This window comes from Streptomyces griseochromogenes, assembly GCF_001542625.1.
Taxonomy (GTDB): Bacteria; Actinomycetota; Actinomycetes; order Streptomycetales; family Streptomycetaceae; genus Streptomyces; species Streptomyces griseochromogenes.
In genome coordinates, this window is sequence record NZ_CP016279.1 from 9,012,481 (window position 1) to 9,126,476 (window position 113,996).

The 113,996-nt window shown below is 71.6% G+C and carries 98 protein-coding genes, 3 tRNA genes and 3 pseudogenes (2 of these 104 only partly in view); 56 read left to right on the forward strand and 48 right to left on the reverse strand.

The genetic code is table 11. The annotated features are described in order from the left end of the window. The 3 genes in view from AVL59_RS39225 to AVL59_RS39235 are tightly spaced (each overlapping or abutting the next) and all read left to right on the forward strand, a layout consistent with a single transcriptional unit that may run on beyond the window. Nucleotides 1-598, forward strand: partial view of a toxin-antitoxin system, toxin component family protein gene (locus tag AVL59_RS39225; RefSeq protein WP_208870525.1) — the 3' portion only. The gene continues 8 nt to the left of window position 1, outside the view; only the last 598 of its 606 coding nucleotides appear in the window; its start codon lies off the left edge, out of view; its stop codon occupies nt 596-598. Then, a complete protein-coding gene (locus AVL59_RS39230) occupies nt 595-1,821 on the forward strand; it encodes an MAB_1171c family putative transporter (protein WP_067314113.1) in 1,227 nt (408 codons plus the stop codon). Before AVL59_RS39225 ends, AVL59_RS39230 begins: the two co-directional genes overlap by 4 nt. Next, complete coding sequence (locus AVL59_RS39235; RefSeq protein ID WP_099053200.1) at nt 1,814-3,211, forward strand: FAD-dependent oxidoreductase; 1,398 nt, start codon at nt 1,814-1,816, stop codon at nt 3,209-3,211. Before AVL59_RS39230 ends, AVL59_RS39235 begins: the two co-directional genes overlap by 8 nt. A gap of 71 nt (nt 3,212-3,282) precedes the next feature. On the opposite strand, the gene AVL59_RS39240 is transcribed toward AVL59_RS39235, so the two are convergent. Next, the gene (locus tag AVL59_RS39240) at nt 3,283-4,128 is read right to left on the reverse strand and encodes an SMP-30/gluconolactonase/LRE family protein (protein WP_067314115.1); all 846 of its coding nucleotides are present in this window, start codon (nt 4,126-4,128) and stop codon (nt 3,283-3,285) included. After that, a complete protein-coding gene (locus AVL59_RS39245) occupies nt 4,125-4,898 on the reverse strand; it encodes an IclR family transcriptional regulator (RefSeq protein ID WP_067314117.1) in 774 nt (257 codons plus the stop codon). The genes AVL59_RS39240 and AVL59_RS39245 overlap by 4 nt, the downstream gene beginning before the upstream one ends. A gap of 98 nt (nt 4,899-4,996) precedes the next feature. On the opposite strand from AVL59_RS39245, the gene AVL59_RS39250 reads away from it, so the two are divergent. After that, a complete protein-coding gene (locus AVL59_RS39250) occupies nt 4,997-5,596 on the forward strand; it encodes a hypothetical protein (protein WP_067314119.1) in 600 nt (199 codons plus the stop codon). A gap of 4 nt (nt 5,597-5,600) precedes the next feature. On the opposite strand, the gene AVL59_RS39255 is transcribed toward AVL59_RS39250, so the two are convergent. Continuing rightward, nucleotides 5,601-6,428, reverse strand: coding sequence for an SDR family NAD(P)-dependent oxidoreductase (locus AVL59_RS39255; protein WP_067314121.1), 828 nt, complete (start codon nt 6,426-6,428; stop codon nt 5,601-5,603). 100 nt (nt 6,429-6,528) lie between these two features. On the opposite strand from AVL59_RS39255, the gene AVL59_RS39260 reads away from it, so the two are divergent. Next, complete coding sequence (locus AVL59_RS39260) at nt 6,529-7,473, forward strand: LysR family transcriptional regulator (protein ID WP_067314123.1); 945 nt, start codon at nt 6,529-6,531, stop codon at nt 7,471-7,473. Nucleotides 7,474-7,668: 195 nt separating this feature from the next. Continuing rightward, the gene (locus AVL59_RS39265; RefSeq protein WP_067314125.1) at nt 7,669-8,154 is read left to right on the forward strand and encodes a carboxymuconolactone decarboxylase family protein; all 486 of its coding nucleotides are present in this window, start codon (nt 7,669-7,671) and stop codon (nt 8,152-8,154) included. A 60-nt stretch (nt 8,155-8,214) separates the two neighbouring features. On the opposite strand, the gene AVL59_RS39270 is transcribed toward AVL59_RS39265, so the two are convergent. After that, nucleotides 8,215-9,093: an ATP-grasp domain-containing protein gene (locus AVL59_RS39270; protein ID WP_067314127.1), complete on the reverse strand. Its 879-nt coding sequence runs from the start codon at nt 9,091-9,093 to the stop codon at nt 8,215-8,217. A 153-nt stretch (nt 9,094-9,246) separates the two neighbouring features. Here AVL59_RS39270 and AVL59_RS39275 point away from each other — a divergent pair, with 153 nt between their 5' ends. The 4 genes from AVL59_RS39275 (at nt 9,247) to AVL59_RS39290 (ending at nt 13,831) form a co-directional block, all read left to right on the forward strand. Beyond that, nucleotides 9,247-10,323 (forward strand): MerR family transcriptional regulator, encoded by a 1,077-nt coding sequence (locus tag AVL59_RS39275; protein ID WP_067314129.1) that lies wholly within the window; start codon nt 9,247-9,249, stop codon nt 10,321-10,323. 27 nt (nt 10,324-10,350) lie between these two features. Then, entirely contained in the window at nt 10,351-10,956 is a 606-nt protein-coding gene (locus AVL59_RS39280) for an O-methyltransferase (RefSeq protein WP_067314131.1), read from the forward strand. A gap of 81 nt (nt 10,957-11,037) precedes the next feature. Beyond that, complete coding sequence (locus tag AVL59_RS39285) at nt 11,038-12,486, forward strand: acyl-CoA synthetase (RefSeq protein ID WP_067314132.1); 1,449 nt, start codon at nt 11,038-11,040, stop codon at nt 12,484-12,486. Further along, the gene (locus tag AVL59_RS39290) at nt 12,479-13,831 is read left to right on the forward strand and encodes a carboxyl transferase domain-containing protein (RefSeq protein WP_099053201.1); all 1,353 of its coding nucleotides are present in this window, start codon (nt 12,479-12,481) and stop codon (nt 13,829-13,831) included. Before AVL59_RS39285 ends, AVL59_RS39290 begins: the two co-directional genes overlap by 8 nt. 4 nt (nt 13,832-13,835) lie before the next feature. On the opposite strand, the pseudogene AVL59_RS55290 reads toward AVL59_RS39290, so the two are convergent. Next, a pseudogene (locus AVL59_RS55290) lies at nt 13,836-14,129 on the reverse strand (hypothetical protein); the annotation flags it as partial. 402 nt (nt 14,130-14,531) lie between these two features. Between AVL59_RS55290 and AVL59_RS39295 the strand changes: the two are divergent. The 5 genes from AVL59_RS39295 to AVL59_RS39315 all read left to right on the forward strand — a co-directional run bounded on the left by AVL59_RS39295 (nt 14,532) and on the right by AVL59_RS39315 (nt 23,005). Continuing rightward, entirely contained in the window at nt 14,532-14,906 is a 375-nt protein-coding gene (locus tag AVL59_RS39295) for a CU044_2847 family protein (protein ID WP_067314134.1), read from the forward strand. Beyond that, nucleotides 14,903-16,573, forward strand: coding sequence for a VMAP-C domain-containing protein (locus AVL59_RS39300; RefSeq protein WP_067314136.1), 1,671 nt, complete (start codon nt 14,903-14,905; stop codon nt 16,571-16,573). The genes AVL59_RS39295 and AVL59_RS39300 overlap by 4 nt, the downstream gene beginning before the upstream one ends. 38 nt (nt 16,574-16,611) lie before the next feature. Continuing rightward, nucleotides 16,612-17,634 carry an AAA family ATPase gene (locus tag AVL59_RS39305; RefSeq protein WP_067314137.1) on the forward strand — a complete coding sequence of 341 codons (1,023 nt, stop codon included), beginning with the start codon at nt 16,612-16,614 and terminating at the stop codon, nt 17,632-17,634. Continuing rightward, nucleotides 17,624-21,829, forward strand: a complete 4,206-nt coding sequence (locus tag AVL59_RS49935; protein ID WP_079147211.1) for an SAV_2336 N-terminal domain-related protein — start codon at nt 17,624-17,626, stop codon at nt 21,827-21,829. The genes AVL59_RS39305 and AVL59_RS49935 overlap by 11 nt, the downstream gene beginning before the upstream one ends. 138 nt (nt 21,830-21,967) lie before the next feature. After that, on the forward strand, nt 21,968-23,005 hold the full coding sequence (locus AVL59_RS39315; protein WP_067314139.1) for a rod shape-determining protein: 1,038 nt from the start codon (nt 21,968-21,970) through the stop codon (nt 23,003-23,005). 24 nt (nt 23,006-23,029) lie between these two features. Here the strand turns inward: AVL59_RS39315 and AVL59_RS39320 are convergent, their stop codons facing one another. Further along, nucleotides 23,030-24,406, reverse strand: a complete 1,377-nt coding sequence (locus tag AVL59_RS39320; RefSeq protein ID WP_067314141.1) for an MFS transporter — start codon at nt 24,404-24,406, stop codon at nt 23,030-23,032. Between the two features lie 108 nt (nt 24,407-24,514). On the opposite strand from AVL59_RS39320, the gene AVL59_RS39325 reads away from it, so the two are divergent. Continuing rightward, a complete protein-coding gene (locus tag AVL59_RS39325; RefSeq protein WP_067314143.1) occupies nt 24,515-25,495 on the forward strand; it encodes an Lrp/AsnC family transcriptional regulator in 981 nt (326 codons plus the stop codon). 353 nt (nt 25,496-25,848) lie between these two features. Here AVL59_RS39325 and AVL59_RS55295 read toward each other — a convergent pair. From AVL59_RS55295 to AVL59_RS39345, 5 genes and pseudogenes are all read right to left on the reverse strand, one after another. Beyond that, nucleotides 25,849-25,974: pseudogene (locus AVL59_RS55295) on the reverse strand (serine/threonine-protein kinase); the annotation flags it as partial. After that, complete coding sequence (locus AVL59_RS39330) at nt 25,973-26,890, reverse strand: hypothetical protein (RefSeq protein WP_067314144.1); 918 nt, start codon at nt 26,888-26,890, stop codon at nt 25,973-25,975. The pseudogene AVL59_RS55295 and the gene AVL59_RS39330, both read right to left, overlap by 2 nt. Further along, a complete protein-coding gene (locus tag AVL59_RS39335; protein ID WP_067314146.1) occupies nt 26,887-28,059 on the reverse strand; it encodes a ferritin-like domain-containing protein in 1,173 nt (390 codons plus the stop codon). The genes AVL59_RS39330 and AVL59_RS39335 overlap by 4 nt, the downstream gene beginning before the upstream one ends. Then, a complete protein-coding gene (locus AVL59_RS39340; RefSeq protein ID WP_067314148.1) occupies nt 28,056-29,996 on the reverse strand; it encodes a GMC oxidoreductase in 1,941 nt (646 codons plus the stop codon). Before AVL59_RS39340 ends, AVL59_RS39335 begins: the two co-directional genes overlap by 4 nt. A 4-nt stretch (nt 29,997-30,000) precedes the next feature. After that, the gene (locus tag AVL59_RS39345) at nt 30,001-30,678 is read right to left on the reverse strand and encodes a hypothetical protein (protein WP_067314149.1); all 678 of its coding nucleotides are present in this window, start codon (nt 30,676-30,678) and stop codon (nt 30,001-30,003) included. A 550-nt stretch (nt 30,679-31,228) separates the two neighbouring features. Here AVL59_RS39345 and AVL59_RS39350 point away from each other — a divergent pair. After that, entirely contained in the window at nt 31,229-34,081 is a 2,853-nt protein-coding gene (locus tag AVL59_RS39350) for an ATP-binding protein (RefSeq protein ID WP_079147212.1), read from the forward strand. 146 nt (nt 34,082-34,227) lie between these two features. On the opposite strand, the gene AVL59_RS39355 is transcribed toward AVL59_RS39350, so the two are convergent. Both AVL59_RS39355 and AVL59_RS39360 read right to left on the reverse strand, forming a co-directional pair. Beyond that, nucleotides 34,228-35,367, reverse strand: coding sequence for an RICIN domain-containing protein (locus AVL59_RS39355; RefSeq protein WP_067314153.1), 1,140 nt, complete (start codon nt 35,365-35,367; stop codon nt 34,228-34,230). A 288-nt stretch (nt 35,368-35,655) separates the two neighbouring features. Then, entirely contained in the window at nt 35,656-36,006 is a 351-nt protein-coding gene (locus AVL59_RS39360; protein WP_079147213.1) for a PadR family transcriptional regulator, read from the reverse strand. An 11-nt stretch (nt 36,007-36,017) separates the two neighbouring features. Between AVL59_RS39360 and AVL59_RS52830 the strand changes: the two genes are divergently transcribed. Beyond that, entirely contained in the window at nt 36,018-36,680 is a 663-nt protein-coding gene (locus AVL59_RS52830) for a hypothetical protein (RefSeq protein WP_159400191.1), read from the forward strand. Nucleotides 36,681-36,848: 168 nt separating this feature from the next. On the opposite strand, the gene AVL59_RS39370 is transcribed toward AVL59_RS52830, so the two are convergent. From AVL59_RS39370 to AVL59_RS39380, 3 genes are all read right to left on the reverse strand, one after another. Continuing rightward, nucleotides 36,849-36,925, reverse strand: a tRNA-Ile gene (locus tag AVL59_RS39370). Between the two features lie 177 nt (nt 36,926-37,102). Next, nucleotides 37,103-37,175 (reverse strand) — tRNA-Asn (locus AVL59_RS39375). A gap of 6 nt (nt 37,176-37,181) precedes the next feature. Next, nucleotides 37,182-37,254 (reverse strand) — tRNA-Asn (locus AVL59_RS39380). A 158-nt stretch (nt 37,255-37,412) separates the two neighbouring features. On the opposite strand from AVL59_RS39380, the gene AVL59_RS39385 reads away from it, so the two are divergent. The 4 genes from AVL59_RS39385 to AVL59_RS39400 all read left to right on the forward strand — a co-directional run bounded on the left by AVL59_RS39385 (nt 37,413) and on the right by AVL59_RS39400 (nt 43,162). Then, nucleotides 37,413-37,718, forward strand: coding sequence for a hypothetical protein (locus AVL59_RS39385; protein WP_067314159.1), 306 nt, complete (start codon nt 37,413-37,415; stop codon nt 37,716-37,718). 182 nt (nt 37,719-37,900) lie between these two features. Next, nucleotides 37,901-39,358 carry a xylulokinase gene (locus tag AVL59_RS39390; RefSeq protein ID WP_067314162.1) on the forward strand — a complete coding sequence of 486 codons (1,458 nt, stop codon included), beginning with the start codon at nt 37,901-37,903 and terminating at the stop codon, nt 39,356-39,358. 142 nt (nt 39,359-39,500) lie between these two features. Further along, nucleotides 39,501-41,234, forward strand: coding sequence for an ABC transporter ATP-binding protein (locus AVL59_RS39395; RefSeq protein ID WP_067314164.1), 1,734 nt, complete (start codon nt 39,501-39,503; stop codon nt 41,232-41,234). Continuing rightward, nucleotides 41,234-43,162: an ABC transporter ATP-binding protein gene (locus tag AVL59_RS39400; RefSeq protein WP_067314166.1), complete on the forward strand. Its 1,929-nt coding sequence runs from the start codon at nt 41,234-41,236 to the stop codon at nt 43,160-43,162. The genes AVL59_RS39395 and AVL59_RS39400 overlap by 1 nt, the downstream gene beginning before the upstream one ends. A gap of 118 nt (nt 43,163-43,280) precedes the next feature. On the opposite strand, the pseudogene AVL59_RS39405 reads toward AVL59_RS39400, so the two are convergent. From AVL59_RS39405 to AVL59_RS39425, 5 genes and pseudogenes are all read right to left on the reverse strand, one after another. Further along, nucleotides 43,281-44,608, reverse strand: a pseudogene (locus tag AVL59_RS39405) (RNA polymerase sigma factor). A gap of 97 nt (nt 44,609-44,705) precedes the next feature. After that, nucleotides 44,706-46,616 carry a DNA primase gene (gene dnaG / locus AVL59_RS39410; protein WP_067314170.1) on the reverse strand — a complete coding sequence of 637 codons (1,911 nt, stop codon included), beginning with the start codon at nt 46,614-46,616 and terminating at the stop codon, nt 44,706-44,708. A 126-nt stretch (nt 46,617-46,742) separates the two neighbouring features. Then, nucleotides 46,743-48,008, reverse strand: coding sequence for an NAD(P)/FAD-dependent oxidoreductase (locus tag AVL59_RS39415; RefSeq protein ID WP_067314172.1), 1,266 nt, complete (start codon nt 48,006-48,008; stop codon nt 46,743-46,745). Nucleotides 48,009-48,111: 103 nt separating this feature from the next. After that, a complete protein-coding gene (locus AVL59_RS39420; RefSeq protein ID WP_067314174.1) occupies nt 48,112-49,389 on the reverse strand; it encodes a deoxyguanosinetriphosphate triphosphohydrolase in 1,278 nt (425 codons plus the stop codon). A 147-nt stretch (nt 49,390-49,536) separates the two neighbouring features. After that, entirely contained in the window at nt 49,537-50,391 is an 855-nt protein-coding gene (locus AVL59_RS39425; RefSeq protein WP_079147214.1) for a sirohydrochlorin chelatase, read from the reverse strand. Between the two features lie 154 nt (nt 50,392-50,545). On the opposite strand from AVL59_RS39425, the gene AVL59_RS39430 reads away from it, so the two are divergent. From AVL59_RS39430 to AVL59_RS39440, 3 genes are all read left to right on the forward strand, one after another. Beyond that, on the forward strand, nt 50,546-51,226 hold the full coding sequence (locus AVL59_RS39430) for a SanA/YdcF family protein (RefSeq protein WP_067318288.1): 681 nt from the start codon (nt 50,546-50,548) through the stop codon (nt 51,224-51,226). Between the two features lie 121 nt (nt 51,227-51,347). Beyond that, a complete protein-coding gene (locus tag AVL59_RS39435) occupies nt 51,348-53,504 on the forward strand; it encodes a molybdopterin oxidoreductase family protein (protein ID WP_067314176.1) in 2,157 nt (718 codons plus the stop codon). A gap of 57 nt (nt 53,505-53,561) precedes the next feature. Further along, the gene (locus AVL59_RS39440) at nt 53,562-54,392 is read left to right on the forward strand and encodes an arylamine N-acetyltransferase family protein (RefSeq protein ID WP_067314178.1); all 831 of its coding nucleotides are present in this window, start codon (nt 53,562-53,564) and stop codon (nt 54,390-54,392) included. 1 nt (nt 54,393) lies between these two features. Here the strand turns inward: AVL59_RS39440 and AVL59_RS39445 are convergent, their stop codons facing one another. Then, nucleotides 54,394-54,828: a gamma-glutamylcyclotransferase family protein gene (locus AVL59_RS39445; RefSeq protein ID WP_067314181.1), complete on the reverse strand. Its 435-nt coding sequence runs from the start codon at nt 54,826-54,828 to the stop codon at nt 54,394-54,396. Nucleotides 54,829-54,980: 152 nt separating this feature from the next. Between AVL59_RS39445 and AVL59_RS39450 the strand changes: the two genes are divergently transcribed. Further along, nucleotides 54,981-56,630 carry a M4 family metallopeptidase gene (locus AVL59_RS39450; protein ID WP_067314183.1) on the forward strand — a complete coding sequence of 550 codons (1,650 nt, stop codon included), beginning with the start codon at nt 54,981-54,983 and terminating at the stop codon, nt 56,628-56,630. A 61-nt stretch (nt 56,631-56,691) separates the two neighbouring features. On the opposite strand, the gene AVL59_RS39455 is transcribed toward AVL59_RS39450, so the two are convergent. Continuing rightward, on the reverse strand, nt 56,692-58,188 hold the full coding sequence (locus tag AVL59_RS39455) for an MFS transporter (RefSeq protein ID WP_067314185.1): 1,497 nt from the start codon (nt 58,186-58,188) through the stop codon (nt 56,692-56,694). Nucleotides 58,189-58,402: 214 nt separating this feature from the next. Between AVL59_RS39455 and AVL59_RS39460 the strand changes: the two genes are divergently transcribed. The 3 genes from AVL59_RS39460 (at nt 58,403) to AVL59_RS39470 (ending at nt 60,808) form a co-directional block, all read left to right on the forward strand. Then, nucleotides 58,403-59,128: a TetR/AcrR family transcriptional regulator gene (locus tag AVL59_RS39460; protein WP_067314187.1), complete on the forward strand. Its 726-nt coding sequence runs from the start codon at nt 58,403-58,405 to the stop codon at nt 59,126-59,128. Between the two features lie 312 nt (nt 59,129-59,440). After that, entirely contained in the window at nt 59,441-59,962 is a 522-nt protein-coding gene (locus AVL59_RS39465; protein ID WP_067314189.1) for a hypothetical protein, read from the forward strand. A gap of 228 nt (nt 59,963-60,190) precedes the next feature. Then, nucleotides 60,191-60,808, forward strand: coding sequence for a class F sortase (locus tag AVL59_RS39470; RefSeq protein ID WP_067314191.1), 618 nt, complete (start codon nt 60,191-60,193; stop codon nt 60,806-60,808). A 2-nt stretch (nt 60,809-60,810) separates the two neighbouring features. Here AVL59_RS39470 and AVL59_RS39475 read toward each other — a convergent pair whose 3' ends face one another. Continuing rightward, nucleotides 60,811-61,155 carry a winged helix-turn-helix transcriptional regulator gene (locus tag AVL59_RS39475; RefSeq protein ID WP_067318290.1) on the reverse strand — a complete coding sequence of 115 codons (345 nt, stop codon included), beginning with the start codon at nt 61,153-61,155 and terminating at the stop codon, nt 60,811-60,813. A gap of 145 nt (nt 61,156-61,300) precedes the next feature. Here AVL59_RS39475 and AVL59_RS39480 point away from each other — a divergent pair, with 145 nt between their 5' ends. From AVL59_RS39480 to AVL59_RS39505, 6 genes are all read left to right on the forward strand, one after another. After that, entirely contained in the window at nt 61,301-62,191 is an 891-nt protein-coding gene (locus AVL59_RS39480) for an NAD(P)-dependent oxidoreductase (RefSeq protein WP_067314193.1), read from the forward strand. A 137-nt stretch (nt 62,192-62,328) separates the two neighbouring features. Further along, nucleotides 62,329-63,552: an NAD(P)/FAD-dependent oxidoreductase gene (locus AVL59_RS39485; protein ID WP_067314195.1), complete on the forward strand. Its 1,224-nt coding sequence runs from the start codon at nt 62,329-62,331 to the stop codon at nt 63,550-63,552. Next, nucleotides 63,552-66,161, forward strand: coding sequence for a nitrite reductase large subunit NirB (gene nirB, locus AVL59_RS39490; RefSeq protein ID WP_067314197.1), 2,610 nt, complete (start codon nt 63,552-63,554; stop codon nt 66,159-66,161). The genes AVL59_RS39485 and nirB overlap by 1 nt, the downstream gene beginning before the upstream one ends. Further along, a complete protein-coding gene (gene nirD / locus AVL59_RS39495; RefSeq protein WP_067314199.1) occupies nt 66,158-66,508 on the forward strand; it encodes a nitrite reductase small subunit NirD in 351 nt (116 codons plus the stop codon). The genes nirB and nirD overlap by 4 nt, the downstream gene beginning before the upstream one ends. Nucleotides 66,509-66,554: 46 nt before the next feature. Beyond that, nucleotides 66,555-67,139, forward strand: coding sequence for a TetR/AcrR family transcriptional regulator (locus AVL59_RS39500; protein WP_067314201.1), 585 nt, complete (start codon nt 66,555-66,557; stop codon nt 67,137-67,139). A 70-nt stretch (nt 67,140-67,209) separates the two neighbouring features. After that, nucleotides 67,210-67,977, forward strand: a complete 768-nt coding sequence (locus AVL59_RS39505) for an SDR family NAD(P)-dependent oxidoreductase (RefSeq protein WP_067314203.1) — start codon at nt 67,210-67,212, stop codon at nt 67,975-67,977. Nucleotides 67,978-67,987: 10 nt separating this feature from the next. Here AVL59_RS39505 and AVL59_RS39510 read toward each other — a convergent pair whose 3' ends face one another. From AVL59_RS39510 to AVL59_RS39535, 6 genes are all read right to left on the reverse strand, one after another. Next, the gene (locus AVL59_RS39510) at nt 67,988-68,275 is read right to left on the reverse strand and encodes a hypothetical protein (protein ID WP_067314205.1); all 288 of its coding nucleotides are present in this window, start codon (nt 68,273-68,275) and stop codon (nt 67,988-67,990) included. Nucleotides 68,276-68,295: 20 nt separating this feature from the next. Continuing rightward, entirely contained in the window at nt 68,296-69,129 is an 834-nt protein-coding gene (locus tag AVL59_RS39515; protein ID WP_067314207.1) for a carbohydrate ABC transporter permease, read from the reverse strand. Beyond that, a complete protein-coding gene (locus tag AVL59_RS39520; protein ID WP_067314208.1) occupies nt 69,122-70,024 on the reverse strand; it encodes a carbohydrate ABC transporter permease in 903 nt (300 codons plus the stop codon). The genes AVL59_RS39515 and AVL59_RS39520 overlap by 8 nt, the downstream gene beginning before the upstream one ends. Beyond that, complete coding sequence (locus tag AVL59_RS39525; RefSeq protein WP_208870646.1) at nt 70,021-71,274, reverse strand: ABC transporter substrate-binding protein; 1,254 nt, start codon at nt 71,272-71,274, stop codon at nt 70,021-70,023. Before AVL59_RS39525 ends, AVL59_RS39520 begins: the two co-directional genes overlap by 4 nt. 86 nt (nt 71,275-71,360) lie before the next feature. Next, a complete protein-coding gene (locus AVL59_RS39530; RefSeq protein ID WP_067314210.1) occupies nt 71,361-72,284 on the reverse strand; it encodes an oxidoreductase in 924 nt (307 codons plus the stop codon). 25 nt (nt 72,285-72,309) lie between these two features. Beyond that, entirely contained in the window at nt 72,310-72,918 is a 609-nt protein-coding gene (locus tag AVL59_RS39535) for a DJ-1/PfpI family protein (RefSeq protein WP_067314212.1), read from the reverse strand. A gap of 108 nt (nt 72,919-73,026) precedes the next feature. Here AVL59_RS39535 and AVL59_RS39540 point away from each other — a divergent pair, with 108 nt between their 5' ends. Continuing rightward, on the forward strand, nt 73,027-73,590 hold the full coding sequence (locus AVL59_RS39540) for a DUF4232 domain-containing protein (protein WP_067314214.1): 564 nt from the start codon (nt 73,027-73,029) through the stop codon (nt 73,588-73,590). 121 nt (nt 73,591-73,711) lie between these two features. On the opposite strand, the gene AVL59_RS39545 is transcribed toward AVL59_RS39540, so the two are convergent. Next, the gene (locus tag AVL59_RS39545; RefSeq protein WP_067318293.1) at nt 73,712-74,068 is read right to left on the reverse strand and encodes a hypothetical protein; all 357 of its coding nucleotides are present in this window, start codon (nt 74,066-74,068) and stop codon (nt 73,712-73,714) included. Between the two features lie 13 nt (nt 74,069-74,081). Further along, complete coding sequence (locus tag AVL59_RS39550; protein ID WP_237281797.1) at nt 74,082-75,368, reverse strand: helix-turn-helix transcriptional regulator; 1,287 nt, start codon at nt 75,366-75,368, stop codon at nt 74,082-74,084. Between the two features lie 233 nt (nt 75,369-75,601). On the opposite strand from AVL59_RS39550, the gene AVL59_RS39555 reads away from it, so the two are divergent. The 5 genes from AVL59_RS39555 to AVL59_RS53090 all read left to right on the forward strand — a co-directional run bounded on the left by AVL59_RS39555 (nt 75,602) and on the right by AVL59_RS53090 (nt 79,169). Continuing rightward, nucleotides 75,602-75,967 carry an ATP-binding protein gene (locus AVL59_RS39555; protein ID WP_079147215.1) on the forward strand — a complete coding sequence of 122 codons (366 nt, stop codon included), beginning with the start codon at nt 75,602-75,604 and terminating at the stop codon, nt 75,965-75,967. Between the two features lie 440 nt (nt 75,968-76,407). Continuing rightward, nucleotides 76,408-77,208, forward strand: a complete 801-nt coding sequence (locus tag AVL59_RS39560) for a radical SAM protein (protein WP_308281805.1) — start codon at nt 76,408-76,410, stop codon at nt 77,206-77,208. Between the two features lie 5 nt (nt 77,209-77,213). Beyond that, on the forward strand, nt 77,214-77,399 hold the full coding sequence (locus tag AVL59_RS39565; protein ID WP_159400192.1) for a hypothetical protein: 186 nt from the start codon (nt 77,214-77,216) through the stop codon (nt 77,397-77,399). Between the two features lie 84 nt (nt 77,400-77,483). Then, the gene (locus AVL59_RS39570; RefSeq protein WP_067314222.1) at nt 77,484-78,356 is read left to right on the forward strand and encodes a GNAT family N-acetyltransferase; all 873 of its coding nucleotides are present in this window, start codon (nt 77,484-77,486) and stop codon (nt 78,354-78,356) included. Nucleotides 78,357-78,665: 309 nt separating this feature from the next. Next, nucleotides 78,666-79,169 (forward strand): Ig-like domain-containing protein, encoded by a 504-nt coding sequence (locus AVL59_RS53090; RefSeq protein ID WP_067314224.1) that lies wholly within the window; start codon nt 78,666-78,668, stop codon nt 79,167-79,169. 273 nt (nt 79,170-79,442) lie between these two features. On the opposite strand, the gene ppdK is transcribed toward AVL59_RS53090, so the two are convergent. After that, a complete protein-coding gene (gene ppdK, locus AVL59_RS39580) occupies nt 79,443-82,163 on the reverse strand; it encodes a pyruvate, phosphate dikinase (protein ID WP_067314226.1) in 2,721 nt (906 codons plus the stop codon). Between the two features lie 407 nt (nt 82,164-82,570). Further along, nucleotides 82,571-83,791, reverse strand: a complete 1,221-nt coding sequence (locus AVL59_RS39585; protein WP_208870526.1) for an ROK family transcriptional regulator — start codon at nt 83,789-83,791, stop codon at nt 82,571-82,573. A 120-nt stretch (nt 83,792-83,911) separates the two neighbouring features. Here AVL59_RS39585 and AVL59_RS39590 point away from each other — a divergent pair, with 120 nt between their 5' ends. The 3 genes from AVL59_RS39590 (at nt 83,912) to AVL59_RS39600 (ending at nt 89,470) form a co-directional block, all read left to right on the forward strand. Next, nucleotides 83,912-85,342, forward strand: coding sequence for an MGH1-like glycoside hydrolase domain-containing protein (locus tag AVL59_RS39590; RefSeq protein ID WP_067314230.1), 1,431 nt, complete (start codon nt 83,912-83,914; stop codon nt 85,340-85,342). Beyond that, the gene (locus AVL59_RS39595) at nt 85,339-87,276 is read left to right on the forward strand and encodes an amylo-alpha-1,6-glucosidase (protein ID WP_067314232.1); all 1,938 of its coding nucleotides are present in this window, start codon (nt 85,339-85,341) and stop codon (nt 87,274-87,276) included. The genes AVL59_RS39590 and AVL59_RS39595 overlap by 4 nt, the downstream gene beginning before the upstream one ends. Before the next feature lie 577 nt (nt 87,277-87,853). Beyond that, nucleotides 87,854-89,470, forward strand: coding sequence for an alkaline phosphatase family protein (locus AVL59_RS39600; RefSeq protein ID WP_067318297.1), 1,617 nt, complete (start codon nt 87,854-87,856; stop codon nt 89,468-89,470). A gap of 36 nt (nt 89,471-89,506) precedes the next feature. Here the strand turns inward: AVL59_RS39600 and dusB are convergent, their stop codons facing one another. Together dusB and AVL59_RS39610 are read right to left on the reverse strand one after the other, a co-directional pair. Beyond that, the gene (dusB, locus tag AVL59_RS39605) at nt 89,507-90,640 is read right to left on the reverse strand and encodes a tRNA dihydrouridine synthase DusB (RefSeq protein ID WP_067314235.1); all 1,134 of its coding nucleotides are present in this window, start codon (nt 90,638-90,640) and stop codon (nt 89,507-89,509) included. Between the two features lie 50 nt (nt 90,641-90,690). Continuing rightward, entirely contained in the window at nt 90,691-91,590 is a 900-nt protein-coding gene (locus AVL59_RS39610) for a helix-turn-helix transcriptional regulator (RefSeq protein ID WP_079147216.1), read from the reverse strand. A 55-nt stretch (nt 91,591-91,645) separates the two neighbouring features. Between AVL59_RS39610 and AVL59_RS39615 the strand changes: the two genes are divergently transcribed. Together AVL59_RS39615 and AVL59_RS39620 are read left to right on the forward strand one after the other, a co-directional pair. After that, nucleotides 91,646-93,106 (forward strand): MFS transporter, encoded by a 1,461-nt coding sequence (locus tag AVL59_RS39615; protein ID WP_099053202.1) that lies wholly within the window; start codon nt 91,646-91,648, stop codon nt 93,104-93,106. Between the two features lie 54 nt (nt 93,107-93,160). Continuing rightward, entirely contained in the window at nt 93,161-94,615 is a 1,455-nt protein-coding gene (locus AVL59_RS39620) for an MFS transporter (RefSeq protein WP_067314237.1), read from the forward strand. Nucleotides 94,616-94,622: 7 nt separating this feature from the next. Here AVL59_RS39620 and AVL59_RS39625 read toward each other — a convergent pair whose 3' ends face one another. From AVL59_RS39625 to AVL59_RS39645, 5 genes are all read right to left on the reverse strand, one after another. After that, nucleotides 94,623-95,537, reverse strand: a complete 915-nt coding sequence (locus AVL59_RS39625; RefSeq protein ID WP_067314239.1) for a helix-turn-helix transcriptional regulator — start codon at nt 95,535-95,537, stop codon at nt 94,623-94,625. A 116-nt stretch (nt 95,538-95,653) separates the two neighbouring features. Beyond that, nucleotides 95,654-96,475 (reverse strand): MerR family transcriptional regulator, encoded by an 822-nt coding sequence (locus AVL59_RS39630; protein WP_067314241.1) that lies wholly within the window; start codon nt 96,473-96,475, stop codon nt 95,654-95,656. Between the two features lie 75 nt (nt 96,476-96,550). Further along, nucleotides 96,551-96,844, reverse strand: coding sequence for a DUF1905 domain-containing protein (locus AVL59_RS39635; protein ID WP_067314243.1), 294 nt, complete (start codon nt 96,842-96,844; stop codon nt 96,551-96,553). A gap of 58 nt (nt 96,845-96,902) precedes the next feature. Then, on the reverse strand, nt 96,903-97,784 hold the full coding sequence (locus AVL59_RS39640; protein WP_067314245.1) for an SDR family NAD(P)-dependent oxidoreductase: 882 nt from the start codon (nt 97,782-97,784) through the stop codon (nt 96,903-96,905). A 176-nt stretch (nt 97,785-97,960) separates the two neighbouring features. Beyond that, nucleotides 97,961-98,539: a TetR/AcrR family transcriptional regulator gene (locus tag AVL59_RS39645; protein WP_237281798.1), complete on the reverse strand. Its 579-nt coding sequence runs from the start codon at nt 98,537-98,539 to the stop codon at nt 97,961-97,963. Between the two features lie 337 nt (nt 98,540-98,876). Between AVL59_RS39645 and AVL59_RS39650 the strand changes: the two genes are divergently transcribed. The 4 genes from AVL59_RS39650 to AVL59_RS39665 all read left to right on the forward strand — a co-directional run bounded on the left by AVL59_RS39650 (nt 98,877) and on the right by AVL59_RS39665 (nt 102,434). After that, nucleotides 98,877-100,304 carry an MFS transporter gene (locus AVL59_RS39650; protein ID WP_067314247.1) on the forward strand — a complete coding sequence of 476 codons (1,428 nt, stop codon included), beginning with the start codon at nt 98,877-98,879 and terminating at the stop codon, nt 100,302-100,304. Between the two features lie 119 nt (nt 100,305-100,423). Continuing rightward, complete coding sequence (locus tag AVL59_RS39655; RefSeq protein WP_067314249.1) at nt 100,424-100,648, forward strand: hypothetical protein; 225 nt, start codon at nt 100,424-100,426, stop codon at nt 100,646-100,648. Between the two features lie 81 nt (nt 100,649-100,729). Then, complete coding sequence (locus AVL59_RS39660) at nt 100,730-101,869, forward strand: serine hydrolase domain-containing protein (RefSeq protein ID WP_067314251.1); 1,140 nt, start codon at nt 100,730-100,732, stop codon at nt 101,867-101,869. A 160-nt stretch (nt 101,870-102,029) separates the two neighbouring features. Beyond that, nucleotides 102,030-102,434, forward strand: a complete 405-nt coding sequence (locus tag AVL59_RS39665; RefSeq protein WP_067314252.1) for a hypothetical protein — start codon at nt 102,030-102,032, stop codon at nt 102,432-102,434. Here AVL59_RS39665 and AVL59_RS39670 read toward each other — a convergent pair. After that, the gene (locus tag AVL59_RS39670; RefSeq protein ID WP_067314254.1) at nt 102,415-103,014 is read right to left on the reverse strand and encodes a TetR/AcrR family transcriptional regulator; all 600 of its coding nucleotides are present in this window, start codon (nt 103,012-103,014) and stop codon (nt 102,415-102,417) included. The genes AVL59_RS39665 and AVL59_RS39670 overlap by 20 nt on opposite strands. A 26-nt stretch (nt 103,015-103,040) precedes the next feature. Beyond that, entirely contained in the window at nt 103,041-104,051 is a 1,011-nt protein-coding gene (locus AVL59_RS39675) for an aldo/keto reductase (RefSeq protein ID WP_067318305.1), read from the reverse strand. Between the two features lie 159 nt (nt 104,052-104,210). On the opposite strand from AVL59_RS39675, the gene AVL59_RS39680 reads away from it, so the two are divergent. Next, entirely contained in the window at nt 104,211-105,254 is a 1,044-nt protein-coding gene (locus AVL59_RS39680; RefSeq protein ID WP_067314256.1) for a chitinase, read from the forward strand. A 30-nt stretch (nt 105,255-105,284) separates the two neighbouring features. On the opposite strand, the gene AVL59_RS39685 is transcribed toward AVL59_RS39680, so the two are convergent. After that, complete coding sequence (locus AVL59_RS39685) at nt 105,285-105,896, reverse strand: LysE family translocator (RefSeq protein ID WP_067314257.1); 612 nt, start codon at nt 105,894-105,896, stop codon at nt 105,285-105,287. Between the two features lie 282 nt (nt 105,897-106,178). Between AVL59_RS39685 and AVL59_RS39690 the strand changes: the two genes are divergently transcribed. Further along, the gene (locus tag AVL59_RS39690) at nt 106,179-107,291 is read left to right on the forward strand and encodes an endonuclease/exonuclease/phosphatase family protein (RefSeq protein WP_067314258.1); all 1,113 of its coding nucleotides are present in this window, start codon (nt 106,179-106,181) and stop codon (nt 107,289-107,291) included. Between the two features lie 64 nt (nt 107,292-107,355). On the opposite strand, the gene AVL59_RS39695 is transcribed toward AVL59_RS39690, so the two are convergent. After that, nucleotides 107,356-108,738, reverse strand: coding sequence for a glycine--tRNA ligase (locus AVL59_RS39695; RefSeq protein WP_067314259.1), 1,383 nt, complete (start codon nt 108,736-108,738; stop codon nt 107,356-107,358). A gap of 162 nt (nt 108,739-108,900) precedes the next feature. Between AVL59_RS39695 and AVL59_RS39700 the strand changes: the two genes are divergently transcribed. Genes AVL59_RS39700 through AVL59_RS39715 form a run of 4 tightly spaced genes read left to right on the forward strand, consistent with a single transcriptional unit; the run spans nt 108,901 to nt 112,027 of the window. Continuing rightward, entirely contained in the window at nt 108,901-109,857 is a 957-nt protein-coding gene (locus tag AVL59_RS39700; protein ID WP_067314260.1) for a metal ABC transporter substrate-binding protein, read from the forward strand. 17 nt (nt 109,858-109,874) lie between these two features. Continuing rightward, the gene (locus AVL59_RS39705) at nt 109,875-110,648 is read left to right on the forward strand and encodes a metal ABC transporter ATP-binding protein (RefSeq protein ID WP_067314261.1); all 774 of its coding nucleotides are present in this window, start codon (nt 109,875-109,877) and stop codon (nt 110,646-110,648) included. Continuing rightward, entirely contained in the window at nt 110,648-111,550 is a 903-nt protein-coding gene (locus tag AVL59_RS39710) for a metal ABC transporter permease (protein ID WP_067314263.1), read from the forward strand. Before AVL59_RS39705 ends, AVL59_RS39710 begins: the two co-directional genes overlap by 1 nt. 60 nt (nt 111,551-111,610) lie before the next feature. After that, nucleotides 111,611-112,027, forward strand: a complete 417-nt coding sequence (locus tag AVL59_RS39715) for a Fur family transcriptional regulator (protein WP_079147217.1) — start codon at nt 111,611-111,613, stop codon at nt 112,025-112,027. A 3-nt stretch (nt 112,028-112,030) separates the two neighbouring features. On the opposite strand, the gene AVL59_RS39720 is transcribed toward AVL59_RS39715, so the two are convergent. The 3 genes in view from AVL59_RS39720 to AVL59_RS39730 are tightly spaced (at most 40 nt apart) and all read right to left on the reverse strand, a layout consistent with a single transcriptional unit that may run on beyond the window. Then, nucleotides 112,031-112,564, reverse strand: a complete 534-nt coding sequence (locus tag AVL59_RS39720) for a YcxB family protein (RefSeq protein WP_067314265.1) — start codon at nt 112,562-112,564, stop codon at nt 112,031-112,033. 24 nt (nt 112,565-112,588) lie between these two features. Next, entirely contained in the window at nt 112,589-113,914 is a 1,326-nt protein-coding gene (locus tag AVL59_RS39725) for a histidine-type phosphatase (RefSeq protein WP_067314266.1), read from the reverse strand. Between the two features lie 40 nt (nt 113,915-113,954). Beyond that, nucleotides 113,955-113,996: the 3' portion of an isoprenyl transferase gene (locus AVL59_RS39730; protein ID WP_067318307.1), read on the reverse strand. Its footprint extends 807 nt past the window's final position; the window shows 42 of its 849 coding nt (coding positions 808-849); its start codon lies beyond the right edge, outside the window; the stop codon is at nt 113,955-113,957.

Below are 113,996 nucleotides of genomic sequence, written 5' to 3' on the forward strand. Positions count from 1 at the left end.
CGCGGGTGCGCGGCAGCGGGCGGCGCGGCTGGCCGCACAGCTGTGTCGCTCCCGTCCCGGCTCGGCGATGCGCTCCCTGGCCGCCGACCTCGCAGCCGGCGTCCACGCCCGGGGGCAGGCGGCGAGCGACGTACGGGGCTTGTGCCAGGCGCTGTGCGAGGAGATGAGCGCCCGGCGCGCCGGGCGGCCGGTGAAGCTGCGCTTCGAGCGCTTCCCGGACGAGATCGAGGTCACCGGTCTGTGCGTGGAGTTCCAGGACTTCGACCTGGTCATCGTGGAGGAGCGGGCCGCGGCCATGCAGCAACTGGTCATCCTCGGGCACGAGTTGTGGCATCTGCATGCCGGTCACCGGCACCACGACCCGGCCGGGGCCGCCGCGGCCCGCGCGCTCGCGGACGAGCCCGCGCTGCGCGACATGGCGCTGACGGTGGTCGCCCGCAACGGCTCCCGGGAGGCCGATGAGGCCGAGGCCGACGACTTCGGCCACCGCCTGGCCACGCTGCTGCGGGACCGGCTCACCGGCCCCGGGCCCGGTACCCCGCTCGACCCGGTCCAGCGCTCCCTCGGCTATCGCGGACGCGGAGGAGCCGCGCGGTGACCCTCGCCCTCGACCCCGCGGGCATCCTCAGCGAGTTCTACATCTCCTTCTGGATCCCGACCGCCGTGCTCACCGCCGCCCTGGTGATCAAGCTGCCCACGATCATCCGGCTGTGGCGGGACCCGCTGCTGCGCGCGGTCGGCGGACTGCTGCTGCTCGCCTGCGGTGTGTTCGTGTTCTGCACGCCCTCCACGATCGCCGCCGTCAACCGGCTGACCGGCGTGCCCAACATCTCGGCACCCTGGTGCTATTCGCTGATCACCGCGTTCTGCGGGTCCTGTCTGCTGCTGATCATCACCTGGCGCAACGGCCTGTCCGACCGCTCGGCCGTCACCCGCCGCGCGCTGCGCTGGGTCGTCTCGGTCTACTCCGGGGTGATCGCCGCCCTGTGGGCACTGTTCCTGCTCGCCGACGCGCCCGAGGAGCGGCTGCGGGACCTGGACACCTACTACGCCACCACCCCGTTCATGAGCGAGGAGATCCTGCTCTACCTCGTCGCGCACGCCGTGGCCGTCCTGATCACCTCCAGGCTGATCTGGAACTGGGTGCGCACCGAGGGGCTGGACGCCTGGCTGCGCTGGGGACTGAAGCTGCTCGGCGCCGGCTACGTACTGAACCTGATCTTCGACGCGTCCAAGCTGACCGCCGTCACCGCGCGCTGGTGCGGGCGGAACCTGGACTGGCTCAGCACCGATCTCGCCCCGCCGGTGGCCGCGCTGTCCGCCATCCTGATCGCGGTCGGCTTCATCCTGCCGCACGCCGGCCAGTATCTGCACGACCGCTGGCGGGTCCGGCGCGCGCACCGCGAACTGGGGCCGCTGTACCAGCTGATGCGGTCCACGAGCGGTGAGGGCGTGCCGTTCGTGCTGCGGGCCACGCCCGAGCTGCGGCTGACCCGGCGCGAGACGTTCATCCGGGACGTACTGCTGCCGCTGGCCCGGCACATCGATTCCGGCCTGGGCAGGCGCTCGTACGACGCCGCGCTCGACCTCGGCCACCCGCCGGAGCGGGCCAGGGCGCTGGCGGCCGCCGTGAGCATCCTCGACGCGATCGAGGCCCGGCGCCGCAGCCCCGAGCCGGCCGAGCCCGCCGACGGGCCCGACACCACGAGCCTGCTCCAGGAGATCGGTGCGGTGTCCCGGGCCCTGCGCCACCTTGAAGAGATCGAGGCGGTACGCACCCGTGCGGCCGCCCCAGCAGAGAGCGTGCCCGTTCATGAGTGACCGCCCCACCACCGCTGTCGTCCTCGGCGGTTCCCTCGCCGGCATGCTCACGGCCCAGGCCCTGACCTCCTTCGCCGACCGGGTCACCGTCGTCGAGCGGGACGCGCTGCCCGAGGGGCCCGAGCCGCGCCGGGGCCTGCCGCAGGCCCGGCACGTCCACCAGCTGTGGTCGGGCGGGGCACGGGCCCTGGAAGAACTGCTGCCGGGGGTGACGCGACGGCTGCGGGCGGCGGGGGCACACCGGCTGCCGGTCACCACGGACATGGTGGGCCTGTCGCCCTACGGCTGGTTCCGGCGGTGGGCCGAGTCGCACCACATGATCCTGTGCAGCCGCGACCTGCTGGACGCGACCGTGCGCGCCCAGGTCCTCGCCGACGAACGGATCGAGGTCGTCGAGCGCGCCGAGGCGCTCGGGCTCACCGGCACGGCCGCGGCGGTCGCCGGCGTCCGGATCCGCACGCACGAGGGCGCCGAGGACGTGCTCACGGCCGATCTGGTCGTCGACGCGACCGGGCGAGGCTCGCGCACGCCCCGCTGGCTGGCCGGTCTGGGGCTGCCCGCGCCGCAGCGCCGGGAGGTCGACTCCGGCATCGCGTACGCGAGCCGGCTGTACCGGGCGCCCGAGCGGGCACGCGACGGCTTCCCCGTGGTGAGCCTCCAGCCGGATCCGCGGACGGGAGAACCGGGCCGCGGCGGAGTGCTCCTGCCGGTGGAGAACGGCCGCTGGATCGTGACGCTCTACGGCTCCCGGGGTGCCGAACCCACCGCCGACGCCGATGACTTCGCGCGCTACGCCCGGGAGGAACTCCGGCACCCGGTCATCGCCGAGCTGCTCGCCGAGGCGGAACCGCTCAGCGAGGTGACGGTCACCCGGACCACCGCGAACCGGCGCCACTTCTACGAGCGCATGCCGGCGTGGCCGGAGAACTTCGTGGCCCTCGGAGACGCGGTGTGCGCGCTGAACCCGGTGTACGGCCACGGGATGTCGGTCTCGGCGCAGTCGGCGCTGGCGCTGCGGGAGGTGATCCGCCGTCAGGGCGGCCTCGGCACCCCCGGCCTGTCCCGGCACCTCCAGAAGGCGGTGGGACGGACGGTCCGGACGGCCTGGGACCTGGCGATCGGGGCGGACGTGTTCTACCCCGGCGCCACGGAGTCCGGCCCCACCCTGCGCGACCGGGTGCTGTCCGCCTACGTCGGCCGCCTGCTGTACACCGCGACGGGCAACGGCCGTATCGCCCGCAGGGTCACCGACGTGACGTCGCTGGAGCGGGGGCCGGAGGTGCTGCTGGCTCCGAGCATGCTGATCGCTGCCGCGGTGGGGCCGTTGAAGCCTGCGCTGAGCGCTCCGCCGTTGACCGTGGAGGAGCGTAAGGCTGCGGGGGGTCTGTAAGGGCGGGTGCGGGCCGGTCGGGGCTGGTCTCGCGGGCGAGCGAGACCCGCCCCGGCCCGCGCACATGCCGCTCACCCCTCGAACGCCGGCTGCGGCAGTCCCTCCCCCGCACCCGGCACCACCAGCACCGAGCCGGACAGGGGATGCGGCCGGGACAGCCCCGTGCGGGCCGTGGTGATGTACAGGTCGGTCAGGTCCGGGCCGCCGAACGCACAGGCAGTCGTCCGCGGGGTCGGCAGGTCGATGACACGGTCCAGCTCGCCGGACGGCGTGTAGCGGCGCACCGCTCCCCCGTCCCACAGGGCCACCCACACACACCCCTGCGCGTCGACCGTCAGACCGTCGGGGAAGCCGGCGCCCCGCTCGATCTCCACGAGCGTGCGTCGGTTGCGGACGCCCTCGTCGTCGTGGTCGAAGACGTCCACGCGCCGGGTCGGCGTGTCGGCGTAGTACATCAGTCGGCCGTCCGGGCTCCAGCCGGTGCCGTTGCTGACCGTGACGTCGGGGAGGACGACACGTACCTCGCCGTCGCCGCTCAGCCGGGACAGCGTGCCGCCGCCCCGCGCCTCGTCGTAGCGCATCGTGCCCGCCCACAGGGACCCGTCGGGAGCGACGGCCGCGTCGTTCGCGCGGCGGCCGGGCACCGGCTCGTGGTGCAGCCAGCGGAAGGTGCCGTCGGGGTCCAGGAGGCCGACGCCGTCGCGCAGGTTCAGCACCAGCCCGCCGCCCGCGCGGGGCTTCGCCGCGCCGACGTGCTGCTCCGTCGTACGCACCGTACGGCGGCCGGACGAGGGGTCGTAGGTGTGTACGCGCATGCCCAGGATGTCCAGCCAGAGGAGGCGCCGTGTCGCCGGGTCCCAGGCCGGGCCCTCGCCGAGGGCCGCCTCGGCCCGGACGGCGGCCTCGTACCGGCTCACCCCATGCTCCGGTGCCCGAGCCGCTCCGACAGCTCCGTCGCGCCCTTCACGGCCAGTTCCGCCAGCTCCGCCCGGCGCTCGTCGCTCCAGCGGATCATGGGGACCGAGATGGACAGGGCGGCGACCACCTGGCCGGCGCGGTCGCGTACCGGTGCCGCCACGCAGGACACGTCCGGGTTGGACTCGCGGCTCTCCACCGCGATGCCGAGCTGCCGGATCCCGGCCAGGGCCTCGCGCAGGGCGGCCGGATCGGTGATGCTGTTGGGGGTCATCGCGGTCAGCTCGGCGCCGTCCGGGATCCGCGCCGCCAGCTCCTGCTCCGGCAGCGAGGCCAGCAGCATCTTGCCGACCGAGGTGCAGTGGGCGGGCAGCCGGCGCCCCGCGGCGGAGACCATGCGCACCGCGTGCGTGGAGTCGACCTTGGCGATGTAGATGACGTCGGTGTCCTCCAGGATCGCCACATGTACCGTCTCGTCGCAGGTCTCGGCCACCGAGCGGGCCACCTGCTGTCCCTCGGCCGCGAGGTCGAGCTGCTCGGCGTAGCGGCTGCCGAGCTGGTACGGGCGTACGCCGAGCCTGTACCGTCCGGGCTGTCCCGGCAACGGCACGATGTACGAGCGTGCGGCGAGCGTGGTGACCAGCTCGTGCACGGTGGTGCGCGGCAGCTGCAGCTTGCGCACGATGTCGGGGGCGGAGAGCGTCCCGTCCCCGTCGAGGAACAGCTCCAGAATGTCGAGAGCCCGGGTCACGGCAGGCACGAGGCGTCCCACGTCCGGCCCCCTCCCTTGGGTCTAAGCGCCTATGTTCGAGATTTCAACAGGCGATCGGCATGACGAACACAGGCTAGTCACGGGGAGGTGCGCGGGCAATGGCCCGGAGCGGGCCGGGCACCATGAAGGGCATGTACGTCGACTTCCAGCTGGTGCTGCTGCGCCGCATGGCCGACCACAATCCCGGCCTGGTCGAGGACGCCCGGCGGACCCTGGGCGCCTCGATCGCCGACATGCGGGAGGCCAACAAGCGTTGGCAGGCGATGGTCCGCTCGCCCCGCGCCCGCTCCGCCGCCACCCGGTACCGCTCGGTCCTCGGCGAGCCCGAGTCCGTCGCCCCGCGCCGCCTGGGCGATGTCGACTGCGAGGCCCGCTACTGGGCCCTGCCCCTCTGGCCCGGCCTGCGCTTCGAGGTGCTGGTCGGGCCGGACGGCGGGGTCTGGAACGAGTGGCTGGTGCGCGCCCCGGGCGCCCCGGCTCCGCGACTGGAGACCCTGGAGGACCTCGCCCCCTGGTCCTGCACCGTGGACGAGGCCGCCCGCGCCTTCGCCCCGGCCCGCCCGCTGGAGGGCACGGCCCCCACACGCTGGGGGCTGGCCTTCACCGCGCCCGACCGGGAGGGCGTACGGCTGGATGTGGTCGCCGAGTTCACGTGGGGGCTGCTGCAGCGGACGGCGCTCGTCGGCCTCGCGGACTGAGGCGTCAGTCCGCGAACCCGGTCGCCCTGGCCGGCTTCTCCCACGCGGTGACGTCCTCGCGGACCTGGTCGAGGTGGGTCAGGACCGCGTTCACCGCGTCGTCGCCGAGCGGCAGCCTGAGCGGGGTGCGCTCCGCCTCCAGCGCGGCCAGGATCACGGCGGCCGCCCTGGCCGGGTCACCGGGCTGCGTACCGTCGCCGCCTTCGACGAACCCGCGGGTCCCGCTCACTCCGGCGTACACCCCGCTGTCCGCGCTGAAGCCCGCCCCGCCGCCGAACAGCGAGGTCCGGAACGCGCCCGGCTCCACGATCAGCACCTTGACGCCGAACTCCCGCGCCTCGTCCGCGAGCGCCTCGGACATGCCCTCCAGCGCGAACTTCGTGGCGCTGTACGCCCCGAAGCCCGCGAAGGACATCTGCCCGCCCACGCTGCTCATCTGCACGATCGCGCCCGAGCGCCGCTCCCGCATGTGCGGCAGCACCGCCCGCACCAGGGCCGCCGGACCGAAGACATGCAGGTCGAACAGGTCCCGCAGCTCCTGGTCCGTGGTCTCCTCGACGGCACCGACGTGCGTACGCCCCGCGTTGTTGACCAGCACGTCGATCCGCCCGTGCCGCGCCACCACGTCCCGTACGGCCTCCTCGACCGCGGCCGTGCCGGTGACGTCCAGGCGCAACGCCTCCACCTGGTCGGGATGCGCGGCCACCAGGTCGTCCAGCGCCTCGGGGCGCCGGGCCGCGCCGACCACCACGTCACCCGCGGCGACGGCCGCCCGTGTGATCTCCCGCCCGAAGCCGCTGCTCGCCCCGGTCACCAGCCATACCTTGTTCACGGCAACTCCCCGTAAGTCCTTCGGGTTCTCGTCCTGACACGAACGAGCCTGCCGCCGCGGACCGTTGCCCGTCCAAGACCCATGGTGATAACCAACGGTTATGACGATCGACGTGCACGCCCGGGACCTGCGCTACTTCGTGGCGGTCGCCGAGGAACTGCACTTCACACGCGCCGCCGAGAAGCTGTACGTGTCCCAGCCCGCGCTCAGCAAGCAGATCCGGGTGCTGGAGCGCCAGTTGGGGGCCGAGCTTCTGCGCCGCGACCGGCACGGGGTGGCGCTGACGGCCGCCGGTGAGGCGCTGCTGCCGCACGCCCGTGAGGTGCTGGCGGCGTGGGAGGCGGGCGCGGCCGCGGTGGAGGCGGCCAAGGCGGCGCAGCGCAGCACGCTCGTGGTGGGCATGAGCACCAGCCCGGGCCGGGGCGGGCTGCTGCCGGCCATCCGCTCCCGCTTCACCGCCGCGCACCCCGAGGTCACCGCCCGGCTGCGCCAAGTGGGCTGGGAGGACCCGACGGCGGGTCTGGCGGACGGCAGCGCGGACGTGGCCTTCGTGTGGCTGCCGCTGCCCGACGAGGAGCGCTACGCCTGGACGGTGCTCGCCGAGGAGCCCCGCCTGGTCGCCCTCCCGGACACGCATCCGCTCGCCGTCCACGCCGAGATCGACTTCGCGGACCTGCTCGACGAGCCGTTCCTCGCGCTGCCGCACAGCGCGGGCCCGCTGCGCGGCCACTGGCTCGCCCTGGACACCCGCGCCGGCCGGCCGCCGCGCATCGGCGCGGAGATCGCCGGGGCGGAGGAGACGTACGAGGCGCTGGTCGCCGGCCTGGGCGTCTGTCTGGTCGCCGAGGGCAACGCCCCGCTGATCACCCTGGGCGGCGTCACCACCCGCCCCGTCCGCGGCATCGGCCCCAGCCGCTACGCCCTGGCCTGGCGCCGCGAGGACGCGGGGCGGCCCCTGGTCCGGGCGTACGCCGAGGCCTGCCGGGCCACGGTCGAAGGTCAGGACACTCCCGGGCGGGGCCGGTCAGCCATGTCCTGTTCATAACCCCCTCATTATCGAATTGGTGTGCAAAGAGTGCGTTGATCCCGGCCTGTGCGCGAGGGAGGGTTGGCGTCGTTCACCCCGGAACCCCACCGCCGCCCGAAACGGATCGGGCCGGCCGGTCACATCCGTCCGCCCCGATCCGTCATGGCAGTGGGCCACCACCGAGACGCAGATGATGACGACGGAGGAAACACGATGCATTCCCGCCTGCCCAACCCGCTGGACCTGGTTCCCGAACTGCGCGACCTGACGAAGGCGTTGTTCCAGACCACCGCCAACGGCTCCGTGCCGCAGACCACGATCGGCCTGATGCAACTCCGGGCCGGCCAGATCGTCGGCAACACCTATCTGACCGTCCTGCACACCGGCGGCCTGCGCAGAGCCGGGGAGTCGGAGGAGCGGATCACCGCGGTGGCCTCCTGGCAGGACGCGCCGTACTTCACCGAGGCCGAGCGCGCGGCGCTGGCGCTGGTGGAGGCCGTGCTCCAGCCCTCGGCGCACGGCGAGAGGGTCCCGGACGCGCTGTACGCGGAGGCGGCCGAACACTACGACGACAAGGCGCTGGCCACGCTGGCGATGGCGATCGGCCAGGTCACCTTCTACCTGCCGCTGGCCCTCATCGGCAAGCCGCTGCCCGGCAGGTCGCCCGCCGAGCAGTGGAAGCAGGCTCCGGCCGCCTGACCGGTCGGCCGGGTCCGGGGACGGGGGCACGCCGCCCCCGTCCCCGCCCCTCCACCGGCCTCAGTCCTGTGCGGCGGCCGCCAGGATCGCCTGTGTGACGCGCGGCAGCGAGGCCGGGTGCAGGAACAGGAACAGATTGGGCTCGACCAGCTCCAGCTCCATCACTCGCGGTTGTCCGTCCTCCCCGTCCACGAGGTCCACGCGCGCGTACAGCAGCCCCGGCGCGCCGCCGGGTACGGCCGCCAACGCCTTCTCGGCCACGGCGAGTTCCGCGTCCGTGGCCTTCCAGGGCTCCAGGTCGGGGTGGGCGACCTTGTCGGCGTCGTACGGGGTGCCGGAGGAGAGGACGGCGCCCTTGCGGCTGGCGTGCAGGAGGCCGCCGCCGAAGAACTGCAGCGCCCGCTCCCCGCTGACGTCGATGTCCCGCACATACGGCTGCACCATCGCGGTGAAGCCCTCCGCGTGCATCCGCGCCAGCTGCCGTACGGCCGACTCGTGCTCGGCGGGTGTGTAGCGGGCGGCGAACCGGGCGCCCGCGCCGGAGGTCGGCTTGATCACGTACTCGTGGTCGGCGGGCAGGCCGGCCGGCTCGCCCGGGGCGATGTACCGCGTGGGGACGGTGGGCACGCCGGCCGCGGCCAGTTCCCCGAGGTAGCGCTTGTCGCTGTTCCAGCGCACCACGGCGGCCGGATTGGCGAGGCGCGTCACCGCGCCGACTCGCTCCACCCACGCCGCGAACTCCTCGGCGCGCCAGCTGTAGTCCCAGGTCGAGCGTATGACGACGAGATCATGGTCACCCCAGTCGGCGTCCGGGTCGTCCCAGTACCGGCTGTCCGCCTCGGCCCCCGCCTCCCGCAGGGCCCGCACCAGTACCGGCAGGTCGCTGTCCTTGCTCGGCTCGGCTCCGGGGTCGTAGGTGGCGAGTGCTATGCGGGGCACGCCGGTCTCCCTGTCGTACGACGGTTCGATCAGCGGCGAGGCTAACAAGCGCCCGGGGAACCGGAACAGCCCATTTGACCTTCCCCTTCGGGGAAGCCCCAGCATCGGTGGCGGAAGCGAGGAACGCGAGATTCCCAGGACGCCGAGGTACTCATGGAGCTGCTGACGATCGGGGCCTTCGCCAAGGCGAGCAGGCTGTCACCGAAGGCCCTGCGGCTCTACGACGAGCTGGAGCTGCTGCGGCCCGCCCGGGTCGACCCGGACACCGGCTACCGGTACTACGCCGTGGAGCAGTTGGAGCGGGCCCGGCTCGTCGCCTGGCTGCGGCGGCTGGGCATGCCCCTGGCGGAGATCCGCGGGGTGTGCGCCCTCGACGCGGCGGGTGCCGCGGCGGAGATCCGGGCGTACTGGGCGCGTGTCGAGGCCGAGACCGCCGTACGGCGGGATCTTGCCGCGTTCCTCGTCGACCAGCTGACCGGAGAGTCGAGAAGGGACCACACCACCATGCTGGAACTGCGATATTCCGCCCATTCCGACCGTGGGCACGTCCGTCCGGCCAACCAGGACACCGTGTACGCGGGCCGCAGGCTGCTCGCCGTCGCCGACGGCTGCGGGCCGGCGGGGGCGCTCGCGAGCAGCACCGCCGTGGAGGCCCTGAAGTTCCTGGACGAGGGCGAGGAACTGGCGGCGGGCAGTGTGCTGAACCTCCTGGAGGAGGCCGTGCGGGGCGCGAACGAGGCGATAGGGGATCTGGCGGGCGACGGGGAGGAGGCCGTCGGCAGCACGCTGACCGCTCTGCTGTGGACGGGATCGAAGCTGGCGCTCGTGCACATCGGGGACTCGCGGGCGTATCTGCTGCGGGACGGTGAACTTTTCCGGATCACCCACGACCACAGTGTCGTGCAGTCCCTGCTCGACGAGGGGCGGTTGACGCCGGAGGAGGCCGAGAGCCATCCGCAGCGGGCTCTGCTGCTGAAGGCTCTGGGCGGGGGTACGCCACCGGCTCCGGATCTTCGGCTGCACGAGGCTCTCGCCGGTGACCGGTATCTGCTGTGCTCCGACGGGCTGACCAGGGTTGTCCCGGACTCACGGATCAAAGAGCTGCTCGGTGGGGAGGATGCCGTTCATGCGCTGGTCGACGAGGCGAATGCGGCGGGCGGTCCTGACAATGTGAGCTGTGTGGTCGCCGACGTCGTTTCACCCACCCGTCCGCCCGTGACTGCCGGGTAGCAGTGGCTGCCGGGTAGAAGTGGCTGTATGGCGATTCTCGGCACCGATTCGTACACCGGCATCGACGGACTCCCGCCCCTCGTACGGGATGCCCTGACCGCCGCCCGCGCCTCCGGCTTCGCCCACTCCTGCCGTCCCGAACAGGGCCGCCTGCTGCACGCCTTGGCGGGCGGCGCCCCGGCGCGGATCGGTGAGACCGGGACCGGGCTGGGGGTGGGGCTGGCCTGGCTGGCCTCGGGGGCGGGGCGGGGGGTGCGGCTGTACAGCGTGGAGCGGGATCCGGAGCGGGCGCGGGCGGCGGCCGGGGTCTTCGCCGGTCGTCCCGAGGTCACGGTGCTGTGCGGCGACTGGCGGCGGATCGAGGCGTACGGGCCCTTCGATCTGCTCGTGCTCGACGGCGGCGGGCAGGGGAAGGCGGCCGCGGACCCGCCCGCCGACGTCGAGCGGCTGCTCGTGCCCGGCGGGACGGTCGTCGTCGACGACTTCACCCCGGCGACCGGCCGGCCGCCGCTGCACGAGGGTGCCCCGGACCTCCCCCGACTGCACTGGCTGGCGCATCCCGCCCTCCGCGCGACCGAACTGCGCCTCGCGCCCGACCTGAGCACGGTCGTGGGGACGAGGGTCCTGGTGTAGGAATTGTGCTGTCGTCCCCCGAGTTCCGGGAGTCCTCCGAGACTTCCGACAGCTTTCTCCGACAGCTAAGGAGTGCGCCGCGTGACTTCCCTCCTTCCCGCCCTGACGGACGGTCCGGGCGAGCGGGTCGCCCTGCGGTTCGGCGAACGTTCCTTGACGTACGACGGGCTCGCGGGCGCCGCGGGCGCGCTCGCCGAGCGGATCCGCGGCGCCGGCCGGGTGGCCGTGTGGGCGACGCCGGAGCTGGAGACCGCCGTCGCGGTGACGGGTGCGCTGCTCGCCGGGGTGGCCGCGGTGCCGCTGAACCCGAAGTCGGGCGAGAAGGAGCTGGCGCACATCCTCTCCGACAGCGCGCCCTCCCTCGTGCTCGCCGCGCCCGGCACCGAACTGCCCGCCGCCTTCGGAGACTTGGAGCGGCTCGACGTCGACGCGTCCGCCGTCGGCGGCGTCCCGGCCGAGGAGTTCTCCGACGACGACGCGGCGCTGGTCGTCTACACCTCCGGCACCACCGGCCCGCCCAAGGGCGCCGTCATCCCGCGCCGGGCTCTGGCCACCACCCTGGACGCGCTGGCCGACGCCTGGCAGTGGACGGCACAGGACGTGCTGGTGCACGGGCTGCCGCTGTTCCATGTGCACGGGCTCGTCCTGGGCATCCTCGGCCCGCTGCGGCGCGGCGGGTCGGTGCGGCACCTGGGGCGGTTCAGCACCGAGGGCGTGGCACGGGAGCTGAACGACGGCGCGACCATGCTGTTCGGGGTGCCGACGATGTACCACAGGATCGCCGAGACGCTTCCCGGCGACCCGGAGCTGGTCAAGGGCCTGGCCGGGGCCCGGCTGCTGGTGTCCGGGTCGGCCGCGCTGCCGGTGCACGACCATGAGCGGATCGCGGCCGCGACCGGGCGGCGGGTGATCGAGCGGTACGGGATGACCGAGACGCTCATGAACACCAGCGTGCGGGCCGACGGTGAGGCCCGTGCGGGAACCGTCGGTGTGCCGCTGCCGGGGGTCGGGCTGCGGCTCGTGGAGGAGGACGGCTCGGAGGTGGCCGGGTACGACGGGGAGACCGTCGGCGAGATCCAGGTGCGCGGCCCGAACCTGTTCACCGAGTACCTGAACCGGCCCGACGCCACCGCCGCCGCGTTCACCGCCGACGGCTGGTTCCGCACCGGTGACGTGGCCGTGCGGGAGCCCGACGGGTACGTGCGGATCGTCGGGCGCAAGGCCACCGATCTGATCAAGAGCGGCGGGTACAAGATCGGGGCCGGGGAGATCGAGAACGCGCTGCTGGAGCACCCGGGGGTACGGGAGGCGGCGGTCACCGGGGAGCCGGACGCGGACCTGGGCGAGCGGATCGTGGCCTGGATCGTCCCGGTGGACCCGCAGTCGCCGCCCGCCGCCGAGGAGCTGGCCGGTCATGTGGCCGCGCGGCTGGCCCCGCACAAGCGCCCGCGCGTGGTCCGCTATCTGGACGCCCTGCCCCGCAACGACATGGGGAAGATCATGAAGCGGGCGCTGGTGGCCGATGCCTGAGCGGCACTCCGCGCGGGACATACTGGCGCTGGTCGCGGACGAGGCGACCTTCGACGAACTCCCCGGCAGGACCAGGGCCCCGAAGACCGACGGCCCCCTGGGCTGGCGGGGTTACGACGCCTCGCGCGCGCGTGCCGCCGAGCGCACCGGCGAGGAGGAGTCCGTCGTGTGCGGCACCGCGACCGTCGCGGGCACCCGGGCCATGCTGATCGCGTTCGAGTTCGGCTTCCTCGGCGGCTCCCTGGGTGAGCGCACCGGCGACCGTCTGGAGGCGGCGTACGCGCACGCCCGGGCGCACCGGCTGCCGGTCGTGCCGCTCGTCGCCACCGGCGGCAGCCGGATGCAGGAGGGGATGCTCGCGCTGACCCAACTCCAGCGGGTGGCCCGTCAGTCGGCGCTCACCCGGGAGGCGGGTCTGCCGCAGATCGCCGTCCTGCGGGACCCGACGACCGGCGGCGGCTGGGCCACCCTCGGCGCCGGAGCCGATGTGATCCTGGCGCTCCCAGGGGCCCAGGTGGGCTTCGCGGGTTCCCGGGTGCGGCCACCCGACGCGGACCCGGCGGCCTACACGACCGAGGCGCAGGTGGCCGCGGGTTCGGCCGACGCGGTGGTGCCCGTGGCAGAGCTGCGGGAGACGCTGGGGTCATGGCTGCGGCTGCTCACCGACCCGGCGCCGGAGGCTCCCGTACCGCACGCCCTCGGCGCGGCCGCCCTCCCCGCCACCGGCTGGGAGGCCGTCGTCCGCGCCCGTTCGTCCGAACGCCCCCGCGCGCACGCCTACTTGGACGCCTACTTCACCCACCGGGTCGCGATCGTCGGCGACCGCTGCGGCGGCAGCGACCCCGCGGGCATGCTGTGCGGGTTCGGCGAGCGGGACGGCCGTACCGTGGCGTACGCGGCGCAGACCGGGACGGCGACCCGGCCCGCGGGGTACCGCACCGCGGCCCGGCTGATCCGGCTCGCGGACCGGCTGGACATACCGGTGCTGACGCTGGTGGACACGCCCGGTGCGGCCAACGACGCCGAGGCGGAACGGCAGGGCGCCGGGGCCGCGATCGCGGAGGTGTTCGGGGCGGTGGCCGGCGCCCGGGTCCCGGTCACCACGCTCGTCATCGGCGAGGGCGGATCCGGCGGGGCGCTCGCGCTGGCCGCGCCCGGCAACACCTGGGCCACGCCGGACAGTTACTTCTCGGTGATCGCCCCGGAACTCGCGGCGGCGATCCTCAAGCGCCCGGAGGACGAGGTGGAGGCGACCGCCGAGCAGCTGCGCGTCCGGCCGCAGGACCTGGTGGAGCTGGGGGTGGTCCGGGGCATCGTCGAGGCCGTGGACCACCCCGGGTCCTGATCCGGCGCACCCTCACCGCCCGGATGATCTCCTGGGTCACCGCTCCGCCCCTGTCGTCGTGGGCGGAGGCCCGCAGGGAGATGTGCCCGGCGTCGCGCGGCACGGTCAGCGTGCCGCGCCAAGAGGCGCCCCGACCGGTCAGGGGGACGGCCCGCCAGGTCGTGCCGTCGTCGTACGACACCTCCAGGCGGCCGCCGCCGAGGGTGCCGGTGCCGGACGCCTTCGCCACGTACTCGGCACCGAGCCCGACCGGAATCCGCTGCCCGCCGCGCACTTCGCCCGCGAGGTCGGTGCCGATGGTCCAGGGTCCCGGCCCGCAGATACGGCAGTGCCTCGTCCGGTACGACGGTGATGTCGCCGCGGCTCGTCTGCGTACGTACCGCGCCGGCGGCGCCCAGGGGCCGCCGCACGGTGACCGTCTTCCTCCCGTGCCCGAGGCCGGTGACGGTCACCTGGTCGCCGGTGACGAGGGTGACGGTTCGGGCGGCGCCCCCGGTTGCTCCTTCCGGGGTGCCCCGGGTCGCGGTGACGGCCTGGCGCGCGAGAGCCGGGGGCGTCGGCGACAGGGCGATCACAAGCCCCGTCGCGAGCAGCGCCGCCCCAAGGCCGCGCTGGGCGGGGACCGAACCGGAGACAGCCCCACTCCCCGTCCGCAACAATGGAGTCGGCCAGTGGATCAAGAACACGGGGGGACGACGCCATGAACAGGCTGATGGAGTTCACCACGGAGGACGGCGCCGTCGTCATGGTGGAGGCCACCGAGGGCGCGAGCGGAACCCGGCTGGTCTCCCGGGGCGAGGGCGGCCCGGCGGCCCAGACCGCCCGCACCTTCGAGGGCGCCCTGGACGGCGTGCGCGCGGCGGCGCACTCCGCGCTGCGCGTCTTCCGCGACGGCAGCCTGCGGCCCGACTCCGTGGAGCTGGAGTTCGGGGTGAAGCTGAGCGCGGAGGCCGGTGCGGTGATCGCCAAGGGGGCCGCGGAGGGGCAACTGGTCGTCAAGTTGAGCTGGTCGTCGAAGGACACAGGGCCGGCCGGCGCGGACGGCTCGGTTCTGGAGCCCACCGCCCGCTCATGAGCGGCGCCGCCTGGCACGCCCGGATCGAGTACGGCGGCGCGGTCGCCGGGGCGGGCTTCCTGGTGGCCCCACGCACCGTGCTGACCTGCGCGCATGTCGTGCGGGACAGCGAACCGGGGCTGCTGACCGTGTCGTTCCCGAACCGGCCCGACCTCGGCGTGCTGTCCGCGGTCGTCAGCGTGGACGGGGGCTGGGCGGGGGGTGAGACCGACCCCGGGGATCTGGCGGTCCTGCAGCTGGCCTGTGAGGTGCCGCTCGCCCCGGCCGGTTTCGCGCCTCCGGGGGCCGAACAGGGGTGGCCCCCGCCCGCGTTGGAGGCCTACGGCTTCCCGGACGGCTACGACGAGGGCCAGCTCGCCGAGTACCGTGCCGTGTCGTCCACGCTCATCGCCGGCGAATGGGTGCAGCTGGAGGCGGTGACCGGCCATGGGCAGCCGCTGGCGCACGGTTTCAGCGGGGCCGCGGTGACCCTGAAGGACGGCCGGGTGGTCGGCATGGTCGCGCAGGTGGCGGGTGAGCGGGACGTCCGCGTCGCCCGGATGCTCCCCACCGAGGTGATGGCCCGCTACTGGCCCGGACTCGGCGAGCTGGTGCCGGCCTGCGACGGCGGCCAGGACCCGACGCGGCGGCTGTACGACCTGGTGCGGCGCGCGGAGACGGCCCGACTGGACTGCGCACCGGACCGGCTGTACCGGCACGCCGTGGGTCTGTTCGGCCCGGACCTGCCCCCGGACGGCTTCGCGTCCCTGCGGTCGGCGGCCGCCTACGTGCAGTGGCAGGTCGAGGACCCGGACGCGGTGACACGGTTCGCCGAGCGCCTGGCCGAACTGCTGGACACCCCGCCCACGCCCGCGGCCCCCGCTCCCGCCTGGTCCCCCATCCTCGTCGAGCTGGACCGCAGCGGCGAGGGCCGCGACCGGGTCAGCGTGCGGGTGTCCGTGTACCGCCACGGACAGCGCCGCCCCGTGGGCGCGGTCCGGCTGCCCCGCGGCGGGGTACGGGCGTACGTCCAGGAGCACATCGACCAGGCGTTCAGCCACCTCGCCCCGGACGCCGAGCAGCTGCTCGCCTTCGTCCTGCCGCGCGAGTGGCTGAACGAACCGGTCGCGCAGTGGGAGTGCGGCCCGGAGGACTCCACCCCGCTCGGCTGTGCGCACCCCCTGGTCGTGACCGACCGCTCCCGGCACCGCAATCCCCGTCTGCGCCACCACCTCGCCAAGAAGTGGCTGAAGCTGGAAGCCGGTTCCGCGGACGGCCTGCACCGCGTGGACTGCGGTGGCCGGGAGCGGCCGCCCAGCCTGCGCAAACGCCTGCGGGAGGAGGACGCGGACCTGGCGGGCTTCGCCGCCCCGCCGGCCGCCGTGCCGGGTCACTTCGAGGTCGGCCTGAACATCCCGGTCCCGGTGCTGCTGTGGCCGCGCACGGGCTGCCCCGGCACCGAGCACGACACGTCCGCCTGCGCGGGAACCGTCTTCCTCGACGGCCTCGCCCCCTGCCTCGACGGTGTTCCGCCGACGGAACTCCCCCGGCACGTCCAGGCGTTGCGGGAGGAGGCAGCAGCGGACGAGGACCCCGACCGGCACTGGGCCAAGGACGTGCAGCTGCTGTGGGACGACCCCCGCTGTTTCCCCGAGCCCGCCGCGAGCCTGCACACCCCCGTCGCCTGAACCACCGCACCGAGCACCCAACGGAGAAGAAGGACCCCATGCCCCTGTGGCCCGTCTACACCGGTACGAAGGAGCCGCACGACGGCGTCCGTGAGCTGCCCGCGCCCCCGCCCTGGCGGGCCTTCGACGGCGGCCCCGAGCTGAGCACGCCCGCCGACACCGCCGATGCCGCGGCGACCTGCCCCGACCGCACGCACCGGGCCGAGACGTACCAGGCCACCCCGCAGACGGTCCAGCTGGTCAACGCGGCCCTCTACCTGCGCCGTCCGCTGTTGGTGACGGGCCCGCCCGGCACCGGGAAGTCGTCGCTCGTGTACGCGGTGGCCCGGGAGCTGAAGCTGGGTCCGGTGCTGCGCTGGAACATCACCAGCCGCAGCACCCTCCACGACGGCCTCTACCAGTACGACCCGCTCTCCCGCCTCTACGCGGCCCGCCAGGCGGCGGCCCTGCGACCGGGCGTCCCCGCCGCCGAGTCGGGCATCGAGGACCACCTGCGCCTGGGCCCCCTGGGCACCGCCCTCCTCCCCTACGCCCGCCCCCGCGCCCTCCTCATCGACGAGATCGACAAGAGCGACCTGGACCTGCCGAACGACCTCCTCAACGTCCTGGAGGAGGGCCAGTACGAGATCCCCGAGCTGGTGCGCGCCTCCCGCCACGCCCGCACGGCCGAGGTCATGGTCGACGGCACCCACGAGCGCGTCCCGGTGGAGCACGGCCGGGTCCGCTGCCGCGCCTTCCCCTTCGTCGTGCTGACCAGCAACGGCGAGCGCGAGTTCCCGCCCGCCTTCCTGCGCCGCTGCGTCACCCTGCGCCTGCGCCAGCCCGACGACCACCACCTCGCCGAGATCGTCCGCGCCCACCTGGGCGAACCCGACGCCTACGCAGAGAAGCTCATCACCCGCTTCCTCACCCGGGTCGGCGGCGGCGACCTGGCCACCGACCAGCTCCTCAACGCGATCTACCTGGCCCGCTCCTCCGACCTGGCCCAGGAGTCCCTGGACGAGCTGGCGGAGCAGCTGATGCCGTACCTCGGCGAGGCACCGCAGGCAGATGCTTTCTGACCGGCCCGCCGCCGCGGCGCCCCTGGCCCGCCTGGCCGACGTACTGGCCAAGGCGACCGGCGGGGTGCGCCCGACACCGCTGGAACTGGCGGAACTGCTGTGGCTGGCCCGGCAGATGGAGCCGGCGGAGGGCGAGGGGGGCGGTGCTGTTCCGGCACCGGCGGAGCCGGCCCCCGCGCGCGAGCACCCCCTCCCGGAGCCCCCCGCTCCCGACCCACCGGCACCGGCCCCGGACGAGCCGTCACCCGCCTCCCCCGAACCGGAGCCCCCGCGCGCACCTCTCCACCTCCCCTCCCCCACCGCGGCACCGGGCCCGTACGCCTCCCTCCTGGCGCCCGCGCCCCCGATGCTGCGCCACCCCCTGGGCCTGCAGCGCTCCCTGCGCCCGCTCAAGCGCCGTACGGACGCCCCGGTCGGCCTCCGCTTCGACGAGCACGCCACCGCCGACCGCATCGCCCGCCTGGGCGCGGCCCCCGAGTGGTGGCTGCCCGTGCTCCGCCCCGCCCGGGAGCGCTGGCTGCGCCTGAACCTGGTGTACGACACCGGTCCCACGATGCCTGTCTGGCGGCCCCTGATCCGCGAACTGCACACGGCGCTGGCCCAGTCGGGCGTGTTCCGTACGGTGGCCGTGTACCGCGCGGGCCCCGACGGCTCGGTGCGCGGCGACGGCGCGTACCCGCCCGGCGACGGCCGCACGGTCACCCTCCTGATCAGCGACTGCATGGGCCCGCAGTGGCGGCCGGGCGAGGCGGGCACGCTGTGGTACGACACCCTGCGCCGCTGGGCCCACCAGATGCCGCTGGCGGTCGTCCAGCCGCTGCCCGAACACCTGTGGCGCGACACGGCGCTGCCCGCCGAACCGGGCCTGCTCTCGGCCCCGTTCCCGGCGGCGCCGACCGCGACGCTCACGTTCACGCCGTACGAGGAGGAACCACCGCAGGGGGCGATACCGCTGCCCGTCCTCGAACCCGGTCCGCGGTGGCTGGCGAACTGGGCCGGACTGGTGGCGTCGATGGGCGGCTCCCCGTTCCCCGGTTCGGCGGCCCTGCTGGGGCAGCCCCTGGACCTGGAGGGCCGTACCGACGTGGCCCTGCTCCCGGCCGAGGAACTGGTCCTGCGCTTTCGCGCGACCGCCTCTCCGGAGGCGTTCCGGCTGGCCGGGCATCTGGCCGTCGGCCGGCCGGACCTGCCGGTCATGCGGCTGGTCCAGCGGGCGGTCGAGCCGGATCCGCGCCCGCAGCATCTGGCCGAGGTGATCCTCAGCGGCGTACTGACGGCGGTTCCGGGACCGCCGGGGTCGTACAGGTTCCGCCCGGGGGCGCGCGAGCTGCTGCTGCGCGGCCTGCCCCGCGCCGCCCGCACCGGTACGACCGAACTGCTCCGCCGGGTGGGCGGGTTGATCGAGGAACGGGCGGGTGCGGCGCCCGGCGAGTTCCGGGCGGTGATGCCGGACGCTGCCGGGTCGACGGAGGCGGACGGGGAGGCGTTCGCGACGGTACGGCCCGAGAGCGTGCGCCGGTTGACGGACGGCCGGGAGGCGCCCGTGCCGCGTGTGCTCGGGGGGCGCTATCGACTGCTGCGGCGGCTCGGGCCGGCGGGGTCCGTGTGGCTGGCCGAGGACAGGGAAGAGCCGCGGGCCGTGGCGGTGTGGACGCGTCGGCCGTTCTTCGAACCGGCGGAGAGCGAGGCGTTCCTGCGGGACGCGGCACGACTGAAGGCGCTCGCGCACCGGAATGTGGTCACCGTCCACGACTTCGGGATCGAGGACGACGTTCCGTACGTCGTCATGGAACACCTGGACGGAATCGCGCTCAACACCCTGGCCGCACCCAACGGCTACCGCCTGCCGCCACCCCTGACCGTGTCGATCGGGATCCAGCTCGCGCACGCCGTCAAGGCCGTCCACGAGGCGGGTCTCACGCACGGCGACTTCGGCATGTCCCGAGTCATGCTGCTGCCCGACGGAACCGTCAAGCTCAGCGTCTTCGTACCAGGCAGGTTCTCGGGCGAAGCGGGGCGAGACCGCGACCTGCATCGACTGTGCGAGGTGATGCTGCTCCTGGGCTCGGGGGGCGCCAGGCCGAGCGAGCCTTTCACCGGCCCTCAACTCGTGCACCTGCCCGCCGGATTGAGGCAGGGGTACGCGAACATTCTCAACCGGCTCGCGTCGGTTTCGCTCCGGGACCAGGCTCAGGGACTGCACCTGCTCACGGACGAGGATCTGCTGGTCCAAGCCCTCGCCGCATACGACAGCCGACGCTCCTACTCCGTCCTCGGCCCCCTGAAGGTCGAACTCGACCACCGCGCAGCGGTCTTCGGCCCGACCGAGCTCGCGGCCCTCGCCATGCTGCTGCTCCGGCACGGGCGGGAGGTGACCCACGAGGAGTTCAGGACCGGCCTGTGGAACCGGGCCGACGCACCGAAGGACGTCATGCCGGTGCTGGGCGCGATCATGAACAGGCTCCGCAAGGCCCTGGGCCCCGGCGCGCTGGCGACGCTCCCCGGCGGCTACGCCCTGCACGCCAGCGCCGACTACGTGGACCTGGTCCGCTGCGAGGACCTGGAACGGACGGCCACGATCCTGACCTCCGAGGGCCGCCTCCCCGAAGCACGCGAGCGCCTCACCAAGGCACTGGGCCTCTGGCACGGCACCGGCGCCCTCGCGGACGTCCCCGGCCCCGCCGCCCGCACCGCCCGCACCCGCCTCCAACAGCTCCGCCTCGCCCTGCACCGCAAGCTCGCCGAACTCGACCTGGACCTCGGCGAGCCCGAGCGCGCGGCCACACAACTCACCGACCTCCTGCGGGCATACCCCTCCCGGGAGGACTTCCGCCGGCTGCTGCTGATCGCGCTCCGCCGCCAGGGGCGTACGGAAGAAGCGCTGGAGGTCTACGAGGAGTACGAACTCGCGGGCGGAACGGACCCCGAACTCCGCGTGTTGGGCCGCGAGTTGCGCGACGAGTACGACGAACCCGTCGACGACGCCCCGGCTGCCGAACCGGACCACCACCCCCTGTCCGTGGAGGATCCGCACGATCTGCCGCCGGGCTCCTTCCCCACCGAGGAATCACTGCCGTCGATCTTCGCCACGCAGGAACAGGACGCGTCCTCCGTGGAGACCCCGCTGCCGCAGAACGAGGTGCCGGAGAGCCTGTTCGCCGTGGAGGATCCGCTCGGCGAGGTGCCCCCCTGGGACAGGGAGGACGACTACGACGACCAGTTCGACTACGACCCGGAGCGCTTCGAGCCCCCTGACGACGAGCCGCCGCCCACCTACCTCACCACCGTCACCTTCCAACTGGCGGACGCCCCCGAGGACGCGGACACCGTGGCGGCGCTCGGCCGCGCGGTCACCCGGCTGCTGACGGGGAGCGGGCTGAGCCCGGACGCATACGAGCTGTCCCCGCAGGACGACGGCTACTCGGTGGTGTTCGCGCCGGAGGTGTCGGTGCTGCCGCTGCTCTCCATGATGTCGCTGCGGTTCCAGGACGAACTGGTGTTGCTGGGCGGCCACCGATGGCTGGTGACGTTCTCGTGCTTCCACGAGGACGGCCGCGATCCGGAGATCCCTGACCCGGTCGCGGTCCGCGAGGCTCTGGACACCGCCGACGACCGGCGGGGCATCATCGCCGTTCCGCAGACACTGCGGGACGAGTGGGACGAAGACACGGATGAGGCACCCCGGCTGCGGCCCCTGCGCCCCGGCCCCGCGTCGGGCTGGTACCGCCTCGCTATGTTGCCCCGCGTCGTCTTCGACGGCAGCGTCGCGCCGCCGCCCGTGCACGGTCCCTACCCGCTGCCCGGCGAAGGCCTTTTCCCCAGGGCGTCGGGGGTGACCAGGGCTGTCGTCCACACGCTCCCGGGCGGCGGCTTCAGCCTCACCCGAACCGATCGGGCCACGGCCTACTACGAGGTGGACCTCACCGAGCGCCGGCTGGAGCTGGACGTGACCAGGCCGGCCTTCCGCGCCGTGGGACCGGCGACCTGGCGTGTCACGGATCCGTGCCGGGCGGTGGCCCTTGGAAGCGCCGAGTCCGTGCCCGAGGCCGTCGTCGGCGCCCTGCGAGCACGGCTCGACCAGTTGCCGTACCAGCCGGACGCCCGGGGCGCACTCGGCGACGGACCGGGACCGGACGCCGTGCCCGGTGTGAGCGTGCGCTGGGACCTCACGCTCACACCGACCCGCTTCTCGTAGTCCCGCTCCTTCTGAAACCCCCCATTCAGCCGCACCCCGCCCGGCCCCCTCCCGCAGGCGCGCCGTCGCGATCCCCCAGAGGATGCGAAGGAAGCCGCCGTCCGGCCCCCAAGGCCCGAACACTCGGGAGGTAATGCCGTGACCGTCAGTCTGGAGCGATTGCGCCGCTGCCACTTCGCCGTCGACGTGGGCGCGGCCCGCACCCGGGTCTACGTGAAGGGTGCCGGTCTCGTCGTCGACCAGCCCTCGGTCGCGGCCGTGAACACCCGTACGGGGGCGCTCATCGCGGTGGGTGAGCTGGCGCAGCAGATGACGGGGAGGACGCCGGGTTACATCACGGTCGTACGGCCCATCCACGGTGGCACGATCGTCGACATCGAGATGGCCCAGCGCATGCTGCGCCATCTGATCGGTGACAAGACGCGCCGCAGCCTGCGCCGCAGAGCCCGGCTGCGGGCGGCGGCATGCACCCCGCACGCCGCCGATCCGCTGGCCCAGCGGGCGACGATCGAGACGCTGGTCGGGCTGGGCGCGCGGCGTGTGGAGCTGGTGGACACGCTCATCGCGGCCGCCGTGGGGTGCGGGCTGCCCGTGGACCGGCCCGAGGCCACCATGATCATGGTGTGCGGGGCGGCGGCCACGCAGGTGGCCGTGCTCTCTCTCGGGTCCGTCGTCACCGCGGAGCGGATCCCGGTCGGCGGGGAGGCCGTCGAGCACGCGATCATGCAGCATCTGCGGCACCAGCACGCGCTGCTGCTGCCCAGCCAGGCCGTGCGGCCGCTGCAGCTCGCCCTGTCCGGCAACGGGACCGCCCCGCACGGGCCGGCCTCGACGGAGATCCAGGGGCGGGACGTGGTGACCGGCCTTGCCCGCAGCGTGCGGGTCGACACAGCCGCCATGCGCGACGCCATCCAGACCCCGCTGACGGCCGTCATGGACGGCATCGGCAAGGTGCTGCGGGAGTGCCCGCCCGACCTGGTGGCCGATCTCCCCGAGCGCGGGATCGTGATGGTCGGCGGTTCCGCGCGGATGCCCGGCCTGGACCAGATGCTGCGCCGGGCGACGGGCGTCCCGGTGTACATCGCGGAACGGCCCGACGTGTGCGCCATAGAAGGCCTCGGTGCCATGCTGGAAGGCCGGATCGAGCCGATGCTCCTCGGCCCGCTGGCCACCTGAGGCAGCCCGGCGCGGGCCGGAGGTTCACCGGGAGCCGGTGAGGTTCCCGCGGGAGGGGGACGACGTCTTCCGCGCCGCCGGTTTCGGCACGAAGACGCAGGCGAGTACGGAGCCGGTGATCGCGGCAGCGGCCGCGGCGATCAGGACCCGGTTCAGGCCCACGGCACCACCGTGCTGGAACAGCACGCCGAAGACCGCGACCCCGAGGGTCTGGCCCAGCTGCCGGAAGGTGGTCATGGCGCCGGCGGCCATACCTCCCCGCTCCGGTGGCAGCGCCGCGAACACCGCGGCCCCCATGGCCGGGCCCAGCAGCCCCAGCCCGATGCCCGTGACGGCCAGTCCCGCCGTGAGAGCGCCGGCGGACGAGTGCGCGGCCGGCCCGGCCTGCAGTGCGCAGCCGATGCCGCTCAGCAGCAGGCCGGTGGCGAGGATGGCCCGCGGGGACTTTCCGTGCAGCCTGCGTCCGCTGATCAGTGAGGTGGCGAAGGAGGCCAGGGCGAGCGGCATGAGCGCGAGCCCGGCGCGCACCGGCCCCAGGCCCAGCCCGGACTGCAGCCACACCGAGGTGTAGACGAGCGCGGCGAAGGCGGCGGTGGAGGCGACCACGCACATCAGCACGGCCGAGAACGACGCCCGGGAGAACAGCCGCACGTCCAACAGCGGTGCGGGGCTGCGCAGTTCGACGCGGACGAAGACGGCGAGGCCGAGGGCGGCGAGTGCCCCGGGCGCCAGCACTCCGGGCGAGGACCAGCCCGCTTCGCCAACCCGTGTCAGGGCGTGGGTGAGCGACCCCGCACACACGGCGAAGGCGATCACGCCCGGCAGATCGACGCGCGTGCCGGTGCCCTGCCGCCCCGGGGCCAGCACCCGAAGGGACAGGGCGACGGTCACGGCGACGAGGGGGAGGTTGAGGAAGAAGACCGCACGCCAGTCGAGGTACTGGGTGAGGACGCCGCCGAGCATCGGGCCCGCGGCGGCGGCCAGGCCGGTCACCGCGCCGAAGACGCCCATGGCCCGGCCCAGGTCGGGGCCCCGGTAGACGGAGCCGATCAGGGCGAACGCGGTCACCGCCATCGCCGCGCCGCCGACGCCCTGCACCCCGCGGGCCGCGATCAGGGCACCCGCGTCCGGGGCCAGGCCGCACAGCAGCGACGCGACGCCGAAGACGGCCAGTCCGGCGACGTACACCGTGCGCGCACCGAGCCGGTCCGCCAACGCCCCCATCGTGAGCATCAGTACGGCCAGGACCAGCGTGTAGACATTGACCACCCACTGCAGCGCGGACAGCGGGGCGGACAGCCCCGCCCCGATGGCGGGCAGGGCGACGGACAGCACGGTGGTGTCGAGCAGGAACACGAACGAGCCGAGGCAGACGGCCACCAAGGGCCACCATGAGCGCATGAGGTTTCCTCCGAGAGGCTTGCCGGACGCCTCTCACGATCCGGAGCGGCGCCCCACCGCCACCACCCGGCGCCTCACGCGCGGCGAATACCGGCACACTGATACCTCATGAAGACGGATACCGTCACCCTGGACGACATCGATCGGGGTCTGGTGCATGCTCTGCAGATCGACGGCCGGGCCCCGTTCCGCCTCATCGGCGAAGCCCTCGGCGTCTCCGAGAACACGGTCGCCCGGCGCTACCGCCGCCTGCGCGGCGCCGACGTCCTGCGCGTGGTCGGCACGCTCAACGGCGCCCGCCTCGGCTACAACGCCTGGACCATCCGGCTGCGGTGCACCCCGGACTCCGCCGACGCCATCAGCAAGGCTCTCGCCGCCCGCCCCGACACCTCGTACGTACATCTGCTCTCCGGCGGCACCGAGATCTCCTGCAGCACCCAGACGCCCACCAGCGACGAGAGCGAGGCCCTGCTGCTGAACAAGCTGCCCCGAACCAGCCGCATCACGTCCGTCTCCGCCCATCTGCTGCTCGGCAACCACGCGCTGCCCAACAACTGGGCCGGTCCCGCCCGCCTCGCACCCGAACAGGCCGCGCTGCTCGCCCCGCCGCCCGCCGAGGACGGCGACGTGTCCCTCGGGCCGGCGGACCGCCCGCTCTTCGACCTGCTGTCACGGGACGGACGGGCGAGCCACACCGAACTCGCCGCCGCGACGGGCTGGTCCGAGGCGACCGTGCGACGCCGGCTCATCGCACTGCGCCGGGCGGGCGCACTCGTCTTCCTGGTCGACATCCCGCCGGCCGCGCTCGGTTTCCGCACCGAGGCCCGTCTGTGGATGTCCGTACGGCCCTCCCGGCTCACCGCCGTGGCGGCGGCGCTGGCCGCTCATCCCGAGGTCTCGCTCGTGGCACAGACCACCGGGCAGACCAATCTCCTCGCGGCCGTCAACTGCCGGGACTCCCTCGACCTCGCGCGGTACCTGACCGAGCGGGTCGCCTCCCTGGACGCGATCCACACGATGGAGACAGCTCCCGTGATCCGCACGGTGAAGCGGTCCGGCGCCCTGCTTCCGCTCGAACGCCGCAGGTGATCAGTACGGCAGGATGCGCCCCGAGGGCGTCCTGCGGTCGATCTCCTGCCCGCGCGGGGCGGCGGGCCGACGACTGACACGTACCCGGATCCGACGGTCCATGACGCCCTCCTCCTGCAGGCACCGCCCGGTGGCGGCTCCTCGTAGGAGGTGCGTGCCCCGGACACGCCATGTCCAAGCCATGTCGGGGCCAAGTCATGTGTCATATCCGGTGCTTGATGAAAGGAGTGAAGTGTTTTGCACGCCCCCGGGGCCCGACCGGTCACCGGCCCGCGAGGTACTGCCCGAGGGCGTGGTCGAGTCGGGCGGTCCACTCGGTGAGCCGGCTGCCGCGCGCGAAGGGGTGCGTACGACGCGGGGAATCCCGGCGTGCCGAAGGCGGTGCCGGTGGCGGTGAGGCGGGTGGACTCGACGGCCCGGGCGATGCCGAGGTCGAGGACCCGGGGCCCGCCCTCGGCCATGACGATGTTGCCGGGCTCAGGCCGTCCCGACCCAGTAGGGCCGGTTCTGCGCCGCGACGGGCGGCGACTGGTAGACCCACGCGCCCGCCGGGCTCCTGTCCTCGATCAGGTCGAGGAAGGGCTTGCTCCGGCCCTGCTGCGGGGCCTGGCCCGGGGCCAGCGCGACCGGGTCCACTCCGTAGCCCAGGTCGTACCAGGCGTACGGCGAGAAGACGTTGAGCGGTGCCGCTAGCGGGCGGTGGTACGGGCTCGCGGCGTCCTTGCCGGTCCACCTGCTGCCGTACTCGGTGAACGGCGCCGCGCTGACCGCCTTGGCGGACAGGCCGCCGAGGTCCGCCTCGAAGGAGAAGTAGGTGTCGGCCGGTGTGAAGGAGCCGTCGGCGGCCGCCGTGCCGTACGTGCCGCACACCACCTTCCACCGGTCGGCCGCCTTCGGGTCGGCGGTGGTGGCGTTGGGCACCGGGAGGGTGTGCTGGAAGCCGGCCTTGTGCTTGGGCTCGTTGAACAGTTCGACGCCCGCCTTGATGGCGATGTCGTTGTCGCACGCCACGTGGATGCGGCAGAACCCGAGGGTGCGGGTCTGGTCCTCGCCGTGCGCGTACTGCGCGTAGGTGAGCTTCGGCACCCGCCCGGCCTCGGCTGTGGGATGGGCGACCACATTGAGCTCGATCTCCTGTGTGACGGCCGCGCCGCTGCCGAACTGGGCGAAGTAGAGCTGGTAGTTGAGGGACAGGCAGACGCTGTCGTCGAACACGGCGGGTGACAGGTGCCTGCCTGCCGGGTCGTGCGCGAGCAGGTCCGCCACCGCCTGCTTGTCGCCGGGGTCGTCCAGCAGGTAGTCGAAGCCGATGTTGGTGAAAGCGCCGTAGAAGAAGGGCAGGGTGAGGCACGCGGGGAGAGACGGGAGGTCGCGCCCGGCCGGCCGGCCGCTCATCGTGTGTACTCCTCGGTGGCGGAGGCGCGGTGCGCCCTGATGGTTTCGGTGGCCTCGGTGTGCGCGGCCTCGAAGTACTCCCCCACGAGTTCGAAGGTGGGGCAGGCGTGCAGGCCCGTCTCCGCGAGGACCGGATCGGGGTACGGGTTGCGGTACAGCCGCTCGGAGAGGTCGCGCAGCTCCAGCATCACCGGCACCGCGTACCGCATGGCCGGCGGGGAGCCGGTGAAGGCCAGTTCCAGCAGGGTGAGCAGATAGGCGTAGCGCCGGTTGAAGGACTCCGCGTGCGCTCGGACCTGGGAGCCCTCCGGATAGTCCCGTACCTTCGCGGCCGAGTGGATGGCGTACGCGTCCTCCCAGACGACGTCGATGAGCGGGCCGCTGGGCTTGCTGCGCGGCAGGTCGTACCTGCCGTAGCGGCGGCCCACCCGGATCTCCTTGAAGCGGAAGTAGTGGGCGACCTGGCGTTCCTCGCCGAAGATGGTGTCGTCGCTGTCCCAGATCGTGCCGTCGGCGCCCTCACCCTGGTCGCTGATCACCTCGACGGCCAGGAGCGCGCTCTTCAGGTCGGTGACGGCGAACACCTCTCCGCCCGAGTTGTAGAAGTCCTCGGGGCCCACCTGCCGTTCCGGGGGGCCGGTGAAGATGGTGGGGCCGGCCGCCCGGCCCTCCTCGTGGTCGCGCCGCTGTTGCCCTTCCAGCTGGATCAGGGCCTGCCGGATGAGGTCGTAGAACTGCCCGATGGACGTCCAGCCGGTCCGACCCGGCTTGGAGGGCACGAACGAGCGGGGGCGCTCGATGAGCATGAAGGTCTCCAGCGCCTCGGGCGAGAAGTGCTGGAGGGGGATCTTCGGCAGGCTCGGGTCGCTGAACGGCAGCTGTGCGGGGTATCCGGCGACGAACCGGGGGTGGGCGACGTCCGGGGTGCCGCCGACCGCGTTGAGCAGGTTCGCGGCGAGGGTCAGGTGCAGCATCTCCTCCAGGACGACGCTGCGGATGGTGCCGTGTGCCTGGCGGTTGGTGCCGGGCTTGATGGTGTACATCCCGGTCATGTAGACGGGGATCGTCAGGTGCTCGACCTCCAGTGCCGCCTGGAGGAACGTGCGGAGGTCCTCGACGGTCGCCGGCGGTTCGGGGCCGCTGCGGGTGAGGGCGTAGGCGTTGATCATCGGGTGCCCTCCGTCGCATGGGTGACCGGCTGGTGCAGCTCGGCCAGGTCGCGGTGGATCTTCTCGGCGCTGCGCAGGGCGAGCGCGGCCATGGTGAGCGTGGGATTGCTGGTGCCGATGGAGGGCATGCTGCCGCAGCCCACGGCGAACAGGTTGGGGTGGTCGTGGGTGCGCTGGTAGGAGTCGACCACGGACGAGCCCGGCCGGGATCCCATGATGTGCGTGCCCGCGCCGTGCCCGGCACCGTGGTAGGCCAGGTCCAGCACCTCGCCGCCCGGTTCGACCTGATGCCGGAAGTGGCCGAGGGGGGCGACGCCGCCCTGCGGGCCGTGGTCGGTGAAGTCCTTCTCCACGCCGAGCGCGGCGAAGATCTGCTGGGAGACCTTGCGGGCGGCGAAGACACCGTCCCGGACCTGTTTGTCGAGGTCGTAGTGGAGGATGGGCCGGGGATTGCCCACGCCGTCGCGGTGTCCGCGCGGGTCGATGGTGACCCGGTTGGCGGGGTCGGCGTGCTGCTCGACGGCGATCTGGAGCTGTACCTGGCGGTTGATCTCGTCGCCCAGCCGGTGGCGCAGTTCGGGGCCGAAGATCCCCTCTTCCTTGATCTCCCCCTTGGCGTCGCCGCCGAGTCCCAGCATGGCGCCGACGTTGCTGAAGGGGGCGCCGGTCGCCCAGCCCCAGCCCCAGTTGCCGATCTCGATGCGGAACGGGGCACGCCTGCCGCGTCCTGCGCCGAACCGGAAGCACTCCAGGCCCGTGGTGTGTCCGGGACCGCGGAACGGTCCGACGGGCTCGCCCTGCGGCATCCTCGCCCAGGCCAGCATGGTGGGGTGGTCCATGAGGTGGCATCCCACGTAACCGCTGCTGTTGGCCATCTCGGAGGCGAGCAGCAGCACGGCGTTCTCGATGGCGTGCGCGGCCAGGACGACGATGTCGGCCTCGGCGGTGTACGGGGTGCTCACGGGGGTGGCCGGATCGCCGTACTCGCGGAACTCCACGCCGCGCACGGAGTCTCCGCGGCCCGGCAGCACCCGGCTGACCACGCAGCGGGTGGCGAGGTGGACCGAGTCGGTGAAGTCCTGCTGGAGCCTGAGCGGTGAGGACTTGGCCTGCACCGGACAGATCGGGGTGCAGCTGGAGTTGCCCACGCACCGCTCGCCGAAGTTGGGCAGTCCGACGGCACCGCGCGGGCGGTAGCCGCGGCCGCCCGCGAAGAGCGGGTTGGGGGTGCTGTTGCGGCCCTGCGGCAGCCCGTACACCCGCAGCGTGTAGTCCTCGCCGGCCACGACGTCCCGTACGGCCCTGCCGTCGAGTCTGTCCTGGAACATCCAGTCCTGGTGGCTCCAGGGGATCTCCTCCATCGGGTACTCGTAGTCGGGGTCCGGTACGACCCCGAGGCGCCACTGCGCGGTCGCGTCGCCCGCGGAGCCGATGAGCAGCTCCGCCTCGCGCACGTGGCGCTCCATCTCGCCCGCCGTCACGGGCCAGTTGCGCCCGTAGCGGTAGCGGTCGCGGGTCGCGTAGTCCTCCGGGTGCATCCGCGGGATCGCGCCCAGCCAGTGCATCGCCGCGCCGCCGAGCGCGCGGACGTAGTCGGTGCCGTAAGGCAGCGGGCCGGTCTGCACGAAGTGTCCGGTGGCGGTGTAGCCGGGCGGCTCGGCGGTGGGGTGCAGGTCGAGGACGTCCGGGAAGGGCGCTGCCGCGTTGGGCCGATAGGCGGCGTTGGGCACCTTGATCACCGCCGAGGAGAAGGTGTCGACGGAGTCCTGGTAGCCGGCCCAGGTCTCGGTGCCGCCGTTGCCGGCTTCCAGCACCAGGACCTGCCAGCCCTGCCTGCCGAGGTGCCGGGCGACGAGACTGCCGGCCCAGCCGCTGCCGACGACGATGACGTCGTAGCGGCGGCCGTCGACGGCGCAGCCCGTTGTGGTCACGGTCATCGCTTCACTCACTCGCTTCCTCGGGTTCCGGGTCCGGCGGCGCGGCGGCGGCCGGAACGGCGGACGGGGGAACGGCGCGGGAGAGCCGCGGTCCGGGCAGCAGGTGTGCGGGAACACTGCCGGCCGGCAACTGGGTCTGGAACGCCACAGGGGCGGACACGGCCTGGACGGCCGGGTCCTCGGCCGCGGCCCGCAGCACCTCGCGGATCTCCTCCTCGGTCGGCAGTGGTGGTGGCTCCAGCGCCCAGGTCCCGAAGCCCGGTGGTTTGGCTCCTGCCGGGTGCCCGGCGAAGGTGCGCCAGACGAGTCCCTCGGGGTAACTGCTGGGCGAGGCAACGGACTCGGTGTTCGGCACCTCGCGGCGCAGTGCCGCGTGGGCGGCCGGGGCGAGCCGGGGCCAGCCGCCGGTGTACCAGAGGTAGGCCAGCGCGCGGGCGATCTCCCGGTCGAGCGGCGAGAGCCTCTTCGGTCCCTCGGGGGTCTGGAGGGCCTGCTGCCAGGCGTCCAGGAAGGCCGTCAGACGGTCTGCGCCGATCTGCCGGCGTGCGGTGTCGAGGTACAGCCGGGCCATGCCGGTGCCGTGCAGGTCGTAGCCGGCGAAGCCGGTGAGGGGCATCGACAGGTCGACGAACCGGCGCAGTTCGGGGTCGGTCGGAACGGTGTCGTCGGTGAGCACGTTCATCCCTTCTCAGCGATCTGATCAGCACCGGAACGGGGCGGAATTCACGGTGGCCGAGCCGCGAACCGTTCGCCCGTATGACGGCGACGGACGACGGCCCGGAGCGCGTCAGCGGAATTCCCGTCACGCCCGGGCGAATCCCTCACCAGCGGAGGTGGACCGCTTGACGAAGGATTCTGCGCGTCCGGCAATCGCCCGACAATGGGTGCGGACAACGCGTGATCAATTCGGCGAAACGTCCCGGCGTGGTCCGCTCCAGGGGGAAACGCTTTTCCTGTCCCGCCCACAGACACCCGCTCCTCCGGCATATTCATCAAGGCGGGCTAGATCCCGAACACACGAGCATCTGCGTTCATCCGAACGTGACGAGTGGCGGATCAACCGGCCCTCGTCGGCCGGACGCCGGCACGAATGTCCGGATTGCGACTTTGCGGCTCGCGGCACCCGTAATCCGGCCGCATGGCGGATCTTGTCCGGCTGACGGTCACTCACTACACATATCCAAGACATGTGCTAAGAAGCGTCTGGCATTGCATGGCATTGGGGCGTGGTTATGACTGCTTTCGAAGGTCGTCTTATCGGCCGTGCGACTGAGCTGGCAGAACTGTCCAGGTTGGCGGAGTCCACGCTCGCGGGCGAGGGACAGGCCGTGTTCGTCGTCGGTGAGGCCGGTCTCGGGAAGACCTCGGTGCTTGAGCAGGCCGCCGCGAACGCCGAGCGCATGGGCATACGGGTGCTGCGCGCAAGCGCCCAGAACCTGGAACTGCCACGCCCGTTCGCGGTCGTCTCAAGCTGCTTGAGGCTGGAGGAGTCCCCCTCGGATGCCCCGCGGGCCCGGGCCGCCGAGGTCCTGCGGGGCGAGGCCCGCTATGGGCTTCCGGGCGCCACGAGCGAGGCGGCGGGGGCATATGCCGCGACCATCGAGGCAGTGCTCGGGCTGGTCGAGGACATGTGTACGCACGGGCCGCTGGCACTGTTCCTCGACGACCTTCAATGGGCGGACGAGGCAAGCGTGGCGGCGCTGCGTGAGCTGGTGCGTTCGGTGCATCAACTGCCGCTCCTGGTGGTGGGCGCCTACCGGCCTGCTCCCGGAGCCGGGGAAGTCGACCATCTGTCACGGAGCCCGATCGCCGGCAACCGCACCCTGCTGGAGCTGACACCACTCGACACGCGGGCCGTGGCGGCGCTGCTGGCGGATCTGTGCGGCCAGGAGGCCGGCCCGCGCCTGCGGCGCATGGCCGAGGGAGCCGCCGGCAATCCGCTGTACCTCACCGAGTTGATCGCCGCGCTGAGGCGCGAGGATGCCATCGAGACCGGCGGGGCGCAGGCGGAGACCGCCCCCGGCTGCTCGCTGCCGCCGCTGACCGCGCTGGTGACGCACCGGTTCCGTCGTCTGCGTGCTGACGTGCTGCAGGCGCTGCGCGTCGCCTCCGTACTGGGCACCGGCTGCACCACCGCCGAACTCGCCGCGGTCATGGACATACCGGTGCGTGACTTGCTGACCGTCATGGCGGAGGCCGAGGCATCCGGGGTGCTGAGGGACACCGGCCCATGCCTGCGCTTCCGCCATGAGCTGATCCGTCACGCCCTGTACGACACCGTGCCGGAGTCGGTCCGGGCCATGCTGCATGGAAGAGCGGCACGGTGTCTTGCCGAGGCCGGGGCGGCACCTGAACGCGTTGCCGAGCACCTGCTCAACGGGATACCGAGCCCGGACTTCCTGATCACCTGGCTGGAAGGATCCGCGGCACGGCTCACCACGCGTGCGCCGTCGATGGCTCTGCGGCTGCTGGCCACGGCGCTGGAACTCGGCGACCCCACGGACGCGGGGTATGGCAATCTCCGCCTGTACCACGCCATCGCGCAGCTCTCCTGCGGTCACCTCGCCGAGGCGGAGGAGAGTGCCCGTCGCGCCCTGGCCAAGGCGGCTGAGCCCGGGTTGGCATGCCTGATGCGCTGGGTCGTCGTTCAGGCCGCGTTCGCCCGCGGCCGGCCCGATCTGGCGCTGGCCGAGGCGCGGGCCGGATACCGGAGCACGGACGTACCGGCGATCGAGAAAGTGCGGCTCCAGGCGTTCGGCGCGGTATGCCTCTTCGCGCTGGGCGACCTCCGCGAAGCCGGCGTGGTCGCCGCACGTGCGCGGCGTGCCGCCGACCGGGCCGGTGACAGCTCCGCCCTGGCCAACGCCCTGTACGTGTTGGCGGCCAAGCGGTTCATCGAGACGCCTGACGCCGAAGCGGTCGAACTGGCGCGGCAGGCGTCCCGTCTCACACCCGACACGATGCACCCGTCGCAGTGGGCGGGGCTGCAACTCGCCCTGGCCAACTGCTACGCCGATCTCGATCTCGGTCACGACGCCCGGCGAGCCCTCGCCGCCGTACGAAGACCGGCGGAGCACATCGGAGGGATGTACCTGCCCTGGTACCACCTGTCCTGCGCGCTCCTCACGTTCCATACGGGTCACTGGGACGATGCCCTGGCGGAGATCGAAGCAGGCCTCAACCGCGGAGGCCGGAGCGCGATGAGCCGGGCGCTGCGGGCACTTGCAGCGGTGATCGCCGTGCACAGAGGACGGCGCCCGCTCGCCGAAGCGCACCTGACCGCCGCGGTGCCCGAGCCCGACCATGCGACGGTCGCCGCCTTCTACGAGTACCTGCCGTTGTGCGCGGGCGTCCTTCTGGACGAAGCCCAGGGCGATGCCGGGCGCGCCTGCTCCCGGCTCGCCGAGGCGTTCGACAACGGCGTCGGCCATCTGCCGGGTCAGCTGATCCTGAGCTTCCTGACGCCTGATCTGGTCCGCCTCGCCCTGGCCCAGGGGAACCGCGCGAAGGCACAGCTGTACACCGCCGCCGCGCAGCAGCGGGCCGAACACAGCGGCGGCCTCTATCACCTCGGTGATGCCTACCGGTGTCAAGGTCTGCTGAGCGAGGAGCCCGATCTGCTCCTGGAAGCGGTCCGCTGCTACCGCAACGCTCCGCGGCCGCTCAATGCGGCACTTGCCTGTACCGACGCCGCGGAAATACTGGCACGCAGAGGGCAACTGGACGATGCCCGCGTCCTGCTCGACCAGGCGCTGGACACCTTTGCGCAGCTGGGCGCGGTCTGGGACGCGGCACGGGCGACGTCCCGTCTGCGAGCCGTCGCCGTCCGGCGGGGCTCACAGCGGCCCCGGACCGGCGTTCGCGACGGCTGGGAGGCCCTCACCCACACCGAACGCCTGGTTGCGGAGCACGTGGCCGAAGGATGCTCCAATCCCGAGATCGCGGCACGGCTGTCCATCGCCCGAAGTACCGTCAGCACCCATGTGTCCAGCATCCTCAGAAAGCTGGCGATGACCTCGCGGGTCGAAATCGCCGCGGAGGTGACCCGCCGGCAGAGGTCCGGGCGGCCGCCTTCGCAGGACTGACCCCTCCGTACTCGGCGCGCGTCGGGACCGGTGGGGCGACGCGTTGTTCTCCGGCTCCGTTCACGGAGCCGGAGAACCGTCCGACGGGATGCCGTCAGATCACGGGGTGGAGTGCTCTCGGATCACGAGGGAGCCACTCCGGCCGGTCACCGGTTGTCGACGCACACCTGAGCGGTGCTGTCACTCGTGCACAGCACCAGGTTGCTGCTGTGATTGTCGGTGCCGTCCTTGGCGGGGACGGTGGCGGTGCCATCGCCCGACCACTTGTCACCAAGGTCGTTGGTGAACGTCCAGTGACCCGTCACCGTCTTCATCAGCTGGCCCCGCATGGCCCAGCTGTAGTTGTTCGGCTTCACGGATATCTTGTTCGCGTCGCTCACGGTGTCGGTCTGCGTCCAGGAGTGCTCGTAGCGTGCGCTGATCGCGCTGCTGACCTTGACGGTGACGAATTCGACGTTGATCCCGACCTCGCTGGTGACGGTGATGGAGCTGCCCACCGTGTTGGTCTGGGACGAGGTCTGCGTCCAGGTGATGGTCCGGTCCCCGACGTCGGTGCTGTTGTTCCACACGTTGGAGCTGACCCGCTGCAGGTTCCCCACCGTTGCCACGCTGTCGCCGGTGACCGTGTAGTCGCACGACTTGATGACGCTGGAAGCGTTGCTGCACTGCTTCAGGGCGTACTCGGTGGCCAGGTCCGTGAGGGTGGGGCCGGTGGCCCCCGGGCTGGGCGTGGGGCCGATGATCCACTCCTGGTTGCCGCCGCCACGGCAGTCGTAGATGCCGACCGTCGTGCCGTCGTTGCCGCTTCCCCCGAACACGTCCATGCACTTGTTGGTGTTGACGTTCCGGATGAGGTAGTAGCCGTCACCACTGCCCGAGGGCTGCAGGTACCAGTTCTGCTTGCTGTTGTTCTGGTCGCAGTACACCGGCTCGACGAGGTGGTTGTTGTCGGTGTCGAAATCGATGCACTTCTGCGTCTTGTCGTTGCGGATCAGGAAACTCCCGTCACCGTTGGGCAGGAAACTCCAGTTCGCTATCGGCGTCTTGTTGATGACGATTCCGGTCCGGTAGTCCGGCGAGTCCTTCGCCAGGTCCAACGACGGCGCAAGGCCGTCGCCCTGGGTCAGGCGCGGCGACAGGGACAGGCCCGCCAGGGCGGAGGTGTCCGCGTGGGCCGTTCCGGCCGTCAGCGGAGACACCGAGGTGGCGAGGGCGGCGAGGGCGACGGCGACGAACGCGCCCATCGTCCGCCGCCCCGGCCCGTGGGGGGTCGGCTTGGTGGTCATGGCTTTTCTGTTCTCCTTCGGCAGTTCTTGCCTGTGGGACGGCTCGATGACCGGCCCTCCGCCGCAGAACGTCCTTGGGACGGGAGAGAAAGCACCCCCCGCCCTGGCTGTGGCCCGCGGCGGCGGAGTCAACGTATGGGGACCCGTGCGGCGTTACATCCTTCAACTGACGGAGGGTTGGGGACGGCGGCAAACGACAGGCGGCGCGGACGACCCGGCCACCCTCACCGGACGGATCCCCCAGGCACACCGGACCGGACGGGCCGGGGGACCCGAACGCGCCACCGATCAGGCGCCGCACTCCAGTTCGGCGATCGTCCGATCCAGCCAGGCCTTCTCGGCCTTGGACGTCGCACGCGCGATCAGCGGCACACCCTGCCGGAAGGGGTCGTCGACCTCGGCCGCCGCGAGAGGCTTGTCGCCCCGGTAGAAGAAGCTGCTCGGCTCGTCGAGGCCTTCGTCGGTCAGGCTCAGTACATGACGCGGAGCGGCGGCGATCCCTGGCTGCGCCTCGCGCCGCGGCAGGCCCGCCTTCTCCATGCGCTTGATCGCCGGGCACAGCGTGCCATGGCTGATCGCCTGGTGCCCCCGTGCCGTCGGACGTCGGCGACGGTTCGTCTGCCCCGGCAACGACGACACGCTTTTCCTCAGTGCCTTTGCCGGCCCTCTCCCTGTCCGTCTTCGCGCTCTGCTCGGCGGCTTACGCCTTGATCGGCCCTCTGCTCGACGTCTCCCACGATCTGCATGTCTCCGTCGCCACCGCTGGGCAGCTGCTGAGCCCCTACGCCATCGAGGTCACCATCGGCGGGCCGATCGTGACGGTGATCGGCGAGCAGTGGGGGTGGCGCGCCACCTTCCGGGTCGTCGCCTGCTGCGCGGTCCTCGGCGTCGCCGCCATCACCCTCCTGGTCCCCTCCCACCTCGGAGGCGGCCAGAAGCTCGCGATCCGAGCGGAACTGGCGACGGTCACGCGCAAGCAGGTGCTGTGGGCGCCGGCGATCACCGCCGCGTGTCAGACCGGCAGGGCGACGGTGAGGAAGGGACAGCATCAGCGCCGGCGCCAACGCGGGGACGCCGTTGCGGGCCCTGGCCTGGATCGGTGCGGCCGTCGTCGTCGTCTCCCTGATCGGCACCCTTGTCGCGCTCCGTGCGCGGCGGGGCACGGCCGAGGCCGGCAACAACCCGGCACAGGCACCCGTGCCGTCGTCACCATGACCACCATGTCCGGACGCCGACGGTCGACGGGTGTCCGTCCGCGGCCCCGTCCGGCGCCGCGGAGGGTACGGCGGAAGGAAGACCCGTGCGTTCCATGACCGACACCGAGGGTCACGCTCACCGAACGTCGGTCGGCGCGTCGCCTTCCGCCCGTATCGCGTCCGCCGGATCTTGATCCGAGCGGGTGAGCAGTGGCCGCCGCTCCGGCGTGGCAGCCACCGACTTTTCGTTCTCGCAGGCCAGATCGATTCTGCATTGACCTGCGCTGGTGGGGCGGGTGGGACTCGAACCCACGGCCGACGGATTATGAGTCCGCTGCTCTAACCGGCTGAGCTACCGCCCCATAGCGGCGTGTCGCGTACATGTGTGCGCGCCGTCTGCCGCAGCATAGCCGCTCATACGATCTCCTGCTTCGGATGGTCGGCTTCTGCGCTGCTTCCTGACCTTGAGGACTTCGCAGCGCCCGCGCCGGTTCCCCCGAACATGAAAAAGGACCCCTGCGGGGTCCTCGTTCAGCGTGCTCCCCCGACTGGACTCGAACCAGTAACCTGCCGGTTAACAGCCGGCTGCTCTGCCAATTGAGCTACGGAGGACCGAAGCTCCCCCGACTGGACTCGAACCAGTAACCTGCCGGTTAACAGCCGGCTGCTCTGCCAATTGAGCTACGGAGGATCGCCTCGTTGCATCGAACGTACCTACCTGGGTATTCGCCAGGGGGCGGGCGCTCGCTGCGACACATACATTAGCGCAAGCAGGGGGGTGCTCCGCCAATCGGTACTCGACGGCCCCGCCGCGGCACCGGAGACCTACGCAAGGGAAGGGTGGCAGCCATGCGCTACCGGCTCACATTCGTCGCCGGACTGGCCCTCGGTTACGTGCTCGGGACGCGGGCCGGACGCGAGCGCTACGAGCAGCTGAAGAAGTCCGCTCGCCAGATCGCGCAGAACCCCGCCGTCCGCAACACCGCCGAGACGGCCGCCCAGCAGGGCCGCGTCTACGCCGGCAAGGCCTTCCACACGGTCAGCCACAAGGTCGGCGACCGCGTCCCGGCATCCGTCGCCGACCGCGTCCGCTCCCTGCGTGAGCGCACCATCAACGGCGCGGACGAGGACGACTGGGGCACGAGCAACACATAGAGGACTTCTCAGTACGGGGACACTGCCCCAGCCCAAGGGGCACGGGGCTGTGTCGATAGGCGGCTCCGCCGCGTGGGCGCGACCGGCCACAAGGGACCCGCACCCCGTGCAAGATCCGCTCCGCTACGGCGCTGAACCGCCGGCGGCCACAGCAAGCGCCGCGATACGGCAGAATTTTGGTCATGGGGATAGTCGCCGGGTTGGACAGCTCGCCCGATTTCACGCGCATCGTCGTCTGTGACGCAGACACGGGGGCCGTGCTCCGCCAGGGGTACGCCCCGCACCCGGTCGAGGCGCCGGACGGCGGTGGCGCGCGCCCCAGCGACGTGGACCCGCAGGCCTGGCTGCTGTCCCTGGGCGAGGCCGCGGGGGGCGGTCTGCTGGAGGGCGTGCAGGCCATCGGCGTCTCCGCGCAGCAGAACGCGCTGATCCCACTGGACGCACAGGGCAACACCGTGCGTCCGGCCATGGTCGGCGGCGACAAGCGGGCGCAGGTCGCGGCGGCCGATCTGGTCGACGCGCTCGGCGGCCGGGAGGCCTGGGCGCAGGCGGTGGGGTGTGTGCCGCAGGCCGCGCAGCCGGTCACCAAGCTGCGCTGGCTCGCCAAGAGCGAACCGGAGAACGCGCTGCGCACGGCCACCCTGCTCCAGGCCCACGACTGGCTGGTGTGGCAGTTGCTCGGACGGCCCGTGCGCAGGACCACCGACCGCGGCGGGGCCTCCGGCACCGGGTACTGGTCCGCCGCCACCGGCGGCTACCGGCCCGACCTGGTCGAGCTGGCGCTCGGCCACCAGGCGATGCTGCCCGAGGTGATCGGCCCGTCCGACGCGGCCGGTACGACGCCGGAGGGGCTGCTGATCTCCGCCGGGACCGGGGAGACCATGGCCGCCGCGTTCGGGCTGGGGATCGGGCTGGGTGACGCCGTCGTGTCGCTCGGGGCCTCCGGGTCCGTGATGGCCGTGCACCCGGAGGCGCTCGCCGACCAGTCCGGGATGATCACCTCGCTCGCCGACGCGACCGGTATGCACCTGCCGGTCGTCACCACCCTCAACGCCGTACGCACCCTGCGCGGCGCCGCCGAACTCCTCGGCCTGCCGGATCTGGAGAGCCTGTCCGACCTGGCGATGAAGTCGACGCCGGGGTCCCATGGGCTGGTCCTGCTCCCCTACCTGGAAGGCGAGCGGACGCCGCATCTGCCGCACACCGCGGGCACGCTCGCCGGGCTGCGGCGCGAGTCGATGAAGCCGGAGCATCTGGCGCGGGCCGCGTTCGAGGGCATGCTGTGCGGACTGGCCGACGCGCTGGACGTGCTGCGCGGGCGGGGCGTGGATGTGCGACGGATCTTCCTGCTCGGCCCGGCCGCCGAACTGACCGCCGTGCAGGCCGCGGCGCCCTCGCTGTTCGGCGTGCAGGTCGTCGTGCCGCAGCCCGCCGACTACGCGGCGATCGGCGCGGCCCGGCAGGCCGCCTGGGCGCTCGGTGTGTCGCAGGGCACACTCGACCCGCGCAACCCGCCGGCCTGGCAGGGTGCGGCGGCGCAGGTTCTGGAGCCGGGCGACGACCTGGCCGTGGGGCAGGCCGTACGGCAGCAGTTCGTGGCGGTGCGGGAGCAGACTCATCCGGGGGCGTTCCGGGTCTGAGACGTAGGGCCGTGGACCGAGGCCCGGCCGGTCCTTTGACCGCTGTTGGCTTAATCGGTTGAGGTAACACGGGTGAAGTGTCCGACGATAGGGGCCAAGGGCAACCGACCGGCCCCCCACCGCCGACTCCGAGAGACACAGCGTGCTCATACGACTTCTGCGGACCTATCTCAGGCCCTACAAGAAACCCATAGCCGTCCTGGTGCTGCTGCAGTTCCTGCAGACCTGCGCCACCCTCTATCTGCCCACTCTGAACGCGCACATCATCGACAAGGGTGTCGTGAAGGGCGACACGGGTTACATCCTGTCCTTCGGCGGCCTGATGATCGCCATCTCGCTGGTACAGGTCGTGTGCAACATCGGCGCCGTGTACTACGGCGCCCGGACCGCCTCGGCACTCGGCCGGGACGTGCGCGCCGCCGTCTTCGACCGGGTGCAGTCCTTCTCCTCCCGTGAGGTGGGCCACTTCGGGGCGCCCTCGCTCATCACCCGTACGACGAACGACGTACAGCAGGTCCAGATGCTGGCCCTGATGACCTTCACCCTGATGGTGTCGGCGCCCATCATGTGCGTCGGCGGGATCGTGCTGGCGCTCGGCCTGGATGTGCCGCTGTCCGGGGTGCTGGTCGCGGTGGTGCCGGTGCTCGGCATCTCCGTGACGCTGATCGTGCGCCGGCTGCGGCCGCTGTTCCGGTCCATGCAGGTCCGCCTCGACACGGTGAACCGGGTGCTGCGCGAGCAGATCACCGGCAACCGGGTGATCCGCGCCTTCGTCCGGGACGAGTACGAGATGGGCCGGTTCGGCAAGGCGAACGCCGATCTGACCGAGATGCAGCTTGCCACCGGCCGGATGCTCGCGCTGATGTTCCCGATCGTCATGACCGTGGTGAACGTGTCGTCGATCGCGGTGGTGTGGTTCGGCGCACACCGCATCGACAGCGGCGAGATGCAGATCGGTGACCTGACCGCGTTCCTCGCCTATCTGATGCAGATCGTCATGTCCGTGATGATGGCCACCTTCATGTTCATGATGGTGCCGCGCGCGGAGGTGTGCGCCGAGCGCATCCAGGAGGTCCTGGGGACCGACTCCAGCGTGGTGCCGCCGCTTTCGCCGGTCATCGAGCTGCGCCGGCACGGGCATCTGGAGATCCGGGGCGTGGGCTTCCGCTATCCGGGTGCCGAGGAGCCGGTGCTGAAGTCCATCGACCTGACGGCCCGGCCGGGCGAGACGACCGCCGTGATCGGCTCGACCGGCAGCGGCAAGTCGACACTGCTCGGGCTGGTCCCGCGGCTCTTCGACGCCACCGAGGGCGAGGTGCTCGTCGACGGCGTGGACGTCCAGGAGGTCGAGCCGCTGCTGCTCGCCAAGACCGTCGGACTCGTACCGCAGAAGCCGTATCTGTTCGCGGGCACCGTCGCGACCAATCTGCGCTACGGCAATCCGGACGCCACCGACGAGGAGTTGTGGCACGCGCTGGAGGTGGCACAGGCCAAGGGCTTCGTGCAGAAGCTGGAGGGCGGGCTGAACGCGCCGATCTCGCAGGGCGGCACCAACGTTTCCGGCGGCCAGCGCCAGCGCCTGGCCATCGCCCGCACCCTCGTCCAGCGTCCCGAGATCTACCTCTTCGACGACTCCTTCTCCGCGCTCGACTACGCCACCGACGCGGCGCTGCGCTCCGCGCTCGCCGAGGAGACCGCCGAGGCCACCGTGGTGATCGTCGCCCAGCGGGTGGCGACCATCCGGGACGCCGACCGGATCGTCGTCCTGGACGAGGGCCGGGTGGTCGGCTCCGGCCGGCACCACGAGCTGATGGCGGCCAATGAAACCTACCGGGAGATCGTGCTCTCCCAGCTGACGGAAGCGGAGGCTGCCTGATGGCCGGGCCCATGGGACGCATGATGGCCGGGGGCGGACCCGACCAGCGCTCGATGGACTTCAAGGCGTCGGGCAAACGGCTCGTCGCCCGGTTCAAACCCGAACGGCTCACCATCTACGGCCTGCTGCTGTGCGTGGTCGTCAGCGTGACCCTGAGCGTGGTCGGCCCGAAGGTCCTCGGCCGCGCCACCGACCTGGTCTTCGCCGGCATCATCGGCAAGCGGATGCCGGCCGGGGCCACCAAGGAGCAGGTGCTCCGGTCGATGCACGACCGCGGCCAGGGCCAGATCGCGGACATGCTGAAGAGCACCGACTTCACCCCCGGCAAGGGCATCGACTTCGATGCCGTCGGGAACGTGCTGCTGCTCGCGCTCGGCACCTTCCTGGTCGCCGGTCTGCTGATGGCGGTCGCCACCCGGCTGGTCAACCGGGCCGTGAACCGCACGATGTACCGGATGCGCGAGGACGTGCAGGCGAAGCTGTCCCGTCTTCCGCTGTCGTACTTCGACAAGGCCCAGCGCGGCGAGGTGCTCTCCCGTGCCACCAACGACATCGACAACATCGGGCAGACGCTGCAGCAGTCGATGGGCCAGCTGATCAACTCGGTACTGACCATCATCGGCGTGCTCGTGATGATGTTCTACGTCTCCTGGCTGCTCGCGCTGGTCGCGCTGGTGACCGTGCCGCTGTCGTTCCTCGTCGCCACCCGGGTCGGCAAGCGGTCGCAGCCGCACTTCGTGCAGCAGTGGCGCTCCACCGGCACGCTGAACGCGCACGTCGAGGAGATGTACACCGGGCACACCCTGGTGAAGGTGTTCGGTCGGCAGGAGGAGTCGGCGCGGCAGTTCGCCGAGCAGAACCAGGCGCTGTACGAGGCCGGGTTCAAGGCGCAGTTCAACAGCGGTGTGATGCAGCCGCTGATGATGTTCATATCGAACCTGAACTATGTGCTGGTGGCCGTGGTCGGCGGTCTGCGGGTCGCCTCCGGCGCGCTCTCCATCGGTGACGTACAGGCCTTCATCCAGTACTCGCGGCAGTTCTCGATGCCGCTGACGCAGGTCGCGTCGATGGCGAACCTGGTGCAGTCGGGCGTCGCCTCGGCCGAGCGGATCTTCGAACTCCTGGACGCGGAGGAGCAGGAGGCGGATCCGGTGCCGGGCGAGCGGCCGGCCGAGCTGCGCGGGCGGGTGCGCCTCGAACACGTCTCGTTCCGGTACGACCCGGAGAAGCCGCTGATCGAGGATCTGTCGCTGACGGTGGAGCCCGGGCAGACGGTGGCCATCGTCGGCCCGACCGGCGCGGGCAAGACCACCCTGGTCAACCTGCTGATGCGGTTCTACGACGTGTCCGGCGGGCACATCGCCCTCGACGGCGTGGACATCCGCAAGATGTCCCGGGACGAACTGCGGGCCGGAATCGGCATGGTGCTCCAGGACACCTGGCTGTTCGGCGGCACCATCGCGGAGAACATCGCGTACGGCGCCGCGCGTGAGGTCACCCGGGGCGAGATCGAGGAGGCGGCGCGGGCGGCCCACGCGGACCGGTTCATCCGCACCCTGCCCGAGGGCTACGACACGGTGATCGACGACGAGGGCACGGGGGTCAGCGCCGGTGAGAAGCAGCTCATCACCATCGCGCGGGCGTTCCTGTCCGATCCGACGATCCTGGTGCTCGACGAGGCGACCAGCTCCGTCGACACCCGCACCGAGGTGCTGATCCAGAAGGCGATGGCCAAACTCGCCGACGGGCGGACGTCGTTCGTCATCGCGCACCGGCTGTCGACGATCCGGGACGCCGACACGATCCTCGTCATGGAGAACGGCTCGATCGTCGAACAGGGCGCGCACACGGAGCTGCTGGCGGCCGACGGGGCGTACGCCCGGCTGTACAAGGCACAGTTCGCGGAGGCGGTGGCCGAGGTGGACTGAGTCCGTCGCCGGAGTCCGGCGCGGGCGGGGGGGTTCGCTCGCCCGCGCCGACGGGCCGCAAACGCCCCGAACGCGGGGACGGCCCGCGGTCCAACGACGCAGACCGCCCCAAGCCCGGTCAGTCCAGATAACCCCGCAACTGGTCGGCGAAGGCATGATCCCGGAGCTTGTTGAGAGTCTTGGACTCGATCTGCCGTATCCGCTCCCGGGTCACGCCGAACAGGCGGCCTATCTCCTCCAGGGTGCGGGGGCGGCCGTCGGCCAGGCCGTACCGGAGCTGGACCACCTTGCGCTCGCGTTCGCCGAGGGTGGAGAGCACGGCCTCCAGGTGCTCCCGCAGCAGCAGGAAGGCGGCCGACTCGACGGGGCTCGCGGCGTCGCCGTCCTCGATGAGGTCGCCGAGGGCCACATCGTCCTCCTCGCCGACCGGAGCGTGCAGGGACACCGGCTCCTGGGCCAGTCGCAGCACCTCCGAGACCCGCTCGGGCGGCAGATCGAGGTGGGCGGCGACCTCGTCGTGCGTCGGCTCGTACCCGCGTTCCTGCAGCATGCGCCGCTGGACGCGCACGACCCGGTTGATGAGTTCCACGACGTGCACGGGGACGCGGATGGTGCGGGCCTGGTCGGCCAGGGCGCGGGACATGGCCTGGCGGATCCACCAGGTGGCGTAGGTGGAGAACTTGTAGCCGCGGGCGTAGTCGAACTTCTCCACCGCCCGGATGAGCCCGAGGTTTCCTTCCTGGACCAGGTCGAGCATGGTCAGCCCGCGGCCGACGTACCGCTTGGCGACGGACACGACGAGGCGCAGGTTGGCCTCGATGAGCCGGCGCTTGGCCATCCGGCCCAGGACGACGAGCCGGTCCAGGTCGAGCGCCAGCCGGCTGTCCAGGTCCGGGGCGCCGCTCAGCTTCTCCTCGGCGAACAGCCCGGCCTCCACCCGGCGGGCCAGTTCCACCTCCTCGGCCGCGGTGAGCAGCGGGATGCGGCCGATCTCGCGCAGGTACTGGCGGAACAGGTCCGAGGAGGGGCTGCCGGTTTCGGCCCGGGCGGCGGCCGGGACCTCGGCGGGCTCGGCGGCCTCCTCGGGCGCGTCGGGCTCGTCCGGTTCCTCCGTGAGTGCCTCGGCGGGCGGCTCCGCCGGTTCACCGGCCGCCTCGGGGCGCGCCTCCGTGGTCCCCTCCGCCGGCGCTTCCGGTGTCGTCTCCGGATGGCGGAGGGCACGGCTCTGCGGGGGCACGGCCACGAGGACGTCGCTCTCGGCGTCCGCCTCGTCGGCCGTGGCGCCGGTACTGCTGTCGGTCTGGGTGAGGGTCTGGGTCTGCACGGGGGGCGACCTCCAGGATGATCGCTGCTCCAGGCGTACGGCAGCGGTACTTCGGGAGCGGAGAGTCGACGGCCTGCGCTCCGCGGACTCGGGCACCGCCCCCAGTGTGGGGTAAGACACATCCCCGCCACGAGGGGCGTGCGGTGACTTTTTGCATCCGGTCCGTGACCGACTGGTGACCGGGACCGGAAAAGACGCCCCGCGGGGGCCCCGGGACGCCTAGAGCGCTTCCGCGCCCCGCACGCGCAGCGCCTGGTCGTACTGCTGCAGGACCCACATCTCGTTCTGCACGGCGGCCAGCTGGGCGGGGTCGCCGCCGGTGGACAGGCGGGTCAGCTGTGACTGGATGTCGTGGATACGGCGCTCCACCGCGCGGCGCCGGATCTGCACCAGGACCGTGCCGGCATACGTCTCGTCGACGGTGCGGCGCAGGATCGGCTCGACGGCCAGCTCGGTGACCATCGCGCGGACGGTGTCGTCGGGCGCCGCCTCGCGGACGCGGACCAGGTACTCCTGCGCGTCCTGGACGCCGTACTCGGCGCCGCCCGCCTCCGCGATCGTCTGGCGTACGGCGGCGTAGGGAGGGGCGGTGAACTCGTCGACGCCGTACGCGTCGAAGGCCGGGGAGACCAGTTCGGGCCGCTGGAGGCCGAGTTTGAGGAGCTCGCGTTCGGCGGCGTAGACGGGGTTGCGCAGGGTGAGGGCCGGGCCAGAGGCCGTGGGGCGCGGGCCGGTCTCCCACTGCGGCTGGGGGGCGCCGGGCTGCTGCTGCGGGCCGCCGCCCTTGCCGCCGCGCTCGCGGGCCCAGCGGGCCAGCTGGGCCACCCGCTTGACCACGAACTGGGTGTCGAGGATGCCGAGCATGCCGGCCAGCTCGACGGCGACCTCGTGCTGGGCGCCGCTGTTCTTGATGCGGGCGACGATCGGGGCGGCCTCGTCCAGGGCGGCCGCGCGGCCCGCGGGGGTGTCCAGGTCGTAGCGGGCGACGATCTGGCGCAGCGCGAACTCGAAGAGCGGGGTGCGGGGTTCGGCCAGGTCGGCGACCGCCTCGTCGCCCTTGGCCAGGCGCAGCTCGCACGGGTCCATGCCGTCCGGGGCGATGGCGATGTACGTCTCGGCGGCGAACTTCTGGTCGTCCTCGAAAGCGCGCAGGGCCGCCTTCTGGCCGGCCGCGTCGCCGTCGAAGGTGAAGATCACACGGGCGGAGCCGTTGTCCATGAGGAGCCGGCGCAGGATCCTGATGTGCTCGCCGCCGAAGGCCGTACCGCAGGTCGCGATGGCCGTGGTGACACCGGCGAGGTGGCAGGCCATGACGTCCGTGTAGCCCTCGACGACGACCGCCCGGCTGCTCTTGGCGATGTGCTGCTTGGCGAGGTCGATGCCGTAGAGGACCTGGCTCTTCTTGTAGATCGCCGTCTCGGGGGTGTTCAGGTACTTCGGGCCGTTGTCCGCCTCGTAGAGCTTGCGGGCGCCGAAGCCGACGACCTCGCCGCCGATGTCCCGGATGGGCCACATCAGCCGGCCCCGGAACCGGTCGATGGGGCCGCGGCGGCCCTCCTGGGACAGCCCGGAGACGATCAGCTCCTTGTCGCTGAAGCCCTTGCCGCGCAGGTAACGGGTGAGGTGGTCCCAGCCCTGGGGGCTGTAGCCGACGCCGAAGTGGACGGCGGCGGCCTGGTCGAAGCCGCGCTCGGCGAGGAAGATCCGGCCGGTCTCGGCCTCGGGGCCGGTGGCGAGCTGCTCGGCGTACCACTGAGCGGCGATCTTGTGCGCCTCGACCAGGCGGATGCGCTCGCCGCGCTGGTGGGCCGGGTTGTACCCGCCCTCCTCGTACCGCAGGGTGATGCCGGCCTGGGCGGCCAGCCGCTCGACCGCCTCCGAGAAGGAGAGGTGGTCCACCTTCATGACGAAGGTGATCGTGTCGCCGCCCTCCTGGCAGCCGAAGCAGTGGAAGAGTCCCTTGCTCGGGCTGACCTGGAAGGACGGCGACTTCTCGTCGTGGAAGGGGCACAGCCCCTTGAGATTTCCGCCACCGGCGTTACGCAGCTGGAGGTACTCGGAGACCACGGCGTCGATCGGAACCGCGTCCCGAACCGCCTTCACGTCCTCGTCGTTGATCCGTCCTGCCACGAGGTGATTCTACGGGGGCGGACTGACAGAGACGGGGCACGTGCGGCGTCCCGGAGGGGGCGCGGGGAACTGCGCGACCGGCCGCAGACGCCCCGCACCCGCGAAACGGCGGACGAGCGCAGACGCCTAGGCGACCAGCGACTCCAACGGCACATGGGGATCGGCCAACGCCTCGAGGTCCACCGGCGCCGCGGAACGGATCAGGTTCTGGATCGGCTCTGTGACATCCCACACGTTCACGTTCATCCCGGCCAGCACCCTCCCCTCCTTCACCCAGAACGCGATGAACTCCCGCTTGCCCGCGTCCCCCCGGATGACCACCTCGTCGTACGACCCCGGAGGTGCCCACCCGCTGTACTCCATCCCGAGGTCGTACTGGTCCGTGAAGAAGTACGGCACCCGGTCGTAGGTCACCTCCTTGCCGAGCATCGCGCGGGCGGCGGCCGGGCCGCTGTTCAGGGCGTTGGCCCAGTGGTCGACCCTGATGCGCGTGCCGAAGAGGGCGAACGGGAAGGAGGCGACGTCACCGGCCGCGTGGATGTCGGGGTCGGAGGTGCGCAGCCGCTCGTCGACCACGATGCCTCCGCCGTACGCCCGGTCGGCGATCTCCAGTCCCGACGCCTCCGCGAGGCCGGTGCGGGGCGCCGCGCCGATCGCCGCGAGGACGGCGTGCGCGGGGTGCTCCTCGCCGTCGTCGGTGCGCACCGCGAGGACCATGCCGTCCTGGCCGACGATCTCGGTGAGCCGGGTGCCGAAGCTGAAGCGGACGCCATGCTCGCGGTGCAGCTCACCGAAGACGTTGCCCAGCTCCGGGCCGAGAACGCTGTGCAGCGGGGTCGGCCGCGTCCCGATGACCGTGACCTCGGCGCCGTACGTACGGGCCGCCGCCGCGACCTCCAGGCCGATCCAGCCGGCGCCCGCGATCACGATGTGCCCGTTGTCCCGGCCGAGAGCGCCGAGAACGCCCTTGAGGCGCTCGGCGTGGGCGAGGCGGCGCAGGTGGTGGACGCCCGCCAGGTCGGTGCCGGGGATGTCCAGGCGGCGGGGCTCCGCGCCGGTGGCCAGAAGAAGTTTGTCGTAGTGGACGAGGGTGCCGTCGTCGCCGAAGCGCACGGTCTTCGCGGTGCGGTCGATCCGGTCGACGGTCTGGCCGAGGTGCAGCTCGACGTCGTTCTGCGCGTACCAGGCGGGCTCGTGCACGAAGACGCTGTCGCGCTCCTCCTTGCCGAGCAGATAGCCCTTGGACAACGGCGGGCGCTCGTACGGGTGGTCGCGTTCGTCGCAGATCAGTATCACCCGGCCGCTGAAGCCCTCCGCACGGAGCGTCTCGGCCGCCTTCGCGCCGGCGAGACCGCCTCCGACGATGACGAATGTCTGATCCGCGTCGACCACTTGATGCCTCCTCTTAAGGGTGCCGCCATATGCGAGCGTCCCGCACGCGGCGTGCTGCGGGAAGAGGGAGTGACCCGATCAGGCCACCCGGGTCACTTTCCTTTCACATATGCCCGGTCAGTCTCTCGTGCAGCGAGCGCGCGGAAGCATCCGTGAGGGAAGCGATCTGATCGACGATCACCCGCTTGCGTGCGCTGTCGTCGGGCGCCTGGTCGAACAGCGCCCGGAACTGCGGGTCCAGTCCGTCGGGCGCGCGGGCGGTGAGCGCCTCGGCCAGTTCGGCGACGACCACCCGCTGGTCGGCACGGAGCCGCTCCTGCTCGGCGCGCTGCATCACATACCGGTCGGCGACCGCCTTGAGCACCGCGCACTCCAGGCGGGTCTCGTGGGGTACGACGAGTTCGGCGCCGTAGCGGGTGAGCCGGCCGTCGCCGTGGGCGGCGCGGGTGGCGACCTCGGCGGCCAGGCAGAACCGGCCGATGAGCTGGCTGGTGGCGTCCTTGAGGCGGGCCTGGGCGACCGCCGTGCCGTCGTAGCCGTGCGGCCACCACTCCTCGTCCAGGAGGCGGTCCAGGGCGGCGGCGAGTTCGGCCGGGTCGGTGTCCGCGGGGACGTACCGGCCGATGGCCACCTCGAACACCGCCTGCCGTTCGGGGTCCGCGTGCAGGCAGTTGGGGTCGATGTGGCCGGCGTGCAGACCGTCCTCCACATCGTGCACCGAATAGGCCACGTCGTCCGACCAGTCCATGACCTGGGCCTCGAAGCAGGTGCGGGTGCCGGGGGCGGCCTTGCGGACCCAGTCGAACACCGGGCGGTCGTCCTCGTACACACCGAACTTCCGGGACGCCGGGTCGGTGGGGTGGGCGCCGCGCGGCCAGGGGTACTTGGTGGCGGCGTCGAGGGCGGCGCGGGTGAGGTTGAGGCCGACGGAGCCCTCGGGGGTGAACCGCTTGGGCTCGATGCGGGTGAGGAGTCTGAGGGACTGGGCGTTGCCCTCGAAGCCGCCGCAGTCGTCGGCGAACTCGTTCAGGGCGTGTTCGCCGTTGTGCCCGAAGGGCGGGTGGCCGAGGTCGTGGGAGAGACAGGCGGCCTCGACCAGGTCGGGGTCACAGCCGAGGGCCGCGCCCAGCTCTCGGCCCACCTGGGCGCACTCCAGGGAGTGGGTGAGGCGGGTGCGGGGGCTGGCGTCCCATGCGTGGGCGCTGCGCTCGCCCGGCGTGACGACCTGGGTCTTGCCGGCGAGGCGTCGTAGGGCGGCTGAGTGGAGGATGCGGGCGCGGTCGCGTTGGAAGGCTGTGCGACCTGCTCGTTTGTCGGGTTCGGGGGCCCAGCGTTCGACTGACGTCGGGTCGTAGGCGATCTCGGGTGCGGTGCCTTCCATGAGTCGACAGTAAGCGTCGGCAGTGACAATTGGGTGGCGCCGGGCGCCTGCTCATCCGCCGGGTGCTGTGTTCGGGCGAGTGCGGGTGGTGTGTGGCTGGTCGCGCCCACGCGGCGGAGCCGCACATCGACAACAGCCCCGCGCCCCTCAGGCGGCCTCAGTGGACCTTGCTGACGAGCTCTGGTCGTAGCGGTGCAGGATCAGGCGGGCCATCGCCTCGTGGGCCCCCAGGGGAGCGGAGGCGATCCAGGGGGCCTGCTGTGCGCACTGTGTCGCGAAACGTCCCGGGGCCGCGAAGTAAGAGGCCACTGCCACTCTGTGCCGGCCCCTCGCCGCCAGGGCGTGCAGCGCCGTCTCGACCGTCGGAGTCGCCGCCGAGGCGTACGCGGGGACGACCGGGACGCCCAGGCGGGCGGCCAGGAGGCGGGCCGTGCGGCGGGTGTCGGTGGCCGAGTCGGGGTCGCGGGAGCCCGCTGCCGCGAGGACGACCGCGGTCGAGCGGCGGGCGGTGTCGTCCATGGTGGCCGGCCAGCCGGCCTCGGTCAGCCGGGTGTGCAGGGCCTGCGCGAGCAGCGGGTGCGGGCCGAGCGGTGCGGCCGAGCGGGTGTCGGCGGACGCGGCGGCGGCCATCTCGGGGATGTCCTGCTTGACGTGGTACCCGCGGCCGAGGAGCAGCGGGACGAGGACGGCGGGGGTCTGCCCGAGCGCGGCGAGGGCGTCGGGGAGCAGGGGCTCGTTCAGCTCGATGTGGCCCAGGTGGAGAGGGACGGCGGGGCGCAGGTGCCGTACCCGGTCCATCAGGGCCCGGACGGTGTGCAGTGCGCGCGGGTCGCGGCTGCCGTGGGCGACCAGGACGAGGGCGGGCGCGGCCGGGCTGCGGTGTCCGCGGAGCGTGACCAGCCGGAGCCGGCCGGCGAGCCGGCTGCCGATGTCGTTCATGATCTGCGCCGTGCTGTCGAGGTGGATGAGGGACTCGTCGTGCGGAGGATGCGACGCCGTCATGGAAGGATCCTGGCCCCGGGAGGTTGCGTCGCCGTTGCGGGGCCGTCACGGGTATTTTCCGTGGGTTCACGTCGCACTGATGCGCGATGTGAGGCGAACCGGACCGCGGTCCCTCGCGTCCTCCATGGTCGGAACCGAACACATGGGGGACCGGATGAGGATCCGTCGACCACGGCTGCCGCGCACCCGAACCGGACAGCGGCGGCTGGTGCAGGCCCTGATGGCCGGGTGTGTGCTGGCTCTGCTGCCGGCCACCTGGCTGTTCGTGTCGACGGCGGACCGGCTGCGGACGACGGCGGACGCGCCGCACACCGATGTCGCCGTCGTCTTCGGGGCCGGGCTGTGGGACGGGGAGCCGTCGCCGTACCTCGCGCACCGGCTGGACGCGGCGGCGAAGCTGTACCGGGCGGGCCGGATCAAGGTGGTGCTGGTCACCGGGGACAACAGCCGCAAGGACTACGACGAGCCGGACGCCATGCGCACCTATCTGACCAGGCACGGCGTGCCGGACGCGCGGATCGTCAGCGACTACGCCGGTTTCGACACCTGGGACTCCTGTGTGCGGGCCAAGAAGATCTTCGGGGTGGACCGGGCGGTGCTGATCAGCCAGGGCTTCCACATCCGGCGGGCGGTGGCGCTGTGCGAGGCCGCGGGCGTCGAGTCGTACGGGGTCGGGGTCGAGGCGAAGCACGACGCGACCTGGTACTACGGCGGCACGCGGGAGGTGTTCGCGGCGGGCAAGGCCGCGCTGGACGCGGTGTTCCATCCCGATCCGACCTTCCTGGGCCCGCGGGAACGCGGGGTCACCAAGGCGCTGGCGGGGGCGCGGGACTGAGTGACTCCGAGGAACGGCCCCGGGACCTCACGCCGCCCGCGGCCCGGCGGGGAGGTCGCCGTGCCGGGCGTGTAACCGGAGGCGGCCCGGGGCCGTAACACGCCCGAAGCACGCTGGTCGCATGGAGACCACCTCGACGCCCACCCACTGCCCGTACTGCGCCCTGCAGTGCGGGATGAACATCACGCCCCTGCCGCAGGGGGGCGTCGAGGTGACCGAGCGCGCGGACTTCCCGGTGAACCGGGGTGCCCTGTGCGGCAAGGGACGGACGGCGTCCGCGGTGCTCTCGCCCGCGGTGCGGCTGACCTCGCCGCTGGTGCGGTCGGGCGGCCGGCTGGTGCCCGCCTCCTGGCAGGAGGCGCTGGACCGGGTCGCCGAGCGGCTCGAAACGACACGGGAGCGCTACGGCCCCGACGCGCTCGGGGTGTTCGGCGGGGGCGGCCTGACGAACGAGAAGGCGTACGCGCTCGGGAAGTTCGCGCGGGTGGTGCTGGGCACCTCGCAGATCGACTACAACGGCCGCTTCTGCATGTCGTCGGCGGCGGCCGCCGGCACCAAGGCGTTCGGTCTGGACCGGGGGCTGCCGTTCCCGCTGGAGGACATACCGAGGACCGGGTGCGTGATCCTCGTCGGCTCGAACCTCGCCGAGACCATGCCGCCGTCGCTGCGCTTCTTCGGCGAGCTGCGGGAGAACGGCGGCACGCTGATCGTCGTCGACCCGCGCCGCACGAAGACCGCCGAGCAGGCCGACCTGCACCTGGCGCCCCGCCCGGGCACCGATCTCGCCCTGGCGCTGGGTCTGTTGCACCTGGTGGTGGCCGAGGGCCGCACCGACGAGGACTTCATCGCTGAGCGCACGAGCGGGTGGGAGGAGGCCCGGGCGGCGGCGATGGGGCACTGGCCGGAGTACGTGGAGCGGATCACGGGGGTGTCCGTGCCGCAGCTGCGCGAGGCGGTACGGATGTTCTGCGCGCCCGAGGCGGCGATGGTGCTGACGGCGCGCGGGCCGGAACAGCAGTCCAAGGGGACGGACACGGTGGGCGCGTGGATCGACCTGTGCCTGGCGACCGGCCGCGCGGGCCGTCCGCTGTCCGGGTACGGCTGTCTGACCGGGCAGGGCAACGGCCAGGGCGGGCGTGAACACGGCCAGAAGGCCGACCAGTTGCCCGGCTACCGCAAGCTGGACGACCCGGCGGCGCGGCGGCACGTGGCTCAGGTGTGGGGGGTGGACCCGGACAGCCTGCCCGGTCCGGGCCGCAGCGCCTACGAGCTGCTCGACGCGCTCGGCACGGACGTCCGCTCGCTGCTGCTGATGGGATCCAACCCGGTGGTGTCGGCGCCCCGCGCGGCCCACGTCGAGGAGCGGCTGCGCTCGCTGGACTTCCTGGCCGTGTGCGATGTCGTCCTCTCGGAGACGGCGGAGCTGGCGGACGTGGTGCTGCCGGTCACGCAGTGGGCCGAGGAGTCGGGGACGACGACCAGCCTGGAGGGCAGGGTGCTGCTGCGCCGGCAGGCCGTCACCGCGCCGCCGGGCGTCCGCAGCGATCTGTACGTGCTGGGCGAACTGGCCGCCCGGCTGGGCGTGGAGAAGGGTTTCCCGGCCGACCCCGAGGAGGTCTTCGAGGAACTGCGCCGGGCGAGCGCGGGCGGCCCGGCGGACTACTCGGGGATCACCTACCGGCGGCTGGCGGAGGAGAACGGGGTGTTCTGGCCGTGTCCGGCACCCCCTGTGACGGACGAGGACGGCGAGGACTCGGTGTGCGACGCCCTGCCCGACGATCCCGTCCACGACGCCGAGACCGACGTACACCCCGGAACCCCCCGTCTCTTCCTCGACCGGTTCGCCACCGAGGACGGGCGAGCGCGGTTCGCGGCCGTGACGCATCGGGCCAGTGCCGAGGAACCGGACGCCGAGTACCCGCTGCTGCTGACCACCGGCCGTGTGGTGTCGCAGTACCAGTCGGGGGCGCAGACGCGGCGGGTGGCGGAGCTGAACGCGGCCGCACCCGGCCCGTTCGTGGAGCTGCACCCGCGCCTGGCGGCCCGTCTCGGGGCGGCCGACGGGGATCCGCTGGCGGTGATCTCCCGGCGGGGCCGGGCCGTGGCCCCCGCCCGCGTCACCGCCGCCATCCGCCCCGACACCGTCTTCATGCCCTTCCACTGGCCGGGCGAGGGCCGCGTCAACACCCTCACCAATCCGGCCCTGGACCCGACCTCGCGGATGCCGGAGTTCAAGACGTGCGCGGTGCGGGTGGAGGCCCTAGGACCACAGGAGTAGCGGTGTTCCGCCCGTGGGCCGCGGCCGGGGCGGGCGGGGGTCGCGTAGCGTCGGGGTATGTCCGACACCGAGCAGTTCGACCTCGACGCCTATCTGGAGCGCATCGGGTGGGCGGGCGGCAGGCGGGCCGACCCGGCGACCCTGCGGGGTGTGCATCTGGCCCATGCGCTGTCCATCCCCTTCGAGAATCTGGACCCTGTGTCCGGCAGGGCTCCGTCGCTGGCTCCTGCCGATCTGATGGCCAAGATGGTCCGCGGCCGTCGCGGGGGCTACTGCTACGAGCACAACACCCTGCTCAGGCTGGCCCTTGAGGCGCTCGGCCTCCGGGTGAGCGGGCTGGCCGGCCGCGTGGTGCTGGGCGCGGAGACGGTGGAGAGCCGGCCGCGTACGCACATGATGCTGCGGGTCCAGGTGCCGGGCGATCCACAGCCGTATCTCGCGGACGTCGGGTTCGGGGCGGCCGGTGCGCTGCTGGCACCGGTACCGCTGACCGTCGGCACGGAGTTCGAGGGCGGCGGACGCCGGCACCGGCTCGTGCATCTGCCGCACGGCGGGCCGCTGGAGCTGTGGGCGCTGCAGGCGTACGTCCGGGAAGCGCGGGGGTTCGTGAGCCAGTACGCGTTCACGCTGGAGCCGTTCGCCGCGCCCGACTACGAGGTGTTCAACTGGCACATCGGCACCAACCCCCGTTCCCCCTTCACCCAGCGCCCCTATCTCCAGCGCACCACCCCCGAACGGCACCTCGCCCTCGACGGCGCCCGGCTGGTCGAGACCCGCGCCGACGGCACGGTGACCGAGCGGAAGCTGACCGAGGAGGCCGAGGCACGGCGCGTGGTGGAGGAGGAGTTCGGGATCGTCGTGCCCGAGGGGCTCAGGCTGCTCGGCTGATTCAGCGCCGAGCCGGCCAGTCGCCGCCCTCGATCGGCCGTCCCCGGGCCCGGAGCCGGGCGGCGACCGCCGGGGCGGCGAGGTACACCCAGGCCCGTACGGCGGTGCCGTCGCCGCGTACGACGTCCCGGGCGACGCGCTCGTACAGGTTGCGCGGGTCGCCCGGCGCGTACTCCTCCAGCCGGTCGAGTTCCGTGAGCAAGGAGCCGTACGACTCCGGGCGTGCGGTGACCAGTTCGCCGCTGACCGCCCCCGCCCCGGGTTCCTCGACGGCGTACGGATAGCCGGGTCCGTCGTAGAGCAGCGCGCCCGGAAGGCGGCCGGGCTCCTCGGTCCGGATGCGGCCCCGCAGGAACAGGTCATGGTTCGCCCCGCCGGGGCGGAGCGTGCCGTAGACGAAGAAGGGCAGCGGGTCTCGGGGCTCCGGAGTGATCACAGAAACGATTCTTCACCCCCGCCGGCCTCTCACACATCCCCATGCACATCTCCATGCGAATGCTATGGACATGACATGACGGCTGCCCTTAAATCGCGGTCGGTACCCGCGCCACCCCCATACCTCACAGGCGCCTCCCCCCAAGGAGACAGATGAGCCGGATACGTCCGCACGTCCGAGGATCCCGTCGTCTCGCCGCCGCCGGCGTCACCGCCACCACCGCCGCCCTGCTCGCCGCCGGACTCTCCCCCGCCGCCCACGCCGACGGCAGACCCACCCGGGCCACCGCCGTCGAGAACGCCGCGTCGGCCCTCGTGGCGCACGCCACGAGTCTGGGCCTGACCGCCGCCGAGGGCACCAGCGTCCGGGACGTGATCGTCGACAAGGACGGCACCCAGCACGTCCGCTACGACCGCACCTACCACCGACTGCCGGTACTCGGCGGCGACTTCGTGGTCCACCTGGCCCCGAACGGCGCCTACCGCAGCGCCGACCGGGCGACCAGGAGTCCCCTGTCCCTGTCCTCGGTCATCCCCGAGGTGACCGGCCCGAAGGCCGCCGGCCTCGCGGTCAACGCCCTGCGCGCCGCCAACCTCGGCGAGCGGCTGAAGAACGTCAAGGCCAAGCCGGAGCTGGTCGTCGACGCCCTGCACGGCACCCCGAAGCTGGCCTGGCGCACCAACGTCGCCGGCCAGGACTCGCTCGGCAACCCGGTCGCCCGCACCGTGCTGACCGACGCCCGCACCGGCGCCCAGATCGACGCCTGGGACAGCATCGAGACCGCCACCGGCGACGGCAAGTCGCTCTACAGCGGGACCGTGCCGCTGGAGACGACCCAGTCCGGTTCGTCGTACCAGCTGAAGGACCCGACGCGCGGCAACACCTACACCGGTGACGCGGAGAACAAGACCGACCTGTGCTTCTTCGGCATCTGCTTCGTCCGGGCCCCCGCGACCCTGTTCACGGACGCCGACAACCACTGGGGCTCGGGCAGCAACTCCGACCGCTCCTCGGCCGCCGTCGACGCCCAGTACGGCACCAACGAGACCTGGGACTACTACAAGAACGTCCAGGGCCGCAGCGGCATCGCCGGCGACGGCAAAGGCTCGTACAACCGGGTCCACTACGGCAGCAACTACAACAACGCGTTCTGGGACGACAGTTGCTTCTGCATGACGTACGGCGACGGCGACGGGACCACCTTCGGTCCGCTGGTCGCGCTGGACGTGGCCGGGCACGAGATGACGCACGGGGTGACCTCGAAGACGGCCGCGCTGACCTACTCGGGCGAGTCCGGCGGGCTCAACGAGGCCACCTCGGACATCCTCGGCACGATGGTCGAGTGGTACGCGAACAACCCCTCCGACCCCGGTGACTACCTCATCGGCGAGAAGATCGTGAAGCCCGGCTTCGGCAAGCCCGCCCTGCGCTTCATGGACAAGCCCTCCAAGGACGGCAACTCGGCGGACTACTGGAGCAGTTCGGTCGGCAACCTCGACGTCCACTACTCCTCGGGCGTCGCCAACCACTTCGCGTACCTGCTCGCGGAGGGCAGCGGCGCGAAGACCATCAACGGGGTCAGCTACGACTCGCCGACCTCCAACGGCTCGACGGTCACCGGCATCGGCCGGGACAAGGTCGGCAGGATCTGGTACCGGGCGCTGACGGTCTACATGACGTCCTCCACGAACTACAAGGGCGCCCGCACCGCCACCCTCAGCGCGGCCAAGGACCTCTACGGCGCGGGGAGCACGGAGTACAACGCGGTGGCCGCGGCCTGGAGCGCGGTCAACGTGAACTGAGCCCCTGAAACGCCCGAAGGCCGGCGCCCGTTCGGGCACCGGCCTTCGGTGTGCGCTCCGGTCAGCCGACCGGCTCCGGCTCCGGGGCCGGGGACTCGGCGGGCTGCTCCGGCCTGGTGTCCCGCATCACCAGGGTCGCCAGGACCGCCGCCGCGAGGACGCCGGCGGCGCTGACGGCGAAGGTGGTGGACATCGACGAGGCGAAGGCCTCGCGGGCCGCGCCGGCGAGGCCCGGGTGAGCCGTGGCGACCGCCTGGGCGATGGACCGGCGGGCCTCGGCGGGGGCGTCGGCGGGCATCCGGTGCGTGTAGCCGCTGGTGAGCAGCGAGCCGAGGATGGCGATGCCGAGGGCGGTGCCCGACTGCTGGATGGTGTCGTTCAGGGCCGAGCCGACGCCCGCCTTCTCGGGCGGGATCGTGCTCATGAGGGCGCCGACCGCCGCCGGCATGGCCGCGCCGGCACCGAGACCGAGGAGCCCCAGGGCGATCGCCGGGACGGTGAAGCCGGAGCCGGCGTCGACCGTGGTGAGCAGGGCGAAGCAGGCCACCATGATCAGCATGCCGGTCAGGACCACGAAGCGGTTGCCGATCTTCGCGGCCAGCTGCGCGCCGCCCGCGTTCCCGATGATCGCGGTCACGGCCAGCGGCAGGAAGGCCAGGCCCGCCTTGATCGGCGAGTAGCCGAGGACGAACTGCAGGTACTGGGTGAGGACCAGCAGCAGGCCGCCGTTGCCGATCTGGACCAGGGCCAGGGAGAGCGAACCGCCGCTGAAGTTGCGGTGCTTGAACAGGACCAGCGGGACCATCGGGGAGTCGGTGACGTTCTCCCAGATCACGAAGGCGGCGAGCGAGACGACCGCGACCGCGAGGCCGATCACGGCCCGGCCGCCGAAGGCACCGTGCTGCGGGATCTCGGTGATCCACCAGACCAGGGCGGTCATCCCGGCCGCGGACAGCACCGCGCCCAGCGGGTCGGCCTTCTGCCACGGCGCCTTCGACTCCGGCATCAGGGTCAGGCCCGCGACGACGGCCAGCGCGACCACGGGGACGTTGAGGAAGAAGATCGAGTGCCAGGAGAAGTGGTCGATCAGCACACCGCCCAGCACCGGGCTGCCCACCAGGCCGAGCATCGACACCGAGCCCCAGGCCGCCATCGCCCTGCCGCGCTCCTTCTCGTCGAAGACGGTGATGAGGATGGACAGGGTGGACGGCATGATCAGCGCGCCGCCGACGCCCATCGCCACCCGTATGGCGATCACTTGGCCCGGGTCGGCGGCGAATGTGCCGACCAGTGAGGCCGCACCGAACAGCAGCAGGCCGGTCAGCATCACCTTCCGGCGGCCGAAGCGGTCGCCGAGGCTGCCGGAGGTGAGCAACAGGCCGGCGAAGACCAGGATGTAGGAGTCGAGGATCCACTGGACGTCCTGGGCGCTCGCGCCGAGGTCCTCGGTCATCGAGGGCACGGCCACGGTGAGCGCCATGGTGTCGATCGTCAGGACCAGCGAGCTCAGGCAGAGCACGACGAGGATCCACCAGCGACGTGGGTTGCGGGTTTCCATCAGGGTTTTCCTTTCGGCTTCACCGGGCTGAGCACGCTGGACGCGAACGATGCGAACACTGCTCCCGTGATGCGTACACCGTTCCGTCCGTTGCGCACACTGTACGCACGGCGGAACAGTGTGCGCAACCCAAAGCGCTGTACGCTGACTGCGCACGATGTACGCACGCAGGCACCGGAGAACCCCGATCACTCCGAGCACCCCGAGGAGCGCCATGGCCGCCAAGGCGAAGCCGAACCCGATCCCCTCCGTATGGGCGCGGCAGAAGCAGGAACCGGAGCAGCCGGCGCTCAGCCGGGCCGCGATCGTCCGCGAGGCGATCGCCATGCTGGACGCGGACGGCGTCGAGGCGCTGAGCATGCGCAAGCTCGCCGCCCGTCTGAACGCCGGCGCGACCTCTCTGTACCGGCACGTCGCCACCAAGGACGAGCTGATGGAGCTGGCCGTGGACGAGGCCGCCGCCGAGATCCGCGTGCCGCCCGCGGACAGCCCCGACTGGCGGGCCGCCGTCACCGAGGCGGCGGGATCCTTCCGCGCGACCGCCCTCCGGCACCCCTGGGTGTCGTCCGTGATGGGCCAGGCGGGCCTCGTCTACCTGGGCCCCAACCTGATGTCGTTCTCCGAGCGGCTCGCCTCGCTGTTCATCGCGGCCGGTTTCCCCGAGCCCGATCAGGCGATCAGCACCCTGCTGGCGTACACGCTCGGCATGAGCACCACCGAGGCCGCCTGGCTCACCACGGTCGCCCGGTCCGGCCAGACGGAGGCCGAGTTCATCGCCCGGCTGATGCCCGCCGCCCAGGAGGCCGCGGCCGACCACACCAACCTCGCCGCCGCCTACGCCGCGTCCGAACGCCGGGACCCCGCGCGGGACCGGGACGCCAAGTTCGCCCACGGTCTGGACGTCGTCCTGGACGGACTGGCCCTGCGGCTGCCGCGGTAGGAACGGGACTCTCGCCGCCCAGGGCTGACGGCCCCTCGGGCGGGGCGAGTACGGCGCGCGCGGGGGTCACCCGTTCACCGCCGGCCGGCGCTCCATTCGTGTTCTTTTCGCGGGCGCCCCCAGGCACGCCCATGACCTGCCCGAACTCGGCGCCGCTAGGCCGTGCGGGTGCCGTGGGCGCCACCCGTTCAGCACGTTTCTGACGGACTTTCAGGAAGCGGTCCGGGCCGAGTGCCACTTACCTCGGTAGGGCAGGGGACGCGCCCCCTGAACGAGTCGGATGAACGAGTCGGACAAGCTCTGGGGAGCACCATGCGACGCACCGCCCGCCTGCTGACCGGTACCGCACTCGCCGTGGCCGCGGCGGGTCTCGCCGCGGCACCGGCCTACGGCGGCGGCACCGGCGTCCTGCAGGTGTACCCGTCCAGCGTGGTGCCGGGCGGCCAGGTCACGGTGAACACGGCCGCGTGCGGGGACAAGGGCACGGCGACGGGGGACGCGGGCGCGGTCGGCGCCGGGACCTTCACGCTGGCGCCCAGCACCCACCAGGGCGAGGCGATCGGCCAGTTCCGGGTGCCGGCGAGCGCGCAGCCGGGGACGTACGAGATCGTCGCCAAGTGCGCGGAGGGCACCAAGCAGGTCACGGGGGACCTGGTGGTGGCGTTGAGCGCGGCGCACGAGCAGGTGCAGCCGCGGGGAAGCGTGAAGACGGGGGTCGGCGGCGCACTCGGCCCCGGCCCCGTCCAGACCGCGGCGGGTGTGACGGCGCTGGCCGTCGCCGCCGCGGGCGGTACCTGGCTCCTGCATCGCCGGGCGAGAGGCGACGGGATCTGACGGACACCCTCCGCTGTCCGTCCGCCGGTACCGCATTGCCCCGCCCCCTCCGGGTCCGACGCCCCTCGCGGCCCGGAGGGGGCAGAGGGTCGGCCCGTCGGGGACCCGGGGCGGCCCGTCCGCCCCGGTGACCCGCCGGAATCCGCCCCGAGGATCCACCGAGTTCCGCCTCAGGGACCCGCCCCAGGTCCCGCCTCGCAGGAGTCCGTCTCCGGGAGAGGGGTTCGTATGCGCAGGATCGGGGACACCGCCATAGCCGCAGTGACCGTCGTCGCCCTCGGCTCGGGGGTGTGGCTGCTCGGCTCCGGGACGCATGCGCCACCGCAGCCGTCGGCCGCCGAGGGCCGGCCCGAGCCGGGCGAGGAGCGGCTCGCGGCCCCCGCTCTGGAGCCGTCGGCGCCCACCCGCATCCGGATCCCCGCGATCCGTGTGAACGCCCCTCTGATGGGCCTCGCCCTCACCCGCAGCGGGAGCCTGGACGTGCCGCCCGCCAAGGAGAAGAACCTCGCCGGCTGGTACGAGGCCGGCACCATGCCCGGCGAGACGGGCACCGCGATCATCGCGGGCCATGTCGACAACACCGAGGGCCCGGCCGTCTTCTACGACCTCGGCGCCCTGAAGCGGGGCGCCGTCATCGAGATCGGCCGCCAGGACGGCTCCGTGGCCGTGTTCACCGTGGACGCGGTGGAGGTGTACGCGGCCCGGGACTTCCCCGACGAGAAGGTGTACGGGGCGGCGACCCGTCCCGAGCTGCGGGTCATCACCTGCGGCGGCGGTTACTCGAAGGCCACCGGCTACCAGGGCAACGTGGTGGTCTTCGCGCATCTCACCGGCGGCCGCCGCTGACCTCAGTGTGCGGGCACCTCCCCGCCGAGGACGTGTTCCCTCCCCCACGCGCCGAGCGGCGCCAGCGCCTCGTTCAGCAGCGCGCCCTTCCCGGTCAGCGAGTACTCGACGCGGGGCGGCACCTCGTCGTACACCTCGCGGTGCACGATCCCGTCGGCCTCCAGTTCCCGCAGCTGCGCGGCGAGCACCTTCTCCGTCACGCCGGGCAGCTGCCGGCGCAGCTCCCCGAAGCGGTGCGGGCGCTCGTACAGCGCCCACAGGATCAGCACCTTCCACTTGCCGCCGATGACGTCCATCGCCGCGTCGATCCCGCAGACGTACGCCCCCGGCCGCCGCCCGATCGGCATCCGCTCCCCCTTCGCCGAACCCTTCACCGAGCCCTTCACCGAGCCCTTCGTTGGCTCTTCCCCACCCGCGCCCTTCCCCACAGGTAACCACCCACTTCGAAGTAGGTACTTACGCCGGGCGCTCCTCGGGACGAGCCTAGTCGTCATGACCGACAACTCCCTTTCCCCAAGCCCCCGTACGCCCGTCTCCCTGCTCGGCACCGGCGCCATGGGCACCGCGCTCGGCCGCGCCTGGCTCGCCGCCGGACATCCGCTGACCGTCTGGAACCGCACGCCCGGGCGGACCACGGCCCTGGCCGCCGAGGGCGCCACGGTCGCCCGGAGCGCGGCGGAGGCGGTCGCGGCCGGCCGGCTCGTCGTGGTGTGCCTGCTGGACGACGCGTCGGTGGGCGAGGCACTGGCGCGGGCCGAGCTCACCGGCCGGGACCTGGTGAACCTCACGACCGGCACCCCCGGCGAGGCCCGGACACGCGCCGCCTGGGCGAAGGAGCGCGGCGCCCGCTTCCTGGACGGCGGGATCATGGCCGTACCGCCGATGATCGGCGCGCCCGGCGCCTTTGTCCTCTACAGCGGCGACAGCGACCTGTTCGAGGAGCACGGGGACGTGCTGGCCGCGCCGGCCGGCACCGAGTACGTCGGCGCCGACCCGGGACTCGCCGCACTGCACGACGTGGCGCTGCTGAGCGGGATGTACGGCATGTTCGCCGGGATCACGCACGCCTTCGCGCTGGTGCGCGACGAGGACGTGGCGCCGAAGGAGTTCGCCGCGCTGCTCGTGCCGTGGCTGAACGCGATGGCGGCCATGGCCCACGGGACGGCCGGGCGGCTGGCGAGCGGCGATCTGACGACCGGGGTGGTTTCCAGCCTGGCCATGCAGGTCGCGGGCGCCGGGACGCTGCTGCGCGCGGCCGAGGAGCAGGGCGTGAGCAGCGAACTGCTGACCCCGTTCCTGGACCTGATGCGCCGCCGTCTGGCCGACGGGCACGGGGACGAGGACACCACGGGTCTGGTCGGCCTGCTGCGCGCACGGCCCTGACTCCTCGCACCTCACAGCCCTGCCCGGCGGGCGCCCGGACCCCTCACACCCCCGCCCCGCCCCCGCTGAGGGCAGCGTTCCTCGTGGGAAACAGGAGTGATGCGGCCGGGTAACCTCGGGGCCGCACGCTGCGATGCATGACCTCGAAAACGCGTGTGGTGGTGATCGGCGCCGGCCTCGCGGGCGTACGACTCGCCCGGCGGCTCGGCGAGCTGGGCACGCCCGCGCTGCTCGTCGGCGAGGAGGAGCACCGGCCCTACAACCGGGTCCTGCTCGCCGAGGTGCTGGCCGGCCGGTACGCCCCGGAGGTGATCGCCCTGCCCGCGCCCGGCGGCCTGGTGCGCACCCGGGTCACCGGCATCGACCGCGCGGCACGGCGCCTCGACTGCGCCGACGGCTCGTCGATCGCATACGACACGCTGGTGCTGGCCACCGGCTCCAACCCCGTGCTGCCGCCGCTGCGCGGCCTGTTCACCCCGGACCACCTGCTCCCGGAGGGCGTCCACGCGTTCCGCACGATGGACGACTGCCTGGGCCTGTCCAAGGCGGTACGGCCCGGTGTGCGGGCGGTCGTCATCGGCGGCGGGCTGCTCGGGGTCTCCTCCGCCCGCGCGCTCGCGGTGCGCGGCGCGCAGGTGGTGCTCGCCCAGCAGGCCGAGCGGCTCATGGAGCGCCAGCTCGACCCGAGCGCCTCCCGGCTGGTGCTGCGGCACCTGAGGGACCTCGGTGTCGAGGTGCACACCGAGTGCCGGGTGCGGGACGTGCGCTCGGTCGGCGGCGCGGTCCGCTCGGTGGAGCTGGCCGACGGGTACGCCCTCGACGCCGATCTCGTGGTGCTCGCCTGCGGGGTGCGACCGCGCTCCGGTCTGGCCGAACAGGCGGGACTCGCCGTCCGTAGGGGCGTCCTCGTCGACGACGAGCTGCGCACCTCGGACCCGCACATCCACGCCGTCGGCGACTGCGCCGAGCACGACGGCACGGTGTACGGCCTCGCCGCCCCGGCTCTCGAACAGGCCGACGCCCTCGCCGGACTCCTCGCGGGCGACGCCGAAAGCCCGGCGGCTCGCTACACCGGCACCCGTTCGCTGACCCGGCTGACCCTCACCGGTCCCGGATCCCCCTTCGACCTCGCCGCGTTCGGCGAGACCGAGGCCCGCCCCGGCGACGACGTCGTGCAGCTCGCCGACGCCACCCGGGGCACGTACCGCAAGGTCGTCGTCCGCGACGACCGCCTGGTCGGCGGGGTCCTGGTCGGCGAACTCGGCACCGTGGGCGCGCTCGCCCGCGCCTGGGAGGGAGCGGAGCCGCTCCCCGACGACGGCCCCCTGCTCCACCTGCTCACCAACGACGGAGGCTCCTGATGACCGCCACCCCGGGGGCCACCCCCACCATCGTGCTCGTCGGCCACGGCATGGTCGGCCAGCGCTTCCTCGAAGCGCTGGCCGAGCGCGGCCTGACCGCCACGCACCGCGTGGTCGTCCTGTGCGAGGAGCCGCGTCCGGCCTACGACCGCGTCGCCCTCACCTCGTACTTCTCGGGCAAGACCGCCGAGGACCTCTCCATGACCGACATGGAGTTCATCGGCACGCACGGCATCGAGCTGTACGTCGGCGACCCGGCGCAGACGATCGACCGCGAGGCGAAGCGGGTCACGGCGAGGTCGGGCCAGATCTTCGCGTACGACACCCTCGTCCTCGCCACCGGCTCGTACCCCTTCGTACCGCCGGTCCCGGGCAAGGACGCCGAGGGCTGCTTCGTCTACCGCACGATCGAGGACCTCCTCGCCATCGAGGCGTACGCGAAGACGAAGGCCCAGGTGGGCGCCGTCGTCGGCGGTGGACTGCTGGGACTTGAGGCGGCCGGTGCCCTCAAGGGCCTCGGACTCACCTCCCACATCGTGGAGTTCGCGCCGCGCCTGATGCCGGTGCAGGTCGACGAGGGCGGCGGCGCGGCCCTCCTGCGCACCATCGAGGAGATGGGCCTGAGCGTCCACACGGGCGTGGGCACGCAGGAGATCGTGGTCGGCCCGGACGGTGCCGTCACCGGCATGAAGCTGTCCGACGGCTCCGAACTCGCCGCCGACATGGTGGTGTTCAGCGCCGGTGTCCGCCCCCGCGACCAGCTGGCCCGCGACGCGGGCCTGGCGGTCGGCGAGCGCGGCGGCATCAGCGTCGACGAGCAGTGCCGTACGGTCACCGACCCGCATGTGTTCGCGATCGGCGAGTGCGCGCTGGCGGCGGACGGCCGGGTGTACGGCCTGGTGGCCCCGGGCTACGAGCAGGCGGAGACCGCCGCGGCCACCATCGCCGCCGACGAGGCCTCCTTCACGGGTGCCGACCTGTCCACCAAGCTGAAGCTGCTCGGCGTGGACGTGGCCTCCTTCGGCGACGCGCACGGCACGGCCGAGGACTGCCTGGACGTCGTCTACTCCGACTCCCGCGCCGGCCTGTACAAGAAGCTGGTCATCGGCCGGGACGGCACGCTGCTCGGCGGCATCCTGGTCGGTGACGCGGAGGCCTACGGCACCCTGCGCGCGCTGACCGGTTCGGTGCCCCCCGTCTCCCCCGAGTCGCTCGTCCTGCCCGCCGGAGCCGGCTCGGGGGACCGGCTCGGCCCGTCCGCCCTCCCGGACGAGGCGATCATCTGCTCCTGCCACAACGTCAGCAAGGGCACGATCCGCGGCGCGGTCAGCGAGCACCGGTGCACCACCGTGCCCGAGGTGAAGAAGTGCACCAAGGCCGGTACCGGCTGCGGAAGTTGTGTGAAGGTGCTCGGCCAGCTGGTCACCGCCGAGCTGGAGGCCTCCGGCGTCGAGGTCGACAAGGGCCTGTGCGGATGCTTCGCGCAGACCCGCGAGGAGCTGTACGAGATCGTCCTGGCCCTGCGCATCACCTCGTACCAGGACCTGCTGGACCGCCACGGCCGCGAGGATGCCCGGGGCGGCGACGGCTGCGAGGTCTGCAAGCCGGCCGTGGCCTCCGTCCTCGCCTCGCTCGCCCCGGCGATCGGCGCGAGCGGCTATGTCCTCGACGGCGAGCAGGCGGCCCTCCAGGACACCAACGACCACTTCCTCGCCAACCTGCAGAAGAACGGCTCGTACTCGGTGGTGCCGCGCATTCCCGGCGGGGAGATCGCGCCCGAGAAGCTGATCGTGATCGGCGAGATCGCCCGGGACTTCGGCCTCTACACGAAGATCACCGGCGGCCAGCGGATCGACATGTTCGGCGCGCGCGTGGAACAGCTCCCGCTGATCTGGACGCGTCTGGTGGACGCCGGCTTCGAGTCCGGGCACGCCTACGGCAAGTCGCTGCGCACGGTGAAGTCCTGCGTCGGGCAGACCTGGTGCCGCTACGGCGTCCAGGACTCGGTGCGCATGGCGATCGACCTGGAGCTGCGCTACCGGGGGCTCAGGTCGCCCCACAAGCTCAAGTCCGCCGTCTCCGGCTGCGCCCGCGAGTGCGCGGAGGCCCAGTCGAAGGACTTCGGCGTCATCGCCACCGCGAGCGGCTGGAACCTGTACGTCGGCGGCAACGGCGGCGCCACCCCGCGACACGCGGACCTGCTGGCCCAGGACCTCTCCGATGCCGAACTGGTCCGCCTGATCGACCGGTTCCTGATGTTCTACATCCGCACCGCCGACCGGCTGGAGCGCACCTCCACCTGGCTGGAGCGGATCCCGGGCGGTCTCGACCATGTGCGCGAGGTGGTCGTGGCGGACTCCCTCGGCATCTGCGAGGAGCTGGAGTCCCTGATGGCCGCGCACGTCGCGCACTACCGCGACGAGTGGGCCGAGACCATCAACGACCCCGAGAAGCTGGCCCGGTTCGTGTCCTTCGTGAACGCGCCGGACACCCCGGACCCGGTGGTCGCCTTCGTCCCCGAGCGGGACCAGATGAAGCCCGACCTGCCGCTGCTCGCCATCGGCCGCCGTCCCCTGGAAGACGCACTGGAAGGAAGCGCCCAGCGATGACCCTGGCACCCGAGACGACCGATCTGTCGGTCCAGCTCCAGCTGGAGGACGGCTGGTTCACGGTCTGCGACCTGAGCCGGCTGCTGCCCGGCCGGGGGATGGCGGCGCTGCTGCCCGACGGCCGCCAGGCCGCCCTGTTCCGCGACCGCAACGGCACCCTGTACGCGATCGACAACCGCGACCCCTTCTGCGGCGCGGCCGTTCTCTCCCGGGGCCTGACCGGCACCCGGCAGGGCCGCCCGTTCGTGGCGTCCCCGCTGCTCAAGCAGTGCTTCGACCTGGAGACCGGGCAGTGCCTGGACGACGAGTCGGTGCGTGTCGCCACCTACGAGGTGCGGGTGGCGTAACCAGCGATCTTGACCGATCGTTTCAGAAAGACCTAGGCTGCACCCCGTGGCCAGGACCAAGGAATTCGACCCGGACGCCGCGCTGCAGTCAGCCCTGGAGCTGTTCTGGCGGCGCGGCTACGAGGCCACCTCGATGGCCGACCTGGTGGAGCACCTCGGCATCGGCAGAGCGAGCCTGTACGCGACCTTCGGGAGCAAGCACGAGCTGTATCTGAAGGCACTGGAGCGCTACGAGCGATCGGGCCTGACACGGATCGTGCGCGAGCTGTCCGGGCCAGGCCCCGCCCTGCCCGCCGTACGAGCGGTCGTGCGCCGGTACGCGGCGGAGGCGGCCCACGAGGAACTGCGCCACAACGGCTGCCTGATCACGAACGCGGCGACCGAGCTGGCCCCGCACGACCCGGCCGCCGCACGGCAGGTCGAGCGCAACTGGGACCACGTGGAAACCCTGCTGCACTCGGCGCTCGTGCGCGCCCAGGCCCAGGGCGAGCTGGCCGAGATCCGCGATCCGCTCGCCCTCGCCCGCATGCTGCTGGTGCTGATGCAGGGCCTGCGGGTGGTCGGCAAGGCGTCCTCGGACCCGGCCCGGGTCCGGGACGCGGCGGACCAGGCACTGGCACTGCTCGACTGACACGCCCCTCTCCCGAGGGGCGTTTTCCACACCCTCATACTGAACCGATCGTTCTACATAAGGGGAGATCATGACCCTCACCCGTTTCACCGGCAGGACCGCCCTCGTCACCGGCGCGGGCTCCGGCATCGGACGCGCCGTGGCGCTCGCCCTCGCGGCCGAGGGGGCCCGCGTGGTCGTGGCCGGGCGCCGTCCGGAGCCGCTGGACGAGACGGTCCGGCTGATCGAGGAGCAGGGCGGCGAGGCCCTCGCGGTGATCGCCGACGTCTCCCGCGCCGCCGACGCCGAGGCGCTGGTCCAGGCCGCCGTGGAGCACTTCGGCTCGCTCGACGTGGCCGTCAACAACGCCGGCGTCCTGCGCGGCGGGCAGCCCCTCGCCGACCTGCCCGAGGACGACTGGCACGCCCAGCTCGCCACCAACCTCACCGGCGTCTACCTGGCCCTGAAGGCCCAGGTCCGCCGGATGCGCACCCAGCCCTCGGGCGGCGCGATCGTCAACGTGTCCTCCAACCTCGGCCGGCACGCCGCCTTGGCCGGAGCCGCCGCCTACGCGGCGACCAAGGCCGCCGTGACCGCCCTCAGCCGGGGCGCCGCCCTGGACCACATCGGCGACGGCGTCCGTATCAACGTGGTCAGCCCCGGCGCCACCGCCACCTCCATGTCGCTGCGCCCCGGAGAGACCGAGGAGGGCCGGGCCGACCGTGCCAAGGCCACCCTCCCGCTCGGCCGGATCTCCACCACCGAGGAGGTCGCCGCCGCCGTCCTCTACCTGGCCTCCGACGCCGCGGCCTCGCTGGTCGGCACCGATCTGGTGGTGGACAGCGGCGCCTCCCTGTGAGCACGCGGGTTCACGGGCCGGGGCTGTCGGACCCGCCGTAGTGGTGCGGCTGGACCCCTTCGACATCGGTCAGGTCGTCGCCCACCGCGTCGAGCTGCTGTCGTTCGTACTCGTTGAGGAACGGAAACAGGGCTCCGCAGTCGCGACAGGCCCGCGCGAGGTCGGCGTCGAACGTCGGCCGGGGCTTCAGGATTCCCGGGCGGCGGAACCTCAGCCGCAAGCGTTCGTAGGCCCTCTCGCCCGACGTGAGCTCCCCGACCGGACTGAGCCGGCCGGAGCCGCATATCCAGCAGCGCATGCGGAAGACCCTACCGGTCCCTAGTCGATCCCCGACCGCTCCACCCCCGCCACGATCCACCGCTGGAAGCACAGGAAGACGAGCAGCAGCGGCAGGATCGACACGGCGGCGGCGACGAACAGCTCGTGCAGCCGGATCACCTGGGACGTGGTGAAGGACGACAGCGCCACCTGCACCGTCCAGGCGTTCTGGTCCTGCCCGATGACCAGGGGCCACAGGAAGGAGTTCCACGCGCCGAGGAACACGATGGTCCCGACGGCCGCGAACACCGGCCGCGCGTTCGGCACGACGACCAGCCAGTACGTGCGCCAGTACCCGAGCCCGTCGACCTGCGCCGCGTCCTCCAGCTCCCGGGGAAAGCCCAGGAAGTACTGCCGGAAGACGAAGCAGGCGAAGGCCGAGAACAGCGTCGGGACGATCAGTCCCCGCAGCGTGGAGATCCAGCCCAGCGACGACACCAGCACAAAGCTGGGCACGAACGTCACGGCGGCCGGGACCAGGAGGGTGCCGAGGATGCCGTAGAAGACCTTGTTCGCGTGCCGGTAGGGGATGCGGGCGAGGCCGTAGCCCGCGAGGGAGGCGAGCAGGAGGGTGCCGAGCGTGGTCGCGACGGCGATCAGCGCGCTGTTGAGGAGGGAGCGGGCGAAGGGGACGGAGGGGTCGTCGAACAGTTCCCGGACGTTCCCCCACCTCAACTCGCCCGGAAAGAAGGTCCATTCGGGCGAGGTGATGTCCCGCTCGCTCGACAGACCGTTGCGGACCAGCAGATAGAAGGGGATCAGGAACAGCAGGGCGAGCGCGATCAGCAGCACCAGCCTGAGCGCCCGCCCGGCCCGCACCAGGGCGTCATCCATCGGTGTCCGTCCTTCCCAGCCTCAGCCACCGCGCCTGCCCGACCGTCACGACGGCGATGACCAGCGCGAGGATCACCGCCCCCGCGCTGCCGAGCCCCAGGTTCTGCCCCTGTCCCAGGGCGGTGTAGTAGAGGTAGACGAGCGGCGGCCGGGCGTAGGGCGGATAACCCCGCGCGTCGGACAGCAGGTTGTAGAACTCGTCGAAGGCCTGGAAGGCGTTGATGACGAGCAGCAGCACCACCGCGACCGAGGTGGCCCGCAGCTGGGGCAGGGTGATGTGCCGCAGCACGGTCCAGCCGGGCCGGGCCCCGTCCACGGCGGCCGCCTCGTAGAGCACCGGGTCGATCCGCTGGAGCCCGGCGAGGAAGAGGATCATGTAGAACCCGGCCTGCAGCCACAGCCGTACGGTGACGATGACCAGCCAGTACCAGGGCGGATCGGTGGTGGACAGCCAGGCGACGGGATCGCCGCCGAACCACCCCAGCACGGTGTTCGCGAGCCCGAACCGCACCCCGTTGAACAGCGACATCTTCCACACGAGCGCCGCGACGACGTAACTGCACGCGGCGGGCAGGAAGAACACGGACCGGAAGAAGGCCCGCGCCCGCCGGAGGCGGTTCACCATCAGGGCGAGGGAGAGCGAGAAGACGTAGGTGGCGGGCACGATGAACGCGGTGAAGACGAGGAAGGTCCTCAGGCTGTCGAGGAACGCGTCGTCCCTCAGCATCGCCGTGTAGTTGTGCAGCCCGACGAAGTGCGTGGGCGTGACGGTGTTGTGGGCGTCGAAGAAGCTGAGCGCCACGCTCCACAGCAACGGGACGTAGGTGAACAGGGCGAGCCCGAGGGCGAAGGGCCCGACGAAGACCCAGAACCAGAAGGCGTTCCGCCTGCTCACGGCTTCTTCTTTACGCGGTCGAGCTCGTCCGACACCTTCCGTACGACGGCCCGCAGCTCGCTCTCGGGACCGGCACCGCTCTTGATGATCCGGCTGAGCGCGTCCTGGTAGGCGGTCTGGGCGGCCGGGGTCCACAGCAGCGGCTGGGCGTAGCCGTACTCGGTGGTGAAGCGGACGGCGTCGGCGGCCGCGCCCGACCTCAGCTTGGCGGCCCTCTTCGCGAGGGAGATCCGGGCCGGGATGTGGAAGCCGTAGGAGAGCGCGAAGTCCTCCTGGTAGTCGGTGCGTTCGACCCACAGCCACTTCACGTACTCCTTGGCGGCCTGCCTGTGCCCGCCGCGCGCGCTGACGGCCGCGCCGTACGCGCCGACGGGAACCGAGGGCCGGCCGTGCGCGCCGTCCCGGGGGAAGGGAAGCACCCCGAAGTCGTCGCCGAGTTCCTTCCGCACCTGGGGCAGCGCCCACAGTCCGGACCACTGCATCGCGGTCAGGCCCTGGAGGAAGGCGGAGGGGTCGGACCAGTCGGCGGGGGCGCCGAGGAGGAGGGACTTGTCGGCGTACAGCTGGTGCAGCTTGCCGAGGGTGCGGGCGGCGGCGGGGTCGTCGAAGCCGACCTTGCCGTCGTCGGTGACGAGCTGGAGTCCGGCGGCGTAGAGGGGAGTTCCGCCGAGCACGCCGGCGCCCCCGTCGTTGCCGAGGAAGAGCCCCTTGGTCTTGCTGTCGGTGAGCTTCCGGGCGGCGTCGACGAGGGCGTCCAGGGTGGCGGGCGGCTCGACTCCCGCGTCCTTCAGCAGGCTCTTGCGGTAGTAGAGGAGCTGCGTGTCGATGACCTGGGGGATGGCCCAGATCTTCCCGTCGTACGTCTTCGGGGTGAGCACGGCCGGGTTGAAGTCGTCCTTGACCCCGTCGAGCAGCTCGGTGAGGTCGACGACCTGACCGGCCTGGATCTGGTCGAGCGTGGGCCCGTTGACCTCGAAGACATCGGGTCCGGAGCCGGTGAGCAGGGCGGCGGCGGTCTGCTGGTCGTAGTTGCCGGGCCGCCACTGAACGCTGATGTGCGCCTTCTTGTAGGCGCCGGCGTACCGCTCGACGGCCTGCTCGGCCCCCGTCTCTCCGTACTGGTGGTACCACTGCGACAGCCGAGGCCCGGAGCCCCCGCCGTCGCCCCGTCCGGTGTTCGATCCGCACGCGGTGAGCAGTCCGGCGCCCACGCCCGCTGCCAGCAGCGTCCTACGGTTGATGCTCGTCATCATGTGCCCCCTGACGTCGGTCATCGATGCACGGCCCAACGATCAACCCTGCACCGCGATTACGAAAGGGGAGTTGCGGCCGTGTGTCACACCTTGAGATCCGTGTGGTCCACGCCGGTCAGCCGCACGGAGGCGTCCCAGAGCCGGTTCGCCGCCCGGTCGTCGAGCGTCCACGGCGCCCGCCAGGACGGCGCGGGCGCACCCCGCCACATCGCGAAGGACGGCCCGTGGAAGGAGTCCGGCCGTACCCCGGGCGCGGTCGCCGCGTACAGCGTGGGCAGGGCGCCCGCCTCCGCGGACTGGGCGAGGACCCGGTTGCCCAGCTCCATCAGCCGCTCGGCACCCCGCCGCCCCTCTGCGCGCGGCCCGGCGGTCTGGAGGTTGGTGGCGGCGTACCCCGGGTGCGCGGCGGCCGCGACGACATCGGCGCCGTGGGCGGCGAGCCTGCGGGCCAGCTCATGGGTGAAGAGGAGATTGGCGGTCTTGGACCGGGCGTAGGCGATCCAACGCCGGTAGCGCCGCTCGCCGTTGAGGTCGTTCAGGTCGACGTTGGCGAGGACGTGCAGAAAGCTGGAGACGGTCACGACGCGGGCGCCCGGGGTGGCCAGCAGGGCGGGCAGCAGCAGCCCGGTGAGGGCGAAGTGGCCGAGGTGGTTGACCCCGAACTGCGTCTCGAACCCGTCCGCCGTCGTCCCGTACGGCGGCGCCATCACGCCCGCGTTGTTGACGAGCAGGTCGAGCCGGTCGTACGGCAACCGGTCCGCGAAGTCGCGCACGGACCCCAGGTCCCCGAGATCCAGCCGTGTGACCTCCACCTCGGCCCCCGGCACCTCCGCCGTGATCCGGTCCCCCGCATCCCGCCCGCGCGCCTCGCTCCGGCAGGCGAGCACCACCCGGGCCCCCTTACGGGCGAGCTCCCGCGCGGTGACGTACCCGAGCCCGCTGTTGGCACCGGTGACGACGGCGAGGCGGCCGCTCTGGTCGGGGATGTTCCGCGCTGTCCAGCCCATGGGCCCAGCGTAGGCGGCGGGAGCGTCAGCGCAGTGCGGCCTCGCCCGTGTGGACGGCACGCAGGGCGCGCTCGACCGTCTCCTGGCTCTCGCCGACCGGAGCCACGTAACCGAGGACGTCACGCGCGGCGTCCTCGCCGAGCGTGCGGGTGATCACCCACGTGGCGAGGTACTGGGAGGCCAGGCAGCCGCCCGCCGTGGCGATGTCCCCCTCGGCGTGGAACGGCGCGTCCAGCACGGTGACGCCGCAGGCCTCGACAAAGGGCCGGCTCTTCATGTCCGTGCAGGCGGGCATGGACTCCAGCAGCCCGAGCCGAGCGAGCACCAGCGCGCCCGAACACTGCGCGCCGATCAGCTGTCGCGAAGGGTCGAGCGGCAGCCGGGAGATCAGCCGGTCGTCGGCGACCACGTCGCGCGTCTTCACCCCGCTGCCGATCAGCACGACGTCGGCTTCGGTCACGAACTCCATCGGGCGCTGCCCGGACACCTCGACGCCGTTCATCGACGTGACCACCGGCGTCGGCGTCGTGATGAAGGCCTCCAGGCCGTCCTTCCGGCACCGGTTGATCAGCGCGGACGCGACGAAGCTGTCGAGCTCGTTGAATCCGTCAAAGGTGACCACGGCTACCTGCACGGCATCTCCTCACGGTACGGGGTGAACGCGCACACAACTTTTTCCGACGGCGGCGCATCCAACATAGCGACCTCATCAATCCACCGGCTCGATGAAGGCGGAAGCGCCATGTCTCTGAACACTCGGCTCCTCTCCCGGCACGGCCTGGCCGCCGCCCTGACCGCCGCCGCGGCACTCGCGACGGCGGGCGTCGCATGGAGCGCCACGACGACGTCGGCGGCGACAGCGACGACGACGACCGGCACGACGGTTCGGGCGTCCGCCGCTCCGCGCACCTGCGCCTTGAACGACCTGTACGTTTCCATGGGCCACAAGGAGGGCGCGGCCGGATCGCTGTACTGGTCCGTCCAGTTCACCAACACCAGCACCACCCCGTGCGCCCTGCGCGGCTACCCGGGCGTCAGCGTCCTGGACACCGCGCACCGGCAGATAGGACCGGCCGCCGCCCACAGCGGCACGTCGTACTCCACCGTCGCCCTCGGCCCCGGGCACTCCGCGTCCGCGGTCGCGCGCACCACCAACGGCCCGATCGGCGGCCCCTGCCTGCGCACCGGCTCCTACCTGAGGATCTACCCGCCGGCCTCGCACACCGCCGTCCTCGTCCCCGCACGCTGGACGACGTGTTCGAATAGCTTCCAGGTCGGCCCGATCAACACGGAGGGCACCTTCTGAGCCGCTGACCGCACAACGTACGCCGGAAGGGCGGCGCCCCGGGCGTGGTGCCGCGCCAGCGGCGTGCGTACGCCGCCTCCTCAGTCCTGGCGCACTTGATCATAGAAACGAGGCCGCAGCATCACGCACTCTGCTCGATGGCCTCGAAAATGTCGGCGTCGGTTTCACGCTGCCATTCGGGGAGGTCTCCCCAACCGGCGACGTACCCCGGCTTCGGGTCCTCGAAGTGCTGGTACATCTGGGCCGTCCAGCACACCGCGACGAACTGCCCCTTCTGTTCGCGGCTCAGGCGTGCGGAGCACCCTGCGCTGACGCGGATGAAGTCCCGGACCTGACCGCAGACGGCAGCGGCGGCTGCGCGCTCCCACGCGGGCGTCTCCTCCCAAGGGGTGACGTAGCTGGGCTTCGGCTCGCCGGGGAAGTGCTTGTGCACGCCGGCGATCCATGCCTCGCGGAAGATCCGGCCGTCCTCACTCATGAAGTCCCCTTCTTCAGGCGGCACTCGGCAGTGCCGCGATCTTCTCGTGCAGCTCAGAGATTCGGGTATCGGCAGGCAGCCCGGCAAGACGGGAGCGAAGGCCGTGGAGTTTGGCGCCCACGTATCCCGAGTGCGTCTGTCCGGCCACGGTCAGAGCCTGGTCGGCGTAGTGGACGAGCTGGTCGATGTCACCTCGGTGGGCACCCAGCGTGGCGAGATCAGCGAGAACAGCACCCCGTCGACGAGGACTCAATTCCTGTGCGAGTGCGGACGCCAGCGCCTCCTCGGCAAGATCGGGGCGGCCGAGTGTCACGTAGCAGGCTCCGCGTTCCTCGCAGAGGCGGGATCCGTCGAAGCGGAGCCATCCTCCGTGGTGGAGCTGGCCATCGAGGGTGTGTACCTCCTCTGCGGTGTCGAGGGCGCGGGAACAAGCGTCGACGTCACCCAGAGCGGCATGGACCTCGGCCTGTACGGCTGACACCCAGTAGCGGGTGGAAAGAGCGCTGTCGCCCCGCCGAGCGATGTTCGACGCGGCCGACAGCAGCGGGGCCGCCGACGCGGCCCGGTCCGCGTACAACTCGACGTAGGCGTGCCGTGTCATCGCGCAAGCCCAGAGGTCGTACATCCGTGCCTCCTTCGCCGCGTTCGCAGCGAGGGTGTAGCAGTGGGCGGACAGGGCGTCGTCGCGCGCGTCGAAAAACAGCTCACCGGCCAACTGGTAGAGATTGCCAACCTGCATGAGGAGGCGCTTGCGGTCGATCTCACTACGGACTTCCACCAGGCTCTTTGCCAGCAGCGCGAGTTGATGACGGATAACCGGGTAAACCGTGCTCTTGTCGTCGGTGAGGCCGTAGACCTGCCACAAGTGCTCGATCATCGCCTCTCCCGTCTCGAACACCGTGGCGGACTCCTGCCTCGCGGAAGCGGAGGCCAAGGGTTCGGGCAGGGTGATGAGCGCACCCGTGGCGGCGAGCAGTCCGAGAAGGTCGCGGCGTCTCATGTCGTCAGGATCGCCGAGCGAAGCGGGAATCGGGATGTCCTGCGGGGTGACCGTCGTCACGGCGACGAGGAATCCGTCCAGATCCGCCGCTGTCACACCCAAGAGCTTCGCGATCTTGGGACGCTGGTACGGCCGGGGTGTGGAATGCCCGCCCTCCCAGCGTACGACCGTGGATGTGGCGACTCCGAGAAGGGCGGCGAACTCCTCTTGGGAGTAGCCACGTGCCGCGCGTTGCTCCGCGAGCCCTCGGCGTTTGGCCGTCATCGACGCCTCCGCATGTCTAGCATCACCCCAGGTCACAGCCCCAACGCACGGGAAACGCCTGGACAATGCCTTGGCCCTGCTCTGGGACACGGTAACGCAATGCAGTTCCCTGATCACAGCCGTCGAGAACGCGTGGTTCCCCGTCGGCGGCAGTGGAGGAGAGGGCCGTCCGCACCCCATTGCGGGCGGCCACGCTTGGAGGGATCAAGTCCGTGCTCAAGGCCGTTGGCAGACCTACCACAACCGGCATTCCCAGCTACTCGGAAACGATGCCGTGCAAGCCCGAGTCCGCGCGGCGAGCCCGGTTGCTCGTCACCGCCGCCCTGAGCACTTGGGGCATAGAGGAGCTGGTGGACGCGGCGAAGCTGGTCGTCGACGAACTGCTGACGAACGCGATCGACCACACCCGCTGTCGCACGGCGCGGATCGCCATCCGGCGCATCGCCGACGACCGCGTACGGATCAGCGTCGCCGACACGTCCCGCGATGTCCCCGACATGAGTAACCCCCGTCAGGACTCGGAGGATGGCCGTGGCCTGGTCCTGGTCGACGCTCTCTCCGACCAATGGGGCTACGACCGGCACCGGACCTGGAAGGTCGTGTGGGCCGAACTCCGCACGGGGGCCAGCCGGTGAGGCAGCGGATCACGGTCGTTGTCCTCTACGTCACCGTCCTCGTGGTCCTGGTCCTCTCCATGCTGCGGTACGCCGAATCCGGCCCCTCAGGAGCCGCACACGTGACGAAGGGAGGGGACGGTGCACAAGCTGATCGCGAGCCCGTTCCTTGATCAGTACTTGCTCGTACGCCCAGGCAGCCGGGGCGGAGTTCTCCTGCCTCGCAGCCATTACGAGGAACTGCGAGCCCATGCGGCTCCACTCAGGCAGCACCTTCATGGCTCGCGGACGTCGTACAGGAGCAGTGGCCCGGCCTGGAAGTGACCGGACGGTCGACGGCTGAATTCCTCCTGGTCAGGCACCTGTCGAAGTGGGGCTACGCACGGGCGAGCTTTGAAATCAACCTCGGCTGCAACCTCAGGTGCAAGCACTGCTACCTCGGACTCAAGGTGAACTCGGGCATGCCGCTCGCCGACAAGCTGCGCTGCCTTCGGATCATGACCGAGGCCGGGGTGCTGTGGCTCCAGATCACCGGCGGCGAACCGACCATCGACAAGGACTTCCCTGCCACCTACCGGGCCGCGTTCGAGCTGGGCATGATGATCAGTGTCTCGACGAACGGATCACTGCTGTGGCGGGAGAATCTGCTGACACTGTTCCGTGCGTGTCCGCCGTACCGCGTGACCGTGTCCATGTACGGGGCGACGAAAGCCACCTACGACGAACTCACGCAACGGGAAGGCGCCTGGGACCTGTTCGTACAGGGCATGAACGCTGCTCGCGCCGCCAGGTTGCCGCTGCGGATGAGCATCATCGTCACCGAGGACACCGCCCACGAGGAACAGGCAATGCTCGACCTGTGCGAGAGGTGGGGCGTCGAGTACAACGTCTTCACCAACGTGACCCCGACGATCTATGGCGGAGGCGAAGTACTGACCGCGCAGTCCAAGGAACACTTGCGCATGCGCAAGCAGTTCACCGGCTGCAACGCGGGACACACGTTCTTCCACACCGACCCTCACGGCCTGGTGTCCATCTGCAAGATCGGCCGTGACGAGCAGATCAGCCTTCCGTTGGAGGGCATCGACGGCCTCTCCCGGCTCGGCGCCATCGCCGACCGGCTCATGCTTCGCACTGGTGGCTGCTCCGGTTGCAAGCTGTCCGGCACGTGCACGGTGTGCCGGCCGCTGGCCAAGCACTATCAGGAAGCGAAGGCACCACTGGAAAGTTACTGCCAGCACGGAATCAGGAAGGCAGGGTGAACAGCATGACCGCTGTCGCTGTCGAAATCTCCCCGAAGCGTCCGCTGCCAGGCGGTGGGCTGCCGTACTTCACGCGGCCCGTCGAGCCCGGCCCGGCACCAGTCACCGTGATGACGGCTGTCGCCGACCTCGACGAGATCATGGACAGCATCAAGTGCTCGTGCAACGCGGGCGATGACAACCCCCACTGATCACATGTGATCAGCGACGCTCAGGCCCTGGCACGATCTGCGTCGGGGCCTGAGCCCGGCGTGGCACACCGGTACCGTGCATGCATGGGATTCGACTGGGACGCTCTACGCCCCTATCTCACCGTGCCGTACATCCCTACCATCGGCCCCGTCCATCCCTCCGTACTCGCCCAGGAGCGCTTCGAGGACATCCTCACCGCCGCTGGCAGTGGACGATTCCTGCCTTACGACAAGGACCGTCGCTGGTCGCCGATGAAACAAGAGCGCGTCCTCGTCGAGGACATCGAGCAGACTCCCGGTAAGACCCTGGTCCCGACCCTGACCCGACACGGCCACGACACCGTCAAAGTCCATGTCTACAGCTGCGAACCCGACGCTCTCACCACCGCAGCGGTCCATGCGAAGAAGCTGTGCGCTGCCCACGACGCGAAAGTGGCCCGCGTCGTATGGTTCCTTGGTCCTGAGCAGCCGGAGCACTACGTCCGGGGGACACGCGTCCAACTCAAGGACTTCGCTGCGGGAGCCGGTGCCGACCCAGGCGCAGGCGTCCAGGAGTACGAAGAGTTGCCTGGCGAGGCACGGGCAGGGTTCGCGGAATTCGCGGAGCGCATGGCCGACGACGGGTTCGCGTTCCTGTACCAGCGAATGAAGCTCGGCCACGTCGGTTCCATCCTCACCGTCTCACACGAAGGCAAGGTGGCGGGAGCGATCGGCCCCATGGAGACCATGGTGGACGCCATCGGCCAGACTCAGCTCCTGCCGCAGTACTTCGGCGTGCTCCCCGAGTTCCGAGGACACGGCTACGGGCGTGCTTTGTGGCGTGCAGCGATGCATTGGGGACACCGGCATGGCGCCGCCTACCAGCTTCTCCAGACAGAAGTCGGAGGAGCATCCGACCGCCTGTGTGCAGCCGAGGGACTCGCTTCTCTCGGGTTCGTCTGCTCAGTGAAGGCATGACGGGGACATACGTCCACGCCCCCGCGCACGCGAAGGGGCGGCACCCCGCACAGGATGTATGGCCGACTCCCTGACCTGCGAAGTCGCGTCCATCGGTGCCCTGGAGGTCGAGAGCGGCGCGGTTAGGCGTGCGGCGCGACCGTCGATCCGGCACACCCTCGACCGATGGACTATTCGGGTCATATGCCAATCGCAACTCCGGAAATGTAACGCACAGTCACCATCCCGGGGGCGGACTGTCGCTCTGCGTGTAACCGTGGAGAGGCGGGCAGGAGTGCCCGCCCCGAACCCGTCCCATGAGGAGTATCAGTGACGCAGCAGCCCTACGCGCCGCCCCAGCCGTACCAGTACCCGCCGCAGTCCCAGCCGGCGTGGTACCCGTACCCGCCGCAGTCCCAGCCGTACCCGTACCCCCCGCAGCAGGCGTACCCGTACCCGCCGCAGTTCCAGCCGTACCCGTACCCGCCGCAGACCAACGGGTCGACCGAGAAGGAATACCCGCAGCTCACCGCGGCGACGGTGAAGGGCACTGTGATGGGCCAGGCGCAGGCTCAGATCAGCGCGAAGCTGATCGACAGCGACGGCGAGCCCATCAAGGGCGTGCCGATCACCTTCACCGTCGGTGCGGGCCGGCAGATCGGTATCGGGGTAACGGACGCCACTGGCGTCGCGCACCTCGACAGTGGCTCCAACCTCCTCGACCCCCTGCTGTGGGCCCAGGCGATCGGCTCTGGCTACGAGGTGCAGTTCCAGGGCAACAAGAAGTACATGCCCGCGCTCGCGCACGGCAAGATCGAACCCGGAATCGGCTGAACCGATCGAAACCGCGGGCCATGCACGCGGCCCAACGCGGGCCGCAGCCATGTTCTTCGGCAAGCGCGGCTCCAGCCGGGCCCACTCCTGATGAGCGCTGAGGCATAGAAGTGCCGCAGATCATGCGGAGCAGGTCATGCGCGAAGGGGCGCCACCCCCGCACAGGGTGGCGCCCCTCCTCTTTCGTGCGCCGGAGCCGCCGCCGATCGGTCTTGAGGGTCGGGGACCGACGACGGCTCCGGGGTCCGGGCGGGCGGCGGTGCCGCCCTCGGCTCAGCGGTGGTCGCTGCCCGCCGACTGGGTGGCCGCGCGGCCCGCCTCCAGGCGGGCGACCGGGATGCGGAACGGGGAGCAGGAGACGTAGTCCAGACCCACCTCGTGGAAGAAGTGGACCGACTCGGGGTCGCCGCCGTGCTCGCCGCAGACGCCGAGCTTGAGGTCGGGACGGGTCTCGCGGCCCGCCTTGACCGCCGCCTTCACCAGGGAGCCGACGCCGTCCTTGTCGATCGTCTCGAAGGGCGACACTCCGAAGATGCCCTTCTCCAAGTACGCCGTGAAGAACGAAGCCTCGACGTCGTCGCGGGAGAAGCCCCAGACCGTCTGCGTCAGGTCGTTCGTGCCGAAGGAGAAGAACTCCGCCGCCTCGGCGATCTGGTCCGCCGTCAGCGCGGCGCGCGGCAGCTCGATCATCGTGCCGATCGCCAGCTTCAGCTGTGTGCCGGTGGCCGCCTGGACCTCGGCGATGACCTGGTCGGCCTCCTCGCGGACGATCTCCAGCTCCTGGACGGTGCCGACGAGCGGGATCATGATCTCGGCGCGCGGGTCGCCCTTGGCGTTCTTGCGTTCGGCCGCGGCCTCGGCGATGGCGCGGACCTGCATGGTGAACAGACCGGGGATGGCCAGGCCGAGGCGCACGCCGCGCAGGCCCAGCATCGGGTTCTGCTCGTGCAGCCGGTGCACGGCCTGCAGCAGGCGCAGGTCGTTCTCGTGCGGCTCCTGGCGGGACTCGGCGAGCGCCACGCGGACGGAGAGTTCCGTGATGTCGGGCAGGAACTCGTGCAGCGGCGGGTCCAGGAGGCGGACGGTGACCGGGAGGCCGTCCATCGCCTCGAAGAGTTCGACGAAGTCCTTCTTCTGCAGCGGAAGAAGCTGCTTGAGGGACTCCTCGCGCTCCGCCTCGGTGTCGGCGAGGATCAGGCGCTCGACCAGCTCACGGCGGTCGCCGAGGAACATGTGCTCGGTGCGGCACAGACCGATGCCCTGGGCGCCGAAGCGGCGGGCGCGCAGCGCGTCCTCGGCGTTGTCCGCGTTGGCACGCACCCTGAGGCGGCGCTTGCGGTCGGCGAAGGCCATCATGCGGTGCACGGCCTCGACCAGTTCGTCCGCGTCGTCGGCGCCCGGGTGCATGCGGCCCTCGAAGTACTCCACGACCGGGGAGGGGACCACCGGGACCTCGCCCAGGTAGACCTTGCCGGAGGAGCCGTCGATGGAGATCAGGTCGCCTTCCTCCACCACGTGGCCGCCGGGGACCGTCATACGACGGCGCTTGGTGTCGACCTCGAGCTCCTCGGCGCCGCAGACACAGGTCTTGCCCATGCCGCGCGCGACGACGGCCGCGTGGGAGGTCTTGCCGCCGCGCGAGGTCAGGATGCCCTCGGCCGCGATCATGCCGTCCAGGTCGTCGGGGTTGGTCTCCCGGCGCACCAGGATGACCTTCTCGCCCGAGCGGGACCACTTCACGGCGGTGTAGGAGTCGAAGACGGCCTTGCCGACCGCCGCGCCCGGCGAGGCGGCGATGCCCCGGCCGACCCGCTCGACCTTCGCGTCCTCGTCGAAGCGCGGGAACATGAGCTGCGCCAGCTGGGCGCCGGTGACGCGCTGGAGGGCCTCCGTCTCGTCGATCAGGCCCTGGTCGACGAGCTGGGTGGCGATGCGGAAGGCGGCACCGGCGGTGCGCTTGCCGACGCGGGTCTGCAGCATCCACAGCTGGCCGCGCTCGATGGTGAACTCGATGTCGCAGAGATCCTTGTAGTGGTTCTCCAGGGTCTCCATGATCTGCATCAGCTGGTCGTACGACTTCTTGTCGATCGACTCCAGCTCCGCGAGCGGGACCGTGTTGCGGATGCCCGCCACCACGTCCTCGCCCTGGGCGTTCTGCAGGTAGTCGCCGTAGACGCCCTGGTGGCCGGAGGCGGGGTCGCGGGTGAAGGCGACGCCGGTGCCGGAGTCGGGGCCGAGGTTGCCGAAGACCATCGAGCAGACGTTGACGGCCGTGCCCAGGTCGTGCGGGATGCGCTCCTGGCGGCGGTAGAGCTTTGCGCGGTCGCCGTTCCAGGAGTCGAAGACCGCCTTGATGGCGAGGTCCATCTGCTCGCGCGGGTCCTGCGGGAAGTCCCGGCCGGCCTCGGCCTTGACGATCTTCTTGAACTTGGTGACCAGCTTCTTCAGGTCGGCCGCTTCGAGGTCCGTGTCGACGGTGACCTTCTTGGCCGCCTTGGCCGCGTCGAGAGCCTCCTCGAACAGCTCGCCGTCCACGCCGAGGACGGTCTTGCCGAACATCTGGATGAGGCGGCGGTAGGAGTCCCAGGCGAACCGGTCGTCGCCGGCCTGCTTGGCCAGGCCCTGCACCGACTTGTCGGAGAGGCCGATGTTCAGGACGGTGTCCATCATGCCGGGCATGGAGAACTTCGCGCCGGAGCGGACGGAGACCAGCAGCGGGTCGTCGGCCTGGCCGAGCTTCTTGCCCATCTTCTGCTCGAGGGCGTCGAGGTGCGCACTCACCTCGTCACGCAGTGCCAGGGGCTCCTCGCCGCTCTCCAGGTAGACCTTGCAGGCCTCCGTGGTGATGGTGAAGCCGGGAGGGACCGGCAGACCGAGGTTGGTCATCTCGGCGAGGTTGGCACCCTTGCCGCCGAGGAGGTCCTTGAGGTCCTTGTTGCCCTCGGTGAAGTCGTAAACGAACTTCGCTACGTGGGGTTCTTTGTTTTCCGACACGGGTCTCGACTCCTTGAGGCCGCGGTGGCTGCCCTGACGGCGAGGAACATACCCAGATCGAAGGTTCCTGGGTACGTCCACTTGTGCGTCATGCGCCTGTAACCAGTCGTCCGCCAGCGGATCGAAAGTCAAGGCTTGGCAAGCAGCGAAACAGTTATGTGTTCACTTCTTGAACGCAACTAGGTCCATAGGCGCGGTTTTCCGCTCAGATGAGCGGCTATCAGCACGTCTGATTTCGATCGATGAACGATCAAGGGGTGGCACTGAGTGCCACCCCTTGGAGAAGTGCAGCCGCGCAAGATCCGCTCATCTGAGCGCAACCCTTATCAAGGGTGGCGAGAATCACGCTGCCACAGAGCGCTTGGTTTCACCATGCGGACCCGCTCCGGGACGGAGAAACACCTACGTCACACGCCCAGCGCGAGGAGCCGTTCCTCCACCCGCTCCGGTGCGTACAGGTGCTCCACGACCAGCGCGCCCGCACCGATCAGCCCCGCCCGCTCCCCCAGCCGCGAGGTCACGACCTCCAGGTGGGCCGTCGAGCGGGGCAGCGCCCGTTGGTAGAGCAGTTCCCGGACGCCGGTGAGGAAGGGCGTTCCGGCCAGATCGCCCGCGATCATCAGCACGCCGGGGTTGAGCAGGGTCACGACCGTCGCCAGCACGTCGCCGACCGTGCGCCCGGCCTCCCGGGCCAGCGCGGCCGCCTCCGGGTGCCCGGCGGCGAGCAGGTCCCGTACGTCCGAGCCGGAGGCGGCAGGCACCCCGGCCTCCACCAGCCGCCGGGCCACGGCGCCACCGCTGGCGACGGCGGCGAGACAGCCGTACGACCCGCACCGGCACAGCGCCTTGGCGCCCACCCGGATGTGCCCGATGTCGCCCGCGCCGCCGTCGACGCCCCGGTAGATCGAGCCGTCGACCACGACCCCGGCGCCGATGCCCGTGGACACCTTGACCAGCACGAAGGCCGAGCAGTCCGGGAATGCGGTGCGCTGTTCGCCGTAGGCCATGAGGTTGGCGTCGTTGTCCACCAGGACCGGGACCGCGGGGGCGCCCGTGTGCTCGGTGAAGGCGCGGGCGAGGCGGCCTCGTATGTCGTAGCCGTCCCAGCCCGGCATGATCGGCGGCTGGACCACCCGGCCCGTCGCGCTGTCGACCGGGCCCGGCACCGCGAGCCCGATCCCGCAGACCTCCTGCGCCCGATGCCCGGCCTTCTCCAGCAACTCGGCGAACCAGTGGCCGAGTTCCCCAAGGACCGCCTCCGGTCCGTCCTGGATGGCGAGGGTCCCCGAGTGCTCGGCGAGGAGCTCGCCGGTCAGGGTCAGGACGGCCGCCCGGGCGTGCCGGGTCTCCAGGTCGGCGGCGAGGACCACGGCGTGGGAGTCGTCGAACTCCAGGGTGATGGAGGGGCGGCCGCCGAGCGGGGAGTCGACCGGGCCGCCGGCGCCCTCGCGCAGCCAGCCCGCCCGGAACAGCCGGTCCAGGCGCTGTCCGACGGTGGCCCGGGACAGCCCGGTGGCCTGCTGGAGCGCGCCGCGCGTGACGGCTCGCCCGCTGCGCACGAGTTCGAGCAGATCGCCCGCGCTCGTCTGGCTTCCGCTCCGTCCGGCCCTGCCGCGCCGTCCCGTCATGCGCACCCCCTTGTGTTTCTCAAGCTTGCATTACATATTGGGTTTTGCGTGTTAAATAGACGTAACCCTACGGTAGCCACAGCCAAACCCGGCCGGCCGAACGTCTTCGGGGAGCCCCGAGTGGATCGCACTGCCCAGCTCACCGCCTCCCTCCCGGAACGGGAGATCGCATACGATCCGCCGGCATCGGCGTCGTCGCTGCACGTCAGGGCCGCACAGGTGCTCGACGCCAACTGGACGGGCAACTCGACGGTCCCCTCCCGGAGTCTGTATCCGCACCAGTGGTCCTGGGACTCGGCGTTCGTCGCGATCGGCCTCAGGCACCTCTCGCCGCTGCGCGCGCAGACGGAGCTGGAGACGCTGCTGGCGGCCCAGTGGGGCGACGGGCGCGTCCCGCACATCGTCTTCAGCCCTTCCGTACCGCTCGACGCGTACTTCCCGAGCCCCGACTTCTGGCGCTCCTCGACCGCGGGGCGCGCCGCGGGCGCCCCGCGCACCGTGCAGACGTCCGGCATCGTGCAGCCACCGGTGCACGCGCTGGCCACCTGGCTGGTGCACCGCGCCGACCCCGGGCTGTCGCGGGCCCGCGGCTTCCTCTCCGGGGTGTACCCGCGGCTCGCCGCCTGGCACCGGTATCTGCTGCACCGCCGGGACCTGGGCGGCGGCGGTCTGGTGTCCGTCGTGCACCCCTGGGAACAGGGTATGGACAACAGCCCCTGCTGGGACGCCCCGCTCTCCCGTGTCACCCCGGCCCCGGCCCGCTCCTTCCGCCGCGCCGACCTCGACCACGGCGCCCCCGAGGACCGGCCGACGGACCTGGACTACGGGCGGTACGTGCGGCTGGCCACGGACTATCGCGACCGTGGGTATGCCGACGGGGAGGGGGAGTTCGCCGTCGAGGACCCGGCGTTCAACGCGCTGCTGATCGCGTCCGAGCACGCGCTGGCGCGGATCGCCACGGAGCTGGGCGCGCCCGGTACCGCCCGCCACGCGCGCGCCGAGCGGCTGACGGCGGCCCTGGTGGAGCGGCTGTGGGACGCGGCGAGCGGGATGTTCCTGTGCCGGGATCTGCGCGGCGGCGCCCTCGTCCCCGAGCGGAGTGTCTCCGGCCTGGTCCCGTTGCTGCTGCCGGGGCTGCCCCGGGAGATCGCCGCCGCCCTCGTCGGCACGCTGTGCGGCCCGCACTTCGGGCTGGGCGACACCACGGCGCTGGTCCCGAGCTACGACCTCCTCGGCGAGGCCTTCGACCCGCACCGGTACTGGCGGGGCCCCGCCTGGTTCAACACGAGCTGGCTGGTGGAGCGGGGGCTGCGCGCGCACGGTGAGCGAGAGCGGGCCGACGCGCTGCGCGAGGCGGTGCTGAGCCTCGCCGCGGCCACCGATTTCGCCGAGTACGTCGACCCGTACACCGGCGAGGCGTGCGGCGCGACCGGCTTCGGCTGGACGGCCGCGCTCGCGCTGGATCTGCTTCATGAGCGCCCCGGAGACACCGTGTCCCCCACGACCGCGGGCGCGTTCGACACGAGTGACAAGGGAGGGGACCGGGGATGACAGACCGGCATCATCTGCTCGTGCACGGGGCGACCTTCGCCGCCGTGGGCGACCGGGGCGACATCAGCGGGGTGCGGCGGGGCAGCTCCCCGGACGGGTTATTCGTCCGCGACGCCCGGCATCTCAGCCGCTGGCAGCTCACCGTCGACGGCGCGGTGCCCGAGGTGCTCACCCCGGTCGCGGACGGCGACGCGGCCCGCTGTGTGCTGGTGCCGCGCGGCGGCCGGCAGGAGCCGCCCGCCCACACCCTCTTCAGGGAACAGGCCGTCGGCGACAGCTCGTTCGTCGAGTCCGTGCGGGTGACCAGCAACCGCCCGGTGCCCACCACCCTCCGCCTCGCCATCACCGCCGACGCCGACTTCACCGACCAGTTCGAACTCCGCTCCGACCACCGCACCTACGTCAAGGCGGGCGCCGTGCGCTCTCGCCAGGTCATGGACGACGGCATCGAGTTCGCCTACCGGCGCGCGGAGTGGCGCTCCTGCACGACCATCACGGCCGACCCCGCCCCGGAGGCCGTCGAGGAGACCGGCACCGGCGCCCGCCGCCTGGTGTGGACCCTGGACCTGGAACCCCACGGCACGACCGAGCTTGTGCTGCGCGTGATGGCCCGCCCGCACGGCGACAAACGCGCCCTGCGCGTACCGCGCTCGCCCGCCTCGGTGAACGAGCAGCTCCTCGCGCTGGAGGGCGGTTTCGTGGAGGGCGTGGCCTTCCCGACCGGCTGGCCCGAGCTGGCGGCGGCCTGCGCCCGGGGCCTGGCCGACCTGGCCGCGCTGCAGGTGGCGGCGACCGGACCGGACGGCGAGGAACTGCGCGTACCGGCCGCCGGCGCCCCCTGGTTCCTCACCCTGCTGGGCCGGGACGCCCTGCTCACCGCCCTGTTCGCGCTGCCGTACCGGCCTCAGCTGGCCGCGGCCACGCTCCCCGCGCTGGCCGCGACCCAGGCGACGCGGGCCGGGGTGTCCTCCGTCGCCCAGCCCGGCAAGATCGTGCACGAGGTGCGCCACGGCGAGCTGGCGCACTTCGGCCAGGTGCCGTTCCGGCGGTACTACGGCTCGGTCGACGCGACCCCGCTGTTCCTGATCCTGCTCGGCGCGTACGTCGAGCAGAGCGCCGACGCCGGCCTCGCCCGCCGTCTGGAACCGCACGCCCGCGCGGCAATCGGCTGGATGCTGGACCACGGCGGGCTGACCTCGCGCGGCTATCTGGTCTACCGCGCCGACGAGGGCGGCCTCGCCAACCAGAACTGGAAGGACTCCCCCGGCGCCATCTGCTGGTCCGACGGCACCCGGCCCACCGGCGCGGTGATGGCGGCGGGCGCCCAGGGCTACGCGTACGACGCGCTGCGCCGCACGGCGTGGCTGGCGCGCACGGCGTGGGCCGACGAGACGTACGCCGCCCTGCTGGAACAGGCGGCGGCCGACCTGCGGGACCGCTTCCAGCGGGACTTCTGGATGGAGGGGCGCTCCTTCCCGGCGCTCGCCCTGGACGGGGAGGGCCGCCAGGTCGACGCGCTGGCCTCCGATGCCGGGCATCTGCTGTGGTCGGGGCTGCTGGACAAGGAGTACGGGGAAGTTGTCGGCCGGCGCCTCCTTGAACCGGACTTCTTCTCCGGCTGGGGAGTACGCACGCTTGCCTCCGGTCAGTCGGCGTATCACCCGTTGTCGTACCACCGGGGCTCGGTCTGGCCCCATGACAACGCGCTGATCACGCTCGGCCTGGCCCGCTACGGCCTGCACGACGAGGCTCGTACGGTGGCGCACGCCCTGGTCGACGCGGCGACGGCGGCGGGCCATCGGCTGCCGGAGGTGCTGGCGGGGTACGGCCGCGGCACGCATCCGGAGCCGGTGCCCTATCCGCACGCGTGCGTGCGCGAGTCCCGCTCGGCGGCGGCGCCGCTCGCGTTGCTGACGGCAGTCGGCGGGGCGTAGCGCTCTGTGCGGGCCGTAGCGCGCCGCATGTTCAAAAGAAGGGTTGGCGAGGCATTTGCCGGGTGTTTGCCCAGTGCTGTGAACAGGGGTGACGGTGCGGCCGTAGGAGATGATGGCGGGCCGGGCGGGTCCGGGTGCGGGTCCGTCCTTGCCTCCCCAGCATGGCCCGCCGCCTCTGTCACGGGTCTCGCACGGAAGGACCTCCGGGTTGCCTCAGCACACGAGCACGAGCCAGTCACCGGGTACGGCCGGGGGCGCCGAGGCTGTCCTCGACGAACGGGACGAGGAGGAGACGGCGACCCCGGAGGCCGAGGAGGAGACCACCGAGAAGGAGACCACCGAGAAGGCCGTCCGCGGGGAATCCACCGGCGAGGAGCCCGCCGCCGAGAAGAGCGCCGCCCCCGAGGAACCCGCCGCCGCGACGGCCGAAGCCCCCGCGGAACCCGCCGAAGAAGCCACCCCCCAAGAAGCCCCGGCTCCCGCCACTCCCCGCCCCGCCCGGCGCACTTGGACCGGCTGGTCCGCGTGGAGCCGGCGTTGGCGGGAAGCGCACCCGGAGCTCTCGCAGGCCTTCTCCGTGACCCTGACCGTGCTCGCCGCCGTTCTTGTCGTCGCCGCGCTCGTGCTGCCGAACTCCGTGGTCGGGCTCGGGCCCGCGAAGTTCGTGCGGATACCGGGGGAGGCGGTCATCGGGGCCGCGGTGATTCTCGCGCTGCCGCGCCGGCCGCGGATCGTGCTGGCCGCCGTGTCCGGGGTCGCGCTGGCCGCGCTGACCGTGCTGAACCTGCTCGACATGGGCTTCAACCAGTACCTCGGCCGAGGCTTCAACCCCGTCCTCGACTGGAGCCTGCTCGGCGACGCGCAGTCGTATCTGGAGGACTCACTGGGCCGTACGACCACCCTCGCCGTCACGGCCGCTGTCATCGCCCTCGTCCTGCTGGTGTTCGTGCTGCTGGCCCTGTCGACGGTCCGGCTGAGCAATGTGCTCGCCCGGCACACCGCCACCGCGACCCGGGGCACCCTGATCGCCGGGGTCGTCTGGATCACCTGCTCCTCCCTCGGCCTGCAGATATCCGGCGTGCCGATCGCCTCCGACCGGGCCGCCACCGCGCTGAGGTGGCAGGTGCGGCAGGCGCGCAACACCCTGCGGGACGAGGCGGAGTTCCAGAAGGTGGCCAAGGTGGACGCGTTCGGGAACACCCCGGGCAGTCAGCTGGTCCCCGCTCTGCGCGGCAAGGACATGGTCTTCACGTTCATCGAGAGCTACGGCCGCAGTGCCGTCGAGGACCCGATCATGGCGCCCGGCGTCGACAAGACCCTGGACGAGCGCACCCAGGCACTGGCGAAGGCGGGTTTCCACGCCAAGAGCGGCTGGCTGACCTCGGCGACCTACGGCGGCAGCAGCTGGCTCGGCCACTCCACCACCATGTCGGGCCTGTGGATCAGCAACCAGCAGCGTTACCGCACCGTCATGGCCAGCGACCACATGAGCCTGACGGACGCGTTCAAGAAGACCGGCGCGTTCGACACGGTCGGCGTGATGCCGGGCGTGCAGAAGGGGTGGCCGGAGCAGAAGTGGTACGGCCTCGACAAGGTCTACAACGCCTTCCAGCTCGGCTACAAGGGCCCGAAGTTCAGCTGGTCGACCATGCCGGACCAGTACGCGCTGCAGCAGTACCAGGACCGGGTGCACAGCAAGAAGCCCGCCGACGGCAAGGCGCGGATGTCGCTGCTCATCCTGACCTCCAGCCACCAGCCGTGGGCACCGATCCCGAAGATGGTCGGCTGGGACCAGCTCGGTGACGGCTCGGTCTTCAAGGGCATCCAGGCGGCGGGCAACCAGCCGGCCGACGTCATCGCCGACACCACCAAGTCCCGCCAGGAGTACGGCAAGTCGATCCAGTACTCGGTGACCGCGCTGACCCAGTGGCTGGAGCGCTACGGCAGCAAGGACACCGTGCTCGTCTTCCTCGGCGACCACCAGCCGATCGCCCGGGTCAGCGGCAACCACGCCAGCCGTGACGTGCCGATCTCGATCGTCGCGAAGGACCCGAAGGTCCTCGACAAGATCGACGGGTGGGGGTGGACGGACGGTCTGCGTCCTGCCCACAACGCCCCGGTCTGGAAGATGAGCGCCTTCCGCGACCGCTTCCTGACGGCGTACGGCTCGACCCCACACCCGAAGAAGGGCTGACCCGCCCCGGGGCCCGGGGCGGAGCCCCGGGGGCGGTCAGCCGCCCGACGTGTCGAGCTCCGCGTCCTCGCCGAGGCCCGCGCAGTCGTACGGGTCCTTCAGCCAGCCGTCCGGCAGCACCACCCGGTTGTTGCCGGACGTACGGCCGCGCGGCCCGTCGGCGCCGGTGGGCCAGGGCTGGTCGAGGTCCAGCTCGTCCAGGCCGGCCCGCAGCTCCTCCAGCGAGGAGGTGATCGCGAGCCGCCCCCGCATCTCGGAGCCGACCGCGAAGCCCTTCAGGTACCAGGCCACGTGCTTGCGGAAGTCGATGACGCCCCGCGACTCGTCGCCGATCCATTCGCCGAGCAGCGTCGCGTGCCGGACCATGACGTCGGCCACCTCACGAAGAGCCGGCCGCGCGATGTCCTGCGTACGCCCCTCGAAAGCCGCCACCAGATCCGCGAACAGCCACGGCCGCCCCAGGCAGCCGCGGCCCACGACGACCCCGTCGCAGCCGGTCTCCCGCACCATCCGCAGCGCGTCCTCGGCCGACCAGATGTCGCCGTTGCCGAGCACGGGGATCTCCGGCACGTGCTCCTTGAGGCGGGCGATGGCGTCCCAGTCGGCCGTGCCACCGTAGTGCTGTGCGGCCGTGCGGCCGTGCAGCGCGATCGCCGTGACCCCCTCCTCGACGGCGATGCGGCCGGCATCCAGGTAGGTGATGTGGTCGTCGTCGATGCCCTTGCGCATCTTCATCGTCACCGGGAGGTCGCCGGCGCCGGAGACCGCCTCGCGCAGGATCGCGCGCAGCAGGTTGCGCTTGTAGGGGAGGGCCGAGCCGCCGCCCTTGCGTGTGACCTTGGGGACCGGGCAGCCGAAGTTCAGGTCGATGTGGTCGGCGAGGTCCTCCTCCGCGATCATGCGGACGGCCTTGCCGACGGTCGCCGGGTCGACGCCGTACAGCTGGATCGAGCGCGGCTTCTCGGTCGCGTCGAAGTGGATCAGCTGCATGGTCTTCTCGTTGCGCTCGACCAGCGCCCGGGTCGTGATCATCTCGCTGACGAACAGCCCCTTGCCGCCGCTGAACTCCCGGCACAGGGTGCGGAAGGGCGCGTTGGTGATCCCCGCCATGGGTGCGAGCACGACGGGCGGAGCGACGGCGTGCGGGCCGATGGAGAGCGGGTGGGTCATCAGAGGGCTCCGGGACGGATGTACGACAGCAGACAAGGATCCATTGTCCCTCACCCGTGGGACAGCTCCGCCAGCCGCTCCAGGCGCTCCTCGCTGTCCTCGTCGGCGGGGACGTAGGCGACCACCCGGTGGGCCGGTGCCTGCGGGGCCAGCCACATGTTGCGGTGCTCCAGACGGATCAGGCCGACCACGGGGTGGAGGTAGCGCTTGACGTGCGGGGTCGTCGGCGCGACCTCGTGCCGCTCCCACAGCCCGCGGAACTCCTCGGAGACCTCCAGCAGCCCGTTCAGCCGCTCCTTCCAGGCGGGCTCGGCCATGTGCTCGGCCATGCCCGCCCGGTACTTGGCGATCAGGTCCCGCAGCATCTCGTCCCGGTCGAGGCAGTCCCGCATCCAGCGCTCGCTGGTGGTCAGCAGCCACAGACAGTTGCGCTCGGCCGGGTGCAGCTCGGCGGGGTCGCCGAAGACCTGGGCGAAGGGACGGTTGGCGGCGAGGATGTCGTAGCGGGCGTTCTGCAGGGTGGCCGGGTAGGGCGCAAGACGCTCGACGATCTTCAGCGCGGACTTCGGGGCGAGGGTGCACTCGGCCTCGGTGCGCGGGTCGGCGGTCCCGGCGAGCGCGAAGAGATGGGCGCGCTCGGTCGGGTCCATCAGCAGGGTACGGGCGACCGCGTCCAGCACCTGGGCGGAGACATGGGTGGCGCGGGCCTGCTCGATCCAGGTGTACCAGGTGACGCCGACCGCGGAGAGGTGCGCGACCTCCTCCCGGCGCAGGCCGGGCGTACGGCGGCGGGGGCCGCGCGGCAGGCCGACCTGCTCGGGGGTGACGCGCTCGCGGCGGCTGCGCAGAAACGCGGCCAGCTCGCGCCGGCGGATGTGCCGCTCCCCCGGCCGGCCCCCGTGCCGCTCCTCGTCCTGCTCCCTCGGCTGTTCCGGCGCTGCGATGGTCATGACACCAAGGGTGCCGTCCGCCCGTAGCCCGGTTCCAGTTGGTGCCGATACCTGGATGAGCACCGACTGGTACCCGGCTGGGGGCTCCCGCAGGGTCGACAGCGTGACCACGACAACGACTTGTGTCCCGACCGCTGCCCCACCCCGCTCCCTCACTCCCCTGGGCCTGCTCACCCTCATGCTCGGCACGGCACTGCCGATGATCGACTTCTTCATCGTCAACGTGGCCCTGCCGACGATCGAGCGCGATCTGCACGCTCCCGCGGCGACCCTGGAGATGGTCGTGGCCGGTTACGCGGTCGCGTACGCCGTGCTCCTCGTGCTCGGCGGGCGGCTCGGCGACACCTACGGCCGGCGGCGGCTGTTCCTGTGGGGCGTGACCGGTTTCGGGCTGACCTCGCTGGCCTGCGGGCTCGCGCCCGACGCCTGGTGGCTGGTGGGCGCGCGGGTGGCGCAGGGTGCCGCGTCGGCGGCGCTGCTGCCCCAGGTGCTGGCCACCATCCACGCCACGACGAACGGCGAACGGCGCTCCCGTGCGGTGGCCCTGTACGGCTCGGTCGGCGGGGTGTCCGTGGTGCTCGGGCAGGTGCTGGGCGGCGTCCTGGTCGCCGCCGATCCCGCGGGCACCGGCTGGCGCGCGGTGTTCCTGGTGAACGTGCCGGTCGCGGTGGCGGCCTTCGGCCTCGCGATGCGGTCGGTGCCGGACAGCCGGGCCGAGCGGCCCGCCCGCGGCGACCTGGCCGGTACGGCCCTGCTGGCGGCGACGCTGACGGCCCTGCTGCTGCCGCTGACCGAGGGCCGGGCGGCGGGCTGGCCGCTGTGGTCGGTGCTGCTGCTGTGCGCGGCCCCGCTGCTCGCGTACGCCTTCCACGCGGTGGAACGGCACGGCGAGCGGACCGGCGGCGGCCCGCTCCTGCCGCCGTCCCTGCTGGCCGACCCCGGTGTCCGGCGCGGCCTGCTCCTCGGCCTGCCGGTGTTCATCGGTTTCGCGGGCTGGATGTTCGTGAGCGCGGTCACCCTGCAACAGGGCCTGGGCTACGGCGCGTTGACGGCAGGGCTGACGCTGGTGCCGATGGGGGTGGCGCAGTTCGCCGCGTCGATGCTGGCGCCGTATGCCGTACGACGGCTCGGCGGGCGGGCGGTGGTGCCGGCCGCGGTGGTGCACATCGCGGGCCTGGCGACGGTGACGGCGACCGTACTGCTCGGCCCGTGGCCGCATCTGAGCCCGCTCGCCCTGGCTCCGGGTCTCGCCCTGTGCGGTGTGGGCCAGGGCCTGGAGCTGCCCCTGTACTTCCGGAACCTGCTGGCCGCGGTCCCGGCGCGGCTGGCGGGCACGGGCAGCGGTCTCGCGGCCACGCTCCAGCAGTCCTGCCTGGCCGTCGGCGTGGCCACACTCGGCTCGCTGTTCCTGTCCCTGATTCCCGGCCTCGGCATGCGGGAGGCCCTCGCGGTGGTGCTGGCGTTGCAGGCGGCGGGGCTGGCGGGGCTCGGGGTGCTCGGTTTTCGAATGCCGTGACCATGTAGCGGTCATTAGTTAGACACACTATTGAAGTCGGCGTACGCTGCTGACATGCCCGAGCTGAGCCACCGCCGACGCCTGCTCGTGCTCGCGATCTGCTGCATGAGCCTGCTGATCGTGAGCCTCGACAACACCGTGCTGAACGTCGCGCTGCCCTCGATGCAGCGCGACCTGCACGCCACCACCTCCGGCCTGCAATGGACCATCGACGCATACACGCTGGTGCTGGCCTCGCTGCTGATGCTGGCGGGCTCCACGGCCGACCGCGTCGGCCGCAAGCGGGTCTTCATGGCGGGTCTGATCGTCTTCTCGATCGGCTCGCTGCTGTGCTCGCTCGCGCCCAGCCTCGATCTGCTGATCGTGTTCCGCATGGTCCAGGCGGTCGGCGGCTCGATGCTCAACCCGGTCGCCATGTCGATCATCACCAACACCTTCACCGACGCGCGCGAGCGCGCCCGCGCGATCGGCGCCTGGGGTGCGGTGGTCGGCATCTCCATGGCGGCCGGCCCGCTGGTCGGCGGCCTGCTGGTGGAGTCGGTCGGCTGGCGTTCGATCTTCTGGCTCAACCTCCCGGTCGGCGCGGCGGCCCTGCTGCTCACCCTGCGGTTCGTCCCCGAGTCCCGCGCTCCCCGGGCGCGCCGCCCCGACCCGGTCGGCCAGCTGCTGGTGATCGCCCTGTTCGGCTCGCTGACGTACGCGATCATCGAGGCGCCGGACTCGGGGTTCCAGGCGGTCCTCCCCTTCGGCGTGGTGGCGTGCGCCGCTCTGCTGGGGTTGCTCTGGTACGAGCCCCGGCGCGACGAACCCCTCATCGACCTGCGCTTCTTCCGGTCCGCACCGTTCAGCGGGGCGACCGTGATAGCGGTCAGCGCGTTCGCGGCGCTGGGCGGGTTCCTGTTCCTGTCCACGCTGTACCTGCAGAACGTGCGCGGTCTCGACGCCCGGCACGCGGGCCTGTGGATGCTGCCGCTGGCCGCGCCCACGTTCCTGTGCGCGCCGCTGTCCGGGCGGCTGGTGGGAAGCCGGGGGCCGCGCGTGCCGTTGCTGGTCGCCGGGTGCGCGATGACGGCGAGCGCGGTGCTGTTCGCGGCGTTCGGGGCCGAGACGTCCGACGTCACGCTGTTCCTCGGTTACGTGCTGTTCGGTGTCGGCTTCGGGTTCGTGAACGCGCCGATCACCAATACGGCGGTCTCGGGCATGCCGAGGGCTCAGGCCGGGGTCGCGGCCGCCGTCGCCTCCACGAGCAGACAGCTGGGGCAGACGCTGGGCGTGGCGATCGTGGGATCCGTACTCGCGTCCGGGATCGGCTCGTCACCGTACAAGGACGCGTTCGTCTCGGCCGCCCGGCCCGGATGGTGGATCCTCACGGCGTGCGGGGTGGCCGTGCTCGTCCTCGGGCTGGTGAGCAGCGGGCGGTGGGCGCGCGGGACTGCCGAGCGGACGGCTGAGCAGTTGGAGTCGGCCGAGGTCAAGGAGGCCGCCGTGGAGGCCGGGGCTCGTCGTTGACCGCGGGTCATTCGTGGCTGGTCGCGCAGTTCCCCGCGCCCCTCAGGGCGATGTCGTGCAGCTTCTCCAGACGCTCCCTCGACTCCTCGTCCGCCGGTGTGTACGTCACCATGCGCGGGCCCGGGTCCGGGGTCAGCCACAGGTCGGTGTGGTCCACGGTGACGCGGCCGACGTAGCGGTTGCGGAACTCCTTGCGCCGGGTGCTGGCGCCCACGACCTCGTGGCGGTCCCAGATGTCGCGGAACTCCGGGGACTGCGTGCGCAGCCGCTTGAGGAGCATCTTCCAGCCGGGCTCGGCGAGATGACCGGCCATCGAGGCGCGGAAGCGTGCGGCCATGAGGCGGTGGGTCTCCTCCAGGTGCACGATCGAGGAGCGCCACTGCTCGTGCGTGTACGAGAGGATCAGGCAGTTGCGGTCCTCCGCGGGCACCTCGTCCAGGTCGCACAGGAGCAGCGCGTAGGTGCGGTTGTAGGCGAGGATGTCGTACTTGCTGTTCTGCACACAGGCCGGGAACGGCTCTACCTGCTCCAGCAAGGCCCGCAGGGCGGGCGTGATCGACGGGCACCTCGTGGCCGGCGTCGGGTCGGTGGCCCCGGCCAGCTGGAAGAGATGGGCGCGCTCGGTGCCGTCCAGCATCAGGGTGCGGGCGAGGGCGTCGAGGACCTGCACCGAGACCTGGATGTTGCGGGCCTGTTCGAGCCAGGTGTACCAGGTGACGCCCACCGCGGACAGCTGGGCGACCTCCTCCCTGCGCAGGCCGGGCGTGCGGCGCCGTACGCCGCGCGGCAGCCCCACCTGCTCGGGGGTGATCCGCTCGCGCCGGCTGCGCAGAAAGGCGGCCAGCTCGTGCCGGCGGATCTCCGAGCCCCGCATCGCCGGCGCGGCGGCCTCCTGGGTCGTCGTCTGGGCCGTCGTCGTCATGTCTCCAGGGTGAGGCCGGGCGCAGACTGTTTCCAGGTGGTTCTGGTACCAGGATGCGGGGACTCGACTACCCGTTTACCGGCTCTCGGGACGAGGCCGGGCAGCGGCGCGATCGATCAGCCCCGGGTCACCGGTGCCTGCAGTTCCGTCACCCAGTCGTCGCGGTTCTGGGGGCACTCCAGATTGATCTCGCGGGGGTATCCGGCCGACCGGTAGCCGTTGGCGTCGATCCAGCGGTCCAGGGTCTGGGCGGTGGGAAGCACGGTGTCCATCGAACCGTGGTGCACGATGGTCGCCGCCTCGTCGAGGGACGGCAGGTCGAGAATCCGGAGGGTGCCCTCCCGCAGAGGGGCGGACACCTGGACGGCGGCGTGGACGCTGATCCTGCCGCCGCCCTCCGGGGCGTCCTCGTAGTAGGCGACGCCGGGGCCGGTGGGGGTGATGCCCGCCGAGTCCAGGCGCCGGAACAGCTCGTCGTAGAGCGGCCCGATGACCGGGCCGATGTCCTCGGGCCCGAAACTCGCGGCGGTCGCGGTCAGCTCGGCCACCCGCACGGCGGGGACGTTCTTGATGACGACGTCGTTCGTGGGCATGTGCCCCTCGCTCTCGATCGCTCGGAGCCTCGCCTCGACCTGGACCAGCCGTGCCCCCGCGGCCGCCATGGCGGTCTCCAGTTCGGCCCGCCGCAGCCGCAGCATGCCGCGCAGTTCCTCGGCGCCGACCATCTCGTCCACGATGTCCCGGACCTGCCGGAGGGTGAATCCGAGGTCCTTGAGCGCGATGATCCGGTTGAGGCGGGCGAGCTGGGCGGCGGTGTAGTGGCGGTAGCCGCTGACGGGGTCGACATGGGCGGGCCGCAGCAGGCCGGTCGCGTCGTAGTGACGCAGCATCCGGACCGAGACGCGGCCGAGCCGGGCGAAGTCTCCGATGGTGAACATGATGTCTCCGAGCTGACCGCCTGACACGGTGTGAGGGTCAAGAAGCCCCGCGGGGCCGCGAGCGACGCGTGCCCGTCACGTCTGGAGACGGACGGTCATCTCCACCGTCACATCGTCGCCGGCCGACAGCCCCTGCGGCCCCCGCACAGCGGTCTTGAGCGGCAGCAGGTAACCGCCCTCCTTGGGGAAGAGCGACGTCCGGAAGCTCACCTCGCCGATCCGGGCCTGGACCGGGATCACGCCCCAGCCGTAGCTGGCCATCGTGGCCACCTCACGGATGTCCGCGGACTCCTCCTCCGGCACGGGAACGAAGAAGTACGGTGACGGGCCGCGCCATTCGATCACCTGACCGGAAAAGACGAGTTCCATGACGTCGATCTCCTTGTTCGGGACGGCCGACCGTGGACTCTATCGGCTCAAACCTCACTCACCGGCCGTCCCCGACAGGAGCCAGCTGCCGGCTGAGCCGGAGCACGTCGTCCACCGTCCGGCGGTCGGTGCTTGCGGGGAAGACGGGGACGGGGACGGCCTCGGGGCCGATGAACAGGCCGGTCCGCCCGTCGAGTGAGGCGTCGGTGGCGGCGGCGACGGACGAGCGGGCGGCCACGGACGCCGGGCCGGCGGTCGAGCGTTCGAACTTCCGCCGGACCAGCGGCCACATCAGGCGCAGCACCGGGGAGACGATCCTGGGCGAGGTCATGGTGCCGTTGGTCATGTCGGTCGCCGCGCCGCCGGGGTCGGCCGCGAAGACCGTGATGCCGCTGCCGCGCAGACGCTCGGCCAGGTCCAGGGTGTAGGCGAGGTTGGCGAGCTTGGCCCGGCCGTACCAGTGGAAGCCGTAGTAGCCGCCGGGCGGTTCGACGGTGTCGAAGGTGCGCTTGGCGAGCCGGACCGCACCGGAGGTGACGTTCACGATCCGGCTCGGCCCGCCGGCCACGAGCCGGTCGAGCAGCAGCTCGGTCAGCAGGTACGGCGAGAGGTGGTTGACGGCGAACGTGGCCTCGATCCCGTCGACGGTCCGCTGCCGGTCCGCGAACATCGCACCCACGTTGTTGACCAGAATCTTCAGCGGCCCCTCGGCCGCCAGCCGGGCGGCGAGCGCCCGGACCTCGTCGAGCGAGGCGAGGTCGGCCGCCATGAACCGCGGCTCGCCCCCGGTCGCGACCTCGCCGATCCGCTCGACCGCGCGGGCGCCGCGTCCGGCGTCTCGGCCGACCACGGTGACGGCGAGCCCACGCGCCGCCAGTCCCCTCGCGGTCTCCAGTCCGATGCCCCCGGTCCCCGCCGTCACTACCGCCCGCTGCTCCATGGGTCTGCCCTCCGTCGGCATGCCTCGTCGATGAGATCGGACAGCTAATCGGATAGCAATCCGTTTCGATGCGGGCACGCTAGCACAACCGGATTACTATCCGGTTCGGGGAGGTGGCGGGGGTAGGGGCGCTGCCCGGTGTTCCGGTGTCGCTCGTGCCGGTCGCCGAACCGCCGTCAGCGCGGCGGGCGCAGGCCTTCGATGAGGACGTCGAGGTAGATGTCGGTGCGCGTCGGGCCGCTGCCGCCGGAGCGCACGGCGTGCTCGATGCCGCACAGCAGGCGGCGCAGGTCGCCGGCCTCGATGTCGCGCCGGATGGCGCGGACCCGGCGGGCGCGGTCGAGCAGGTGCGCGACGGCCCGGTCGAGCTCGGCCTTCAGCGCCGAGGTCCGCGCATCGGTGTCGCTGGCCGATTCGAGCACGGCGGCGAACCCGGTGTCCTCCAGCGCGTGCGTGAGGGTGAACCGCAGCAGGCGGTGCAATCCCGCGAGGGCGTCCTCGTCGTCGGCCGCGACCTGGGCCTCGTCGACCAGCTCCCGGAAGCGCTCGGCCGACAGCGCTTCCCACAGCGCGTGGCGGCTGGGGAAGTGCCGGTACACGGTTCCCACGCCCACGCCGGCGAGCCGGGCGATGGTGTTCAGCTGAAGTGAGTCGTCACCGGCGGCCAGTTGCTCGCGGGCGACCTGCAACACCCGGGCACGATTGCGTGCGGCGTCCGCTCGCAGCGCCGGCCCCTGCTCGCCCTTCGGTGTCACGGGCCCAGCATACGGGGCGGCTGGTCAGGGCCCGATGCTCCCCGACGGCGGGCGGGCTCGAAGCGACGGCCTGCGGAATCGGACGTTCCCGTGCGGAAGGCTTCCGGGAAGGCCGGGGGTGGGAGGCCGGGCGGATCCACGACGGCAAGGGCGGCCGCGCCTTGCGGATCGGGAAACCGGGGATCGAGCGGGACACGGGTCCGGACGTCGACACGGCCCGCCCCGACGCGGGTGCCCGGCTCCCGCGCGGCCCAACGGGAGCCTGTTTCCGGGTAGTTCTCCTACCAGGATCAGAACACTCTGGTACCAGTCTGAGGGCGGGCGCAGGCTCGGGGGCATGACACAGATCGTTTCGACTCCCGCCGTGCGTGCCCCGGTGGCGGCGCCCGCGCTGAGCGGGCCGGGGCTGTTCACCGTTCTGCTGGCCGCGGCGCTGCCGCTGGTCGACTTCTTCATCGTCAATGTCGCCCTGCCGGCCATCGGCACCGATCTCGCCGCGGGCGAGGCCGTGCTGGAGCTGGTGGTGGCCGGGTACGGCGTCGCCTACGCCGTACTGCTCGTGCTCGGCGGGCGGCTCGGGGACCTGTTCGGGCGGCGACGGCTGTTCCTCGGCGGCATGGCCGCCTTCGGGCTGACCTCGCTGGCCTGCGGGCTGGCCCCGGGTGCCTGGAGCCTGGTCGCGGCCCGGATCGCGCAGGGGGCGTCGGCCGCGGCCATGCTGCCGCAGGTGCTCGCCACCATCCAGGCCGCCACGAGCGGCACCCGCCGGGCCCGGGCCATGAGCCTGTACGGCGCGACGGCCGGGCTGTCCATGGTGGCGGGGCAGATCCTGGGCGGCGTGCTCGTCGCCGCCGATGTGGCCGGCAGCGGATGGCGGGCGATCTTCCTCGTCAATGTGCCGGTCGTCCTGCTGGGGCTGGTGCTGGCCGTGCGGTACGTGCCGGAGACCCGCTCGCAGCACCCGGAACCCGTCGACGGGCCCGGCACGGTCCTGCTCGCGGCGTCCCTGCTGACGCTGCTCGTCCCGCTCACCGAGGGCCGCGCGGCGGGCTGGCCGCTGTGGACCTGGCTGTCGCTGGCCGCGTTCCCCTTCGTGGCGGGCGCGTTCTACGCGGTGGAGCGGCGGGCGGACCGGCAGGGCCGGACTCCGCTGGTGCCGCCGAGCCTGTTCGCGGTGGCCTCGCTGCGGCGGGGGCTGGTGCTGATACTGCCGTTCTCGATCGGCTTCAGCGGATTCATGTTCGTCATCGCGCTGGTGCTGCAGCGGGGCGCCGGACTCGGGCCGGTGCCCGCGGGGCTCGCCCTCGCGCCGATGGCCGTGGCGTTTCTCTTCACGTCCCTCGCCGGACCGCGGCTGATCGCCCGCTACGGCACCCGGGTGATCGCCGTCGGGTCCGTCCTGCAGGGCGTGGGCATCCTGCTGATCGTCCTGGCCGTCTGGCGCGAGTGGCCGCACCTGGGCTTCGGCTCGCTGCTGCCGGGCGCCGCCGTCGCCGGGGCCGGGCAGGCGCTCCAACTCCCCAATCTGATGCGGATCGTGATGTCCGAGGTGCCGCCGGCCCGGGCAGGCGTCGGCAGCGGTGTGATGGTCACCACCCAGCAGTCCGCGCTCGCCCTGGGCGTGGCCACCCTCGGCACCCTCTTCCTCTCCCTCGTCCCGCACCAGGGCATGCGCGACGCCCTGGTCATCACGCTGCTGGCGCAGCTGGCGGGGATCGTGCTGACCGGGCTGCTCAGCCTGCGGCTGCCCCGCACGGTCGGCTGACCCGAGGAGCCAAGGGCACGGCTTGGCCAACACGCAGTGAACCACTCCCTGTTGATATTGGTCCTGCTGCACACTCCTTGCGGTCGGCGTGTGCGGGACTTCAGGAGGAGTGAGGCGTCATGCCGCAGGACAACAGCACGAGCAAGGTCAGCCGCTGGGACCAGCACGGCCGCGAGCATGTGGTCCGGGTGCAGCGCACGGGTGTACAGCGCACGATCAGATGCGACACCTGCGGCTGGCGCAAGGGGGCCCAGTTCCTGCCCTGGCTCAAGGCGGAGGAGCATCTGGCCGAGGCCCACCAGGCGACGGTGGATCCGGCCGGTGCCCGGCAGCCGTCCCGCTGAGTGCGGCCCGGCCGATGACTTCCGGCGGCAACAGGGGTCGTAGGGAGCACGACGACGGTCGACCGGAAGGTGCCGAGGACGATGACCGCTCTGCATGAGACCCTGCGCCGGTACGTGGCGGACCGAGCCGTGCCGGGCGCGGTGGCCCTTCTCGCCCGCGGGGACGACGTCGAGGTGGTGACCGTCGGCCACGTGGACGCCGACGGCTCGGCCCCGATGGCCCGCGACTCACTGTTCCGGATCGCCTCGATCACCAAGCCGGTGACCGCGGCGGCGGTGCTGATGCTGGTGGAGGAGGGCCTGGCCGGCCTCGACGATCCGGTGGACACGTGGCTGCCGGAGCTGGCGAAGCCGATGGCCGTACGGACGCCGTCCGGCCCGCTGGACGATCTGGTGCCGGCGGCCCGCCCGATCACGGTCGAGGACCTGCTCTCCTCCCGGACCGGCTGGGGCTTCCCCTCGGACTTCTCACTGCCGGCGGTACAGGCCCTGTTCGCGGTGCAGAAGGACGGCCGGTATCCGCAGGCCTACCCGGCGCCGGACGTCTGGCTGGCCGGGCTGGCCCAAGTGCCGCTGCTGTACCAGCCGGGCGAGGCCTGGCTCTACGGCACCTCCTCCGACCTCCAGGGTGTGCTGGTCGCGCGGGCCTCGGGCCGTACCCTCCCGGAGTTCCTGGCCGAGCGGGTCTTCGAACCGCTCGGCATGAAGGACACGGCGTTCGAGGTGCCGGCCGACCGCCGGGACCGGTTCACGACCAGCTACCGGCCGGGCCCCGACGGCACGTTGGAGGTCGCGGACACCCCCGACGGCGAGTGGAGCCGGCTGCCCGCCTTCCCGTCGGGCGGCGGGGGTCTCGTCTCGACGGCGGACGACTGGCTGGCGTTCGCCCGCATGCTGCTGGGCGCCGGCGAGGCGAACGGCCGCCGCCTGCTGTCGCCCACCTCGGTGAGCCGGATGACCAGCAACCATCTCAGCGCCCGCCAGCGGGAGATCGGCCGACTCTTCCTGGGGGGCCAGGGCTGGGGCTACGGCGCCCAGGTCGATGTCACCCCGGCCGAGCCCTGGAACGTGCCCGGCCGCTACGGCTGGGTCGGCGGCACCGGCACCACCGCGCATCTCGTCCCGGCCACCGGCACGGTCGCGCTGCTGCTCACCCAGGTGGCCATGGCCGATCCGACGCCGACGCCCCTGATGCGGGACTTCTGGCGGGTCACGGCGTAGGGGCGGCCAGGAACGGGTGCGCGGGCCGAGACTCGCTCACCCGTGCCGACCTGCGGCTTCTACCGGAACAGGAGGCTGTTGCGGCCTCGTTCGAGTGGCCGCTTCCGGGAGTCGGCACCACCCTGGGAGGGTCCATCGAGCGACAGGACGGGAGACACACATGACCTCCGTACTCCGCTGCGGCCGTGCGCTCGGCGCCGCTGCCCTGTCCGTGGCCCTGCTCTCCGGCGGGACGGCCGGAGCCTTCGCCGCCGGCCACGCGGCCGGCCCCGCGAGCACCACGGCCTCGATCAGCGTCATGGCCTCCAAGACCTCGGTGACGGCCGGTGACACGGTGACGTTCACCGGGCTCACCAAGGGCCTGAAAGTCGGCTCCCCGCTGGTGCTCCAGCACGAGAAGTCCGGCACGTGGATCCCCATGAAGGCCACCGCCAAGGTCAAGAACGGCAGCCTGTACGCCCTCTCCGCACAGCTCAACACGAAGGGCACCGAGAAGCTGAGGGTCGCGAGCGCGACCATGTCCGGAAAGGTCTACTCGCCCACCGTCACCGTGAAGGTGAGCTGAGTCCCCGTAGCAGCAGGTCCACGACGGCCGTGAACTCCTCCTCGACGCCGGGGCGGGTCCACTCCCGGGCGTAGCCGGGGTCGTGGAAACGGCCGGTGGCCTGGAAGACGGCCCGGGCCGCGGCGGCCGGGTCGGGCACCGCGAAGGTGCCCGACCCGGCCCCGTCCGCGATGATCCGGGTCAGCTGTCCGGTCAGATCGGCAAGGTGCTCGCCGACCACCGTGCCCATCTCGTCGGCCAGCACCGTGTAGGTCGCGAACAGTTCGGGATCGTCGCCCGCCTTGTGCCGCTTGGCCTCGAACAGCGCGGCGAGCCAGTCCCGCAGCCGGGTCTCCGGGGCGCCCTCCTCGGCGGCGACGATGCCGGCGAGCATGTGCGACGTCCGGTCCAGCCAGCGCTTGGTGACGGCCTCGCGCAGGGCGGCCTTGGTGCGGAAGTGCCGGTAGACGCTGCCATGACTGACACCCAGCGCGCGGGCCACGTCGACCACGGTGGCCTTGGCCGGGCCGTGGCGGCGCAGCACCTCCTCGGTCGCTTCGAGGATGCGCTCGGCGGTCAGGGTCTCGCTGGTCGGTGCCATGCTCTAGACCGTACCGGCAGCCGGGATCAGCGTTCGCTGTCCAGGTGTGCCATCTGCGCGGCCGGGTAGCGGTCGCCCGCCGCCGCGTCCGCCGGGACGGCCTCCTCGACGGCCGCCAGGTCGGCCTCGTCCAGGGTCACGTCCAGGGCGCCGAGCGACTCGGTGAGCCGGTCGCGGGTGCGGGCGCCGATCAGCGGCACGATGTCCTCGCCGCGGGAGAGCACCCAGGCGATGGCGATCTGGGCGACGGAGACGCCCTTCTGCTCGGCGATCTTCCGCAGCGCGTCGACCAGGTTCAGGTTGTGCCGGAGGTTGTCGCCCTGGAAGCGGGGCGTGTGGGCGCGCCAGTCGTCCGCGGCCAGCCGCCGGTCGCGGGAGAAGTGGCCGGAGATCAGGCCGCGGGCGAGCACGCCGTAGGCGGTGATGGAGATGCCCAGCTCGCGGGTGGTCGGCAGGATCTCCCGCTCGATACCGCGGGAGATGAGCGCGTACTCGATCTGGACGTCCGCGACGGGCGCCGTGGCCGCGGCCCGGCGGATGGTCTCGGCGCCGACCTCGCTCAGGCCGACGTGCCGGACGTACCCCTTCTCGATCAGCTCGGCGATCGCGCCGACGGTCTCCTCGATCGGTACGGCCGGGTCGAGGCGGGCGATCCGGTAGACGTCGATGTGGTCGACGCCGAGGCGCTGGAGGGAGTAGGCGGCGAAGTTCTTCACGGCGGTGGGACGGCCGTCGAAGCCGTTCCAGTCGCCGTCCGGGCCGCGCAGGGCGCCGAACTTCACGCTGACCAGCGCCTGTTCGCGGCGGGCGGCGGGCGCGGTGCGCAGGGCCTCGCCGATCAGCATCTCGTTGTGGCCCATGGCGTAGAAGTCGCCGGTGTCCAGCAGGGTCACGCCCGCTTCCAGGGCGGCGTGGACGGTCGCTATGGACTCGGCGCGGTCGGCGTCGCCGTACATCGAGGACATGCCCATGCAGCCGAGGCCGAGGGCGGAGACCTGGGGTCCGGTGGTTCCGAGCTTTCGGGTTCGCATCGTCATGCCGTCCACCCTGCCATGACAGCTGACAGATTTCAATATCTGTCATTTCAACTCTGTCATTCGCGATGCCAATTGGTCCAGACCTATTGACGAGAGGTCTGGACCACGAGCACTGTCATGCCTACGACACCTCACCGCACCCCCACCGGGAGGCCTCGCATGGTCAGACGTCTGCTCACCGCCGCGCTCACGGCGGCCGTCCTCGCCCCCCTGGCGATCGCCACCGCCCCCACCGCCTCCGCCGCCGACACCTGCGCCGTGAAGTCGCGCCCGGCCGGCAAGGTGCTCCAGGGCTACTGGGAGAACTGGGACGGCTCCGCGAACGGCGTCCACCCGCCCTTCGGCTGGACCCCGATCACCGACTCCCGCATCCCCGCACACGGCTACAACGTGATCGACGCGGCCTTCCCGGTCATCCGCTCGGACGGCACGGCACTGTGGGAGGACGGCATGGACAGCGGCGTGAAGGTGGCCACGCCCGCCGAGATGTGCGCGGCCAAGGCGGCCGGCCGGACGATCCTGCTCTCCATCGGAGGCGCGGCGGCCGGTATCGACCTGAACTCCTCCGCCGTGGCCGACCGGTTCGTCGCGACCATCGTCCCGATCCTGAAGAAGTACAACTTCGACGGCATCGACATCGACATCGAGACCGGTCTGACGGGCAGCGGCGACATCAGCCAACTGTCCACGTCCCAGGCCAACTTGATCCGCATCATCGACGGCATCCTCGCGCGGATGCCGTCGGGCTTCGGCCTGACGATGGCCCCCGAGACCGCGTACGTCACCGGCGGCAGCATCACCTACGGCTCGATCTGGGGCGCGTATCTGCCCGTCGTCAAGAAGTACGCGGACAACGGCCGGCTGTGGTGGCTGAACATGCAGTACTACAACGGCAGCATGTACGGCTGCTCCGGCGACTCCTACTCCGCGGGCACCGTGGCCGGCTTCACCGCACAGACCGACTGTCTGAACAAGGGCCTGGTGGTGCAGGGCACGACGGTCAAGGTGCCCTACGACAAGCAGGTGCCCGGCCTGCCGGCGCAGCCGGGCGCGGGCGGCGGCTACATGTCCCCGTCCCTGGTCTCCCAGGCCTGGCAGCACTACGGCGGCGCGGTCAAGGGCCTGATGACCTGGTCGATCAACTGGGACGGCTCGAAGAACTGGACCTTCGGCGACAACGTGAAGGCGCTTCAGGGCCGCTGAGCACTCCGCCCCCACCGGCTCCGGCAGCCGCTACCTGGCCGTGAGGGCGAGCTTGGCGCCGAGCGCGAGGAAGGATCCCGCGAAGGTCCGCCGCAGCCAGGCCATGACCCTCGGCCGGGAGGTGACATGGCTGCGCACGGAGGCGGCGAGGACGCCGTACAGGGCGAAGACGACGAAGGTCAGCAGCATGAAGACGCCGCTCAGCCCCAGCATGCGCGGGAGCGCGTGCGGCTCGCCGGGGTTCACGAACTGGGGCAGGAAGGCGAAGAAGAAGATGGTCAGCTTGGGGTTGAGCAGGTTGATCAGCACGCCTCGGGCGATCACCCGCGCCGCCGGGTCCGGTCCGCCGTCCTGCTCCACGGCGATCGCCTTCTTGTCCCGCAGCGTGGCCCACGCCATGTGCAGCAGATAGGCCACACCGGCGTACTTGAGGACCTGGAACGCGGTGGCGCTCGCGTTCAGGAGCGCGGCGAGTCCGGTGACGGTGGCGAGGACGTGCGGGACGATCCCGAGCGTGCAGGCGAAGGCGGCGACGACACCGGCGCGGCGCCCGTGGGAGAGGGCGGCGGCGAGGGTGTAGACGACGCCGGTGCCCGGGGTGACGACCATGACGAGGGTGGTCAGGAGGAAGGCGAGGCTCATGAGGCCACCCTGGCGCCCCGGACACCGACCGGACAGGGCCAATCCCGGGCCGTCATGGGAGACCAATTTCCGGACCAATTTCCGAGCCAATTTCCGGGCCAATTTCCGGCGGGAACCGGCGAGGTGACCGGCCCCGCAGACCCACGCCGACAACCGGCGCCGTCGCTTCGCTCCGTTGGACACGGTTCGGCGGTGCTCGGAGAATGGGACTGTCGGCGAGCGGTCACCGAGGCGGCGCCCGCCGTCGGCCGTGCGGTGCTCCCGCGCCGCCAAGGAGTCGCCATGAGCATCCGGATCGCCACCTTCAACATGGAGAACCTCTTCCGCCGGCCCACGGCCTTCCGCGTCACGGAGCCGGCGAAGCGGCGGGAAATCCTCGACGACTTCGACAAGTTGGTCGCCCTCCTCGACCTTGCGACGTACACGGACGATGACAAGAAGGAGATCGTCCGGCTGATCAAGAGGTACCGGGCGTACGCCATCGACCCGGAGAACCCGCCGCCGATCTTCGTCAACCAGTCCCGCCCGGGCAGGCACTCGGGACTCTTCGAGACGTCCGGCCCCGCGGACAACCCCCACATCGAGATCAAGGCGGGCGGCCGCGCCTCATGGACCGGCTGGGCCGAACTCGGGCAGGACGACCTCGACATGAGCGTGGTGCGGAACACCGGCCGGGTGGTCGCGGAGGTCGACGCCGACATCCTGCTGACCGTGGAGGTCGAGGACCGGCTCACTCTGGAACGCTTCAACACACACGTCCTGGCCGGGGCGCTGGGCAGACGGCCGTACCCGTACAACCTGCTGGTCGACGGCAACGATGCCCGGGGCATCGACATCGGGATCCTCAGCCGGCACCCGATCACGTCCGTCCGGTCCCACATCTTCGACACCGACCCGGACCAACCCGCCGACCGGCTGTTCAGCCGTGACTGCCCCGAGTTCGAGATCCAGCTCGACGGATCGCCGCTGGTGATCCTCGGCAACCACCTCAAGAGCAAGTTCCAGGACGACCCGGACCTCAGGCTGGCCCAGGCCAAGCGGGTCGCGGAGATCTACCGGGCGGCGGCGGAGCGCACCCCGCACGTCATGGTCGCCGGGGACCTCAACGACGACCCGGGGAGCGAAGCGGTCGCGGAGCTGGTGGACGCCGGTCTGCGCGATGTGATGAGTCACCGCGTCTACCACGGCGAGCCCGGCACCCACGGGACATGCGCCTCGTCCGAGGACAAGCTCGACTACCTGCTGCTCCCTCCGCCGCTTTGGCACGAGGTTCAGCACGTGGGCCTGGAGACCCGCGGGATCCACGCGGACGGCATCAAGTCCTTCGACACGGTGACGTCCAAACTCAACGAGGCATCCGACCACGCGGCGCTGTACGTGGACCTGGACCTGTGAAAGCACGTCCACCCCCACCCGACCTGGTCGGGTGGGGGTGGACGGAGAACCGGGACTTCGGACCTCAGCAGCCCAGCAGGCGGCTGGCGAGGTACCCCTCGATCTGGTCCAGCGACACGCGCTCCTGCTTCATCGAGTCACGCTCGCGGACGGTGACGGCGTTGTCCTCGAGCGTGTCGAAGTCGACGGTCACGCAGTACGGCGTACCGATCTCGTCCTGGCGGCGGTAGCGGCGGCCGATGGCGCCGGCGTCGTCGAACTCGATGTTCCAGTGCTGGCGCAGCGCCTGGGCGAGGCCCTTGGCCTTCGGGGACAGCTCGGGGTTGCGGGACAGCGGCAGAACCGCCACCTTCACCGGAGCCAGACGGTGGTCGAGGCGCAGCACCGTCCGCTTCTCCATCTTGCCCTTGGCGTTCGGCGCCTCGTCCTCGACGTAGGCGTCGAGGAGGAAGGCCAGCATGGTGCGGCCGACACCGGCCGCGGGCTCGATGACGTACGGCGTCCAGCGCTCGCCGGCCTCCTGGTCGAAGTACGACAGGTCCTGGCCCGAGGCCTTCGAGTGCGCACCCAGGTCGTAGTCCGTCCGGTTCGCGACACCCTCCAGCTCGCCCCACTCGCTGCCGCCGAACTGGAAGCGGTACTCGATGTCGGCGGTGCGCTTGGAGTAGTGGGAGAGCTTCTCCTTCGGGTGCTCGTACCAGCGCATGTTCTCAGTACGCAGGCCGAGGCCGGTGTACCAGTTCCAGCGCTGCTCCATCCAGTACTCCTGCCACTTCTCGTCCTCGCCCGGCTTGACGAAGAACTCCATCTCCATCTGCTCGAACTCGCGGGTGCGGAAGATGAAGTTGCCGGGCGTGATCTCGTTGCGGAAGGACTTGCCCATCTGCGCGATGCCGAACGGCGGCTTGCGGCGCGAGGTGGTCTGGACCTGGGCGAAGTTGGTGAAGATGCCCTGGGCGGTCTCGGGGCGCAGGTAGGCGACGGAGCCGGAGTCCTGGGTCGGGCCGAGGTGGGTGGAGAGCAGACCCGAGAACTGCTTGGGCTCGGTGAACTGACCCTTGTTGCCGCAGTTCGGGCAGTTGATGTCGGCCAGGCCGTTCTCCGGGGCCTTGCCCTTCTTCTCCTCGTACGCCTCTTCCAGGTGGTCGGCGCGGAACCGCTTGTGACACGCGGTGCACTCGGTCAGCGGGTCCGTGAAGGTGGCGACGTGGCCGGATGCGACCCAGACCTCGGAGGCCAGGATGACGGAGGAGTCGATACCGACGACGTCCTCGCGCGACGTCACCATGTAGCGCCACCACTGACGCTTGATGTTCTCCTTGAGCTCGACACCCAGCGGTCCGTAGTCCCAGGCGGCACGCTGTCCGCCGTAGATCTCACTGCACGGGAAAACGAAGCCACGGCGCTTGCTCAGGCTGACGATGGTGTCGATCTTGTCGGCGGCCACGGTGCTCTCTTCATTACGACGACGGGCGTTGAAGCGAGATGCTTCCAGCGAATGATTCAGGTTACCGGCGCAGGCTCCCCCACGGCCAAATCGGCCCCCTGTTCACGGCCTCCCCCAAGGCCTTGTTGACAACGGTTTCCATATTTGTTGAAAATGACTGTCATGAACGTACGACGACAGCTCATACCCGCGGCCGCGGCGACCGCGGTCACTGCCCTCGGGCTCGGCTCCCTCACCGCCTGCTCCAGTGACACCGCCGCGGCCAACACCGGTAAGTTCGACGTCGTCGCGTCGTTCTACCCGATGGCCTTCCTCGCCGAGCGGATCGGCGGCGCCCACGTTCACGTCACCCCCCTGACCTCCCCCGGCCAGGAGCCGCACGACCTGGAGATCAGCCCGAAGCAGATCGCCATGATCCAGGACTCCGACGCGGTCCTGTACCTGAAGAACCTCCAGCCCTCCGTCGACGACGCGGTGGCCCAGTCCCCGGTCAGGACGAAGATCGACGCGGCCGCCCTGACCACGCTGGAGCAGCACGGCAACGAGGTCGGCGGCCACGCGGCCGCGCACGACACGCACACGGGCGAGGAGTCCGCCGGCAAGGACCCGCACATCTGGCTCGACCCGGTGCGCTACGCCCAGGTCGCCGAGGGCGTCGGCAAGGCCTTCGAGAAGGCCGACCCCGAGCACGCGGCCGACTACAAGAAGAACACCGCGGCCCTGGTCAGGCAGCTGAACGAGCTGAACACCCGGTTCGAGGAAGGCCTGGCGCACACGAGGACCAAGGTCTTCGTCACCACGCACGCCGCCTTCGGCTACCTCGCCGAGCGCTACGGCCTCACCGAGGAGGCCATCAACGGCCTCGACCCCGACTCCGAGCCGAGCGCGGCCCGGGTCAAGGACCTGGAGAAGATGGCCAAGGCCGACGGCGTCTCCACCGTCTTCTACGAGACGCTCGTCAGCGACAAGACCGCGAAGACCATCGCGCGCGACGCGGATCTGAAGACGGACGTACTGGACCCGATCGAGGGCATCACGGCCAAGTCCCGCGGCAAGGACTACTTCTCCGTCCAAGAGGCCAACCTCAAGGCGCTCCAGCAGGCGCTGGGCGCCAAGTGACCGGCAAAGGAGACCAGATGAGCAGCGAGCCGCCCGTCATAGCCCTGCGCGGCGTCACCGCCGAGCTCGGCGCGCGTCCCGTGCTGCGCGGCATCGACCTGACCGTGGGGCGCGGCGAGGTCGTCGCGCTGCTCGGCGCCAACGGCTCCGGCAAGTCCACGGCGATCCGCACGATCATCGGCCAGGTCCCGGCGAGCGGCGGCACGATCGAGCTGTTCGGCACCCCGCGCCGCGCCTTCGGCGACTGGTCGCGCGTGGGCTACGTACCGCAGCGGACCACGGCCGCGGGCGGCGTCCCGGCGACGGTCACCGAGATCGTCTCCTCGGGCCGGCTCTCCCGCACCCGCTTCGGCGTCTTCCGCAAGGCCGACCGTGAGGCCGTGCGGCGGGCCCTGGAGCTGGTCGGCATGGCCGAACGGGCCAAGGACTCGGTGGACGCCCTTTCCGGCGGCCAGCACCAGCGGGTGCTGATCGCCCGCGCCCTGGTCGCCGAGCCCGAACTGCTGATCATGGACGAGCCGATGGCGGGCGTCGACCTGGCCAGCCAGGAGATCCTCGCGCAGACGCTGCGCGAACAGGTCGAGCGGGGCACGACGGTCCTGCTCGTGCTGCACGAACTGGGCCCCCTGGAGCCCCTGATCGACCGGGCGGTCGTCCTCCGGGACGGCTGTGTCCTGCACGACGGCCCGCCCCCGCGCGCCGTCGGCCAGCACGCCCTGCCCGGCCACGACCACGTACACCCGCACGCACCCGCGGGCGCCGAACCGATCCGCACGGGACTGCTGAGCTGATGGACTTCCTGAACTACGCCTTCATGCAGCGGGCGCTGCTCGCCGCCGTCCTGGTCGGCATCACCGCCCCCGCCGTCGGCATCTACCTGGTCCAGCGCCGCCAGGCCCTGATGGGCGACGGCATCGGACACGTGGCGATGACGGGTGTCGGCCTGGGCTTCCTGCTCTCCACCTCCCCGGTGTGGATGGCGACCGCCGTCTCCGTGCTCGGCGCGGTCCTGATGGAGCTGATCCGCTGGTACGGCAAGACCCGCGGCGACATCGCCCTCGCCATGCTCTTCTACGGCGGTATGGCCGGCGGCGTGATGTTCATCAACCTGGCGCCGACGGGCTCCAACGCGAACCTGACGACGTACCTGTTCGGCTCGCTGTCGACGGTCTCGCAGTCGGACGTCGTCTCGATCTGTCTGCTGGCCGCGTTCGTGGTGCTGGTCACCCTCGGCCTGCGCCGCCAGCTGTTCGCGGTCAGCCAGGACGAGGAGTTCGCCCGGGTCACGGGCCTGCCGGTGCGCGCGCTCAACCTCCTGACGGCGGTGACGGCGGCGCTGACCGTGACCGTCGCCATGCGCGTGGTCGGTCTGCTGCTGGTGTCCGCGCTGATGGTGGTGCCGGTGGCGGCCGCGCAGCAGCTCACCCGCAGCTTCACGGCGACCTTCGTGATCGCCGTCGCAATCGGCGTCGCGGTGACCGTCAGCGGCACGATCACCTCCTACTACCAGGACGTTCCGCCCGGTGCGACGATCGTCCTGCTGACCATCGCCGCGTTCGTCGCGCTGACGGCGCTGGCCACGCCGGTGGCGCGTCGACGCGCCCGTGCCGCGGCCGTCGCGCACCCGGCCGGGGACCCGGCGGAGTGCGCGATTCCGGCCACGCGGAGAGCCGGGGACGAGATCGGCGTCTGACCGCCGACAGCCGGGGCTGGCACAATGGCCCGGGCAGACGCCAGACGTGAGGAGGCAACGGTGACGACCGCTGGACCGCCCGTGAAGGGCCGCTCCACCCGGCAGCGTGCCGCCGTGGCGGCGGCCCTCGACGAGGTCGACGAGTTCCGCAGCGCGCAGGAACTGCACGACATGCTCAAGCACAAGGGCGACTCGGTCGGTCTCACCACCGTGTACCGCACCCTGCAGTCCCTCGCCGACGCCGGCGAGGTCGACGTCCTGCGCACCTCCGAGGGCGAGTCGGTCTACCGCCGCTGCTCGTCCGGCGAACACCACCACCACCTGGTCTGCCGCGGCTGCGGCAAGGCCGTGGAGGTGGAGGGTCCGGCCGTGGAGAAGTGGGCCGAGGCGATCGCCGCGGAGCACGGGTATGTCAACGTGGCGCACACCGTGGAGATCTTCGGTACGTGCGCGGAGTGCGCCTCCGCCGGGAACTGACGCTCAGGCCCGGGTCAGGTTGCGCTGGAGGATCTCCCGCAGCCTGTCCGCGTCGGCGGGGTTCCGCAGGCCACGCTTGGGCAGCACGCTGAAGCAGGTGGCGTTCTTGTCGTCGCTGAAGGTGAAGAAGGCGTCCTTGGTCTCCCGGTAGCACGGCTGGGCGGTCCAGTTGACCGACGCCGTGCTGTTGTCGGTGGTCATCGATATCCCGGCATCCGTGACGGTCACGTGGTGCACCCCGTTGCGTACGGCGACCTTCATGAGCTGGCGGGCCTGCAACCGGGGCACCAGGAACAGCAGTCCCGTGAGCAGCGGCAGGTAGATCAGCAGGAACCAGTCGCGGTCTCCCCCGGACAGCGCGACCCCCGCGCTCAGCACCCAGGCGACGGCCAGCAGGATCAGGGCCGCCCTCCGGATCCGCCCCGTCCGGTTGAACCGCTTGCGCTCCCGCAGTGCCCCCGCGAAATCCCCCGCGACCGGCTGAAATGCCAGCTCGACCGTGCCCCGCTCGGCGTCCCGCCCCATGTCCATGACCATGAGGCGGGATCGTACCGGCAGTTTTCAGCCACGCCCGAAGCAGCGCTCCAGTTCGTCCAGGTCGTAGAACGTGCTGCCCTTCGCGATCGGACGGCAGCCGGCCCTGAAGGCCGTCTCCTTCTCGTTGTAGAGCATCCGGACCAGGTAGCGGTCGCCCTTCTGGAAGACGTCCCACTGGATGTTCACGCCCAGGGGGGCCACCGAGGCGCCCCGCCAGGAGTTGTCCGCGTACGTGTACGGCTCCCCCGGCGTCGCCGGTTCGGTGCTTCCCGGCAGGCCCATCAGCGCCGCCAGCGGGATGATCTCCTCGGCGTGGGTGAAGCGGAGCTCGGCGCCCAGGTCGCTGGTCCCGTCCCGTTTGGCCTCGGCCTGCTCGAAGAAGTCGTCCAGGAGGACGCCGGCCATCTTGTAGGTGATGTCGCTGTCGGAGAAGCCGGGGCCCTTCTCGTAGAAGTCCTCGGCGTCACTCAGGTACCCGAACCAGGCCGCGTCGGAGCGGGATATGTACCGCTCCATGCCCCACCCCTGCCCGTCGGGGCTCTCCTCGCTCATGGCGGGTGCGATGGCGTACAGGTTGTAGACGGCCTGGGCGGCGGGGACCTGGTCGGTGATCTGCTCGACGAAGGCGTCCTTGAAGATCCCGCGCAGGACGCCGGCGGCGGCCTGGTGCGTCCTGGGCCGGTCGGTGACCGACTTCAGCGTGTCCGCGAGACGCTGGTCGTGCGCTATGTAGTCGCGGTACGCGGCACCGCCCGCCGCCTTGTGGAAGTACAGCAGGTCCTTGTCGGTGCGGGCCGGACCGATCAGCGGCTTCAGCGCCGGGTCGGCGTCGGCGAGCGCCCCCGCGAACGCGGTGCCGCTGTCCACGGCCCGGCCCTGGCCGGAGCTGACGACGTCGATCTTCTCGCCGTCGGAGGCGATCCGCTCGAACAGGGACGGCAGCCGCCGCTGCAGACGCACGGCCGTGTCCCGGAGCTCCTCCTTGCCGCGCCCGCTGAGGTTGCCGTACCCGACCTTGGCCATGGCGTCCAGCAGGGCACGGACTTGCGGCCCGAACTCCTCGCCCCTCGCGGTGAGTTGGCCTTCCGCCTCGGCCTTGTCCCACAGGGCGAGGATCAGATCGCCGTCCTCGCTGCCGGTGGCGGCGCGGGAGCCGTGCCGGGAGACGTTCTCGGTGAAGACGGGGGTGAAGCCGGCCGGGGGCCGCTGGTAGGTGCGCGGGTTCTGCCCGGGCGCGTAGGGCGCCTTGGTGCCGTAGGAGTCCCGGTGGGCGAGAGCGTCGGCGGCGTGCGCCGGCAGCGCGGTGAGCAGCAGGGCGCCGAGGGCGAGGACAGGTGTGAGACGTCTCATGAGTCCCGCATCCTCGGCGGCCCGCGTGAACCGCCGGTGGCTACGAGGTGGCGTCACCCTTCATCGCGGCCTCCATGGCGAG

Bases quoted from the DNA above. Each gene is read 5' to 3' on its own strand.
- AVL59_RS39700 (WP_067314260.1), top strand. From the start codon at position 108,901: ATGAACGTACGACGACAGCTCATACCCGCGGCCGCGGCGACCGCGGTC.
- dusB (WP_067314235.1), bottom strand. From the start codon at position 90,640: ATGACCCACCCGCTCTCCATCGGCCCGCACGCCGTCGCTCCGCCCGTC.
- AVL59_RS39530 (WP_067314210.1), bottom strand. From the start codon at position 72,284: ATGGGCTGGACAGCGCGGAACATCCCCGACCAGAGCGGCCGCCTCGCC.
- AVL59_RS39430 (WP_067318288.1), top strand. From the start codon at position 50,546: ATGAGGATCCGTCGACCACGGCTGCCGCGCACCCGAACCGGACAGCGG.
- AVL59_RS39625 (WP_067314239.1), bottom strand. From the start codon at position 95,537: ATGACGACGACGGCCCAGACGACGACCCAGGAGGCCGCCGCGCCGGCG.
- AVL59_RS39340 (WP_067314148.1), bottom strand. From the start codon at position 29,996: ATGACCGTGACCACAACGGGCTGCGCCGTCGACGGCCGCCGCTACGAC.
- AVL59_RS39665 (WP_067314252.1), top strand. From the start codon at position 102,030: ATGACCTCCGTACTCCGCTGCGGCCGTGCGCTCGGCGCCGCTGCCCTG.
- AVL59_RS39330 (WP_067314144.1), bottom strand. From the start codon at position 26,890: ATGAGCGGCCGGCCGGCCGGGCGCGACCTCCCGTCTCTCCCCGCGTGC.
- AVL59_RS39350 (WP_079147212.1), top strand. From the start codon at position 31,229: ATGACTGCTTTCGAAGGTCGTCTTATCGGCCGTGCGACTGAGCTGGCA.
- AVL59_RS39540 (WP_067314214.1), top strand. From the start codon at position 73,027: ATGTCTCTGAACACTCGGCTCCTCTCCCGGCACGGCCTGGCCGCCGCC.
- AVL59_RS39615 (WP_099053202.1), top strand. From the start codon at position 91,646: ATGAGCACCGACTGGTACCCGGCTGGGGGCTCCCGCAGGGTCGACAGC.
- AVL59_RS39435 (WP_067314176.1), top strand. From the start codon at position 51,348: ATGGAGACCACCTCGACGCCCACCCACTGCCCGTACTGCGCCCTGCAG.
- AVL59_RS39460 (WP_067314187.1), top strand. From the start codon at position 58,403: ATGGCCGCCAAGGCGAAGCCGAACCCGATCCCCTCCGTATGGGCGCGG.
- AVL59_RS39555 (WP_079147215.1), top strand. From the start codon at position 75,602: ATGCCGTGCAAGCCCGAGTCCGCGCGGCGAGCCCGGTTGCTCGTCACC.
- AVL59_RS39355 (WP_067314153.1), bottom strand. From the start codon at position 35,367: ATGACCACCAAGCCGACCCCCCACGGGCCGGGGCGGCGGACGATGGGC.
- AVL59_RS39725 (WP_067314266.1), bottom strand. From the start codon at position 113,914: ATGAGACGTCTCACACCTGTCCTCGCCCTCGGCGCCCTGCTGCTCACC.
- AVL59_RS39400 (WP_067314166.1), top strand. From the start codon at position 41,234: ATGGCCGGGCCCATGGGACGCATGATGGCCGGGGGCGGACCCGACCAG.
- AVL59_RS39485 (WP_067314195.1), top strand. From the start codon at position 62,329: ATGACCTCGAAAACGCGTGTGGTGGTGATCGGCGCCGGCCTCGCGGGC.
- AVL59_RS39565 (WP_159400192.1), top strand. From the start codon at position 77,214: ATGACCGCTGTCGCTGTCGAAATCTCCCCGAAGCGTCCGCTGCCAGGC.
- AVL59_RS39505 (WP_067314203.1), top strand. From the start codon at position 67,210: ATGACCCTCACCCGTTTCACCGGCAGGACCGCCCTCGTCACCGGCGCG.
- AVL59_RS39515 (WP_067314207.1), bottom strand. From the start codon at position 69,129: ATGGATGACGCCCTGGTGCGGGCCGGGCGGGCGCTCAGGCTGGTGCTG.
- AVL59_RS39560 (WP_308281805.1), top strand. From the start codon at position 76,408: ATGCCGCTCGCCGACAAGCTGCGCTGCCTTCGGATCATGACCGAGGCC.
- AVL59_RS39425 (WP_079147214.1), bottom strand. From the start codon at position 50,391: ATGACGGCGTCGCATCCTCCGCACGACGAGTCCCTCATCCACCTCGAC.
- AVL59_RS39455 (WP_067314185.1), bottom strand. From the start codon at position 58,188: ATGGAAACCCGCAACCCACGTCGCTGGTGGATCCTCGTCGTGCTCTGC.
- AVL59_RS39325 (WP_067314143.1), top strand. From the start codon at position 24,515: ATGAAGACGGATACCGTCACCCTGGACGACATCGATCGGGGTCTGGTG.
- AVL59_RS39470 (WP_067314191.1), top strand. From the start codon at position 60,191: ATGCGCAGGATCGGGGACACCGCCATAGCCGCAGTGACCGTCGTCGCC.
- AVL59_RS39265 (WP_067314125.1), top strand. From the start codon at position 7,669: ATGCATTCCCGCCTGCCCAACCCGCTGGACCTGGTTCCCGAACTGCGC.
- AVL59_RS39235 (WP_099053200.1), top strand. From the start codon at position 1,814: ATGAGTGACCGCCCCACCACCGCTGTCGTCCTCGGCGGTTCCCTCGCC.
- AVL59_RS39690 (WP_067314258.1), top strand. From the start codon at position 106,179: ATGAGCATCCGGATCGCCACCTTCAACATGGAGAACCTCTTCCGCCGG.
- AVL59_RS39680 (WP_067314256.1), top strand. From the start codon at position 104,211: ATGGTCAGACGTCTGCTCACCGCCGCGCTCACGGCGGCCGTCCTCGCC.
- nirD (WP_067314199.1), top strand. From the start codon at position 66,158: ATGACCCTGGCACCCGAGACGACCGATCTGTCGGTCCAGCTCCAGCTG.
- AVL59_RS39705 (WP_067314261.1), top strand. From the start codon at position 109,875: ATGAGCAGCGAGCCGCCCGTCATAGCCCTGCGCGGCGTCACCGCCGAG.
- AVL59_RS39335 (WP_067314146.1), bottom strand. From the start codon at position 28,059: ATGATCAACGCCTACGCCCTCACCCGCAGCGGCCCCGAACCGCCGGCG.
- AVL59_RS39670 (WP_067314254.1), bottom strand. From the start codon at position 103,014: ATGGCACCGACCAGCGAGACCCTGACCGCCGAGCGCATCCTCGAAGCG.
- AVL59_RS39305 (WP_067314137.1), top strand. From the start codon at position 16,612: ATGCCCCTGTGGCCCGTCTACACCGGTACGAAGGAGCCGCACGACGGC.
- AVL59_RS39620 (WP_067314237.1), top strand. From the start codon at position 93,161: ATGCCCGAGCTGAGCCACCGCCGACGCCTGCTCGTGCTCGCGATCTGC.
- AVL59_RS39345 (WP_067314149.1), bottom strand. From the start codon at position 30,678: ATGAACGTGCTCACCGACGACACCGTTCCGACCGACCCCGAACTGCGC.
- AVL59_RS39630 (WP_067314241.1), bottom strand. From the start codon at position 96,475: ATGTTCACCATCGGAGACTTCGCCCGGCTCGGCCGCGTCTCGGTCCGG.
- AVL59_RS39300 (WP_067314136.1), top strand. From the start codon at position 14,903: ATGAGCGGCGCCGCCTGGCACGCCCGGATCGAGTACGGCGGCGCGGTC.
- AVL59_RS39545 (WP_067318293.1), bottom strand. From the start codon at position 74,068: ATGAGTGAGGACGGCCGGATCTTCCGCGAGGCATGGATCGCCGGCGTG.
- AVL59_RS39720 (WP_067314265.1), bottom strand. From the start codon at position 112,564: ATGGTCATGGACATGGGGCGGGACGCCGAGCGGGGCACGGTCGAGCTG.
- AVL59_RS39635 (WP_067314243.1), bottom strand. From the start codon at position 96,844: ATGGAACTCGTCTTTTCCGGTCAGGTGATCGAATGGCGCGGCCCGTCA.
- AVL59_RS39480 (WP_067314193.1), top strand. From the start codon at position 61,301: ATGACCGACAACTCCCTTTCCCCAAGCCCCCGTACGCCCGTCTCCCTG.
- AVL59_RS39640 (WP_067314245.1), bottom strand. From the start codon at position 97,784: ATGGAGCAGCGGGCGGTAGTGACGGCGGGGACCGGGGGCATCGGACTG.
- AVL59_RS39420 (WP_067314174.1), bottom strand. From the start codon at position 49,389: ATGGAAGGCACCGCACCCGAGATCGCCTACGACCCGACGTCAGTCGAA.
- AVL59_RS39280 (WP_067314131.1), top strand. From the start codon at position 10,351: ATGGCGATTCTCGGCACCGATTCGTACACCGGCATCGACGGACTCCCG.
- AVL59_RS39685 (WP_067314257.1), bottom strand. From the start codon at position 105,896: ATGAGCCTCGCCTTCCTCCTGACCACCCTCGTCATGGTCGTCACCCCG.
- AVL59_RS39655 (WP_067314249.1), top strand. From the start codon at position 100,424: ATGCCGCAGGACAACAGCACGAGCAAGGTCAGCCGCTGGGACCAGCAC.
- AVL59_RS39320 (WP_067314141.1), bottom strand. From the start codon at position 24,406: ATGCGCTCATGGTGGCCCTTGGTGGCCGTCTGCCTCGGCTCGTTCGTG.
- AVL59_RS39660 (WP_067314251.1), top strand. From the start codon at position 100,730: ATGACCGCTCTGCATGAGACCCTGCGCCGGTACGTGGCGGACCGAGCC.
- AVL59_RS39440 (WP_067314178.1), top strand. From the start codon at position 53,562: ATGTCCGACACCGAGCAGTTCGACCTCGACGCCTATCTGGAGCGCATC.
- AVL59_RS39595 (WP_067314232.1), top strand. From the start codon at position 85,339: ATGACAGACCGGCATCATCTGCTCGTGCACGGGGCGACCTTCGCCGCC.
- AVL59_RS39295 (WP_067314134.1), top strand. From the start codon at position 14,532: ATGAACAGGCTGATGGAGTTCACCACGGAGGACGGCGCCGTCGTCATG.
- AVL59_RS39570 (WP_067314222.1), top strand. From the start codon at position 77,484: ATGGGATTCGACTGGGACGCTCTACGCCCCTATCTCACCGTGCCGTAC.
- AVL59_RS49935 (WP_079147211.1), top strand. From the start codon at position 17,624: ATGCTTTCTGACCGGCCCGCCGCCGCGGCGCCCCTGGCCCGCCTGGCC.
- AVL59_RS39275 (WP_067314129.1), top strand. From the start codon at position 9,247: ATGGAGCTGCTGACGATCGGGGCCTTCGCCAAGGCGAGCAGGCTGTCA.
- AVL59_RS39260 (WP_067314123.1), top strand. From the start codon at position 6,529: ATGACGATCGACGTGCACGCCCGGGACCTGCGCTACTTCGTGGCGGTC.
- nirB (WP_067314197.1), top strand. From the start codon at position 63,552: ATGACCGCCACCCCGGGGGCCACCCCCACCATCGTGCTCGTCGGCCAC.
- AVL59_RS39650 (WP_067314247.1), top strand. From the start codon at position 98,877: ATGACACAGATCGTTTCGACTCCCGCCGTGCGTGCCCCGGTGGCGGCG.
- AVL59_RS39610 (WP_079147216.1), bottom strand. From the start codon at position 91,590: ATGACCATCGCAGCGCCGGAACAGCCGAGGGAGCAGGACGAGGAGCGG.
- AVL59_RS39450 (WP_067314183.1), top strand. From the start codon at position 54,981: ATGAGCCGGATACGTCCGCACGTCCGAGGATCCCGTCGTCTCGCCGCC.
- AVL59_RS39465 (WP_067314189.1), top strand. From the start codon at position 59,441: ATGCGACGCACCGCCCGCCTGCTGACCGGTACCGCACTCGCCGTGGCC.
- AVL59_RS39250 (WP_067314119.1), top strand. From the start codon at position 4,997: ATGGCCCGGAGCGGGCCGGGCACCATGAAGGGCATGTACGTCGACTTC.
- AVL59_RS39525 (WP_208870646.1), bottom strand. From the start codon at position 71,274: ATGACGAGCATCAACCGTAGGACGCTGCTGGCAGCGGGCGTGGGCGCC.
- AVL59_RS39385 (WP_067314159.1), top strand. From the start codon at position 37,413: ATGCGCTACCGGCTCACATTCGTCGCCGGACTGGCCCTCGGTTACGTG.
- AVL59_RS39710 (WP_067314263.1), top strand. From the start codon at position 110,648: ATGGACTTCCTGAACTACGCCTTCATGCAGCGGGCGCTGCTCGCCGCC.
- AVL59_RS39475 (WP_067318290.1), bottom strand. From the start codon at position 61,155: ATGCCGATCGGGCGGCGGCCGGGGGCGTACGTCTGCGGGATCGACGCG.
- AVL59_RS39510 (WP_067314205.1), bottom strand. From the start codon at position 68,275: ATGCGCTGCTGGATATGCGGCTCCGGCCGGCTCAGTCCGGTCGGGGAG.
- AVL59_RS39290 (WP_099053201.1), top strand. From the start codon at position 12,479: ATGCCTGAGCGGCACTCCGCGCGGGACATACTGGCGCTGGTCGCGGAC.
- AVL59_RS39585 (WP_208870526.1), bottom strand. From the start codon at position 83,791: ATGACGGGACGGCGCGGCAGGGCCGGACGGAGCGGAAGCCAGACGAGC.
- AVL59_RS39675 (WP_067318305.1), bottom strand. From the start codon at position 104,051: ATGACGATGCGAACCCGAAAGCTCGGAACCACCGGACCCCAGGTCTCC.
- AVL59_RS39390 (WP_067314162.1), top strand. From the start codon at position 37,901: ATGGGGATAGTCGCCGGGTTGGACAGCTCGCCCGATTTCACGCGCATC.